Here is a 112,143-nt window from a genome sequence, read left to right as displayed (position 1 = left end):
CAGATCGCCGCGGCGCTCACGGCCATGAGCCGCGACACCGCCTGGCGCCAGTACATCAAGCTGCTGGTCGGCCGCGCCCGGATCGAAGGCATCGACCTGGACGACGGCGAACCCGAGCGGGTCTACAGCGCAGGCCCCGCATGATGGACGCGCCATCCGCTTCACCGCTGCAAGACGGCTACGGACGCCGCATCGATTACCTGCGCGTGTCCGTCACCGACCGTTGCGACCTGCGCTGCAGCTATTGCCTGCCCAAGGATTTCAAGGGCTTCGAAACGCCGGCCAACTGGCTGGACCACGCCGAAATGCAGCGCCTGGTCGGCCTGTTCGCCGGGCTGGGCGTGCGCAAGGTCCGGCTGACCGGCGGCGAGCCGCTGTTGCGCCGCGGGCTGGCGGGCCTGGCCGGCGCCATCGCCGCCATGCCGGGGCTGGCGGATCTGTCGGTCTCGACCAACGGCACCCGGCTCGCGCGCCACGCACAGGCCTTGCGCGCCGCCGGCGTGACGCGCCTGAACGTCAGCCTGGACACGCTGGACGCGGCCGCCTTCGGCCGCATCACCGGCCGCGACTGCCTGGCATCGGTGCTGGAAGGCCTGGACGCGGCGCGCCGCGCGGGCTTCGCGCCCATCAAGCTCAACAGCGTGGTGCACGCGGCCACGCCCGAGGCCGAGGTGCGCCGGTTGCTGGACTACGCACTGGCGCAGGGCTTCGTGCTGCGTCTGATCGAGCCCATGCCGATGGGCGAGTGCGGCCGCGGGTTCAGCCATACCGACCTGAACGCGATGGGCGCGCGCCTGGCCCGCGACGCCGGCCTGGTGCCGGCGCTGGCGCCCGCGGGCGGCGGCCCCGCGCGCTACTGGGGCACGGGCGATGGCGCGCCGGCGCTGGGCGTGATCACGCCCATGTCGCGCCATTTCTGCGCCAGCTGTAATCGCGTCCGGCTGGGCGTGGACGGCACGCTGTACCTGTGCCTGGGCCAGGAAGACCAGGTGCCGCTGGGCCGGCTGCTGCGCGAAGGCGCGAGCGACGCCGACCTGGTGCGCGCCATCCGGGCCGGCATCGCGGCCAAGCCGGAGCGGCACGAGTTCTCCAGCCGGCCGGAACGCATCGTACGGTTCATGGCCCAGACGGGAGGATGATATGCGCGACATCGAACGCCTGGTCGACGGTTTCCAGCGTTTCCAGCAGCAGTACTACGAGGACGCGCCCTCGCTGTACCGCAGCCTGCGAGACGGGCAGCACCCCAGCACGCTGCTGATCGGCTGCTGCGATTCGCGCGTCGACCCCGCCATGCTGCTGGGCTGCGACCCGGGAGACATCTTCACGGTGCGCAACGTGGCCAACCTGGTGCCGCCGTCCAACATGGACCGCGGCCTGCAAGGCGTGCTGGCGGCCATCCAGTTCGCGGTCGAGCAGCTGCAGGTCAGCCGCGTCATCGTGCTGGGCCACGGGCAATGCGGCGGCATCCGCACCCTGATGGAGCGCGGGTCGGGCAGCCGACCCGCGCGGCGCGCCGACGCGGGCGGCGAGCCCGACTACATCGAGCGCTGGATGGACATCGCCGAGCCGGCGCGCAGCCGGGTGCTGCAGCAGATGCCCGAGGCCACGCCCGCCGAGCGCCGCCGCGCCTGCGAGCAGGCCTCCATCCTGATCTCGCTGCGCAACCTGGAAGAGCTGTCCTTCGTGCGCCGGGCGCTGGAGGCCGGCCGCCTGACCCTGCATGGCTGGTACTTCGACCTGGCCGCCGGCGCTTTGCTGGCATACTCGGCCCGGGCGGACGCGTTTCTGCCCATCGTATGCCCATTGTTCACGGAGCTAGGATGAGCCCAGTTTTCGCTATCGCCGGCCGGTCCGGCAGCGGCAAGACCACCCTGATAGAGGCCATGCTGCCGGTGCTGGCCGCGCGCGGCCTCAAGGTCAACGTGGTCAAGCACAGCCACCACGATTTCCAGATGGAGCCGCCGGCCAAGGACAGCGCGCGCTTTCGCGCGGCGGGCGCCCAGGAGGTGATGATCGCCTCGCCGTTTCGCTTCGCCATCGTCCACGAACTGCGCGGCGCGCCCGAACCCACGCTGGACGAGCAGCTGGCGCGCCTGTCGCCGGCCGACCTGGTGCTGGTCGAAGGCTTCAAGCGCGCCGAGGTGCCGCGGCTGGAAGTCTACCGGCCGGCCGTGGGCAAGCCGCCGCTGCATGCCGAAGACCCCGGTTTCCTGGCGGTTGCGACCGACGTGCCGCTCGATATCGCACTGCCGTGTCTTCCGCTGGGCCAGCCGGCCGAGGTCGCGACCTTCATCTGCCGCGCCCTGGGGCTGACGTGAACGTCCGGGCCGCCGCGCGGCCGGGGCCGGCGGGCGCGTCGGGCTACACTGATGGCCGTTATACCGCTCCACGGGCGCAGACCGCTCCCAACCCCATGAATCCGCCAGCTCCTGCCGACTCCGACAGCCTGCCATCGCCCCGGCACCGGCTGTCCACGCGCATCGTCGCCAGTTCCCTGGTAGCCCTGGTGGTGGTGCTGGCCATGGTCAGCTGGACGCTGTGGGTCTCCTGGCAGCTGGAGGGCGCCGGCGCGGCCATCAACGACACCGGCAGCCTGCGCATGCGGGCCAACCGCGTGGCGGTGGAGCTGATGCGGCCGCAGGCCGGGCGCGAGTTCCGCACGCGCGAGCAGATCGACGTCATGGACGACACCATCGCGCGCCTGGAGCGCGGCAATCCGGCCCGTCCGCTGTTCCTGCCCAACGACGAGGCCATCCGGCTCCAGTGGCGGGAAGTGGCCAGCTACTGGAACGACATCATGAAACCGGTGGCCCTGCGCGCCCTGGGGCAGCCCAGCGCCGCGGCCTACCTGGAAACGCTGCCGGAGTTCGTCGAGCGCGCCGATTCGCTGGTGCGCATGATCGAGCAGGACAACGCCGGCAAGACCGCTTCGCTGCGCCTGTCGCAGGGCGTGCTGGCCGCCATCGCCAGCGCCGGCACCCTGGCCATGATCTACCTGCTGTATCTGTGGATCATCTCGCCGGTGCTGCGCCTGCGCGACGGCCTGCAGCGCATGGCCGCGCGCGAATTCAGCACCCGGCTGCCGGTGGAAAGCCAGGACGAGTTCGGCGTGCTGGCGCGGCTACAACCGCATGGCCGACGAATTGCAGGATCTCTACACCGGCCTGGAACGGCGCGTGGAGGAAAAAACCGCCCAGCTGGCCGCGCAGAACCGCGACATCGGCGCGCTCTACGACATGGCGGCCTTCCTGAACCAGCCCAACGAGATCGAGGCGCTGTGCGACGGCTTCCTGCGCCGCGTGATGCTGCAGTTCGACGCCGAAGGCGGCAGCATCCGCGCGCTCGACCCGGCCACCGACAAGCTGAACCTGATGGTCTCGGTCGGCCTGTCCGACGCGCTGGTCGAGTCCGAGCATTGCATGAACGTGGACGACTGCTATTGCGGCACGGCCACGCGCCAGAAGAGCGTCATCGTCATCCAGGACCTGAGCAAGGCGGCGCAGGCCAGCAGCCTGAGCTGCCGGCGCGAAGGCTACGCCAGCGTGGCGGTGTTCCGCATCGTCACGCGCGACGAGGTGCTGGGTTCGTACTCGCTGCATTTCCGCCGGGAGCGACAGCTCACGCCGGGGGAATCGCAGATGCTGGAAACGCTGGGGCGGCACCTGGGCGTGGCGCTGGACAACCGGCGCCTGGGCGCGCAGGCGCGCCAGCTGGCCGTGGTGCAGGAGCGCGGGCTGGTGGCCCAGGGGCTGCACGACAGCCTGGCCCAGGGCCTGAATTTCCTGAATCTGCAGCTGCAGATGCTGGACGCGGCGGTCAAGCGCGGCGACGCCGACGAAATCGAGGAAATCCTGCCGCTGCTGCGCGCCGGCGTGGACGAAAGCTACCAGGACGTGCGCGAGCTGCTGACCAACTTCCGCAGCAAGCTGGCCCAGGGCGACCTGCAGGCCGCCATCGAGGATACGGTGGAGCGCTTCCGCCGCCAGACCGGCATCGCCACCGAGCTGCGCTTCGGCCAGGGGCAGGGCGCGCCGCTGCCGCCGGAGCAGCAGCTGCAGGTGCTGTTCATCCTGCAGGAAGCCCTGTCCAACGTGCGCAAGCATTCCGAGGCCGACCGCGTCGAAGTCGCCGTCGACAACGGCCGCGATTTCAGCCTGCTGGTGGCCGACAACGGCCAGGGGTTCGACCCCGCCGAGGTGGCCGAACGCGGCGAGTCGCATGTCGGACTGCACATCATGCGCGAGCGCGCCGCCCGCATGCGCGCCATGATAAAACTCGAATCGCAGCCCGGCGCCGGCACGCGCGTGCGGCTGAACCTGCCGGGCAGCGAACGCCAGGCCGCTTGATATTTTCCAGACCATGCCTATCCGTATTCTCCTCGTCGACGACCACACCCTGTTCCGTTCGGGCGTGCGCCTGCTGCTGCAGCGCCAGCCGGACTTCGAGGTCGTGGCCGAGGCCGGCGACGGGGTCGAAGGCCTAAAGCGCGCCAAGGAGCTCAAGCCCGACGTGGTGCTGCTCGACCTCAACCTGCCCGGGCTGTCCGGGTTGGAAACCCTGCAGCTGCTGACGCAGGACCTGCCGTCCTGCGCCGTCATCATCCTGACCGTTTCCGAAGAGGCCGACGAGCTGGGCCAGGCGCTGCGCGACGGCGCGCGCGGCTACCTGGTCAAGAACATTGACGCCGACGCGCTGACCGCCGCCATCCGCCGCGCCGCCGGCGGCGAGCCGGTGATCGCCGACAGCATGACCGCCAAGCTGGTCGAGCAGTTCCGCGGCCAGGCCGGCCAGGGCGGGGCGGGCGCGCAGGCCGCGGGCAGCGGCGACCGCCACCGCCTGACCGCGCGCGAACGGCAGATCGTGCAGTGGCTGGCGCGCGGCGCCAGCAACAAGGTCATCGCGCGCGAACTCGACGTGAGCGAAAGCACGGTCAAGATCCATGTGCAGAACGTGCTGAAGAAGCTCAATCTCACCAGTCGGGTGCAGGTGGCGGTGTACGCGGTGGAGCATGGGTTGTATGTGGAGGAATAGGGCGGCTGGCGCCGCCTGATGGGTTTCGCGCGTTCGATGGCCGGGTTCTTGCGCGGAATCTCTCGCGCTGCACCCATCAGGCGGCGCCAGCCGCCATCCCACCCCCCCGCGTTTGATCTGCGACAAGGCCCGGCATGCCCCCGGCCCATAGACTGGCCGGCATGCATACTCGAACCTCACCCATGGAGCTCGTGGCTCCCGCCGGCAGCCTGGCTGCGCTGAAAGCGGCGCTGGAGGCCGGCGCCGACACCGTCTATCTCGGCCTGAAGAACGCCACCAACGCGCGCAACTTCGCCGGGCTCAATTTCACCGAAGCCGACATCCGCGCCGGCGTGGAGCTGGCCCACAGCCGCAAGCGCCAGGTGCTGTTCGCCATCAACACCTTCGTGCAGGCGGGCAGGGCGCAGGAATGGCGCGCCGCCGTGGACGCGGCCCACGGCCTGGGCGCCGACGCAGTCATCATGGCCGATCCGGGCCTGCTGGCCTACGCCAGCGACCGCTATCCCGACCTGCGCCTGCACCTGTCGGTGCAGGGCTCGGCCACCCACGCCGACGCCATCGAGCTCATGAAGGAACAATTCGGCATCCGCCGCGTGGTGCTGCCGCGCGTGCTGACGCTGGCCGAGATCGCGCGCATCTGCGCCAACGTCAGCGTCGAGGTCGAGGTCTTCGGCTTCGGCAGCCTGTGCGTCATGGCCGAAGGCCGCTGCCTGCTGTCGTCCTACGCCACCGGCGACTCGCCCAACAACAAGGGCGTGTGCTCGCCGGCGCACGCGGTGCGCTGGGAGGAAACCGACGGCCGCATGGACGCGCGCCTGAACGGCATCCTGATCGACCGCTACGAACCGGGCGAGCCGGCCGCGTATCCCACGCTGTGCAAGGGCCGCTTCGAGGTCGACGGCCAATCCGACCACGCGCTCGAAGAGCCCACCAGCCTGAACGCCATCGGCCTGCTGCCGCGCCTGGCCGGGATGGGCGTGTCCGCCATCAAGATCGAAGGCCGCCAGCGCAGCCCGGCCTACGTCACGCAAGTGGTGTCCACGCTGCGCGCCGCGCTCGACAGCGCGCATGCCGACGCCGCGCGTTTTTCTCCGCGCCCCGAATGGAACGCCATGCTGGCGCGCCATGCCGAGGGTTCCCAGGTCACTCAAGGGGCATTCGAACGTCCATGGAAATAACGCCCAACTTCTTCCAGATCTCGGTCGGCCCTCTGCTGTACTACTGGCCGCGGCGCGACACGCTGGACTTCTACGCCGCGCTGGCCGACAGCCCGGCCGACATCCTCTACGTGGGCGAAACCGTGTGCAGCCGCCGCCACGAGCTGCGCGCCGACGACTGGCTGGACCTGGCGCGCGACCTGCGCGCCGCCGGTAAGACCGTGGTGCTCTCGGGCCGCACGCTGATCGAGACCGGCGCCGAGGCCGCCGCGCTCAGGAAACTGTGCGAGCAGGACGACTTTCCGGTCGAGGCTGGCGAGATCGGCGCCATACGCCACCTGGCCGGTCGCCCATTTGTGGCCGGCCCGCACCTGAACGCCTACCACGGCGGCACGCTGGACTGGCTCGCGCAGCGCGGCGCCGTGCGCTTCGTCGCGCCGCTGGAAATGGACGCCGAGACCCTGGGCCGCCTGTTGCAGGAACGGCCCGTGGGACTGGAGGCCGAGGCCTTGGTGTGGGGCCGCATGGCGCTGGCGTTTTCGGCGCGCTGCTTCACGGCGCGCCACTTCCGCCTGAAGAAGGACGACTGCGGTTTCCGCTGCATCGAGCATCCCGACGGCCTGGACATGCGCACCCGCGAATCGCGCGGCTTCCTGGCCATCAACGGCATCCAGGTGCAGTCCGCGGCCTGCCTGGACCTGCTGCCGCTGGCGCCCAGCCTGGCCGCGCTCGGCGTGGAGGTGCTGCGCGTCAGTCCGCAATCGTCGGGCACGCTGGAAGCCGTGGCCGCGCTCGACGCGATGCGCCAGGGCCGCCGGCCGGTCCCGGTGGCGCCGCCGGCGGGCATCGAACGCTGCAACGGCTATTTCCATGGCCGCGCGGGCATCGATCTGCTGGAGGAAGCGGCATGAGCCCGCCCATCGTCCTGCCCGCCATGCTGGCCCGCATCGGCCGGCGCCTGCCCACGCCGCTGGTGTCGCTGCACTTCGTCGCCGGCCTCGAAGTGGCGCGCCGCCTCAAATGGCTGGCGCCGCCGCCGGAACTGGAAGGGCGCAGCTTCGCCATCACGGTCGAGGACCTGGGCCTGCGCAACTGCTTCACCGTGAAGCGCGGCGCGTTCCGGCCCGTCTGGGACGGCGCGCCGGCCGAACTGGAGCTGGGCGCCAAGGCGGCCGAGCTGCTGGCGTTGATGCGCCAGGAAACCGACGCCGACACGCTGTTCTTCCAGCGCCGCCTGCGCATATCGGGCGACACCGAACTGGGCCTGATCGTCAAGAACTGGCTGGACGCCGCGCCCCGGCCGGCCTGGCTGCAGCGCGCCGCCGGCGTGGACGCGCCGCTGCGGCCCTGACCGCGCGCGGCCTCTGGTCCATTCGCCTGGGAGGGCGGCTACTATAGCGAGGGACAGTTCCCTTCCATAACGAAACCAGAGAGACACATGAGCGATCCGAAACAGTCCTGGCGGCTAGAAACCATCGCGGTGCATGGCGGCTACCGCCCCGACCCCACCACGCGCGCGGTGGCGGTGCCCATCTACCAGACCGTGGCCTATGCGTTCGACGATACGCAGCACGGCGCGGACCTGTTCGATCTCAAGGTGCCGGGCAGTATCTACACCCGCATCATGAATCCGACCACCGACGTGCTCGAGCAGCGCGTCGCGGCCCTGGAAGGCGGCGTCGCCGCGCTGGCGCTGGCCTCGGGCCAGTCCGCGGTGACCTACGCCATCCTGACCATCGCCGAAGCGGGCGACAACATCGTGTCCTCCAGCACGCTGTACGGCGGCACCTACAACCTCTTCGCGCACACGCTGCCGCAATACGGCATCACCACGCGCTTCGCCAATCCGGCCGACCTGGCCAGCTTCGAGGCGCAGATCGACGAGCGCACCAAGGCCATCTTCGCCGAGTCCGTCGGCAACCCGCTGGGCAACATCACGGACATCGCGGCCCTGGCCGAACTGGCGCACCGCCACGGCCTGCCGCTGATCGTCGACAACACCGTGCCGTCGCCTTACCTGCTGCGCCCGATCGAGCACGGGGCCGACATCGTGGTGCAGTCGCTGACCAAGTACCTGGGCGGCCACGGCACCAGCCTGGGCGGGGCCATCATCGACTCGGGCAAGTTCCCCTGGGCCGAGCACAAGAGCCGTTTCAAGCGCCTGAACGAGCCGGACGTGAGCTACCACGGCGTGGTCTACACCGAAGCCTTCGGCGCGGCCGCCTATATCGGCCGGGCCCGCGTGGTGCCGCTGCGCAATACCGGCGCGGCGATCTCGCCCTTCAACGCCTTCCAGATCCTGCAGGGCATCGAGACCCTGGCGCTGCGCGTGGACCGCATCGTCGAGAACGCGGTCAAGGTCGCCAACTTTCTGCGCGAGCATCCCAAGGTCGAATGGGTCAACTACGCGGGCCTGCCCGACCATCCCGACCACGCGCTGGCGCAGAAATACCTGGGCGGCAAGGCCCCGGGCCTGTTCACCTTCGGCGTCAAGGGCGGGCGCGAGGCCGGCGCGCGCTTCCAGGACGCGCTGCAGCTCTTCACCCGGCTGGTCAACATCGGCGACGCCAAATCGCTGGCCACGCATCCGGCCTCCACCACGCACCGCCAGCTCAATCCGGAAGAGCTGCAGAAGGCGGGCGTGCGCGAGGAAACCGTGCGCCTGTCCATCGGCATCGAGCATATCGACGACCTGCTGGCCGACCTGGACCAGGCGCTGGCCAAGGCCTGAGCGCCGCGCGCCCGCCTATTTGCGCGGGCGCTTGCCGGCGGCCGGGCAGATCAGCCCGCGCAGCTTGCGCTGCACCGGGTCGTGCGCGACCGGCGCATCGTGGATGCCGGCCGTCGGCGTCGCTTCCACCAGTTCGCCGGTGGCGTTCTCGCCGGCGTAGTGCAGCGTGCGTTCCACGCTGTAGGTTTCGGCCGCGCAATTGAGCACGACCGGCTGGGCCACCGAGCGGTAGGGCTTGCCGTTGGCTTCGGAGATCCGCGGCTGGGCATAGAACCAGGCCACGGTGACGGCCATGACGGCCGGGCTGTCGGATACGGGCTTGATCGAAGCGCTGTCGTAGAACACGCCCGGCATGGCCTGGGGGTCCAGCGGCACCCAGTCCGGGCCGCCGAACAGCATGCCCGCTGGCCCCGGGTCGCGCGGCAGCACGTTCACGGCGCAGGCGCCGGGCGGCACCGGGTCGCCCTCGCGCACCGTGACGGTTTCGCAGGCGCCGGGCGGGGCGGCCGGCGCGGCGGGACTCCACAGGGCCGCGGCCAGCGCGGCCAGGACGAGTCGCAGTCTTGCGTGCCTGGCGATCATGGGAGGGTTCCGTGGGGTGAGCATGCAGGCCATGGCAGACCGACGAAAGACCATGGGACGTTCCCGATCATAAACGGCGCGCGCCTCATGCGGGGGCCATTCTTTCGGTGCAGTCCTTACGGCGCAGCGCGATGTCCGGATTGCGACGCCGCAATGGCCGCCATCAGGTCGTCCGCATGCACCATCAGCTCGCGCGCCTGGCGCAGCATGGGGTATTGCTGCAGCACCCCGGCCCATTGCGGAGACTCCAGCAGCAGCGTCCAGACCGGTTCCAGCATGGCGGCGGGCGCGTCTTCGCCTTGCGTCAGCCGGCCGGCGTAGTCCAGGCTGGCGTCGGCGCCCAGCAACTGCATGCGGCTGGCGGCGCTGAGCAGGCGCGGCCTGGCGTCGGCGGGGGCGTCGCTGAAATAAAGCACGGCCCGTTCCAGCGCCGGGCCCTCCGTCGGCAGCGCGCGCAGCGAGCCGCCGCGCAGCGCATAGCCGCCTTCGCGCGCGCGGAACGGGTAGTTGGTCTGTGCGTCGGCGTGCGCCAACAGGCGCAGCCCGCGCAGCAGGCGTGGAAAATCCGTGGCCGCCGCGTCGGCCGAGGCCTTGGCCTCCAGCAGCAGGCACACGTCCCAGGTCGGCGCGGCGTCGCCGCCGCCGGCGCGCCGCAGCAGGGCGGCGTCCCATTCGCTCTTGGCGCGCTCGGCGCTGGCCGGGATCGACGGGGGCACGCGCATCGAGGACACGGCCAGGTACGGCGCGCCGTCCGCGGCCGCGTTGAGCGCGCGGGCCAGGGCCTGCATGGCCCGCAAGGCCAGCGCTTCGACGGCGGCGCCGCGCTCGCGCGAGGCATCGCCCTGCGCGGCGGCGTCGGCGCTGCCGGGCGCCGGCCCCTGGCTTAGCCACCGTTCGCGGTAGCGGCGCACTTCGGCGTCCGAGGCCAGCGCGTCCAGGCGCTGCAGGCGCCGCAAGGCGGGGCCGGCCAGCAGCCGCTGCAGCACGGCCGGATCGCAGGCCCCGGGCAGGCCCAGCAGTTCGTCCGCGGCCCGCGCCAGTTCGGCCCACGATTGCGCGATGGCCGCCGCGTGCAGGCGGGCCAGCGCGGCGCGCGGCGGGGCCGCCGGCATGCGTTCCAGCTTGGCGGGATGGGCCAGCGTGTTGGCGGCGGCCACCAGATCGCGGCGGTCGCGGGCCGCGCCGGCCGACAGCGCCGCATACTCGCGCACGCTGGCGTTGCGATGCCGCAGCAGCAGCGCCTGGAATACCGGGTCGCCGCCCGGTTCGCGCAAGGCCTCGCGGATCAGGCGCGCCAGCGCCGCCAGGAAGGCATGGCGCAGGGCGGGCGGCGGCGTTTCGCCGGCGGCCAGCGCCCGACGCGCGTGTTCGATGGAGACGGCCAGCGCGGCGGCCGCGCCGGCGTCATGCGCGGACAGTTCGGACACGGCCGGCACGCGGTAGCGGCGGGCCGCTGCCCGCAGCGTCGCGTCCAGCAGGGGATGAGGGGACGGGAGCATGGCGCGAGCCTAACGCGTCGCGGCGTGCGCCGCAACGCGCCGGGCCGCGGCCTACTTGAACATGGCGGCGTTCTGTTCCAGCACGGCGTCGGCGCACTGGGCGTCCAGGTGGCCGCCCGGCGCGCCGGCCACGCCGATGGCGCCGATCACGTTTGCGCCGGCCTTGACCGGCACGCCGCCGCCCAGCAGCAGAAAGCCCGGGATATCCGTCAGGTTGGCGGCGCCGGGGTTCTTCTGCGCGTTCTCCATCATGGCCAGCGTGGGCGACTTGGCCGAGACCGCGGTGAACGCCTTGGCGCGGCTGGCCTCGATGGTGTGCGGGCCGGCGTTGTCGGCGCGGGCGAAGGCCTTGAGCAGGCCGGCGCGGTCCACCACTGCGGCGCTGACGTTGTAGCCCTTGGCCTGGCAGGCGGCGACGGTCTCGGTGGCCAGCTTCTGCGCATCGGCCATGGACAGGTTGCTCTCGGTCAGCACGGCCGCGTTGGCGGCGCCGGCGCAGGCGAGGAGGGTGGCGCAAGCGAGGAATTTGGGCGACATGTCTGGGTCCTTTCAGGAATGGATAACAGGAGCAGACAGATTAAAGATGGCGGCGCGGCGGCGGTAGCCGGTCGGTTACGCTGGCGGCTCCGTAGGGCTACGGAGGCCGCCGGGCGGTCAGCCCAGCAGCACGGCGTATTCGCGGATCAGCGCGGCCAGGGTGTCGGCCTCGAGCTTGGCGAACACATTGGCGCGGTAGGTTTCGACGGTGCGCGGCGACAGGTCGAACTCGCGCGCGATCTCCTTGTTGCTCAGGCCCTGCACGATGCGTTCCAGTACTTCGCGCTCGCGCCCGGACAGGCGCTCCAGCCGCTCCTGCGCGGCCTGCGTCACGGCGAGTTTCTCGCGGCTGGCGATATGGGTGCGCACGGCGGCCTGCACCGCGTCCAGGAACACGTCGTCGTCCACCGGCTTTTGCAGGAATTCCATGGCGCCGCCCTTGAAGGCGCGGCGGCACAGGTCGACGTTGGCGTGGCCGGTGAGCATGACCACCGGCAGGTCGGATTGCGCCGCCAGCCGGCTCAGCACGTCCAGGCCGCTGATGCCGGGCATGCGGATGTCGAGCACCACGCAGCCGATGGACTGCGGCGTCAGCGCCGCCAGAAAAGCCTGGGGATCGGCATGGCCCTCGCTGCGCAGGCCCACGCTGCGCAACAGCAGCGCCAGCCCGTCGCGCACCGCGTCGTCGTCGTCGACCAGATACACCAGCGGAGATTGTTCAAGCATGGGAGATTCCTGTGGCGGCCGGCGCGCCGCCCGCCAGCGGCAGGCTGAGCGTGAAGCAGGCGCCGGCCGGGCTGAGGTTGCGCGCGGCGATGCGGCCGTCCATGGCGCCGGCCAGGGTCTCGCACAGCGCCAGGCCCAGGCCCATGCCTTGCGGCCGGGTGGTATAGAACGGCGCGAACAGGCGCGGCAGCGCGTCGGCGGCGATGCCCGGGCCGGTGTCGCTGACGCTGAACAGATAGCTGGCGCCGTCGGCGCGGCCCTCCAGCGCGATGTGGCGCGCGCCGTCCGCGCCGGCCAGCGCGTCGGCGGCGTTCTGGACCAGGTTGTGCAGGATCTGCTCCAGCGCGACGCGGTCGCCCAGCGGCCGCGCGCCGGGGCTGGCGTTGCGCCACGTCAGCCTGATGCCCTGGCCGGCGAGTTCGGGCTCGCGCAGAAAGCGCAGCGAGGACACCAGCGCGTCCGGGTCCAGGGCTTCGCGCCGCCCCGGCGAACTGGGCCGCACCAGCGCGCGCATGCGGCTGATGATGTCGGCGGCGCGCTTGGCCTGTTCGGCGCTGGCCAGCAGCGCGCGGCGCACCGCGGGGCGCTCTTCTTCGTCGTCCAGCAGCCGTTCGGCGGCGCGGGTCTGCGCCAGGATGGCGGTCAGCGGCTGGTTCAGTTCATGGGCGATGCCGGCGGCCATCTCGCCCAGCGCGCCCAGCCGGGCCATCGCGCCCAGCCGCAGCTGTTCCTGGCGGCGGCGGGCCTCGGCGCGCGAGCGCTGCCAGGCCACGGCGCCGGCCACCAGCAAGGCGCTGGCCACGGCCCAGGCGAGCCATGCGGTCCAGGGCCAGGTGTCGGGCGTCAGGCGGCGCTCGCTGCGCATCGTGAAGGGCTGGCTGGCCGCGCCCAGCGGTTTCTGCAACGCGAGCCGCCAGCCGGGCGCGCCGCCTTCGGGCTGCTTGTCCAGCAGGCGCAGCGGCGCGGCGCCCACGGTCAGCGTCAGGTTGGCCAGCCCCGGCGGGAAGTCGGCCGCCGGCACCAGTTGGCGCGCATCGAGCAGCAGGCTCCAGCCGGACGGCGCCGCCAGCCAGTAGCGCGCATCGTCCACGGGCAGCGTCACCGGGCGCCGCATCTGGCGCGCGCGCCCGATCGCCTCGGGCAGGCCATCTGGCGCGGCCATGCTGTCGCGCCAGACGCCGTCGTGCAGATGGCCCAGGCCCAGCAGCTGCGGCATGGCCGGCTGCAGGCTGGGGTAGAGCCGTTCGGGGGCGGGAGGATGGGACAGGGCGGCCAGCGTGGCGAGCACGGCTTCGTGCTGCACCGTCTTCTGGCTCAGCATGCGCTGCGCCACGCTGGTGTTCTGCAGAAAGCGTTCGTGCTGGTCCGTGTATTCCTGCCGGCCGATCCAGACGGCGCCGAGACAGAACAGGACCAGCCAGCAGAGTAGGGCGCCGGAGCGCGAAAGGGGTTTCACGCCTGGATTATGCCCTGCGCGCGCGGCCGGCAGGCATCCGTAGGGCTACGGAGACGCGGCGCTCAGGCCGCCAGCCTGCCCAGGCGCGGATCGTCGGCCTGGGTGCCGGCGGACACGGCGATCTGGTAGAGCGCGGCCACCAGGTCCGACTGGCTTACCAGCCCGACCAGGTCGCGCGACTCGTCCAGCACCGGCACGCAGTGCAGGCCGTCGGACATCGGGCGCGCGAGTTCGATGACGGGCAGGCCCGGCGTGGCGAAGGGCACTTCGCTGTGCATGCAGTCCGCGACCACCAGGTCCGGCACGCCGGTTGCGTCGGCGGCCACGCTGGCCAGCCGGTTGCGGCGCGCCAGCACGTCGCCCTGGGCGATCATGCCGGCATAGCGGCCGTTCTCGTCCAGCACCGGCAGGGCCTGCACGCGGTGCTTGTCGAACAGGCGCACGGCGTAATCCAGCGGATCGTGGGCGCGCACCGTGACCACGTCGCGCGACATGATGTCGGCGCAGCGCACGTCGCCGTAGCGGCGCACGCTGGCGCGCAGCTCGGCGGCCAGCACGATTTCCTCCAGGTCTTCCTTGCGGATGTCCAGCAGTTCGCCGCGCTGGTTCAGCGCCTCGTCCAGGTCGTGCAGGCTGAAGCCCAGCCGCGCGCTGGGCGCCGGATCGCGGGTGCTGTGGGCGCCGGCCGCGTCGATGTGGCGGCGCGGGTAGTTGCGCTTGAGCGCGCCGTTGAAGACCACGGCGATGCACAGCAGGATGAGGGAATTCAGGGCCACCGGCCACAGCGCGAAGCCGTAGCCCAGCTTGGCCACGGGCGGGCCGCCCAGCACCGCGGTCAGCGCCACCGCGCCGCTGGGCGGATGCAGGCAGCGCAGCGAGAACATGGCGCCGATGGACAGGGCCACGGCGGCCGCGGCCGCCAGGCCGGGCAGGGGAATGAACTGGGCGCAGAACACGCCGATCAGCGCGGCGGTGAGATTGCCGGCCATCAGCGACCAGGGCTGGGCCAGCGGGCTGGCGGGGGCGGCGAAGAGCAGCACGGCGGACGCGCCCATCGGCGCGATGAACCAGGGGCTGGCCGATCCCAGCGCATGCCGGCCCACCCATTCCGTGCAGAACAGGCCCAGCAGCGCGCCCACCGCGCCAAACAGCTTTTCGCGCCCATTGACGCCCACCGGCGCTGGCGCGAACGCTCCCAGCCAGCGCATGAAACCCACACCCACTGCTCTCTCCAGGCGACTCCGATTATGTCGCGGGGCGATAATTTATCACGCAGGGCGTTGCGGTGCAGCATAAGCTTATGCCGCGCGGAGCAGGACCGCGATTCAGGCCTGGTCCGGCTCTTCGCCGATGCGCGCGAGCAGGCGGGTCAGCAGCGGCCGCATGGCGCGCAGCTCTTCCAGATGGGCGGCGGAAAGGTCTTCCAGCAGGCGTTCGGCCTTGGCCGTGAGCACGACCTCGACGCGGCGGCCGTCCTGCGGGTCCGGTTCGCGGCTGACCAGGTCGAGCCGCGCCAGCCGCCCCACCAGTTCGGCGGCGGTATGCGGCCGGATCAGCAGGCGTTCGGCGATTTCGCCCACATACAGGCCGCGGCGGCCCGGGGCGGCCGAACGCGCGCCCTTGATGGCCAGCAGGGCCTGGTGCTGCTGCGGCATCAGGTCCAGGCGGGCGGCGGCGCCTTCGCTGAAGACCGAGAAGCGGCGCAGCGCGTAGCGGAAGTCGGACAGCAGTTCGTAGTCTGCCGCGGACAGCGTGGCGGGGGGCGGGGGGGCAGATTGATTCACATGTTAGATTCTAATATATATCGTGATACGATATATTGATTTTCCGCAAATTCACGCGGATCTCTTTTCCCTTTTTCCAACATGCCCGCCAATTCCGCTTCCGCCCGGGCCGCGCTGCGCCTGGGCGATTTCACCACCGACAGACGCGTCGTACTGCTGATGGGCCTGGCCATTCCGGTCGGCCTGGCCAGCGTGGCCGCCGCATGGGTGCTGCTGCGCCTGATCGCGCTGTGCACCAACCTGGCCTACCACGGCCTGTTTTCCTTCGCCGACCTGCCGATCACGGACGGGCGGCTGGGGCCGGCCTCGGTCGCGATTCCGGTCGCCGGTTGCCTGATCATCGGCCTGATGGCGCGCTACGGCTCGGAGAAGATACGCGGCCACGGCATACCGGAGGCGATGGAGGCCATTCTGATCGGCAAGAGCCGCATCCAGCCCAAGGTGGCGGTGCTGAAGCCGGTGTCCTCGGCCGTGTCCATCGGCACGGGCGGGCCGTTCGGGGCCGAAGGCCCCATCATCATGACGGGCGGCGCGATCGGATCGCTGCTGGCCCAGACCATTCACCTGGACGACGGCGAGCGCAAGACGCTGCTGGTGGCCGGCGCGGCCGCCGGCATGACGGCGATTTTCTCCACGCCGCTGGCGGCGGTGCTGCTGGCGGTGGAATTGCTGCTTTTCGAATGGAAGCCGCGCAGCTTCCTGCCCGTGGCCGTGGCCGCGCTGGTCGCCGCGGCCACGCGCGCCTATCTGCTCGACGCCGGGCCGATCTTCGCCTACGCCGGCACACTGCCGTTCACGCCTGCGCATCTGGCCGCCTGCGCGGCGGTCGGCGTGCTGGCCGGGCTGGGTTCGGGCGTGCTGACCTCGATGGTCTATGCCGCCGAAGACCTGTTCGAAAAACTGCCGCTGCACTGGATGTGGTGGCCGGCCCTGGGCGGGCTGGCGATCGGCATCGGCGGTCTGATCGACCCGGCCGCGCTGGGCGTGGGCTACGACAATATCCGCCACCTGCTCGCCGGCGACCTGGCCCTGCAGGCCGTGTTGCTGCTGCTGGTGGTCAAGGTGCTGATCTGGTCGATCGCGCTGGGGTCGGGCACCTCGGGCGGGGTGCTGGCCCCGCTGCTGATCTTCGGCGGCGCGCTGGGCGCGCTGGCCACGCCGCTGCTGCCGCAGGCCGACGCCGGCTTCTGGGCGCTGCTGGGCATGGCCGCGATGATGGGTGGCACCATGCGCGCGCCGCTGACGGCCACGCTGTTCGCGGTGGAACTGACCGGCGACGTGGGCGCGCTGCTGCCGGTGCTGGCGGCCTGCGTGTTCGCCTACGGGGTCACGGTGCTGCTGCTCAAGCGCTCCATCCTGACCGAGAAAATCGCGCGCCGCGGCCACCACATCAGCCGCGAATACCGCGTCGATCCCTTCGACCTGCTGCGCGTGCGCGACGTGATGACTTCGCCGGTGCAGACCCTGCCGCAGGACTGGACCGTGGCGCAGGCGATCGAGCATTTCACGACCGCGCAGCCGGTGCATACCAGCTATCCGGTGCTGGACGCCGACGGGCAGGTGGTGGGCGAGGTGACCCGCGCCGACACCCTGGCCTGGGCGCTGGACGGCGGGCTGCATGCGCAGACCCTGGGCGCGGCCTTGCAGGGCCGCGAGCTGGTCTATGGCTATCCCGAGGAACTGGCCAGCCAGATCGCCGACCGCATGGCCTTGTCGGGCGCGGGCCGGGTGCCCATCCTGGACCGCGCCAGCGGCCGGCTGGTCGGCATCGTGGGCCGCAAGGACCTGTTCCGCTCGCGCGCGCGCCGGCTGCGCGAGGAAAGCCGGCGCACGGCGTACTTCCGCCGGCCGCCCCCCGCCGGCGCCTGAGGCGGGCGTTGCGCTAACGCGCCGCGCGCAATTCCCATAGCACGTCCAGCACGTGCCGGGTGGCCTGTTCCACGCTTCCGGCACGGTGCGCGATGCCCAGCGGACGCCACAGCGCGGGCCGCAGCGGGCACATCGCGATGCGCGGATCGGGCTGTGGCGCGGTGGCTTCGTGCGGCAGCAGCGTGGCGCCGTAGCCGGCCGCCACCAGGCTTTTGATCGCGTCGTTGTAGTTGAGCTGGATGCGCGGGCGCGGGTGCAGGCCGGCGGCGGCGAACCATTCGGTGGTCTGGCGCGAGAGCCGCGTGCTGGCGTCATTCAGGATGAGCGGCCGCTCGGCCAGCCAGGCCGGCGCGATGCGGGCCGGCGCGCGCCAGCCGGCCGGCAGGAAGGCCATGATCGGGTCGCGCCGCCACGGCCGCAGCACCAGGCCGTCCAGCGGCGGCTGGGGCAGGGCCACCAGCCCCACGTCCAGCGTGCCGTCGGCCAGGCGCTGCAGGGTTTCCTGCGAAGTCAGCACCGCGACCTGCACGTCGATGCCGGGGTGGTTGCGTCCCAGCGATTCCAGCGCCTGCGGCAGCAGATGGGCGATGGCGCCGGTGGAGGCGCCCAGCCGCACGCGCCCGGCCAGCCCCTGCACCTGGCGCTGCACGTCGTCGAGCGCCTGGTCGGCTTCGGCCAGCAGGCGGCGCGCGCGTTCCAGCAGGGTTTCGCCGATGGCGGTGGGCCGGACCTGGCCGCGCTTGCGGGTCAGCAGCGGCGCGCCGATGCGCGCCTCCAGGTCGGCCACGTGCAGGCTGACGGTGGGCGGGGCCAGGTACAGGGCGCGGGCCGCCTGCGCAAAGGAGCCCAGGTCGGCGATGGCGACCAGGGTGCGAAGCCGGTCCAGGCTGATGGCGCGCATGATGGTGAAGTTTCCGTCGTTCAGTAAAGCTGAATCAGACGATCATGATATTCGACTTTTGTTATCCAGCCTCGCGGCCGATGATAGAGCCTGATTCCGCCATCCTCTCCTGCTACGGGAAACCCGCGACATGACCCAACCTCTAGTTTTCATCGACGGCGACCAGGGCACCACCGGCCTGCAGATCCACGAGCGCCTGCACGGACGCGCCGACCTGCGGCTGCTGACCCTGCCCGAGGCCGAACGCAAGAATCCGCAGCGCCGCGCCGAGGCGATCAACGCCTGCGACGTCGCCATTCTGTGCCTGCCCGACGAGCCGGCGCGCCAGGCCGTGGCGGCGATCGCCAACCCCGCGGTGCGGGTCATCGACGCCAGCTCGGCGCATCGCACCGACGCCGGCTGGGTCTACGGTTTCCCGGAAATGAACGCCGAGCAGGCCGGCCTGATCGCCCAGGCCCGGCGCGTGAGCAATCCGGGCTGCTATCCCACCGGCGCCATCGCGCTGCTGGGGCCGCTGGTGCGCGCCGGCCTGGTGCCGGCCGACTATCCCGTGGCCGTGCACGCGGTGTCGGGCTATTCGGGCGGCGGACGCGCCAGCGTGCAGGCCTACGAAGATCCGGACGGACCGCGGGGCCCGGCGTTCCAGCTCTATGGCCTGGGCCTGGCGCACAAGCACACGCCGGAAATCCAGCGGCACGCCGGCCTGACGCAGCGGCCCGTGTTCGTGCCGGCCTACGGCGCGTTCCGCCAGGGCATCGTGCTGACCGTGCCGCTGCAGCTGCGGCTGCTGGCGCCGGGCGTGGACGCCGCGCGGCTGCACGATTGCCTGCGGGGCCATTACGCGCAAGCGGCCCACGTGCAGGTGGTCGCGCCCGAAGAAGCCGCCGGCCATACCCACCTGGACCCGCAGGCCTTGAACGGCACCAACGACCTGCGCCTGGCGGTCTACGGCAACGCGCAGCACGGCCAGGTCCTGCTGACCGCGGTGTTCGACAACCTGGGCAAGGGCGCCTCGGGCGCGGCGGTGCAGAACCTGGACCTGATGCTGGCGGCGATGCGCTAGTCCGGCGCCCTGATCGCGTCCAGGCGCTGCGCCAGCGCCGCCAGTTCAGGCCGCATGCTGCAGCGGGGCCGGCGCCTGGGCGATGCGGCGCGTGATCTCGGCGGCCGCGCCGCACACCAGTCCGGCCAGATAGTCTTCGCGGAACGCCGCGAAGGCGGGCTGCGACCCGATCAGCGTGATGCTGCCCAGCACGTGGTTTTCTTCATCGAAGATCGGCGCGGCGATGCCGGTCTTGCCGGAATCCAGCTCTCCCGAGCTGATGCAGTAGCCGGCCTTGCGCACTTGCAGCATGAGGCGCGAAAAGGCCTTCCAGTCGCGCGCCAGGCGCTGCATGTCCGGCGCATCCGCATGTTCGTCGTAGACGCGGCGCAGGGGCCGCGGGCCGAGATTGGCCAGGATCACGCGCGCCGTCGCGCTGCGCAGCAGCGGCATGTAGCGCCCGCGGCCGAAGTTCAGGGCCTGGGTGTTGCGGCCGGCCTGCTGGTGCACGTTGATGACCTTGTCGTCGTAGCGCTCGCTGAGCAGCACGTCCAGCCCGGTCTGGGCGGACATTTCCTCGATCAGGTCGCGGCTCAGCGTGAGCATGGGGTCGTACTCCCGCATCTGCAGGTCCAGCGCGATGATGCGCGGGCCCAGCGCATAGCCGGCGGGCAGGCGCACCAGCAGCCCGCAGGCGCATAGCTCGCGGACATAGCGGTAGGCGGTGGCCGGCGCGTAGCCGCGCAGCCGGCAGATGGCTTCCACATCCAGGACCGGCCGTTCGGGCTGAAAAAGATCCAGGACATCGAGCATGCGGCGAAGACTGTTCATGGGTGTAAGCGGTGATGGGAAAGACTTGCGGTGAGGGTGCACCAAGGGACGCGGATTGGCAAATCGGCCTCGCGCGGCCCGCGCACGCGTGCTTATAGGCCAACATCGATTGTTCATCAAATAGATAATCTTAATGGGTTGAGTCGCATCAAACGGCCAAAAAGAATTGCAGAATTATCAAATTACGATAAAGTGGCAATCAAAGGAGGCTGAAATGATGACTGGAGCTAAAGCCCTGCTGGAGGCCCTGCGCGAGCAGGGCGTGGAACTGTGTTTCGCCAACCCCGGCACGACCGAGCTGGATCTGGTGCGCGCGCTGGAGGAGGTGCCGGGCATGCGCTGCGTGATCGGCCTTCAGGAAAACGTGTGCACCGGCGCGGCCGACGGCTACGGCCGCCTGGCCGGCAAGCCCGCCGCCACGTTGCTGCACCTGGGGCCGGGATTCGCCAACGGCATCGCCAACCTGCACAACGCGCGCCGCGCCCGCACGCCCATCGTCAACGTCATCGGCGACCACGCCAGCTGGCACCTGGACTGCGACGCGCCGCTCACCTCGGACATCGAGTCGCTGGCGCGCCCGGTCTCGGGCTGGGTGCGGCGCATCGCCTCGGCGCAGGACGCCGCCCGCGACGCCGGCGAGGCGGTCGCGGCCAGCCTGGCCCGCGGCGGCCAGGGCGCGACGCTGATCTTTCCGGCCGACTTCCAGGCCGAGAACCTGGACGGCCAGGCCGCGCCGGCTCCGGCCGCGGCCGTTGCGGACCGGGCGGACGACGATTTCCACGCCGCCGCCGTCTGGCGCCGCCTGAGCGCGGCGCGGCGTCCGCTGTTCCTGCTGGGCGGGGGCGGGCCGGACAGCGGCCTGGGCCGCCGCGCGCAGATCGCCGCGGCGCGGCTTTGCGCCGCACTGGGCGGCTCGGCCTACGCCGAGACGTTTCCGGCCCGCTCCGAGCGCGGCCGGGGGCTGCCGGATTTCGACCGCCTGCCTTATTTTCCCGAGCCCGCCCGGGCGGCGCTGGACGCGGCCGACCTGGTGGTGCTGGCCGGCGCGCTGCCGCCGGTGACGTACTTCGGCTACCCCGGCCACCCGAGCCGGCTGGTGCCGGCCGAGCGGCTGCTGACGCTGGCCGCGCCGGGCGGCGACGCCGCCTCGCGCCTGGAGGCGCTGGCCGAGCTGGCGGGCGCGCCCGCGTTCGAGCCGGCCGACGCCTTGCTGCCGCAGCCCGCCGCCGGCGCGCTCACACCGCAATCCATCGCGGCGGTGGTGGCGCGCGCGCTGCCCGAGCAGGCCATCGTGTCGGTGGAGGGCGGCACCTGCGGCTATCCCCTGTACGCGGCCTCGGCCGGCGCGGCCCCGCACACGGTGCTGACCAATACCGGCGGCGCGATCGGACAGGGCCTGCCGGTCGCCATGGGCGCGGCCATCGCCTGCCCGGATCGCCGCGTGGTGGCGCTGCTGTCCGACGGCAGCACGCAATACACGATCCAGGCGCTGTGGTCGCTGGCGCGCGAAAACCTGCCGGTCACGGTGCTGATCGCCGCCAATCACCAGTACGCCATCCTGCGCAACGAACTGCGCCGCGGCGGCGCGGCGCTGGGCGAGCGCGCCGCCGCAATGACCGCGCTGGACGCCCCCCGCATCGACTGGGTGGGGCTGGCCGCCAGCTACGGCGTGCCGGCAAGCCGCGCCGCGACTTCCGAAGCCCTGGCCGAACAACTGGAACAGGCGCTGCGGCGTCCGGGTCCCGCCCTGATCGAGATGGCGCTGTAGGCGCCGCTCCCTCTCTCTATCTATACACAAGGAGCAAGACGCGATGGATTTGCAACTCAAGGGGAAAGTCGCCGTGGTCACGGGCGGCAGCCTGGGCATCGGACGGGCGGTGAGCGAAGCGCTGGCGGCCGAAGGGGTGCGGGTGGCCATCGTGGCCCGCCGCCAGGCGCAGCTGGACGAAGTTGCCGCCGAGATCACCCGCGCCAGCGGCGTGGAGGTGCGGGGCTTCGCCGCCGACGTGTCCGACACCGCCCAGGTCGACGCGATGATGCAGCAGGTGGCCGCCCATTTCGGCCGCATCGACATCCTGGTCAACGGCGCCGCGCATCCGGGCGGGCTGGTGCGCAGCGAGATCGACGAGGCCGATCCCGAAGGCCTGCTGGAAGACATCAACATCAAGGTCGTGGGCTACATGCGCTGCGCCAAGGCCGCCGCGCCCCACATGCGCCGCGGCGGCTACGGCCGCATCGTCAACATCGGCGGGCTGACCGGGCGCGGCAGCAAGCAGCTCTCCGGCATGCGCAACGTCGCCATCTGCCACCTGACCAAGACGCTGTCGGACCAGCTCGGCCCGGACGGCATCACTGTCAACGTAATCCATCCGGGCGTGGTCGAGACCCCGCACATCCATGAGCTGTACGCAAAGGAAGCCGCCAAACAGGGGCTGACCGCCGCGCAGGTGGAGGCCAACTACGCGAAGGCCACGCCCATACGCCGCGTGCTGCAGCCGGCCGAGATCGCCGACGCCGTGCTGTTCCTGGCCTCGCCGCGCGCCGGCGCGATCACCGGCGAGTCGCTGGGCGTGGACGGCGGCATCACGCGCGGCATTTTTCTTTGACCGGCAAGCGCCGGATAGGAGTCTGGATATGCAAGGCACGATACTGGTCGGCACGGCCGGCCAAGGAATATTGCGCAGCGTGGACGACGGCGCCACCTGGCACCGCCTGGGCCTGAAGGAAGCCATCGAGTTCGACGGTACGGTGCGCAGCCTGGCCGTGGACCCGGCCGACCCGCGCCGCGTGTTCGCCGGCGCCGACGCCGGCCTGTGCATCAGCACCGACGGCGGCGCGCATTTCGCCCGGGTGGACTCGCCCATGAACGGCATGACGGTCTGGGCCATCGCGATCGATCCGTCCGACCCCCGGCGCATGTACGCCGGCACCGGCGCGCCCTCGCGCGCCGCCATGTTCCGTTCGGTCGACGGCGGCGCCAGCTGGCAGCGCCTGTCGCCCGAGCTGCCCGAGTTCTGCCGCGGCGTGAACCGTCCGCGCATTCTTTCCGTCTGCGTGGACCCGGACGACGGCCGCGAAGTCTGGTTCGGCGTCGAGGAGGGCGGGCTATGGCGCAGCCGCGACGGCGGCGACACCTGGCTGCGCGTGGACCAGGAGGACGGCGCCATCGCCAACCCCGACATCCATTGCGTGGCCATCCTGCCGGCCACGGCCGCCGCGCCCAAGACCGCGATGGTGCTGAGCGTGAACTCGGTCTACCTGAGCGAGGACGACGGCGGGCATTGGGAGGGCGCAGCCTCCAAGTCGCGCTTCGACGGCATGTATTACACCCGCACGGTGCAGGCCCTGCCGGGCGCGCCCGATACGCTGCTGCTGGCCATCGGCGACGGCACGCCGGGCACGCGCAGCCGCATCTACCTGTCGGACGACCGCGGCCGCAACTGGCGGCCGTCCCTGCTGCACACGGCGCCCAACTCCACCTTCTGGGCCTTCGGCGTGCATGCCGCCGACCCCGGGCTGGCGTTCGCCGGCACCAAGTACGGCCACCTGTTCCGGTCCACCGACGGCGGGCGCAGCTGGTTCAAGGAGTGGCGCGACTTCAGCGAGATCACGGCGGTGGCCTGGACGCCGCACGTCGCGCCGGTCACGGCGCATCCCCAGTCCATCAACTGAACGCACGGAGACCGCCATGTCCAACTCCGCCCTCGCGCCGGCCGAGCGCCGCCCGCGCATCGCGCGCACCCACCTGGCCCTGTTCGTGCGGGACCCGTTCGCCTCGGCGTCCTGGTACGAATCCGTGCTGGGCATGCAGGAGACCGCGCGCGGCGAGCAATGGGTGTTCCTGTCCTTCGGCCGCAAGCACCACGATATCGCGCTGATCAAGGCGCCGCAGGAAGAGGGCGGCGCCGCGCCGGCGCGCGGCCCCATCAACATGCAGCACTACGGCCTGGAGATCGAGGGCGACGTCGACGAGCTGCGCCGGCTCTACGGCATGTTGCTGGCCAAGGGCGTGGACGTGGTGAAGATCACGGACCACAAGGTGGGCTACGGCGTGTACTTCACCGACCCGGACGGCCACCGCTTCGAATTCTTCTGCGAGACCGTGCACGGCGACGAGGCGGGCAAGCGCGTGCTGCACGAGCACAACGCCCCCAGCGTCCCCATGACGCTCGATCCGCTCTAAGCGCCACCCATTCCGATTCCCAATTCACTGGAGCATCCATGAACACCCCCAACTTCGGCCCTTACCGCATCCGCAAGTGGTATCTGCAAGTCGAGGACACGCTGGCCACCGAGACCGGCGAGCCGGCCGACGGCGCGCCGCTGCGCAAGATCGTCATCGCCGCCGTGCTGCACAACCCGTACGCGGGACGCTTCGAGCGCGACCTGTCGGCCTACGTCGAGCCCTCGGGCATGCTGGGCGAGGAGTTCGGCCGCCGCATCATCGAGGCGGCCGGCGGCCAGCCGCTGGAAAGCTACGGCAAGGCCTGCGTCGTGGGCGCCGATGGCGAATACGAGCACGGCAATGCGCTGCTGACCACGGTGTTCGCCGAGCCGGTGCGCGCGGCCTTGGGCGGCGGCAAGGCCTGGGTGCCCTCGACCGGCAAGCGCGGCGGCCCCGGCACCGTGGTCGACATTCCGCTGGCGCACAAGGACGCGCTCTACGTGCGCTCGCACTACGACACCGTGACCGCGCTGTTCGCCGACGCGCCCAACCGCGACGAAGTGCTGATCGCCTTCGCGTTCGCGACCCGCGGCCGCCTGCACGCGCGCCTGGGCGGCCTGGCGGCCAGCGAGATCGCGGGCCAGGACGGCCTTTGCTGAAAGGGGCGCAGCCATGCAACGCCGCGACTCCGACATCGCCGTCAACGGCCTGAGCCTGCGCCTGACCGAATGGGGGCCGCGGGACGGCCGCCCGCTGTTCATGCTGCACGGCATCCGCGGCTATGCCGAAACCTTCGCCGGCATCGCCCGGGCGCTGCAGCCGGAGTTCCGCGTGCTGGCCTATGACCAGCGCGGCCGCGGCGCCAGCGACTGGGACCCGGCGCGCAACTATTACACCGACGCCTACGTGGCGGACCTGGCCGGCGTGGCCGACGCGCTGGGCCTGGAGCGCTTCGACCTGCTGGGCCACTCGATGGGCGGCATCGCCGCGATCGTGTTCGCGGCGGCCCATCCGCGGCGCGTGCGCCGCCTGGTGATCGAGGACGCGGGCCCGGCGGCGTACGAAGGCAGCGCGGGCGCGGCCCGCATCCAGCGCGAACTGCGCGAGACGCCCGAATCCTTCGCCGACATCGGCGCGGCGCGCGAGTACCTGCGGGCGCTGCGCCCCAGCGTGCCGGAGGCCGCGCGCGAGGAACGGCTGCGGCACATGCTCAAGCCGGACGGGGCGGGCGGCTGGACCTGGCGCCACGACCATGCCGGCATCGCGGCGACCCGGCTCGATCCCGATCCGGCGCGCGTGGTGGACCTGTGGCCGCCGGTCGCGGCGCTGGCCTGTCCGACCCTGGTGCTGCGGGGCGGGCGGTCCGACTACCTGCAGGCGGCCACCGCCCGCGACATGGCGGCGCGCAATCCGAACGTGGCCTGGACCGAGATCGCCGGGGCCGGCCACTACATCCACGACGATCAGCCGGACGCCTTCGCGCAGGCGGTGGGCGAATTCCTGCGGCGCGCCTGAGCAGGGCGCGCGCGCATACGACAAGAAACCAAGGGAGAGCCGACATGGCGCATATCGAAGAAGTGCCGGTGCTGGTGGTGGGCGCCGGGCCGGTGGGCGTGACGCTGGCCAATCTGCTGGGCAGCTACGGCGTGGCCACGCGGGTGCTGGAGCGCAACGCCGACGTGCTGGACTATCCGCGCGCCGTCGGCCTGGACGACGAGGCCATGCGCACCTTCCAGAGCGCCGGCCTGGCCGACGAGATGCTGCGCGACATGATCCAGAACGTGCCCATGCGCATGTACACGCGGACCAAGCGCTGCTTCGCCGAAATCCTGCCGGCCACGCGCGAATTCGGCTGGTACCGCCGCAACCTGTTCTCGCAGCCGCTGGGCGAACGCACCCTGCGCGCGGGCCTGCGGCGCTTTCCGCACGTGGCCCTGGAGCTGGGTACGGAACTGCTGGCGCTGGACCAGGACGCCCACGGCGTCACGGCGCGGGTGCGCGGGGCCGACGGCGCCGAGCGCGAGATCCGCGCGCAATACCTGCTGGCCGCCGACGGCGGGCGCAGTACGGTGCGCGAGCGCCTGCTGAAGCTGCCGTTCGACGGCAACACCCATCCGCGCAAGTGGGTGGTCATCGAGTGCGACCAGGACCCGCTGGACGCGCCCTATACGGCGCTGCATTGCGAGCCGCGCCGTCCCTACGTCTGCCTGCGCCTGCCGTATGGCCTGCGGCGCTGGGAATTCATGCTGTTCCCGGGCGAGGACAGCGAACAGATCCTGCAGCCCGAAAAAGTGCAGGAGCTGCTGCGCCACCACGTGGCCGATCCGAGCCGGCTCAACGTCATCCGCGCGCGGGTCTACACCCACAATTCGCGGGTGGCGCGCAGCTTCGTCAACGGCCGCGTCTGCCTGGCGGGCGACGCCGCCCACCTCACGCCGCCCTGGATCGGCCAGGGCCTGAACGCCGGCCTGCGCGACGCGTTCAACCTGGCCTGGAAGGTGGCCTGGATCGTGCAGGGCCGGCTCGATCCGGCCGCGCTGCAGAGCTACCACGACGAACGCCACGCCCACGCCCGCGCCATGATTTCGCTGGCCGACATGTTCGGCGCCATGCTGTCGCAGACCAACCCGGCGCTGGCCGCGCTGCGCGACGCCTTTTTCATGTCGATCCGCAAGATCCCGCGCATCCGGGACTACGTGCTGCAGATGAAGTTCAAGCCCATGCCGCGCTACAGCCGCGGCGTGGTGGGCGACAGCGCCGACCGCGTCCAGCGCGAATGCATCGGCCGCATGTTCATCCAGCCGCTGGTCGAGACCGAGGACGGGGCCACCCGCCGCATGGACGAGGCGCTGGGCACCGGCTTCGCCCTGCTGGGCTGGCGCTGGGACCCGCGCGCGGCGCTGACGCCTGCGCTGCGCGCGCAGCTCGACAGGCTGGGGTGCCGCTACGTGGCCGCGCAGCGCGCCCGCAGCGGCTGCGCGCCGGACGCGGCCCAGGCCGGGCCGCTGCCGGTGCTGCAGGACACCGAGAACGCGCTGCATTTCTGGTTCCAGCGCACGGGCGCCGACTGGGTGCTGCTGCGGCCGGACCGCTATGTCGCGGCGCTCGGACGGCGCGAGGATGCCGCCGCGCTGCTGGGCCAGTTCGCCGCCCGCTTCGTGCCGGGCGGCGCGCCCGCGCCCGCCGAGCCGGCGCAGGCCGCCGGCCTGGCCTGCGCCGCGGCGGCGGCGCTGACCGGAGCGCAGCCATGAGCGCCGGCGCACGCACGGTCCGCAACGTGCTCTTCATCATGTGCGACCAGCTGCGCGCCGATCACCTGTCCTGCTATGGCCGGGCCGGCGCGCTGCGCACGCCGAACATCGACCGGCTGGCGGGCATGGGCGTGCAGTACGACCGGGCCTACGTCACCTCGGCCGTCTGCGGCCCGTCGCGCGCTTCGTACTACACCGGCCGCTATCCGCTGTCGCACCGGGTCACCTGGAACCGCGTGCCGCATCCGGTGGACGAGTGGTGCCTGGGCGAGTACCTGGCCCAGTCCGGCCGCGCGCTGCACCTGCTGGGCAAGACCCATTTCGTGCCCGACCGCGCCGGGCTGCGCGCCAAGGGCTATGCGGCCGAGGACGAACAGCGCTTCCTGCAGGGCGGATTCGTGCCGCTGGAGCGCTACGACGGCCACTTCGAACTGGCCGAGAACAGCGCGTACCGCCGCTACCTGCGCGAGCGCGGCTACGACAGCGAACGGCCCTGGGAAGACTACGTCATCGGCAGCCTCGGCCCGGACGGCGCCCCGGCCAGCGGCTGGCTGATGCGCAACGCGCCGCTGCCGGCCCGGGTGGACGCGGCCGATTCCGAAACCGCCTACCTGACCGACCGCGCGCTGCAGTTCATGCAGGAGCAGGGCGACGCGCCGTGGGCGCTGCACCTGTCCTACATCAAGCCGCATTGGCCGTACAAGGCGCCGGCCCCGTACCACGCGCTGTACGGGCCGGAAGACTGCCCGCCGCCGGTGCGCTCGCGGGCCGAGCGCGAACGGCCCCATCCGGTGCATGGCGCCTACCAGCGCCTGGAAGAATCCGTATCGTTCGCGCGCGACGAGGTCTGGCGCGGAGTGCGTCCGGTCTACATGGGGCTGGTCAAGCAGATCGACGACCAGATCGGCCGGGTGCTGGACTTCCTGGAGCGCAGCGGCAGGCTGCGCGACACGCTGATCCTGTTCACCTCGGATCACGGCGACCACCTGGGCGACCACTGGCTGGGCGAGAAGGAATACTTTTTCGAGAGCGCCATGCGCGTGCCTTGCCTGGTCTACGACCCCACGGCGCAGGCCGACGCCAGCCGCGGGCGGCGCAGCGACGCCTTCGTCGAGTGCATCGATATCGTGCCCACGGTGCTGGACGCGCTGGGCCTGCCGGCCGAGCGTCACCGCATCGAGGGCCGCTCGCTGCTGCCGGACATCCGCGGCGGACAGCCCGAGGCGCCGGCCCGCGAGTACGTGGTGGGCAGCCTGGACTACGCCTACCGCGAGGCGCGCCTGTTCCTGGGACGCGGCACGCGCGAGTGCACCGGCCTGATGGTGCGCGACGAACGCTACAAGTACCTGCACTGGCAGGGCTATCCGGCTCAGCTGTTCGACCTGCGCGACGACCCGGGCGAACTGCGCGACCTGGGCGCCGACCCGGGCATGGCGCCGGTCGTCGCCCGCATGAGGGCGGCGCTGCTGGACTGGCACGAAGGCCTGAAACGCCGGGCCAGCGAGACCGACGCCGAGGTCTGTGCGCGCACGCACGCGCACGAACGGATGATGGGCATACTGATCGGCCGCTGGTGAAGCGCGCCGGTCTGATCTAGGGTTTCTACACAAGGGGAAGTGCCATGGGATCGCCGTATCGCTGTTGTTTGCAAGCTGTATTGTGGGCCTCGCTCGCATTGACGTCCGCCGGGCCGGCCGCGGCCCAGGGCTGGCCGTCGGACACCGTCAAAATCGTGGTGCCGTATCCGCCGGGCACCGAGCCGGACGTGCTGGCGCGCGACCTGGGCAACCGGCTCTTCAAGCAGAGCGGCCAGACCGTGATCGTGGAGAACCGGCCCGGCGCCAACGCCATCATCGGCAGCGACTACGTCGCCCGCGCCGCGGCCGACGGCAACACGCTGCTGATGATCGACCGGCTGGCGCTGGAGACCAATCCTTTCCTGTACGCCAAGGTGCCGTACCGCTGGCAGGAGGACTTCAAGCCGGTCACCGACCTGGGCCAGGTGCAGCTGTACGTGGCGGTCAGCGACGCCTTTCCGGCCAAGACCTACCGCGAATTCATCGACTACGCCCGCGCCAACCCGCAGCGCATCAACGTGGGCACCGGCGGGCAGGGCCACGTGAACCACCTGGGCATGGCCATGCTGGCGCGCGCCGAAGGCGTGCAGTTCACCTACGTGCCGTTCAAGGGCGTGGCGCCGGCGATGACGGCGGTCATGGCCGGCGACGTGGACAGCGTGATGGCCGGCGGCCTGGCGGTGGCCGAGCAGTACAAGGCCGGCAAGATCCGCGTGCTGGTGGCGGGCTCGCCGCAACGGGCCGCCATGATGCCGGACGTGCCGACGCTGGAGGAGGCCGGCGGCAAGCCCGGCAGCATTCCGTCGACGGTGTTCTCGCTGTTCGTCCCCGGCAAGACGCCGGACGCCCTGGTGGCGCGGATCAACCAGGCCGTGACCGCGGTCACGGCCGAGCCGGATTTCCGCAAGACCTACGAGGCGCGCGGCCTGCAGGTGCTGGGCTCCACCCCGCAGGCGACCCTGGAAGCCATGAAGGCGGAAGCCGCCCGCTACCAGGCCCTGATCGAGGCCGCCGGCATCCGCAAGGACTGAAACGGCGGGCCTGCGGGCGCGCGGCGCGCAAGAGGATAAAATACCGGCTCGCGGCTTTAACCGGCCCCCGGTTTTCTCCATTCCTGCGCCCCGCGCGCCCATAAGCATGAAAAAACTGACTGCACTGCTTCTCGTGTCCGCCACCGCGATGCTCACCGCCTGCGGCCCTGGCGACAATACGCCCAAGGCCGACGCGCAGGCGCCCGCCGCCGCCAAGAAGGTCGTCGTCGGCCTGGACGACAACTTCCCGCCCATGGGCTTTCGGGATGCGAACAACCAGATCGTCGGTTTCGACATCGACATGGCCAAGGAAGCCAGCAAGCGCCTGGGCATGGAAGTCGAGTTCAAGCCGATCGACTGGAGCGCCAAGGAAGCCGAGCTCAACGGCAAGCGCGTCGACGTGCTGTGGAACGGTCTGACCATCACCGAGGAGCGCAAGAAGAACATCAGCTTCACCTCCCCGTACATGGCCAACCACCAGATCATCATCGTGGGCAACGCCTCGCCGGTGAAGCTCAAGGCCGACCTGGCCGGCAAGGTCGTCGGCGCCCAGGACGGCAGCAGCGCCACGGACGCCATCGCCAAGGACCCGGTCGCCGCGCAGATCAAGGAAGTCAAGAAGTTCGGCGATAACGTCACGGCCCTGATGGACCTGGCCGCCGGCCGCCTCGACGCCATCGTCGTCGACGAAGTGGTGGGCCGCTACCTCATCAGCAAGCGGGCCGGCGAATACCGCGTGCTGGACGAGAACTTCGGCACCGAAGACTACGGCGTCGGCGTGCGCAAGGACGACACCGAACTGCTGGCCAAGCTGAACCAGACGCTGGACTCGATGAAGCAGGACGGCACCGCCGGCCGCATCGCCACCCAGTGGTTCGGCGCCAACATCATCAAGTAAGCGGCCTGGGGCGCCTGCGGCCAGCCGGCCCGGGCGTCCCGCCGAGTTTTCCGCAGCCCGCCGCAGCGCCGTCGCGCGCCAGGCGGGCTTGCTCATGAATCCCTGTTGCCCTGGCGGCGCGAACCCACTGCATGGACTACGTACTCTCCCTATTGGGGCCATTGGCGGAAGGCGCGAAAGTGACCTTGACGCTGTTCTTCATCACGCTGGCGCTGGCCGTGCCCCTGGGGCTGGTGCTGGCGCTGGCGCGGATATCCAAATGGAAGCTGCTTAGCCGCCTGGTCAACGGCTACATCTGGCTCATGCGCGGCACCCCGCTGATGCTGCAGATGCTGTTCATCTATTTCGCGCTGCCGTTCGTGCCCGTGGTGGGCGTGCGCCTGCCGGACTTTCCCGCCGCGGTCGTGGCCTTCGCGCTCAACTACGCCGCCTATTTCGCCGAGATCTTCCGCGCCGGCATCCTGTCGGTGGACCGCGGCCAGTACGAGGGCAGCAAGGTGCTGGGCATGACCTACCTGCAGACCCTGCGCCGCATCGTGCTGCCGCAGATGGTGCAGCGGGTGCTGCCGCCCATGAGCAACGAGACCATCACGCTGGTCAAGGACACCTCGCTCATCTACGTGCTGGCGCTCAACGACATCCTGCGCACCGCGCGCGGCATCGTGCAGCGCGACTTCACGACCTCGCCGTTCCTGGTCGCCGCCGCCTTCTATCTCATCATGACGCTGGTCCTGACTTGGTTCTTCCAGCATATGGAAAAGCGCTATGCCAAATACGACCAGTAATCCGACGTCCGGACGCCCCGTCATGATCGAGGCGCGCGACATCGTCAAATCCTTCGGTCCGCACCGCGTGCTGGACCGCGTATCCCTGACCCTGGGCCAGGGCGAAGTGGTGGCGGTGATCGGCCCGTCCGGTTCGGGCAAGAGCACCTTTCTGCGCTGCCTGAACCACCTGGAAACCATAGACGAAGGCAGCATCGAGATCGAGGGCGAGTCCATGGCCCGCGCGGTCGAAGGCGGACGCAGCCAGTATGCCGGCGACGCCGACGTGCGCCGCATCTGCCGCAAGATGGGCATGGTGTTCCAGTCGTTCAACCTGTTCCCGCACATGACCGTGCTGCAGAACGTGATCGAGGCGCCCATCACCGTCAAGGGCATGGCGCGCGCCGACATCGTGCCCAAGGCCGAGGCGCTGCTGCGCAAGGTCGGCCTGCTGAACAAGCGCGACAACTATCCGGGGCGGCTGTCCGGCGGCCAGAAGCAGCGCGTGGCCATCGCCCGCGCGCTGGCGATGGAGCCGGACATCATGCTGTTCGACGAGCCCACTTCGGCGCTGGACCCGGAACTCACCGGCGAGGTGCTGCGCACCATGAAGCAGCTGGCCGACGAACGCATGACCATGCTGGTCGTCACCCACGAAATGGGTTTCGCGCGCGAAGTCGCGCACCGCGTGATCTTCATGGACGAAGGCCGCATCATCGAAGAAGCGCCCTCGGCCGAATTCTTCAGCGCCCCGCGCCAGGCCCGCAGCCGCGAATTCCTCGCGCACATGCTGTAGGCCCCGTGCCGATTCAGCCCCGGCCGGCGCGCCGGGGCACGATCATGGGGCTGCCGGTCTCCGGGTCCGGCGCCACCCGGCACTCCAGGTCGAAGACCTGCCGTATCGAATCTTCCGTCACCACGCTGCGTACCTCGCCGTGCGCCGCCACGCGCCCGGCCCGCATCATGACGACCCGGTCGGCGTAGCGGAACGCCAGGTTCAGGTCGTGCAGCACCGCCACCAGCGTGCGCCCGTCGCGGTGCAGCCGCGCGCACAGCTCCAGCAGGTCGATCTGGTGCCGGATGTCCAGGTAGGTCGTGGGCTCGTCCAGCAGCATGATGCCGGCATCCTGCGCCAGCACCAGCGCCAGCCATGCACGCTGGCGCTGTCCGCCGGACAGCGTATGCACGGGGTGGTCGGCCAGCTCCGCCAGGTCGGTGTCGGCCAGCGCCGCGTCCACCGCGCGGGCGTCGTCCGCCGACCATTGCCGCAGCAGGCTCTGGTGCGGGTAGCGGCCGCGCGCCACCAGCTCGCGCACGCTGATCATTTCCGGCGCGATGGGGTTCTGCGGCAGGTAGGCCAGTCGCCGGGCCACCGGCTTGCGCCGCAGCGCCGCCAGATCGGCGCCGTCCAGCAGCGCCTGCCCGCGGGTGGGCGCCAACGCGCCGCCCAGCACCCGCAGCAGCGTGGATTTGCCGCAACCGTTCGGGCCGACCACCGCGGTGAAGGCGCCGGCTGCGATCGTCAGCGACAGCGACTCCAGCACCTGCCGCTCACCATAGGCCAGGCTGACCCGGCGTAGTTCGAGCGCGGGCGCGCCGGGGTTGCGGTCGAGGGGATCAGGGTTCATGCGGAAGTCTTGCGCCATTCGAGCGCCAGCAGAAAAGCCAGATAAACGCCGCCGATGCCGGCGGTCAGCACGCCCACCGGCAGGCCGCCGGGACCGGCGGCGCGGGCCAGCAGGTCGGCCCCCGCCAGCAGCACGGCGCCGGTCAGGGCGGACAGCAGCGGCTGCGGTCCGCTGGCGCGGGCGCAGCGGCGGGCGATCTGCGGCGCGGCCAGCGCGATGAAGGCCACCGGGCCGGCCACCGTGACCGCCGCGGCCGCGGCCAGCACCGCCACCAGCGTGGCCGCCAGCCGGCTGCGGTCGGGCCGCGCGCCCAGCGCCTGGGCCAGGTCGTCGCCCATTTCCAGCAGGCGCAGCCGGGCGCACAGCGCCAGCGCCGGCGGCAGCAGCGCGGCGCAGGCCGCGCCGATCAGCGCGACGTCGCCCCAGGTCTTGCCGGCCAGGCTGCCGTTGAGCCAGGCGGCCGCCACATAGGCCTGCTCGCGCCGCAGGCTGGACAGGCCGAACTGCACGAAGGCGAAGGCCAGCGCGCCCACGGCGATGCCGGCGATGACCATGCGCCTCGGCGCGGCGAAGCCGGCGCCGGAGCCGAACCAGACGCCCAGCGTGGCCGCCAGCGCGCCGACCGCCGCGCCCCAGGCCACCGGCATCACGCCGGGCCAGATCATGGTCGCCGCCACGGCGCCGGCGGCCGCGCCGGCCGTCAGCCCGATCACGTCGGGGCTGCCCAGCGGGTTGCGGGTCAGGCTCTGGAACAGCGCGCCGGACAGGCCCAGCGCCGCGCCCGCGCCCAGCGCCGCCAGCGCGCGCGGCAGCCTGACCGCGTGCAGCAGCCATTGCTCCACGCTGCTGCCGCCGCCTTGCAGCGTGCGCCACAAGGCATCCCAGGACAGCAAGGGATCGCCCGCGCGCAGCGACGCCGCCAGCAGCACGCCGGCCAGGATCAGCAGCAGCACGCCGTAGCCCAGCGCGCGCGGCGCCAGCGGCAGGGCCAGCCAATTGCCGGCGCGCAGCACGGCCGCCGGCCGCGTCATGCCGGCTCCCGCCCGCCGCGGCGCAGCGCCGTCAGCAGAAAGGGCGCGCCGATGAACGCCACCACCACGCCGGTCAGCAACTCGGCCGGCGCGCGCAGCAGCCGCGCCAGAATGTCGGCGACCAGCATCAGCAGCGGACCCAGCACGACGCAATAAGCCAGCAGCCAGCGCAGGTCGGAACCGGCCTGGCGGCGCGCGATGTGCGGCACCGCCAGGCCGACGAAGGCGATGGGGCCGGCCGCCGCCGTGGCCGCGGCCGCCAGCACGGCCACGCACAGCAGGCCCAGCGCGCGGTACAGGCCGGCGCGCAGCCCCAGCGCCTGCGCCAGCGCCCGGCCCAGCGCCAGCAGATTCAGCGGCCGGGCCAGCGCCGCGGCCAGCAGCAGGCCGGCGCCGATATAGGGCGCGGCGCGCAGCGCGGTGTCCAGGCCCTGTCCGGCCAGCGAGCCCACGGCCCAGAAGCGGTAGGAATCGAAAAGATCGTCGCGCAGCAGCGCCACGGCCTGCACGTAGGCGAACAGCACGGCGTTGACGGCGGCGCCTGCCAGGATCAGCCGCTCGGGCTGCAGGCCCCGGCCGCCCGCGCCGATCAGATAGACCACGGCGGCGGCGCCCAGCGCGCCGGGCAGGGCGGCCCAGAACGGATGCGGCGGCAGCCCGCCCAGAAGCAGCGCCACGCTCACGATGGAAGCGGCGGCACCCGCGTTCACGCCCAGCAGGCCAGGCTCGGCCAGCGGGTTGCGGGTCAGCGCCTGGATCAGGGCGCCGGCCACGGCCAGCGCCGCGCCGGTCAGCAGGGCCAGCAGGGTCCGCGGCACCCGGGACGCAACCACCAGCGCGGCGTGGCTGTCATCGGGCCGCGTCAATGCCTGCCAGACGGCGCCCGCCGACAGCCCGCGCGAGCCCAGCCACAGGCTGGCCAGCGCGGCCGCGGCCAGCAGCATACAGGCCGCGATCAGCAGCGCCGCGCGGCGCCAATGCGTAGCGGCTGCCGTCACGGGCGGCCCTCGTCGTGTTCGGCCCGGCGCGCGGCCTGCGCCAGTTGCGGGGCCAGCCGGTCCAGCATCCAGGACACCGCCAGCGGCGTGCCGGAAGACGACGCCATCACCAGCGCCGGGTCGCTCAGCGCCACGTAGGCGCCGCGGCGCACCGCCGGAATGGCGGCGTACAGCGGCAGCGCCTCGGTGCGCTCACGCTCCTGGGGCGTGTAGAACCAGCTCACCAGAATGTCGGCGTCGGCCAGCGCGTCGGCGTTCTCCAGCCCCAGGTAATGCGCGAAATGCCCGGCGCTGGCGCGCATGTCGCGTACCGACGGGGCCAGCGCCAGCCCCATGGCCCCCAGCGTGTCCACCCGCGGATCGCCGGCGACGTAGACGGTGAAGTTGCCGGTTCCCAGATCGGCGCGCGCATAGGCGAAGGTCTTGCCGGCCAGCTCGGGATAGCGCCGCCCGGTCTGCGCCAGCGTCTCGTGGATGCGGGCCTTCAAGGGGGCGGCGGCGTCCGGCTTGCCCAGGGCCGCCGCGATCAGGTCGATCTGCGTGTCCACCGGCGTCAGAAAGGGCTGATCCGGGTAGGCCACCACCGGCACCATCCTGGACAGCTGCGCATAGGCCGCGGGGCTCACGCCGGAAAACGGCGCCAGCACCACGTCCGGGCGCAGCGCGATGATCTTTTCGATGTCCAGTTCGGGATAGACGGTGATGCGTTCGGGCAGCGGCTCGCCGCGGGCCTCGATGGCGGCGCGCACCCAGGGCCAGTAGTGATCGACGTCCCCGCCCCAGTCGGCCCGGCCCACGCCCACCGGCACCACGCCGAGCGCCAGCGCCAGGTCGTCGGCGCCCAGCCCGAGGGTGACGACGCGCCTGGGCGGGGCGGGGATCACCGCCTGGCCCAGCGCGCTGTCCAGCGTAACGGGAAAGCCGGCTGCGGCGGTTGCGGCATCGGCCGCAGAAGCCGCGGGCGCCTGCGGCGCGCGCTCGCAGGCGGCCAAGCCAAGCACCAGGGCCAGCGCCGCGATAGCCAGATTCAAGAAACGCATCGTGCTGGCCGCCGTCGCCATCAGTATTGCGCGCGCAGCGTCAGCATGACGTTGCGGGGCGCGCCGTACCAGCCCTGGCTGTAGAAGCCGATCTGGTCGTAATACTTTCTGTCGAACACGTTGTTCAGGTTGAGGGTGGCCGAAAGCCGCTTGGAGAAGTCATAGCGGGCCATCAGGTTGACCAGGGCGTAGCTGCCTTGCTGCACGCGCACATTGCCGCGCGGGCTGGGTGCGGACCGGTAGATGCTGCTTTGCCAGTTGACGCCGCCGCCCACGGTCAGGCGGTGCAGGTCGCCCGGCAGGCGGTAGGTGGTGTAGACCTTGAACAGGCTGCGCGGATGCTCGGTGTTGATCGCGTTGCCCTTGGCGTCCCTGGTGGTGAAATGCGTGTAGCTGGCGGCGACGTTCCAGCCGGGCGAGAGCTGGCCGTTGGCCTCCAGATCGAAGCCCTGGACCTTGGCGCCCGAGACGGCGCGATAGGCGGGCGTGCCGGGCATGCCTTCGACGAACTCGTCGGGGATGGGCTGCGCCAGGTTGTCCTGGCGGGTCTGGTACAGCGCCACCGCGGCGTTCAGCAGCCCGTCCAGGTAGGAGCCCTTGAGCCCGATCTCGTAGCTCTTGCCGTCGATGGGGGGCAGGATGGAGCCATCGATTGAACGCCGGTTCTGCGGCTGGAAGATCTCGGTGTAGCTGGCGTAGGCGCTATAGGTCTTGTCGATGTCGTAGACCAGGCCGGCATAGGGTGTGAACTGGTTATTGATCTTGTACTCGCGCTTGCTGCCGAAATAGTTCTGCCTGGTTTCCCAGTTGCTCCAGCGCCCGCCCACGATCAGGTGCAGCGGATCGGCCAGCGCGAAACGCCCCACCGCGTAGATACCGGTTTGCTTGACCCGCATGTCGTCGGCGGGCGTCTTGTCGCTGGCCCAGGCAGGTTCGGCGATGCGGTCCTGGCGCCAGTCGAAGTAGCTGCCCAGGTCCGGCGCGGCGCCGGTCATTGCGTAGCGGCCGATGTCGCTGTGGTCGTTCACGCTCATCCAGCCCAGCGCGAGCTCGTGCTTGCGGCCCAGCAGCTGGAACGGGCCGGACAGCGTCAGGTGGATGTCGTCGCGCGAGCGGTCGCCGTCGTAGTTGTTGAACGCGCCGGTCATGCCGGCGCCCGTGACGCGGTCCGGGTAGCCGCCGCGGAACATGTGCTTCAAACGATATTCGCCGCTATTGTGGCTGTACGCGGCGCGCGCCTTCCAGTCGTTGGCGAAGCGGTGCGCCAGGTCCACGAAGGTGGTGGTGGATTCGACGTCGAAACGGGCCCAGCGCGTGTTGTTGGCAACGGAGCGATTGAAATCGGTGCGCGAGCCGTCGGCGTAGAAGAGCGGAAAGCCGCTGCCGAAGCCGCTGCTTTGGTTGCGCAGGTATTCGAGGCCCACGGTCAGCACGGTGTCCGGGGTCAGGTCGGCGGCGACCGTGCCATAGAAGGTGCGCTTGCGCTTGTCCAGGAAGGTCACGTAGCTGTCGCCCTGATCGTAGGCGGCCACGAAGCGCGAGCGGATGCGGCCGTTTTCGAGGATGGGCACGGACAGGTCGACGTCGCCGCGGACGTGGTTCCAGCTGCCGACGCTGGCGCCGCCGGACAGGGCGAACTCGCGCAGCGGCTTCTTGCGGACGAAGTTCACCGCTGCCGAAGGGTTGCCCGAGCCGGTCATCAGGCCGGTTGCGCCGCGTACGATTTCGACCCGGTCGTAGATGGCGGAGTCCAGATCGGTGGCGCCGTAGTTCCACAGGCTGAGGATGGGGGAATTCAGGCCGTCGAACTGGAAGTTGTCGATGGCGAATCCGCGCGACGAGAAGGACAGCCGGTTGCTGTCGCTGGTGGTGACCGAGATGCCCGGCGCGCTGGCCAGGATGGAACCGGTGTCCTGCAGGCCCTGGTCCTCGATTTCCTGGCGGGTGACCACGCTGACCGACTGCGGCGTTTCGCGCGGCGACAGCGTCATGCCGGTGGCCGTGCTCATGGCTTCGGTGGTGTAGGAGCCGGTGCCTTCGGTGGTGCCGGTGACGCCCTCGCCGCTGACGGTGACCGAGGGGAGTTGCTTCACGTTTTCGGCGGACTGTGCGCCGGCGGCCTGGTGGGCGAGGGCGGAGCAGGCCAGGGCCGCCTTGATGGCGTAGACAAGAAGAGTCGTCCGGCGCGGGCGGGCGGCGGGCGAGGACAGAACGAACAACATGAGGCGGGCTCCGGCAGAAAGATTTGGTAATGAGAATTGTTGTTTTTTACCGACCCGCCTGGGTATGCCGGACGATGCGATACGTATGCAGAATGCCGCCCTGCTTAGCCTGACTCGGTGTTGACCACGGGCGCTGCGCGGCGGTGCAGCCAGGCCCAGCCCGCGGCGCTTGCCGCCACGCATGCCAGCATGCCGGCGGCAAGCTGCAGCGGCCGGCCATAGACCAGCGGCACGCACCAGCCGCTGACTATCGAGAACGTGAGCATCTGCATGAAGCCCAGCACCGAAGCGGCGGTGCCGGACAGGTCCGGCGCCCGCGCCAGGATGCGCAGGGTCATGGCGGGCACCGCCATGGCCAGGCCGCAGGTGTACAGGCCCGGCAGCAGCACCGCCCACGGCAGGCGCGGCGGCGCGGCGCCGGCCATGTACAGCACGAAGGCCAGGCAACTGGCGCCCATCAGTCCGTAGGCCAGCAGCGTGACGCGGCCGTCGGACCAGCGGCCGGCCTTGCGGGCCGCCAGCAGTGCGCCGGCCATGGCGCCGGCCACCAGCGGCACGAACAGATAGGCGAAATCGGTTTCCGGCAGGCCCAGCACGTTGGCGATGAAGTCGGGCGCCGCGCCGATGAGCAGCCCCTGGGCGGCGAACAGCAGGCTGAACGCCAGGCCCAGCGAGACATAGCGCCGGTCGCGCAGCAAACGCAGATAGTTGCCGCCCAGCGTGCGCCAGGCCAGCGTCTGGCGCCGGTCGGGCGGCAGGGTTTCGGGCAGGCGCCGCGCGCACAGCAGCAAGGCGGCGCCGGCCAGCGCCGCCAGCAGCACGAAGATGGAACGCCAGCCCTGGTGCGCCGCCAGGTAGCCGCCGATGATGGGCGCCAGCGCCGGCGACAAGTTGAACACCAGGATCAGGTAGGACATGGCCCGGCGCGCCACGGCGCCGTCGTAACAGTCGCGGACGATAGCCTGGCCGACCACGATGCCCGCGCCGGCCGACAGCCCCTGCACCGCGCGTGCGGCCAGCAGCCAGCCGAAGCTGGGCGCCATTGCCGCCATCAGCGTCCCGCAGAGATAGACCCCCAGCGCAGCGAGCACGATGCGGCGCCGTCCCAGCGAATCCGACAGCGTGCCGTGCAACAGCAGCATGGACGCGTAGCAGGCCATATAGACGCCCAGCGTGAGCTGCACGGTTTGCGGCGCGACCGCGAACTCCCTGCCGAGCGCGCCGAAGGCGGGCAGATAGGCGTCGATGGTGGCTGGCGCGACGCAGGCCAGCAGGCCCAGCATCAGCACCATAGTGGGAAAGGAAGGCAGGGGTTCGGAGCGCGGCACGAGGGCATCCATGGCTGGCGCTTCCCACTGCGGGAAGCTCTGCCCGATGGTCGCCCGCCGCCGTGCCCGCGGGGAATGGAGAATGCCGCAAGAGCAATGAGCGCCGCCGTAAGCCCCGCAAGGCCATGCGCTCAGTTCAGTTCACTGGGGGCGATGCCGTAGCGCTCGCGAAACGCCGTGGCGAAATTGGTGGCGTGCCGGTAGCCGACCAGGTGCGCGGCCTGCTGCACGCTGCAGCCTTGGGCCAGTTGTTCGCGGGCGACCTCAAGCCGGCGCTCGCGCAGCCAGCTGAATACCGAGCGCTGGTAGGCGGCCTGGAACTTGGCGCGCAAGGTGCTGGGACTCATGCAGGCCAGCCGGGCCAGGTCGTCCAGCGTGTGTTCCTCGCCGGGCGCGTCGTGCAGGCGTTCGCGCACGCGTTCGAGCAGTTGGCGGTCGCGCTCGGACAGCGTGCCATCGGCGGGCGCGCGCTGTTCCAGCGAGGCCAGTGCGTGGGCCAGCAGCTCCATCGCCACGCCTTCGCGCAGCAGCTCTTGCAAGGGAGCGTCCCAGTCGCAGGCCAGCAGGTGTTCGATGGTGTGCAGCAGATGGCCCGGCGCCTGCCAGCGGCGCAGGCGCAGCGCGGGCGTGCGCAGCGCTTTCCAGATGGTTTCGCTGATCCGGTCGTCGGCCGCGCCGTCGGGGGCCGACAGGGACAGGTTGACGCTGCGCAGGCGCTGCCCGGCCGCGTGGGTGCCGGTCATGGCGACGGTGTCGCCGTACAGCGCGCTGATGCCGCTGTGGGCGGCCAGCCTGACGTCGTCGTGGCGGTCGAGGCGAGTGCGGGCATGGCCTTGCAACATGACGATGGCGGAAAAGCGCGGGGACATCATCGAGGCCGCCTCGTAGTCCTGGTGCACGCGCACGTCTGAGAGCACCAGCGTCAGGCCGGGCCGGATCTGGTAGGTTTCGACCCGGCCTTCGGCGATGCACAGGGTTTCGGGGCTGGCGCGCAGCCCGCCGCCAGGCTGCGGCAGGCGGTAGCGGAAGCCGTTCTCGCTGCCCATGCGGTCGAAATCGGCCACGGTGAAGCGGACGGGGGAGGGAGCCGGGTTCAAGGTCGTCGCTGGCATTACGGGATGAGCCCATGGGCGGCGCGTCAACCGCCGTTTATCATGAAAATGAGAATAGCACAGATTCGCATCTGCATCGTTCATGGCGCGGCGCAGTCTCCCAATGCATCGCCCATGATGCCGCGATACCAGTCGTGGAAGTGCTGCATGCCGTCCTCCATCGGGGATTGATACGGCCCGCTGTCGGACACGCCGCGGCGCAGCAGCGCCAGGCGGCCGGCGTCCATGCGCTCGCCGATTTCGTCGTCCTCGATCGCGGTTTCCATGTAGGCCGCGCGCTGCGCCTCGACGAAGGGGCGTTCGAACAGCGCGATTTCCTCGGGGTAGTAGAACTCGGCGATGTTAAGGGTTTCTTGCGGCCCTTTCGGGTACAGGGTCGAGAGCACCAGCACGTGGGGGTAGAGCTCGATCATGTGGGTGGGGAAGTACGTCACCCAGATGGCGCCGAAGTCGGGCGCCGAGCCGCTCCGGTAGCGCATCAGCGTGTCGTGCCAGTCGCGGTAGACGTCGGAACCCGGTTTTTCCAGCGCGTCGTGCACGCCGACGCGCTGCAGGCTGTGCCAGTCGCCGAATTCCCAGCTCAGGTCCTCGCAGGTGACGAAGCGGCCCAGCCCGGGGTGAAACGGTCCGACGTGGTAGTCCTCGAGGTAGACCTCGATGAAGGTTTTCCAGTTGTAGTTGCACTGGTGCACCTCGATGTGGTCGAGCACGTAGTCGGAGAAATCGAATTCGGGACGGCCGAACAAGCCGCCCAGGTCGCGCAGCGGATCGCGCGGGCCTTCGAACAGCAGGCCGTGGCAGTTCCTGAGCGGAAAGCGCGGCAGATTCAGGCACGGGGGTGCTGGGGAACTGCGGCGCGCCGAGCAGATGGCCCTGGTCGTCGTAGGTCCAGCGGTGCAGCGGGCAGACGATGTTGCCGCCGGTGGCCGACAGGTTGCCTGCCGGGTTGCCGGGGCCGGTCACCGCGCCGGTTTCGCCGCCGAGGATCAGCGCCTGGCGGTGGCGGCAGACGTTGGACACCAGCTCCACGCCGCGCGCATTGCGCACCAGCACGCGGCCGCCTTCCTCGTGGGGCAGGCGGCGCCAGTCGCCCGGTTCGGGCACGCCTTTTTCGTGGCCCAGGTACGTGGCGCATTGCTTGAATATGAGTTCCTGTTCGCGGGCGTACAGGGCCTGGTCGAAATAGGCCCGCACGTGCAGCGGGCTGACAGCCTGCTCTACGTGAGCGAGACGGCCGATATCGTTCATGTGCGACTCCTTGTGCCGTGCCGCCCGGGCCGCCGCACCTTCAGGCGGCTTCGGCGTGCTCGGCGTCGATCCGGGCCATGCGGTCGGCCAGATCCAGTTTGGGGCAGGTGCTGCAGTAGTCGCCGTCGCGCTTGCGGAAGTCATGGCAGCAGACCTGCCGGTCGACGGCGATGCGCGGCAGCGATGCGCGTTCGTAGCTGAGGTAGCCGCTGCGTCCCTGCAGGCCGAGCAGGTCCAGCCACAGGCCGGCCTGGCGCTGGGCCCAGGCGTTGGCGCAGGCGCCGTGGTCGCGGCGCGCGGCCAGGAGGGCCTGCAGCACGCAATCGGCCTGCATGCTTTCGGCGGCGCGCGCGCTGATCCGCAGCGCGCGGCTCAGTTCGCCGTAGAAGCCGGCGCATAGCGTGCGCAGCTGCGCGGCGGCGGTATGGATGCGCTGGCACGGGTCGGCGCGCCAGGGGGCGTGGGGCGGCAGCGTATACCCGATGATGAATCCGTCGTCCGGCACCGGCAGGCTCATGCTGGACAGGTCCGGCACGATGGCGCTGCGGTGCGCCGCGATCACGCTCAGGTATACCGGCTGCCAGATCAGCAGCCCCCAGCAGCGCAGGGCCAGGTAGTGCGGGCCGGCCTCGGGATGCCGCTGGCGCCAGATGTCGCGCAAGCCCGCGATGGCCTGGGCGTTGTCGGCGCCCGGGCGGATGCCCGGGCCGCTGCCCGCCGCGACCTGGCCGGCCAAGCCGGGCACCAGGCGGGCGGTCAGCGCCAGCAGGTCTTCCAGTTCGCGGTTCACGCAAGCGCCCGCGCGGCGTCGGCCGCTTCCTGGTCTAGCCACTGCGGACGGTAAGGGGCGATCGGGTTGGGCAGGCGCGGCGCCATCTGGAAGCTGCCGATCGGGTCGGCCAGGTTGACCATCTGCAGGTTGTTGGCCAGCTGCAGGCGATTCAGGCACGAATGGATCATGTCGGGGGCGTAGAGGTCGTAGCGGCGGTATTTGTCGAGCCGCTGCGGATGCGCCTGCTGGTAGGCGGCGACGCGGCCGGCCACCAGTTTCCAGAACGCGTCCTCGTGCATCAGGCCGGTATCGGCCAGCACCTGCGAGAGGTGGCGGAAGTAGCCTTCGAACACGTCCACGAAGATGGTGAGCAGCTTGTACTCTTCGGGCACGTCAGCGGCCAGGCGGCGGGCGTTCTCGGGCAGCGCGGCTTGCGGGTCGAGGATGGACGATTCCTCGGCGATGTCTTTCATGAAGGCGCGCACCGGCACGTGGTCTTCGACCACCAGGATCACGTTTTCGCCGTGCGGCATGAAGACCAGATCATGGGCGTAGAAGCAATGCACCAGCGGCGTGAGATAGGCGTCCACGTAGCGTTCGAGCCAGGCGCCGGTGTTCAGGCCCGAGGCGCGGATCAGCGCGGGCAGCAGCGCTCCGCCTTGCGGGTCGACGTGCAGCAGCGCGGCCATGGTCATGAGGCGCTGGCCGGGACCGATCAGCGCGACGGGGTTTTCGCGCCACAGCGCCGAGAACATCTTCTTGTAGGGCGTGTCGACCGAGATCGCGGCTTCGTAGTAGTAGTTGCGAAAGCCCAGCGAGGCCGCTTCGCGCAGGATGGTGAAGCCGTTCTCGCGCAGCCAGGGATCGGACGCGATCAGCCCGTGTATGTACTCGTTGATGGCCGGGGTGCCGGACATGTAGTAGGGCGACAGCCCGCGCATGAAGCCCATGTTCAGGATGGACAGCGAGGTCTTGACGTAATGCTTGCCGGGCTGGGAGATGTTGAAGAAGGTGCGGATCGATTGCTGTGCCAGGTAGTCGTCGTCACCGTAGCCGAGGCAGACGATCTTGCGCGCGGCCACGTAGGGCGCGAAGGCCAGCGACAGCTTGTTGAACCACTGCCAGGGATGCGCGGGCATGATGTAGTAGTCGGCCGGGTCCAGGCCCATGTCGCGCAGCGTGTCGCGATGGCGGGCCAGGACGGCGGCGCCCAGTTCGTCGCGCAGCAGGCTGTCGTGGTCCATGGTGGACAGGCACGCGAAATGGGCGTTGTCCTTGTGCACCGCCAGCCAGAGCAGTCGGATCGGGCTGGCGCATTCCGGGGCGTAGGCGTGGTAGTCCTCGGCGTCGAAGCCCAGCCGGCCATTATTGGCGACGAAGCTGGGATGGCCTTCGATCATGGCGGTTTCGATGGTCTGGTAGTCGGCCAGCGCCAGCTCGGCAGCGGGCAGCGCATCGCGGGTGTGCTTGTAGGCGCTGCCGTGCAGCGTGCTGGTGATTTCGTCCAGGTAGATGGGTAGGCGGTCTTCGGGCAGGCCCAGCTTGTCGCGGATTTCGATCACGAATTGCAGCGCGTCCAGCGGCGCGGGCGTGCCGGCGACGGTCTTGGAGATGGACTCGGGCGGGATGCGCCAGTGGCGCATGGCCATCATCTGGGCGTCGAAATGGTAGACGGCGTGGCCGTCGGCCAGCGCCAGCCGGTAGCGGTCGAAGCCGGGCGCCTCGGCCGGGCCCAGGCGCTCGGGTTCCAGCAGCCATTCGTGGGCGTACTCGGAGATGGCTTTCCTGAGTAGCAGGCGGTTGACCTTCTGCCAGACGTCGGGGGCGAGGTGGTCGGCGATCCGGGCGGGATGGGGCTGGGTGCTCATAGGGACGACTCCTGGAGTTGGGCCTGTTCAAACTGCCGCCGGGTGCAGAAGGCGATGCTGGCGGTCTTTTCGCGAAAGCGCGCCTGGCCGGCGTAGGTAAAACCCATGGCCAGGTTGAGCGCATGGATCTTGATGTTGTTGCTGTCGGGCTCGACCACCACGCGCCGGGCGTGCAGCCGGTCGAACAGAAAGCGCATGACGAAGGCGAATACCCGGCGGCTGAAGTGAGGGATGCGCACCTCGGGCGGTCCGATGAAGATGTGCATGCCCAGGTCGCCGTGGCATACGGGATAGTGCTCGCCGACCTGGTCGTGGGCGGGGTCGTAGCACTCCAGCAGGAAGGCCGGGCGGTCCTGGTAGCTGCCGAGCCAGGCGGCGGCGTGGCCGCTGTCGGCCAGCGCTTCGTAGAATTCGCGCACCTGCGCCTCGGTGTGCTCCTGCATGGACCAAAAACGGGCATAGTCCATCGAGAACCACTGGCGCAGCAGGGCGGCGTCGGCGGCCGGGTCCAGCGGGCGCAGCGCCAGGCCGGCGCCGTCGTCATAGCGGTTGCGCGCCTGGCGGTCGATAGCGCTGAGGAAGGTGGCGGTCATGATCATCATCGCGGCTCCTTGCGGACTCGGGTCAGACCGAGGCCGCCCGGTGCCCGTCGAGCAGCGGCATCGGGTCGAGCGCCGCCACGCGGTGGCGCAGCATGCCGCCGGCAGGCGGACGGAAGTCCTGCAGCGCGGTGCGGGGCTCGATGGCGTAGTGCTCGTGGCCGGTGAGGTCGCGCAGGATCTGCGAGTTGCGGTAGCAGCAGAAGCCCAGGTCGGGATTGGTGACGCCGTGGCTGAGCAGGCCGCTGTTCTGCACGAAGATTTCGTTGCCGCCGTGGTCGATGGTGTAGTTGCGCGCGACGCGGTAGCCGCCGTGTTCGGTCCAGGCGATGCGGTCGTGGATGGGGTTGACGCACGCGGGGATGCTGCGCGCGTAGCCGGTGGCCAGCACCAGCCCGTCGGTGGCGTGCGAGAACGGCTGCGCGGTATCGACGTGGCGGAATTCCAGCTGGTAGCGCTCGGCGGATCGGTCGTAGCGGCTGGCGCGCAGTTCCGCGTTGGTGAGCAGCGTGTAGCGGCGGTCGCCGTTGTGGATTCTTTCGTCGAGCAGGTCGTAGATCTGGTTGATGAGCGAGGCGTTGATGCCCTTGTACAGGCTGCTTTGCTCAGCCAGGATCTGCCGCCGGCGGGCTTCGGGCAGGTCGTGGAAGTAGTCGGTGTAGTCCGGCGAGATCAGTTCCAGCGTGAGCTTGGTGTTTTCCATCTGGAAGAAGCGCGGCGAGCGCGTGATCCAGGCCAGGCTGTAGCCGTGCGCGTCGCTGTCGCGCAGCAGGTCGTGGAAGACCTCGGCGGCGCTCTGGCCGCTGCCGATCACCGTGATGGAATCCCGGCGTTGCAGCGCGGGCTTGTGGCGCAGATAGTCGGCGCTGTGGATGTAGGGCGCTTCGCGCCGGTCGCAGCACGCCGGCAGCGCCGGCTGCGAGCCCAGCCCCAGCACCAGCTTGCGGCAGCGGAACATGAAGCGTTCGCCGGTGGCGCTGTGCTGGCCGGTGACGAGATAGGTGTTCGTCGCGGGATCGTGCAGGACGCTTTGCACGTCGCTGTTGAAGCGCAGGTTGGGCAGGCGGGCGGCCACCCACTTGCAATAGCGGTTGTACTCGGCGCGCGTCAGGTAGTGGTTTTCGCGCATGTAGTACGAGTAGATGCGGCCGGTCTGCTTGCAGTAGTTGAGATAGCTGTATTCGCTGCGCGGATCGGCCAGGCTGACGAGGTCCGCCAGAAACGGATTCTGCAACGTGGAGGCCTCGATCAGCAGGCCGGGATGCCAGTCGAAGCCCGGCTTTTTGTCGAGGAACAGGGCGCGCACGCCGGGCAGCGGAGCAGACAGGCAGGCCAGGCTGAGATTGAACGGGCCTAGGCCGATGGCGACGAAGTCATAGAGTTCACGGGTCATGTTGGTGCCACCTCTGGGTCTGTGATTCACAGGCGGCGTTCTGCAACGAGCGCCGCGGGACAAGGCCGGGCGCGGCGTCTAATCGATGGGAACGGGGCGCGGCTGGCGGGGTTGCCGGCCTGTCCACCGCATCGGCGAAGGATTGTCTGCACCGCTGTTGCACGACTCAAGCATCTGCATGGGTATGATTCGCATTTGCAATATATGTACTCTAGCAAATCGTTTTTTGCAGCGTTGGATTGCAAAGAACACATAGGCGGCATCCATATGCAGGGTGGCGAAACGCATAGGGCCGTGTCACGGGTTATGCTTGCCGCCATGTCAGACGAAGCTCCCTTGCTCAGGCTGCGCGGCCTCTACAGCCGCCGCCTGGCGCCCGTCAGCCTGGATCTCGCGGCGGGCGAATGCGCCGCCGTGCTCGGCCCTTCGGGGGCCGGAAAATCATTGCTGTTGCGGCAGATCGCCGATCTGGACCCGGGCCACGGCGAGGCCGAGCTGGGCGGGCGGCGCCGTTCGGGCATGCGTGGCCATGAATGGCGCCGGCAGGTCATGTACTGCCAGGCCGAGGCGGGCTGGTGGGAAGACCGCGTGGCGCCGCATTTCAAGGACCGCGCCCGCGCCGTCGCGATCATGGGCCGGCTTGGCCTGTCCGAGGACAAGCTGGATGCGCTGGTCAACGAGTTGTCCAGCGGCGAACGCCAGCGCCTAGGATTGGTGCGCGCGCTGGCGCTGGACCCGCGCGTGCTGCTGCTGGACGAGCCGACCGCTGCGCTGGACCAGGCCGCTACCGGACGGGTGGAAGAGGAGCTGCGGCGCTACCTGGACGGCGGTGCGGCGATCCTGATGGTCACGCACAGCGCCGAGCAGGCGCGTCGCATGGCGCGCCGCGCCTGGCGCATGGAGCAGGGGAGGCTGGAGGCGCTATGGACGTGATCAAACTGGATACGCTGGATCTGGTCGTCGCGTCTTTGCTGGTGGTGCTGAGCGCCGGGATCTCGTTCGCGCTGCGCGTGAACGTGCAGCGGCAGCTGTTGTGGGCGGCGCTGCGCACGGTGGTGCAGCTGCTGCTGGTCGGCCATATTCTGCGCATCGTGTTCGCGCATGCGGCGCCCTGGCTGACCGCGCTGGTGGTGGCGGTGATGATGGCGCTGGCGGCGCGCGAGGTGGCCGCGCGCCCCAAGGCCCGGCTGGTCGGGCATGGCAACGGCTGGGTGGGCGCGGCGGCGGTGGCGGCGACGACCCTCATCACCGTGATGTTCATCCTCAACACCGCGCTGCACCCGGAGCCCTGGTACGACCCGCGCTACGCGATCGCGCTGATCGGCATCGTGCTGGGCAGCGTGCTCAACGCCGCCAGCCTGGCGCTGGATGGAATGCTGTCGGGCGTGCGGCGCGAAAAGCTGGCGATCGAGGCCCGGCTGTCGCTGGGCGCGCCGGCGCGCCAGGCTTTCTCGGCGCTGCTGCGCGAATCGGTGCGGCGCGGCATCGTGCCCAGCATCAACCAGATGTCGGCGGCGGGCATCATCACGCTGCCGGGCATCATGACCGGCCAGATCATCGCCGGCATGGACCCGATAGAGGCCGCGAAGTACCAGATCCTGCTGATGTTCCTGCTGTGCGGCGCCAGCGGCATGGCCGCCATGGGCGCGGCATATGGAGCCATGCGGCGTCTTACGGACGAGCGCGGACGGCTGCGGCTGGATCGGCTGCAGGCCTGAGGCGCGAAACAACACTTGGCCGCGCCAAGTCGGGCCCAATCGATTTATTGAGAATTTGTTCTACTTCATCAGTGCACTTAATAACTGCATGGTGTGAAATTATCCTGTCGACCAGGAAGTCGTGCACTTCGTTGTCTGTGTCCGCACATCCGTCCCGCACAACAATAAGTTCGTAGTCCAGATCAAACGCTTGGCGAACAGTCGAAAGGACTACCCCTGAGGTGGTGACTCCTGCGCAAATAAGGGTTTGGATCCCCTGGGCTCGTAAAATCCTATCGAGGTCTGTTCCCATGAAGGCTCCGATGCGGTGCTTGGCAATGACTGGCTCCCGTTCTGTCGGAGACAGTGCTGCATTGATCGCCGTTCCATCACTACCAGGCTCGATCAAACCGCTGTCCCGAAGCCAGCAGAACATTTTGTTGCGCGGACTGATTTCGGGATAGCCATGTCGAAAATTGACCGTAATATGAACCACCAAAATGCGTGCTTCCCGCGCAGAAGCGAGCAGCTTGGTGGCACACGTTACAACGTCGGATGCTGCCGTTTCGGGTAGGAAATTTTTCAGCGCGAATTCCTGAAAATCCATTAGCAGCAAGGCAGTCCGCTGCGGTTCTACGGAAATGGGGTTGGAGATATAAAGCTCCTTTGAACAGGGGAAAAAATCATTTGCGGCTTGGAAAACCGACTGTACGCCAGTTAAAAACAGCGCCAAAAAACATCAGCAGACTTGTCCCGAGAAAAACAGCGTGCATGCCGATTTTCCCGCCAACAAAGCCGCCAAGTAGCGGGCCCGCAACTTGTCCGGCAAATTGTGATGATAGTGACCAGCCCATAGCAGCGCCGACATAATGGCCGGGGACGTTATGACGGATCACGGCGGCAATACAGGGGAGAAGTCCCCCAAGCGCAAGTCCCATCAGAAAGCGCAGAGCAATGAGTTGCCAGCCGGCAGTCACGAAGGCTTGCGGGATAAGCAACAGACCCGCAACGACGAGGGCTGCGATGATGACGGTCGAATGGCCGATGCGGTCGGCGACCTTTCCCAATTGCGAGGCGGAAATGATACTGCCCAGGGCTGCTGCCGACATGGTGAGCCCAGAGACAAACGTTACCCGCGTCAAGTCGCTAACCAGGGATTCGACATAGACCGTGATGATCGGCTCGATCGACATGTTGGCGATCATCAACAACAGGCCGGTCGCCAGCATGGCCGCGACCACATCTTTATGCGGCATTTGCGACCACCCGCCCTTGGTGCTGTCCTTGGCAAAGGCTTGATTGGCGCTCGGAACCTCACGCAGTAGCAGAAGCGTAGCGAGGAAGGCGAAGAAGATCAGCGCGCCGGCCCCCCAGAATGTCGCCCGGATGCCAATCAATGGCGGCAAGGACCCACCGACCAGCGGGCCTAACAGATTGCCCGCCATGACGCCAGACGACAAAAGGCCGAGAGCCCAAGCGGATCGGGCTTTGGGGGCCTGTACTGCGATCAAGATCGTGGCACCGGACGAATAGCCGCCAGCAATGCCGGCCAGCAACCGCAGCCCGACGAACTGCCAGATATCGGTCGCGAGGCCCATCAACGACATGGTGGCGGCCATTCCGAGACTGGCGCGAACTAGCATGGGCTTGCGGCCATAGCGATCCCCGAGCATTCCCCAGAGAGGCGCGATCAATCCAGCGGTGACAAAGGTTGCACTGTAGGCGATGCCTGACCACTGCACGATGGCTGCATGGCCGGCCACACCGAGTTGCCCGACGTAAACGGGCAGAAACGGCAGTATCAACGTCATAGCAAAGACGGTCGTGAAGGAGCCGAAGAAGCAGACCGCGAGGTTTCGACGCCACCAATCGGCAGATTGTTCGTCAATTCTTACTTGCATTCGGGCTCGATCCTTAAACTAGCTCTAATTTGGAATACCCAATTGGTATACCAGATAGGTGGACTATACTTGCCCAACTTGAGACTGTCAATCGGAGGGTAGAGATGACGGTGATGCAACAGACCGAGGAATGGCTTCGCCGCATGATCCTCGACATGGAAATCGGCCCAGGCGAACGGCTGACAGAACGGTGGATCGAGGGAAAAACGGGAGCATCGCGGAGTTCGGTCCGAACAGCGCTGTTCCGGCTGGAAGCGGAAGGGCTGGTCAGTCGGGCCGAGCGCGGATGGACTGTGCCGCCAATCAGTCTTGATGAGATCGAGCAGCTTTTTATTTATCGGGAAGTTCTTGAGGTTGCGGCAGTGCGCCTTGGCGGACAGGGCATAAGCGATGCCGATTTCCTGGAGATAGAGGCGGTACTGGATGCTGTGACGCCAAGCGCAACACCTGAGCAGCTCGAAATGGCAGGTCGCCAGTTTCACCTATGGATTGCCGGCATTGCACGTAACCAGTTCATCAGCCGTGGACTTGGTGATGCATTGACCCGGCTACAGCGGGCGAGGTGGCTGGAGAGCAACCCCGGTCACCACGGATGGGAAGAGCACCGCGCCATCGTTGCAGCCCTGCGTAACGGCGAAATCGAACGCGCGGCAGAACTGGTTGCGGCCCATGTTCGAGGAACGCGTGATCGTCTTCTCGAAATTTTGCGAAAAGAGCGCCGTAGTCTTCGAGCAAGGGGGGCGACCATCCTTCCTGCATAAGGCCGGTGGTCGTTCGATTGGGTAAGGTTTCAGAAAGCACCGGTACATGTGGCGGGTGGGCGCACAGGTTATTGATAAGCCTTATGCATAAGCCGGCGTCATCGTGAAAAAAACCGGCAGCCCCGAAAGGCTGCCGGTTTTTTCGCGTCGCGTCGCGCCGGTTAGGCGATGGCGGCGAGCGCCTGGTTCAGCGTGGCGCTGGGGCGCATGGCCTGGCTGGCCTTGGCCTGGTCGGGCTGGTAGTAGCCGCCGATGTCCACCGGCTTGCCTTGGGCGGCCTTCAGTTCGGCCAGGATCGTGTCCTCGCCGTCGGCCAGGGCGCGGGCGACGGGGGCGAACTGGCCGGCCAGTTCGCGGTCGTCGGTCTGCGCGGCCAGGGCCTGGGCCCAGTACATGGCCAGGTAGTAGTGGCTGCCACGGTTGTCCAGGCCGCCGACCTTGCGCTCGGGCGACTTGTTCTCGTCCAGGAACTTGGCGGTGGCCAGGTCCAGCGTCTTGGCCAGCACCAGGGCGCGGGCGTTGTCATAGGCGCGGCCCAGGTGGTCCAGCGAGGCGGCCAGCGCCATGAATTCGCCCAGCGAATCCCAGCGCAGGAAGCCTTCTTCCAGGAACTGCTGCACGTGCTTGGGCGCCGAACCGCCGGCGCCGGTTTCGAACAGGCCGCCGCCGGCGACCAGCGGCACGATGGACAGCATCTTGGCGCTGGTGCCCAGTTCCATGATGGGGAACAGGTCGGTCAGGTAGTCGCGCAGCACGTTGCCGGTCACCGAGATGGTGTCCTGGCCCGCGCGGATGCGCTTGAGCGAGAACTTGGTGGCTTCGACCGGGCTGAGGATGCGCAGGTCCAGGCCGCTGGTGTCGTGGTCGTTCAGGTACTGCTTGACCTTGGCGATGACCTGCGCGTCGTGGGCGCGGTTCTCGTCCAGCCAGAACACGGCCGGCGTCTTGCTGACGCGGGCGCGGGTGACGGCCAGCTTGACCCAATCCTGGATCGCGGCGTCCTTGGTCTGGCACATGCGCCACAGGTCGCCGGCCTCGACGGCCTGCTCCAGCAGCACGGCGCCGGCGGCGTCGGTCACGCGGACGGTGCCGGCGGCTGGGATCACGAAGGTCTTGTTGTGCGAACCGTATTCCTCGGCGGCCTGGGCCATCAGGCCGACGTTGGGCACGCTGCCCATGGTGACCGGGTTGAAGGCGCCGTTGGCCTTGCAGTCGTCGATCACGGCCTGGTAGACGCCGGCGTAGCTGCGGTCGGGGATCACGGCCTTGGCGTCCTGCAGTTCGCCGGCGGCGTTCCACATCTTGCCCGAGTCGCGGATCATGGCGGGCATGGAGGCGTCGACGATGACGTCGCTGGGCACGTGCAGGTTGGTGATGCCGCGGTCGGAGTTGACCATGGCCAGTGCCGGCAGCGTCTTGTAGGCGGCGTCGATGTCGGCGGTGATGGCGGCCTGCTGGTCGGCCGGCAGCGACTGGATCTTGGCGTAGAGGTCGCCGATGCCGTTGTTCGGGTCGAAGCCGGCCTGGGCCAGCGCGTCGGCGTGCTTGGCCAGCACGTCCTTGTAGAACACGGACACCACGTGGCCGAAGATGACGGGGTCGGAGACCTTCATCATGGTGGCCTTCAGGTGCACCGAGAACAGCACGCCCTGGGCGCGCGCGTCGTCGACCTGGGCCTGCAGGAAGGACTTGAGCTTGGCGGCGGACATGACGGCGGCGTCGATGATCTCGCCGGCCTTGACCGGGGTCTTGTCCTTCAGGACGGTGACGGCGCCGTCAGCGGCGACCAGTTCGATTTTCACGTCGCCGGCGGCGGCGATCAGCGCCGACTTCTCGGTGCCGTAGAAATCGCCTTCGCTCATGTGCGACACGTGCGACTTGGAGTCGGACGACCAGGCGCCCATCTTGTGCGGGTGCTTGCGCGCGTAGTTCTTGACCGACAGCGGGGCGCGGCGGTCGGAGTTGCCTTCGCGCAGGACCGGGTTGACGGCGCTGCCCTTGACCCTGTCGTAGCGGGCTTTGATGTCGCGCTCGGTGTCGTTGGCCGGGGCGTCGGGGTAGTCGGGCAGCTTGTAGCCCTGTTGCTGCAGTTCCTTGATGGCGGCCTTCAGCTGCGGCATGGAGGCGCTGATGTTGGGCAGCTTGATGATGTTGGCTTCCGGCTGCACGGCCAGCGCGCCCAGCTCGGCCAGGGCGTCGCCCAGCTTCTGGCTGTCGTCGAGGTAGTCCGGGAACACGGCGATGATGCGGCCGGCCAGGGAGATGTCGCGGGTCTCGACGGTGATGCCGGCGGGTTTGGTGTAGGCCTGGACGATGGGCAGCAGCGAACGGGTTGCGAGCGCCGGCGCTTCGTCGGTGAGGGTATAGATAATCTTCGGAGTAAGAGACATGATCCTTGAATCTGTTCGGCAGGCGCTAGGCGCAAACCCGAACATGCTATGCGGCGCGAAGCCGGTAGATGTTGTCGAGAGTGGGTTCGTCCGGGCAGGCGCGCAGGCCGTGAGCGTCTGCCCAGCATGGCCGGCGCCCGCCCTTTTTTGTTTGGCCGGCCGGGGAGGGCCGGTTGTACCGGCCGGACCCAGGTCCGCCTCCAGGGAGGTGCGACTGCCACGAACCTTACATTGTAATACCGCGGCCCGTCTGGCGCGCAGGAAAAACGGCGGTGTCGGGCGCGGGATACGCGCAGGCGCGGGCGATAAAACGGGGACGCATTATTTCGAACAGGCCCGCCGCGGGTCTCGTTTGACAAAGTGCGGCGCTTGGAGGAAGCTACGGCCCATGAATTTCCGCGCCGTTCGCATTTCGCTGATTATTACCAACATTCCTGGAATGGTGGGTTAGCGCGCGACCGCAACAGTCACAGCCACCCGCCCCACGAGGCGGGTTTTTTGTGGCCGCCTCTGCCGGGCAAAGCCAACCCCCAAAGCAGAGAACCGCATGTCCGCAACTCCTTCCGCCAGTTCAGAAGCCGCTAACCCCGCCGCATTCCAGCACGGCAACGCCTCGCCGATGGAATACCTGAGGCAGATCCTCACGGCCCGCGTCTACGACATCGCCCGCGAGACCGAACTGGACCCCGCCCGCGGCCTGTCCGCGCGCCTGGGCAACACCGTGCTGCTCAAGCGCGAGGACAACCAGCCGGTGTTTTCCTTCAAGGTGCGCGGCGCCTACAACAAGATGCGCAACACCCCGCAGGCCGCGCTGGACCGCGGCGTGATCACGGCCTCGGCCGGCAATCATGCGCAAGGCGTGGCGATCTCGGCCGCCAAGCTCGGCGTGCGCGCCACCATCGTGGTGCCGCAGACCGCGCCGCAGGTAAAGGTGGACGCGGTCCGCGCCCACGGCGGGCCGACGGTGACGGTGGTGCAGGCGGGCGATTCGTACAGCGACGCCTATGCCCACGCCCAGACGCTGGCCGCGCAGCATGCGCTGACTTTCATCCCGGCGTTCGACGATCCGTACGTGATCGCGGGACAGGGCACGGTGGGCATGGAGATCCTGCGCCAGCATGCGGGCGCGCCGCACGCGATCTTCGTGCCGATCGGCGGCGGCAGCCTGGCGGCCGGCGTGTCGGCCTACGTCAAGGCGGTGGCGCCCGAGGTCAAGGTGATCGGCGTGCAGACCCAGGATTCCTGCGCCATGGCGCAGTCGTTGCGCGCCGGCGAACGGGTCAGCCTGGCCGAAGTGGGGCTGTTCTCGGACGGTACGGCGGTCAAGCTGGTGGGCGAGGAAACCTTCCGCCTGTGCCGCGCGCACCTGGACGAGGTGCTCCTGGTGGACACGGACGCGGTCTGCGCGGCGATCAAGGACGTATTCCTGGACACGCGCAGCGTGCTGGAGCCGGCCGGCGCGCTGGCGGTGGCGGGCCTGAAGCAGTATGTGGAACGCGAAGGCGTGCAGGGCTGTTCGCTGGTCGCCATCACGTCGGGCGCCAACATGAACTTCGACCGCATGCGTTTCGTGGCCGACCGCGCCGAGGTGGGCGAGGCGCGCGAAGCGGTGTTCGCCGTGACCGTGCCCGAGGAGCGCGGCAGTTTCCGGCGCTTTTGCCGCGTGATCGGCCAGCGCAGCGTGACGGAGTTCAACTACCGCATCGCCGATGCCCATACCGCGCACATTTTCGTCGGCGTGCAGATCGCGCGGCGCGGCGACGCCGCCGAGATCATGGCGGCGCTGCAGGAACAGGGCTTTTCCGTGGGAGACCTGACCAATAACGAGCTGTCGCGCCAGCACATCCGCTACATGGTGGGCGGGCGCTCGCCGCTGGCCGGCGGTGAACGCCTGTTCCGCTTCGAGTTCCCGGAGCGCCCGGGCGCGCTGATGAAGTTCCTGTCGGAGATGGCGCCCAACTGGAACATCAGCCTGTTCCATTACCGCAACCAGGGCGCGGACTTCAGTTCGGCGCTGGTCGGCATCCAGGCGCCGCTGGCCGACAGCGGCGCGCTCGACGCCTTTCTGCGCGAGCTGGGCTACGCCCATTTCGAGGAAACCGACAACGAGGCGTATCGCCAGTTCCTGGTTTGAACCGGGTTTATCCGGGCTTGCAGCCCGGCTTGTTATTGCGGGCCGAGCTTGCGTATCAGCGCGTCCAGCGCCTCCATCTCATCGGGCAGCAGGTCCGTCAGCGGCGCGCGCACCGGGCCGGCGTCGTGCCCGACCAGCCGGGCGCCGGCCTTGACGATGCTGACCGCATAGCCCGGCACGCGGTTGCGGATGTCCAGGTAGGGCAGGAAGAACGTGTCCAGCAACTGGTTGGCCGTGTCGTGGTCGCCGGCCGCGATGGCGCGATAGAACGCCATGGCCGTGCGCGGCACGAAGTTGAACACCGCCGAGGAATACACGGGCACGCCCAGCGCGCGGTAGGCGGCGGCGTAGACCTCGGCCGTGGGCAGCCCGCCCAGATACGAAAAGCGGTCGCCCAGCTTGCGGCGGATGCGCACCATGGCCTCGATGTCGCCCACGCCGTCCTTGAAGCCGATCAGGTTGGGGCAGCGTTCGGCCAGCTGGGCCAGGCTGTCGGCCGACAGGCGCGATTGCGCGCGGTTGTAGACGATGACGCCGATCTTCACCGACTTGCAGACCTGTTCGACGTGGGCCGCGATGCCTTGCTGCGAGGCTTCCGTCAGGTAGTGAGGCAGCAGCAGGATGCCCTTGGCGCCCAGGCGTTCGGCCTCCTGGGCATAGGCGATGGCGCTGCGCGTAGGCCCGCCCGCGCCGGCCAGGATAGGCACCTTGCCGGCGCAGGTCTGCACCGCGGTCCGGATGACGTCGGCATATTCCTGCGGCGCCAGCGAGAAGAATTCACCCGTGCCGCCCGCGGCGAACAGCGCGGTGGCGCCATAGGGCGCCAGCCATTCCAGGCGCTGCGCATAGCCCCTGGCGTTGAAGTCTCCGTTCTGGTCGAAGTCCGTCACGGGGAAGGACAGCAAGCCGTCCGAAACAATGTTCTTGAGTTCCTGCGGAGTCGTCATGGGGGCGCTCGTCCTGGGTGGTTTTTTGATTCAAGAGGTAGGTCATCGTACAACATGAGAATCGGGGCTACAAGGAAGGGGCTAGCTAAATATGCGGCATTAAAAGGGGAAACCCGAAATGTATTTTTGATGTCATTTGGAATTATTCTTGTGGTTGTACGATAACTAGCCTGCCGAGCGGACGCGGCGCATATCCTGGAGAGGAGACAGCATGAACCCGAGCAAGAGACAGTTCCTGGGCGGCGCCGCGGCGCTGTGCCTGGCGCCATGGTTGCCCGCGGGGGCGCAGCCGTCCGGCTGGCCGACCCGGCCGGTGCGCATCATCGTGCCATATCCGCCGGGCGGATCATCCGACATCATCGCCCGCCTGCTGGCGCCGCGGCTGAGCGAAGCCTTGTCGCAGACGGTGGTGGTCGAGAACAAGCCCGGGGCCAACGGCAACCTGGGCGCCGGGTTGGTGGTGCAGGCCGCGGGCGAAGGGCATACCGTGCTGCTGTGCGACGTGGGCGCGCTGGCCATCAGTCCGTCGGTCTATACCAAGCTGTCTTTCGACCCCTCCAAGGACTTGCGCGCCGTCGGCATGCTGGCCTATTCGCCGCACGTGCTGGCCGTGCATCCGGACGTGCCGGCGCGCACCGTGCCCGAACTTGTCGCGCTGTCCAGGAAACAGCGCCTGAATTTCGCCGTGACGGCCATCGGCAGCGCGCCGCACCTGGCCGCAGTGGCGGTGCAGCAGGCCACCGGCGCGCAATGGGAGTACGTGCCGTACAAAGGCGGCTCGCAGGCGGTGACCGACACCATCGGCGGGCAGACCCAGATCATCATGAACGGCCTGCTGGCCACGCTGCCCCACATCCGCGCCGGCAAGCTGCGTCCGATCGCGATCTCCAAGCGCGAACGCATGCAGCTGGTGCCCGACCTGCCGACCATTTCCGAGCAGGGCGTGGCCGGCTTCGAATCCGGCACCTGGCAGGGCGTGATGGCGCCGGCGGCCTTCGCCGATCCGGTGGCCGAGCGCCTGTCCACGCTGATGGCGCAGATCGTCAACCAGCCCGAGGTCAAGGCCCAGCTCAACGAGCAGGGCGCAGAAATCGTCACGCGCAATCCCGCCGAGCTGGCGCAGTTCTTCGCCGGCGAACGCGCGCGTTGGGCCACGGTGGTCAAGAGCACCGACATCCGCCTGGATTGACGCCGGGCGCGCCGGCATGGAATCCTGGCGGCAGGCCCCGGCGCGCGGGGCGGAGCATGCAGCCATGAAAACGCGTGAAACAGCGGTATTGGCGGCCGGCCTGGCGGCGCTGTCCGCCGTTGCCGGCGCCCAAGGCGCGACGCCCGCCGTGCCGCAGCCGCCGCCTTCGGCCCGAGTCATTCCCGACACTTGCGTGGGCGCCGCCTGCCCACGGCTCTTCAATCCCGAGCCGGCGCCCGAGCCGTGCCTGGGCACGGGCTGCGCCAATGCCGGCAGGCCGCCGGGTCCGCATCCGGCGCCCGGCAGCAGCCCGGGCCGCCAGCCGGGATGGGTCAGCCCAGCGCCGTCGCGCCTGCCGCCCATGCCTGCGCCGCGGGGCCAGCCCAGCGGGCCGCTGACGCCCGCGCCGCCGTTGCCGGTGCCGCGTTGATCCGGCTGGATAGGTAGGTACTGCGAGCAAGGCAAAAAAACCGGAAAAAAAAGCGGCAAAAATAACTTGGTGACTAGAAATTCTCACTTGATATATGCCGCAATATCAATTACATAGATGATTTAAAGATCGGAATTTAAACCGGAAAAATGTACGATTCTCCGCAGCGGTTCATGCCTTTATCGCCGGGCGAGCATGTGCTCGCTCCCCTGATTGAACGGTCGGCGGCCGTGGTCAACCAAGCGGCCGAACTTGGAGGCATAGCCCACGCAAGCACTCGGGCAGCGTTGCACGAACTGCTGCGCAGCATGAATTCCTATTACAGCAACAGGATCGAAGGCCAAAGCACAACCCCCAGGAACATCGACGCAGCTTTACATGGCAAGTACTCGAACAAGCCCGAAATTGCACAATTGCAGCGTGTTGCCGTGGCTCATATCGAGGCGGAACGGCAACTGGAAGGTCTGGCCGAGAGCCATTCGCCGCTGAGCGCCGATTTCGCTAGGCTCGCTCATCGAGCCATGTATGGCCGCCTTGCTCCGGCGGACAGAATCAGCAAGGACGGCCTATCCGTCGAACCGGGAGAGCTGCGGGAGGTTGATGTCGTCGTCGGTCGCCACCATCCGCCCGTCTGGCGCGCTTTGCCACGGTTCATGGAGTCGTTCACCGCGCACTATGACCGGCAACGGGCCGGTGATGCACAGCTTATCGCCATCGCCTGCGCGCATCATCGGATGGCCTGGATGCATCCTTTCTCCGACGGCAATGGTCGCTCCGCGCGATTGCAGACTCACGCTGCCATGTTGCCAATTACCCGGGGCCTATGGTCGGTCAATCGTGGCCTGGCTCGAAATGTCGCGGACTACTACGGCTATCTGGCCGGCGCGGACGCGCCGCGGCAAGGCGATCTGGATGGGCGCGGCAACCTCACTCAAAAGGGCCTGTTGCAATGGATCGAATATTTCCTGGGGGTATGTGAAGACCAGGTTTCCTACATGAGGGAAATGTTGGCGCTGGACTCGATGAAAGAAAAAATCAAGGCGTCGGTCCTGGTGGAAACGGCGAAGGGACGGTTGCGGCCCGAGGCCGCGTTGCCCATTTACCATCTGTTTGCCGCAGGTCCCACCACGCGCGGAGAGTTCATTCAGATGACCGGCCTGGGCGAACGCACGGGGCGCGCTCTATTGGCGGCGGCCCTGAAGTCCGGCCTGGTCGCTTCCGATACGTCCCATGCCCCGGTCAGGTTCGCTTTTCCACTCGATTCCTTGCCGATTCTGCTTCCTGCCTTGTATGGCGTGGAGCAATAGCGCCTGAAGCGCGTGCCGGGAAAGTGGCCGGCGTGGCCCCTTCACCCCGGACTGCCCGACAACGCCAACACCAGCGCCAGGCACAGCAGCGCCCCGCAAGCGGCCAGCGCGTAAGGCAGCAGCCCGGCGTAGACGGCGCGTTCCTGGCCGCGGCCGTGCGCAAGTCCGGCGGCGATGGACATCCGCACCGGCGAAAAAATGCCCAGCGAGGTCCCCGACACGTGCAGCAATGCGGCCGCGGCGGGCACGTTCAGGCCGGCTTGCAGCGCCAGCGATAGCTGGGACGGCATGAATAGGCTGTTCGGCGCGTTGCCGCTGTTGGCCAGGATGCCGAAGGCGCCGGCCAGCACGGGCGTGATCAGCACGGTCCAGTCGCGCAGGCTGGAGAAAAGGCCGTCGGCGTAGGCCTGCGAGATGCCGGCGCCGGCCAGCACCTCGGCCATCATGGCGAACAGGAACACCGAGTACACGGCGTGGCGGCCGGTGGTCCAGGCGGCGCGCGCCTGCGCGGCCAGGACTTGCGGCTGGCGTCGCAGCGCGGCCAGCGCCAGCGCGCCGGCGATGAGCCAGCTGCCCGCATGCAGCAAGGGCTGCCAGCCCGGCAGGTCGGCGTACGGGCGGAAGTCGGCCGGCGCCGAGAGCGCATGGTTCAGGCCAGGCAGCAGCCGGGTCGCCACCAGCCAGGCGATCATGACGATGTAGGGCAGGGCGCCGCCGGCGGCGGCCTGCAGCTGCGCCCGGCCGGGGCGGCGGTCGAGCAGGAAGCGCGCGACGATGAGCGGGCCGTAGGCCGCCAGCAGCGCGGTCTCGGGACCGAGCAGCGCGGTGGCCGCGGCCAGCGCCGCCAGGCTCACGGTCATCCAGCCGGCTTCGCGCCAGTGTTCGGATGCGGCGGCGCGCAGCCCCGCGCGCGCGGCGGTGCGCCAGTACAGCGCCATCCATAGCGCCGTCAGCAACGCCACGGGCACCAGGCTGTAGAGCGCCAGCTGCGAGGCCGGCACGCGCGCATAGGCCGAGGCCAGCAGCGTGCCGCTGCCCATCGCGCCCCACGGAATCAGGGTCTGGCTGAGCAGCGCGAAGACCATGGTTTCGCGCGGCTGCAGCTTGAGCGGACGGATCAGCAGCACCGTGCCCAGCATGCCCACGCCGAAGCCGGTGGCCGCTTCGGCGAACGGACCCACCAGGAAGCAGGCGAAGTACAGCCGCCTGCGCCGCGCCAGCGTATCGCCCGGGCCGTCGGCGCCGGCCGCCTTGCCGGCGGGATGCTGGGCGGCCATGTGCCAGAACAGCAGTCCGCCGAGGATATAGGGCGTGATGATCGCGCCGATCCACAGGCCGCGCGTGAGCGCCTGCCCCAGTTGCCCGCCGTCGAATGGCGTGGGCGCGGCCCCCAGCGCCACGGCCAGCGCGGCCGCCAGCCCCAGGATGGCCGCGACCGTGGTGTTCACGCGTCCGCTGGCGATGGCGGCAATGACGATGAGGGCGGGCAGGGACCAGAGCAGATACGTCATGAGGGAGTCGTGCGCAGGCAGGGGCCGGGCGTTGCAGTGTATGCCGGTTGCGCCGGGCGGGCCGTGGTGGGCCGGCGCGTCATGGGGGATTGCCTGCCGTACGCCAGCCTTGCGGCCCGATGTAAATAATGCAGGGACGATGATGTGGCTGAATGGCAAAATTACGCGATAACGTTCTACAAGAGGAACGCTGAATCAGGGGACCATGCAAGATCTCAACGATCTCTATTACTACTCCCAGGTCGTGGACCACGGGGGCTTCGCCCGCGCCGAACGGGCTCTGGGCGTGCCGAAATCCAAACTGAGCCGGCGCGTCGCCATGTTGGAAGAACGGTTGGGCGTGCGCCTGATCCAGCGCTCGACACGGCATTTCTCGGTGACCGAAATCGGCCAGACCTTCCACGCGCATTGCAAAGCCATGCTGGTCGAGGCCGAGTCGGCGTTCAACGCCATCGAATTCACCCGTAGCGAGCCGCGCCGTGGTCGACGCGTCGGGCACCTATAGCAAGATGGCCCAGGAAATCACGCTGGCGCGCGTGGTGCAGGCCGGCGTGGTGCCGATGGACACCGCCGCCGTCGCCTCCGAACTGTAAAAGACCTGGAACCGCGAAGACGCGGCCCAGTGGGCCGAGGTCTACACCAAGGTGTTCCCGGCCTACCAGCTGCTGATCGAAAGCTACGCCAAGGCGCAGGAAGTGGTGAAGAACAACGAAGTGCTGGATTCGCAGCGCTGATGTTCTTGCGCTAAATGTCTCGCGCAGCTCCCTTCCTACGTGTTGTCGTCCAGCGTAGGATGGGTGCAGCGCGAGAATCCTTGGACAAGAACTCGAATATCAAGCGCGCGTAACCCATCGGGCCGGCGAACGCCGGCCTTCAACCGCTTGTCATTTCCGCGGGCCAACCATTCACTGCCCGCCGTAAATATTCCCCGCAATGCCGCCGGCCACGCCGCCGATGGCCGCGCCGGTCCAGCCGCTGCCGCCGGCGATGGCGGCGATGCCGGCGCCGGCCGCGGCGCCGATGGCCGCGCCCGACAGGGTGCCTTGCTGTTTGGAACTCATGTTGGTGCAGCCGGCCAGCGACACCATCGCCAGGCCGATGACGATCGAGCTAACTGTTTTCATGGCGGTCTCCTAGCGCGCGCGTTTCGTGCCGGGCACGACGATTTCGAACCAGAGCGTTTCGACCACCGGGCGGTCCATCCTTGTCGGGTTCGCCGCATACCAGTTGTCCAGGCTTTCACGCACCGAGTCCAGGGTCTGCGTCTGCAGTCCCTTGGCGAAGCGCGGGACCAGGCTCTGGGCGTCGGTGGGGGCGTGGCGCCGCTGGTAGGCCTGTTCCACCTGCAGCAGGTTGGCCATGCCCAGCAGGTAGGCTTTTTTCAGGTTGGGGTCGGACTGCGACCATTGCTGGCCGGTGAGGATGGGGGCTCCCTCGGAGGCGGCCGCGGCGCCGGTGGCGGGGGCCAGCAAGGCGAGGGCTAGAACTGCGGGACCGAACAGGTGTTTCACTTTCATCGCATCGCTCCTCAAGGGAACAGGGATAGAAAAACAACCTTCTGACGCCGTGCGCGCAGTTCGCTCGCGACGCAAGCGATATGCGGTATCGAAGAATTTATGCTTGAAAACTTGCTTGCGCAAGAGGGGGGACACATGGTTTAGTTGTACGGCATTGCGAGCGGCAGCGTCGGCAAGCATGGCGCCTCGAGACCGGCAGCGATGGCAGTCCAATCATCGGAGGAGGAGTCATGCGTACGTTCAATCGCAGGGCCGCTGCATTGCTGGCGGGCGGATTGGTGGCGGTGCTGGCGGGCTGTGCCGCGCCGGGAAGCAAGAAAGACACCATCGATATGGCCGGGCTGTCGCAGCCGGTGGAGATCGTGCGCGATCGCCACGGGGTCTCGCACATCTACGCGCAGAACCAGGCGGACCTGTTCTTCGCGCAGGGCTTCAGCGCCGCGCGCGACCGGCTGTGGCAGCTGGATCTTTGGCGCCGCCAGGGCGAGGGCAAGATGGCCGAACAGTTCGGCCCGCGCTTCATCGAGCAGGACCGCGCCGCGCGCCTGTTCCTGTTCCGCGGCGATATGCAGGCCGAATACGCCAGCTACCATCCGCAGGGCCAGGCGATCCTGACCGCGTTCGCGGCGGGCATCAACGCCTACGTCGACTGGGTCAAGGCGCATCCCGACCAGATGCCGCCGGAATTCAAGCTGACCGGCACCGAGCCTGGCTACTGGAGTCCGCAGACCTCGCTCATCCGCATCTACGGCCTGACGCGCAACCTCAACGAAGAAGTCAGAATGGCGCAGCGGGTGGCCGCGCTGGGCTTGAACACGGTCCAGGGCCTGAGTACTTTCGAGCCGCCGCTGGCGCTGCAGGTGCCGGCCGGGCTGGACGTGAAGCAGGTGGACAGCAAGGTGCTCGCCAATTACAGCCTGGCGCGCACCGGCCAGAAGTTCGTGGCGGCGGATTTTCCGCGCAGCCCGCTGGCCGAAGACCAGCGCGCGGCGCTGGCAAGCCGCCTGTCGGCGGGCATGATGGCCGCGCTGGACCCGGCGTTCGATCCCATGGCGACCCGCTACGAGAGCAACAACTGGACCATAGGCGGACAGCACACGGCCACCGGCAAGCCCATACTGGCGGGCGATCCGCACCGTTCGATCACGATGCCGTCGCTGCGCTACATGGTGCACCTGAACGCGCCGGGCTGGAACGTGATCGGCGCCGGCGAGCCGGCGCTGCCCGGCGTTTCCATGGGGCACAACGACCGCATCGCATTCGGGCTGACGATCTTCGCCTTCGGCGACGAGGAAGACCTCTACGTCTACGATACCAATCCGTCCAATCCCAATGAATACCGCTACCGCGGCGGCTGGGAGAAGATGCGCCAGGTGGAGGAGTCGATTCCGGTGCGCGGCCAGCCGGCGGCGACGCGGCAGCTGAAGTTCACGCGCCACGGTCCGGTGATTTATGAAGATCCGGTGCGGCGCAAGGCTTATGCGCTGCGCGCGGCCTATCTGGAATATCCGGGCACGGCCGCCTATCTGGCCAGCCTGCGGCTGAACCAGGCGCAGAACTGGAACGAGTTCGTGGCCGGCATGGAAAAGCACTACACGCCCAGCGAGAACATGGTGTACGCCGACGTGGACGGCAATATCGGCTGGTTCGGCGGCAGCATCGCGCCGATCCGTCCGCGCGCCGACTGGTCGGGCATGCTGCCCGTGCCCGGCAACGGCGACTTCGAATGGCGCGGCGTGCTGCCCGGCAGCGCGCTGCCGCGCGTCTACAACCCGCCCGAGGGCTACTTCGCCACGGCCAACGAGTTCAACCTGCCGGCCGACTACCGCTACCGGGACATGTCGGCGCGCACCTGGGCCGAACCCTACCGCGTGCAGCGCATCCGCGAAGTACTGGCCGACGGCAAGGGGCTGACGGTGCAGAACTCGCAGGCCCTGCAGTTCGACAACCTGTCGATTCCGGCGCGTACGCTGGCCGGCTACGCCAAGTCGCTGAACTCCGCCGATCCGCAGTTGAGCCGGGCCTTGAGCCTGCTGAAGGACTGGGACTACAAGACGGGCACCGACAGCCGCGCCGCCACGGTCTATGAGTTCTGGCTGCCCGAAGTGGTCAAGCGCGTGTCCGACCTGTATGTGCCCGCCGCGGGCCGCAGCGTCTTCGGCGAGCTGTCCACGCGCAAGACGCTGGAGAAGCTGGCCGCGCCGGACGCCGCCTTCGGCCAGCGGCCGGAGCAGGGCCGCGACGCGCTGCTGCTGGCCGCGCTGGGCGATGGCGTGCAGAAGCTGCAGGCCAAGCTCGGCTCGGACCCGGCCCAATGGCAATGGGGCAAGCTGCACCACATCCAGTTCGAGCACAGCCTGGCCGGCCTGCTGCCCGAGGCCACCGCCAAGGCCTACGGCACGCCGCGTTATCCGGTGGGCGGCGACAACGACACGGTGCATCGCGCCACGTTCCGCAAGTCGGACTTCCGCCAGATCAGCGGCGCCTCGTACCGCCAGGTGATCGACGTGTCCAACTGGGACAACTCGCGCGTGCAGAACGTGCCCGGCCAGTCCGCCGATCCGCGCAGCCCGTACTACCAGAACCTGCTCAAGGGCTGGGCCACCGGCGAGTACTTCCCCATGGCGTTCAGCCGCGCCAAGGTGGATAGCGAGCGGGCCGATACGCTGACGCTGCGGCCGGCGGGCAAGTAGGGGGGCGCTTGTCAGATTGACAAGGGTGCTTACGCACGGTTTCGTGCCTGAACCGTCGATGCCAGTTAAGGTCTGGATAGCAGCGCGCGCCGCCCGCCCGGCGGCGCGTTCAAGCTGAATCTCCGCGCGCAAAAGCGCGCGGAGGTTTTCGTACCTGGAGTCAGAAACGACCGATGCATTCGCCTTTCCACTTCACCGCAGCGCATAAGTCCCCGTCCCGAACATCCATGAGCTGGCTGCAGGAGCGCAAGCAGTTCGTCAAGGCGTTACTTTCCAATCCCGCGGCCATCGGCGCCGTGGCGCCGTCCGGCCCGGCCCTGGCCGCGGCCATCACCTCGGCCATTCCGCCCAATGCAGGCAAAGTGCTGGAGCTCGGCTGCGGCACCGGCGTGTTCACCCGGGAAATGCTGCGCCGGGGCGTGGACCCGGCGCGCATGGTGCTGGTGGAGCAGGACGCGGCCATGAGTTCCAGTCTGCGCATGCAGTTTCCCCAGGCCGCCGTGCTGCAGGTCTGCGCGCTGGAGCTGTCGCGCCATAGCCACCCCGAGCTGGAAGGCATAGGCGCGGCGATCTGCGGACTGCCATTGCGCAATATGAGCGGTGCGCTTCATCACCGGCTGCTGACCGCGGTGTTCGACGCCATGTCGGAGGGCGGCTCGATGCAGCTGTTCACCTACGGCATGCGTTGCCCGGTGTCGCCCGGCGTGCTGGACGCCTGCGGCCTGTCGGCCCGCAGGATCGGGTTCGTGCCGCTCAATCTGCCGCCGGCCTCGGTCTTCAGCCTGGCCAGACGGGCGTAGCCGGCGCGGATTTTGAAACTTTTGCCTTCAGCGCCGAGCGTCGGCGCCTAGCCGCGGCCGTACAAGGCGCCGCGCATTTCGGCCGACGCGCCGAGCCGCCTGGACAGTTCGTCGGCGCGCTCGAGTATCAGCGCCTCGAACCGGGCCGCGTCCACTGTCTTCAGGCGCTCGGACGGCCCGGCGATGGTGAGCGCGCCGACGAACATATCGTCCTGGCCGATCACCGGCACGGACCACGACGAGGTGTAGGGGTCGCGCGCGCCGCAGGAAAAGATGGGCAGGGCGGTGTCGCCGCGCTGCTGGATGCCTTGCGCCCAGATCGCGAACACCTGGCCGGTGGAGGACTTGTCGGGCGGCATCACGCTGCCGGCGATGACCTGGCTGTGCAGCCCTTCGTGCGGCTGATGGCGGAACAGGCATAGCCGCTGCCCCGGCTCGCCGCCCTCGACGTAATAGGCCGCGCTTTCTCCGGTATCGGCCGAGAGGTTTTCCAGTATGGGCATCACCACGGCCGACAGGTCGAAGCCGCGCTCGTACACCCGCGCCAGAAACAGCACGCGCGGCCCCAGCCCATAGCGCCCGTCGGCTTCGCGCACCACGTAGCCGCAGCGCGCCAGCGAATTGAGCAGGCGGAAGATCGTGGTCTTGTGCAGCGGCAGGCGCTGCGCGAAATCGGCCAGCGACAGGTGTTCGGCCCCGGGCCGGAAACAATCCAGCACGCTCAGCGCCCGTTCCACCGCCACCACGCCGTCGTTACTCATCGAGTACTCCGAGTATGTTGAATTTGCTGGTTGATTGTACTGGATACAACGGCATTTCATAAAAATACAATGAAGCCATTCCCAATCCGGAGAAAGAGATGGCGAGTTCGATGCTGGTGGTCACCGCGCACGTGGGCGACTTCGTCTGGCGTTGCGGCGGCGCGATGGCGCTGCATGCGCAGCGTGGCGTGGACGTGCACCTGGTGTGCCTGAGTTATGGCGAAAACGGCGAGTCCAATTCGGCGTGGGGGAATGACACCGCGCGCGGTGACGTGAAGGCGCAGCGCCGCGCCGAGGCCGAGGCAGCGGCCGACATCCTGGGCGTGAGTTCGCTGGATTTTCATGACCTGGGCGACTACCCGATGCCGGAATCGGCGGACTCCGTGCGCCGCATTTCCGAAACCCTGCGCCGTACGCGGGCGTCGGTGGTGCTGACGCATCCGGAGCACGATCCCTCCAATCTGGACCATTGCCGCACGTTCGAAATGACGCTGCGCGCGCGCATGCAGGCCATGGCGCCCGGGCATGGCGCCGACTTCGTGGTGCCGCCGCAGGTGCTGTGTTTCGAACCGCACCAGACCGAGCTTTGCGGCTTCAGGCCCAACGTGCTGCTGGATATCACGCAAGTGTGGGACCGCAAGTGGGCGGCCATGCAGGCCATGCCGACGCAGCGCAATCTGTGGGCCTATTACGAACGCGTGGCGCTGCAGCGCGGCGCGCAGGCCGGCCGCCGCGGCAAGACCGGGGGCGCGCGCTACGGCGAGGCCTTCCAGAGCATTTTCCCGGCCGTCGTGTCGGCCCTGATGGAGTGAACGTGATGTCCGATGTGTTTACCGAAGGTCTTTGCAGCACCTTGCTGGCCGACGTGGGCGCGCGCGCGATGCACGCGCCGATCAAGCCGCTGCGGGCGGGGTGGCTGTTGCGCGGCCGCGCGCTCACCGTGTCGGTGCCGGCCGGCGACAACCTGGCGATTCATGCCGCGCTGGCCGCCGCGCGGCCCGGCGACGTGCTGGTGGTCGACGCTCAGGGCTACGCGGACCGCGCCGTGATGGGCGGAATCATGTGCGCCCAGGCGGCGGCGGCCGGCCTCAGCGGCGTCGTGGTCGACGGCGCCATGCGCGACGCCGCCGAGCTGCGCGCCGGCGCGCTGCCGGTGTTCGCCGCGGCGCTGTCGCCGGCGGGGCCGACCAAGACCGGCGGCGGCAGCGTCGGCTGTCCGATCCGGTGCGGCGGCGTGGCCGTCAATCCGGGCGACTGGGTGCTGGGCGACGACGACGGCCTGGTCGTGTTCAGCCCCGACGAAAGCGAGGCCTTGATCGCCGCGGCGCTGGCCAAGGGCCGCGCCGAAGCGCTGCGCATGGCAGCCATCGCCCGCGGCGAACTCAGGCCGGTCTGGCTCGACGAGGCGTTGGCGCGCGCCACGCTGGACATCGCGCCGGCGCGCTAGTCGGGCCCCGCACAAGAAGATTCCCGCATTACCTACAGGAGGAAGACAATGTTGCTCAAACAAACGCTGGGCGCCATCGCCCTGGTCGCAGCGCTTGCGCCCATGTCCCAGGCCCAGGCCGAATATCCGGAACGTCCCATCCGCATGGTCGTGCCGTTCGCGGCCGGCGGCCCGGCCGACATGGTCGGGCGCGAATTCGCCAAACTGTTCGGCGACCGCCTCGGGCAGCCGGTGGTGGTGGTGAACGCCGGCGGCGGCCACGGCGTGCCGGCCCTGAACCAGGTGCTGGGCGCCGAAGCGGACGGCTATACGCTGCTGATGCCGGCCTCCGGCAACATGACGGTGCCGTCCAAGGCCATGCAAGGCAAGAACGTGTTGGAACTGCTGGCGCCGATCAGCCTGCTGACGGAGAGCCCGCACGTGCTGGTGGTCAACGCCAAGCTGCCGGTGGATTCGGTGCAGGGCCTGGTCGATTACGCCCGCGCCCATCCCGGCAAGGTCAATTTCGGCTCGGCGGGCGTGGGCGGCGTGGCCCACCTGGGCATGGAGCTTTTCAAGAGCAACGCCAAGATCGACGTGGTGCACGTGCCGTATCGGGGCACCTCGCAGGTGCTGACGGACCTGGCCTCGGGCCAGGTGCAGGCGCTGTTCAGCAGCATGCCTTCGCTCAAGCCCATGATCGACAAGGGTTCGATCAGGGCGCTGGCCATGAGCGCGCCCAGCAAGGGCGCCGACACGGCCACGCTGCCGCTGGTTTCGCAGACCGTGCCGGGCGTGTCGTACACGACCTGGTATGGCCTGTTCGCCAAGGCGGGCACGCCGCCCGAGGTGCTGGCGAAGCTGAACCAGGCCGTGATCGAAACGCTGAAGAATCCCGAGCTGAACCAGAAGTTCGAATCCCAGGGCGTGGAGTTCGTGTCCAGTTCGCCGCAAGGGCTGGCCGACATCGTGCGGCGCGACACGAAGCAATGGACGGCGCTGATCGAGCAGGCGGGCATCGAGATCGAATGAAGGCGCGCGCCTGGCCGGGCGCGTATAGTGGCAGCATGAAGATCCGTCATTCAGCCCTCAAGCCAGTTCTTGCCGCGCTCGCCTGCGCGGCGGTCGCCGCCTGCGCCGATAGTCCGCCCCGGCAAACGGATATGGACTATCGGAGCCGGCCGCCTTCGGCCGCGCACGGAAGCCAGAGCGCGCCGGGCCAGCGCCTGACCATCCAGTCCGGCGAAGGCGAAAAACTGAATCTTCCCTGGTTCATCCAGGACACCCAGGACTGGATCAACAGCAACTGAACCGGCCGCTCAGCGCGAGCCGGGCCTGGCCAGCGCCAGGCCGGGATGGGGCGCCCGCGCGCACAGGATCGAGCCGGACACCGATTCGGTGCAGAACAGCTTGCGGCGGTCATCCATGCCGAATGCGATGTTGGTGGTGGACGCGCCCGCCGGACTGCGCCACACGATGAGCGGTTCGGCGCGGTGGTTGAGCAGCCAGACATACCCCAGGCCGGGATTGCAGACCAGCAGATTGCCTGCCTCGTCCACCGCCAGGCCGTCCGGCCCGCTGGGGCCGTACGAGGTGAAGAACTGGCTTGCCTTGCTGACGCTGCCGTCGGCCATCAGCGGCACGCGCCACACGCAGTTGCCGCGCGTGACTGCCAGGTACAGCACCTTGCCGTCGGGCGACAGCGCCACGCCGTTGGGGCTGGGCACGTTGTCCAGCAGGCAGTCCAGGCCGCCATCGGGGCGCAGGCGGTACAGCCGGCCGGTGGGGTCGTGCAGGCCGCTCTGGCCCTGGTCGGTGAAGTACAGATTGCCCCGGGCGTCGAAGATCAGGTCGTTCACGCCCTTGAAGCGCTCGCTGTTGCGGCGCGCCAGATAGGGCGCGACCTGGCCGCTCGCGATGTCCAGCGTCATCAGGCCATTCTTGTAGTCGGTGATCAGCAGGCGGCCGTCGTCCAGGAACTTCATGCCGTTGGGCTCGCCGTCGTACTCGGCCACGAGCGACCACTCGCGGTCCGGCCCGATACGGAACACGCGGCCCCACGGAATGTCGGCCACATACAGATTGCCGTGACGGTCGAACACGGGGCCTTCCAGAAAGGAGTCGACGGGCGCGCCGCCGCGGTTGGCGTCCGCCCAGTCGCTGCGTTCGGGACGGCGCCAGCGCTCGGGCATGGACGTCCAGACTTCGAATTGCGCCAACTCGGGCGCTTGCGCGTAAAACATGGCGTCTCCCCGGGGCCTACTTGGCGGCGTAGCCGATGCTGCGCGCCACCTGGCCCCACATCGCGTTGCTGTCGGCCAGGATGCGGCCGAACTCGGCGGCGTCGACCGCGCGCGGTTCGGCGCCCATCTTGGTCGCGAAGGTCTGCATTTCTTCCGAGGCCATGGCCTTGGCGACCTCGCGCTGCAGGCGTTCGGTGACCTCGGGCGGCGTGCCCTCGGGCGCCCACAGGCCGGTCCAGTTGACCACGCCGAAATCCTTCACGCCGGCTTCCGAAAAGGTCGGCACCTCGGGCAGCACGGCCAGCCGCTGCGCGCCGCTGACGGCCAGCAGCCGCAATTGTCCGCCTTGCACCGGGCCCATGACGCCGGTGGTGGAGGCGAACTGGAAGTCGATCACTTTGCCCAGCACCGCCTGGGTGGCTTCGGCCGCGCCCTTGAAAGGCACGTGCATGAACTTTACGCCGGTCGCCAGCGCCAGGCCTTCGGCGGCGAAGTGCGGCGTGGTGCCCGGGCCGCCCGAGCCATAGGTGACCGTGTCGGGCTTGGCGCGCGCCTGCGCGATGAGGTCATCGAGCTTGCGGTACGGGCTGTCGGCCGATACCGCCAGCGCCATCGGCGCGAACACGAAAGCCGAGATCGGCTGCAGGTCTTTGGCGGGATCGAAGGGCAGCTGCTTGAAGATATGGGGCAGCAGCGAGTAGGTCGTGTCGTTGGCCAGCAGCGTGTAGCCGTCCGGCGCGGCGCGGGCCACCTGGCTCACGCCGATGGTGCCGGTGGCGCCGGGCTTGTTCTCCACGATGAAGCTCTGGCCGGTCTGCGTCGACAGCATCTGCGCCATCTTGCGCGTGGCCACGTCGACCGCGCCGCCGGGGCCGTAGGGCACCACCACCCGCACCGGGCGGCTGGGCCAGGCGTCGGCGGCTTGCGCCGCCCCGCAGGCCAGGAGCGGCAGGGCGGCGGCAAGCATGAATGCGCGGGCTTGGATACGGTAGGTCATTTGTCTTCCTCCTGTTTTTCGTCGTGCGTCAGGCACGCGGGCGGGCCAGCACGTCCAGCGCGTTGCGCGCGGCGGCCACGCCCATGTTGACGTAGGCCGCGCTGGTCACGCCGCCGATGTGCGGGCTGAGAATGATGCGGGGTTCCTGCTGGAACGGATGGCCGGGCGCCATGGGTTCGACCGCGAAGCTGTCCAGGCCGGCGGCTCGGACGTGGCCCGAGCGCACCGCCTGCAGCAGCGCGTCCTCGTCGACCAGGCCGCCGCGCGCGGTGTTCACCAGGATCACGCCGGGCCGGCACTGGGCCAGCGTCTGCGCATTGACCATGCCGCGGTTCTCGTCGGTGAGCGGGCAATGCAGCGACACCACGTCGGATTCGCGCCAGATCGTGTCCAGCGGCACGCTTGCGAGGTAGTCCGGCAGGTTCGCGGCGTAGGGGTCGAAGCCGATCACGCGCATGCCCAGCCCGTGCGCCATGGCCGCCATGCGCCGGCCGATGGCGCCCAGGCCGACCAGGCCGATGGTCTTGCCGCCCAGCTCCAGGCTTTTGTGGGTGGACTTGTCCCAGTGGCCCGCGCGCATGCGCTGGTCCAGCCCCACGACGGACTTGGCGCAGGCCAGCAGCAGCGCCAGCGCCTGTTCGGCCACGGCGGCGGCGTTCACGCCCACCGCCGCGACGACCTCGATGCCGCGCTGGGCGGCGGCCACCTTGTCGATGGTGTCCGTGCCGCTGCCGTGCTTGGAAATCACCCGCAGCGCCGGGGCCGCGTCCATCGCGGCCGCGCCCACGCGGTTGTAGCGCACGATGATGGCCACCGGATTGTGCTCGTGGCACAGTGCGACGATGCCTTCTTCGGTGGGAGTCTGGCCGGCGTAGACCAGTTCGAAATCCTGCAGCAGCGCCTGCGCCTCGGGCGCCAGGTCGGCCGCGGTCACGACGATGGCGGGCTTGCCCGCAGCGGCGGCGCTCACAGCGATTCTCCTTCCTTCAGGACGCCGGCGGCGCGCAGCGCGGCGGCGAGCCACTTGGCTTCGGTGTCGCCGGCCTGGATCGCGGCGATGCGCGCGGCTTCGTCGCGCACCTTCTTCTCGGCCGCGGGCAGCAGGCCTTCGATCTTTTCGCGTTCGACCACCACCACGCCGTCGGCGTCGCCGATGATGAAGTCGCCCGGATTGACCGTCACGCCGCCCACCGAGACGGGATGGCCGATGCGGCCGGGCACGTTCTTGGTGGGGCCGTTGGGATTGGCGCCGGCGGCGAACACCGGGTAGTCCATTTCAATGATTTCCGCCGTGTCGCGCGCGGCGCCGTCCATCACCACGCCGGCGATGCCCAGCTTGCGGCAGGCGTTCATCATGATGGTGCCCATCAGCGCCGAGCTGAGATCGCCCTTGCCGTCGATCACCAGCACGTCGCCCGGCCGTGCCAGGGACATCGCCGCGTGGATCATGAGGTTGTCGCCGGGGCGGACCTCCACGGTCAGCGCCGTGCCGGCCAGTTTCATGCCGGGATGCAGCGGGCGGATGCGGCCGTTGAGCGCGCCGCGGCGGCCGGCCACGTCGGCGAGGATGGCGGGTTGCAGCTGCGCGGCGCGGCGCACGATCTCGGCGTCGACGCGCGGGAAGTCCTTGATGATGTCCTGATTGGCCATGAGTGTTCCTGTAGAGAGTAGAGAATCGGGGCGGGGATCAGGCCGGCTTGATGCCGGCCTCGCGGATGACCTTGCCCCATTTGTCGAAGTCAGCCTTGCGGATCTGGTCCAGGGCCTGCGGCGTGCCGCCGGCCAGCGTGATGCCGAGCTGCCCGGCCAGTTCGACCAGCGCGGGGCTTTGCAGCGCGCGGCCGATACCGGCGTTGAGCCGGGCGATCGCCTCGGCGGGCGTGGCGGCCGGCGCGAACACCGCCTGCCACTGCTCCACCACGAAATCGTCGTAGCCCGCCTCGGCCATCGTGGGCACGCCGGGCAGGGCGGGCAGCCGTTGCGCCGAGGTGGCGGCAAGCGCGCGCAGCGCGCCGGTCTGCACGTGCGGCAGCGCAGCCGCCGCCGGAATGAAGGCGAACTGGACCTGGCCGGCCAGCGTGTCCTGCAGCGCCGGGGTGTCGCCCTTGTAGGGCACGTGCAGGAAGCGCGCGCCGCTTTTCTGCTGCAGCAGCTCGCCCTGCATGTGCAGGATGGTGCCCGTGCCCCCGGAGGCATAGGCCAGGCTTTCCGGGGCCTTGGTCCCGGCCGCGACCAGTTCGGCCACGCTTGCGTAGGGCTGCGCCTTGCCGACCACCAGCAGATGCGGGATCGTTCCTATGAGGATGACGGGCGCGAAATCGGCGATGGGGTCGTAGGTGAGCTTGCCCAGCACGTGCGGCGCGATCGCCTGCGGACCGATGGACGTGCCCAGCAGCGTCAGGCCGTCGGGGTCGGCCCGGGCCACGCGGGCCGCGCCGATGGTGCCGGTGGCGCCGGGGCGGTTGTCCACGATCACGCGCGTGGACAACAGCGCGTCGAGCTGCTGCGCGATGGCGCGGCCCAGCACGTCGGTGCTGCCGCCGGCCGGGTAGGGCACCACCCAGGTGATGGTCTTGCCGGCCGGCCATGGCTGCGCGGCGCGCGCGCCGAAGGCGGCGCCGGCGGCCAGCGCCGCGCCGGTCACCAGAAAGCGGCGCCGGGCAGGGGAGAGGGGGGCATGCATGGGAAGTCTCCGTGATGTCTGGGTCATGCCGGGAAGCCGTAAAGGGCTGCCGGGTTGTGCACCAGGACCTGGCGCAGCCGGGCGCCGCCGGTCCAGTCGGCCAGCCGGTCGAGCTGGCGCGCGTCGTCCGGCATGGGTTGCATGCCGGCAGAGGCCGACGCGTGGGGCCAGTCGCTGCCCCACACGACGCGTTCGGGATTGGCGTCCAGGTAGCCGCGCGCCAGCGCATCGAGCGCAGTGTCCTCGACGCAGCGCCGCGGGCTGACGATGTAGCCGCCCGACAGCTTGATCCAGGCGCGGCCGCGTTCGAGCAGGCGCAGCACCAGCGCATGGGCCGGGTGCGCGCCGGCCTGTTGCGGACCGATGCGCGCCATGTGGTCGAACACGATGGGCGCGGGCAGCGCCGACAGCAGCGGCGCCAGCGCCGCCAACCGGTCGGGCGGCATCAGCAGCTGCACATGCCAGCCCAGCGGCGCGACGCGCGCGGCCAGCGGCAGGATCTGGTCGGCGCGGCTGGTCACGCCCAGGGAAAGATTGAGCCGGATGCCGCGCACGCCGGCCTCGTGCAGGGCCTGGAGCTGCGCATCGCTTTCGCTGCCGTCGATCACCGCCACGCCGCGCGCCTGTTCGCCCAGCAGCGCCAGCCCGTCCAGCATGGCGCGGTTGTCGGCGCCGTAGGTCGACGGCGTCACCAGCACGGCGCGCTGCATGCCCAGCCTGGCCTGGATGTCGCGATACTGCGCCATCGACGCGTCCGGCGGCGACAGCGTTGCGCCGGGCACGGCCGGGTAGCGGGCGTCATAGGCGTGGATGTGGCAATCGCAGGCGCCGGGCGGGGCGGCCGTGGCCGGCCGCGCCTGGCCGCTGGAGGACGGATAGCGAGGCAGCATGGCCGCTTACTCGACCTTGGCGCCCGAGTCCTTGACGATCTTGCCCCAGCGGATGCGGTCGTCGTGGATCAGCTTGGAGAACTCCTCGGGCGTGCTGCTGAGCACGCGCGCGCCTTGTTCCCGGTACTTGGCGCCCAGGTCCGGGGCCTGCAGCGCCTTGTTGAATTCGGCGTTCAGGCGCTGCACGATGTCCTTGGGGGTGCCGGCCGGCGCGGCCAGGCCGAACCAGGTCACGGCTTCGAAGCCGGGAAAGCCGCGTTCGGCGATGGTGGGCACGTCCGGCATATCGGGCACGCGCTGCGCCGACGTCACCGCCAGCGCCCGCATCTTGCCGTTGCGCACGTGGCCGATCAGCGTGGGCACCGACGACAGATACATGTCGATCTGGCCGCCGATCAGGTCGTTGGAGGCCTGGGCCGCGCCCTTGTACGGAATGTGCGTGAGCTGGATGCCGGCGGCGTTCTGCAATTGCACCGCGGCCAGGTGCGCCACGGTGCCGTTGCCCGAACTGGCGAAGTTCAGCGAGCCAGGCTTGGCCTTGGCCGCCGCGATCATGTCGTCGAAGGACTTCAGCGGCGAATTGGCTGGTACCACGATCACCAGCGGCGCGTCGGCGACCAGGCCGATGGCGGTGAGATCCTTTTCCGGGTCGTAGGGCAGCTTGGCGTAAAGCGTGGGATTGATCGCCAGGTTGCTGGTCTGGCCCAGCACCAGCGAATAGCCGTCCGGCGCCGACTTGGCAACCGCGTCCACGCCGATATTGCCGCCCGAGCCGGGGCGGTTCTCGGTCACGATGTTCCAGCCCGTATTGCCGGCCACCTTGATCGCGGCTTCGCGCGCCAGCACGTCGGTGCCGCCGCCGGGCGGGAACGGGACGATCAGGCGGATGGGCTTGTTGGGATAGTCCTGGGCCGCGCTCAGGCTGCTTACGCACGCCAGGGCCAATGCGGACAGGACGCGAGCGATCTGCTTCATGATTAGTCTCCGATCTTGTTTTAGGTGCTGCATTGTGGATCGGTGTTCCGGACAATACAATGCAAGTCCGTACAGTGAAACGTGTTGCGTAGAATGAAAAGCGAACAGACCCCCGATACAGACGACTCTCCGGCCGAGGAAGGCGTGGTGGCGGTGCGCCGCGCGATGAGCATCCTGGAGGCGTTCGGCGTGGACGACACGCACCTGACGCTGGCCGAACTGAGCCGGCGCACCGGCTGCCATCGCTCCACCGTGCTGCGCCTGGCGCGCACGCTGGCGATGGACGACTACCTGGCCCAGCGCCCGGACGGCACCTGGCGGCTGGCGCGCGCCGCCGGCTGGCTGGGCGCGTGCTACCAGGCCACCTTCAACATCGTGGAAGTGGTGCAGCCGGTGCTGCGCGAGCTGTCGGCGGCCACCGGAGAAAGCGCGACGTTCTACGTGCGCGAGGGCAAGCAGCGCATCTGCATGGCGCGCGTGGAAGGCCCGAAGTCGATCCGCCACCACGTGCGCGTCGGCGCCGCGCTGCCGCTGGAACTGGGCAGCCCGGGCCGCGTCCTGCTAGCGTTTTCCGGAGAGCCGGGCGAGCCTTATGAATCCGTGCGCCGCGCAGGCTACATGCTTTCCCTGGGTGAACGCGACGCCGAGGTATCCAGCATTTCAGCGCCGGTCTATGGCATCAACTGGACCTTGCAGGGCGCGATCTGCATTTCGGGACCGATTTCGCGGCTGACGGAAGCGGTGCTGCTGGAACACAAAGAAGCGATTCTGGCGGCGGCCAGCAGGCTGTCCAGGTCGATGATGGGTGTGCGCCAGGGGCTGGGGCGGTGAGGAGGGGGCCGCGTCTCATTGCTACATTACGGCGACAAGTAGTTCAGATCGGAGCCGATAAAGCCAAGTGCCATATGCGCATAATGTGTATTATGTAAAGTACGAATTATGCGATTCCGTGCTACTGCCGCTGCATCGCAGCCAAAATAATTCGATAATCGTTGTATGATCGAATCATGAACGAAGATCAAGCCATCTCCGCCCTGAGCGCCCTTGCCCATCCCCAACGCTTGCGGACCTTTCGCGCGCTGGTCGTGGCCGGCGTGCCCGGGCTCATGCCCAGCGTGCTGGCCGAACAACTCGGCGTCGCGCGCAACACGCTGTCCTTCCATCTGAAGGAACTGGCCCACGCCGGCCTGGTCAGCGTCGAGCAGCAAGGACGCAATCTGATCTATCGCGCCGATTTTTCGCGGATGAGCGGATTGCTTGGCTACCTCACGGAGCATTGCTGCCAAGGTGCTCCCTGCGAGGCGTCCGAATCCGGCGTCTGCACGACTTGTTGAACATCCACTCGCTCCTGCCAGGAATTTTCATGTCGCATTCCCCTTTCAACGTACTTTTTCTTTGCACCGGCAATTCCGCGCGCTCGATCCTGGCAGAAGGCCTGCTCAACGGCCTGGGCGCCGACCGCTTTCGGGCGTACTCCGCGGGCAGCACGCCCAAGGGCGAAGTGCATCCGCTGGCCCTCGCCACGCTCGTATCCTATGCGCTGCCGGCGGACGGCTACCGCAGCAAGAGCTGGGACGAGTTTGCCGGTTCCGAGGCCCCGAAAATGGATTTCATCATCACGGTATGCGATAACGCGGCTGGTGAAGCCTGCCCGGTATGGCCGGGCCATCCGATGACGGCGCATTGGGGCATACCGGACCCCGCGGCGCACGAGGGAAGCGAGCAAGAGCGCCTGAAGGCGTTCCATGACGCGGCGCGCATGCTCAAGCGCCGTATCGAACTCTTCCTGTCCTTGCCGCTCGAACGTCTGGACGCCCTATCGCTTCAGGCCGAGCTGCGCGGTATCGGCCAGTCCGGGGAGTAAGCCGATGTCGTCCAGTACGCAGGCCGTGGCCGTTGCCGGTCGGCGCCCCGCCATGAATCTGTTCGAGCGCTATCTCACGCTGTGGGTATTTCTCTGCATTGTGCTGGGCGTGGCGCTGGGCCGGCTCATGCCGGCCTTGTTCCAGGCCGTGGGGCGCTGGGAAATCGCCCAGGTCAATCTGCCCGTGGGCATCCTGATCTGGGTGATGATCATTCCGATGCTGCTCAAGGTTGATTTTGGGGCGCTGGGCCAGGTCAGGCAGCACTGGCGCGGCATTGGTGTGACGCTGTTCATCAACTGGGCCGTCAAGCCATTCTCGATGGCCGTGCTGGGCTGGTTGTTCATTCGCCAGATCTTTGCGCCGTGGCTGCCCGCCGATCAGCTCGATAGCTACATTGCGGGCCTGATTCTGCTGGCTGCCGCGCCGTGCACCGCCATGGTGTTCGTCTGGAGCCGCCTGACCGGCGGCGATCCGGTGTTCACGCTGTCACAGGTGGCGCTGAACGACACGATCATGGTGTTCGCGTTCGCGCCCGTGGTCGGGCTGCTGCTGGGCCTGTCGGCCATTACCGTGCCCTGGGATACTTTGCTGGTGTCCGTGGGCTTGTACATCGTGATTCCGGTGGTTCTCGCCCAACTCTGGCGCCGCGCGCTGCTGCGCCGCGGCCAGGCGGCGTTCGAGGCGGCGCTCGATCGGATCGGGCCGTTTTCGATGGCGGCGCTGCTGCTGACGCTGGTGCTGTTGTTCGCGTTCCAGGGCGAAGCCATCATGGGCCAGCCCCTGGTGATCGCTATGCTGGCGGTACCTATTCTGATCCAGGTGCTTTTCAATTCGGGACTGGCGTACTGGCTCAACCGCCGCGTCGGCGAAAAGCACAACATTGCGTGCCCATCCGCTTTGATCGGCGCATCCAATTTCTTTGAACTCGCGGTCGCCGCCGCGATCAGCCTGTTCGGCTTCCAGTCCGGCGCCGCGCTGGCGACGGTGGTGGGCGTGCTCATCGAGGTGCCCGTCATGCTGCTCGTGGTGCGGGTCGTCAATCGGAGCAAAGGCTGGTATGACGCGGGCGTTCGGCGGATCTGACATCAACAGAGGTATTTCATGAGTTTCACCACCGCCGACCCCCTGGCCGGTTTGCCCAACATCGATCCCGCGCTGTTCCAGCGGCCGGACCCGGCCGGACTTTTCCCGGCCGCCCGGGCCACGCACGCGCCGCGCTTTCTGCTGCTGTATGGCTCGCTGCGAGAGCGTTCCTACAGCCGCCTGGTGGCCGAGGAAGCCGCGCGGCTGCTGCAGGCGCTGGGAGGCGAAACCCGGGTGTTCAACCCATCCGGCCTGCCGCTGGTCGACGACGCCGGCGAGGACCATCCCAAGGTCCGGGAGCTGCATGAGCTGGTCCAGTGGGCCGAAGGCATGGTGTGGAGTTCGCCGGAGCGCCACGGCGCGATGACGGGGTTGATGAAGACGCAGATCGACTGGATTCCGCTGTCGGTGGGCGCCGTGCGCCCGACCCAGGGCAAGACCTTGGCGGTCATGCAGGTGTCGGGCGGATCGCAGTCGTTTAATGCGGTGAATCAGATGCGGGTGCTGGGGCGCTGGATGCGCATGCTGACCATTCCGAACCAGTCCTCGGTGGCCAAGGCCTACCAGGAGTTCGACGACGCAGGGCGCATGAAGCCCTCCCCTTACTACGACCGTATCGTCGACGTGGTCGAGGAGTTGATGAAGTTCACTCTGCTCACCCGCGATGTCGCGCCCTATCTCGTGGACCGCTACAGCGAACGCAAGGAAACCGCGATCGCCCTGTCGAAGCGGATGAAGCAGGGTTCCATCTAGGTTCCGCGGGCCTCATTCCGGCATGAGGTAGTACGCGAGCATGGATACGACAACGCTGAAAGGCCTGCGCCCACACCCTTGCTTTATAGTGAATTTAGTGAAATTATCAGGAATCAATAATTTCCCTAATTTCTATAAACATGGACCCTGTCCGCAACCCCTATGCGCCTGGCGCCGGCAGCCCTCCCCCTGAACTGGCCGGCCGCGACGATGTTCGTGAAAAGGTACGCATTTGCCTGGCGCGGCTGCGCCTGGGCCGGCCCGCCAAAAGCGTATTGCTGCTCGGCCTGCGGGGCGTCGGGAAAACGGTGCTGCTGGATCAGATGCGTAACGACGCGGAGGCCTCGGGCGCCCAGACCGTCCGTATCGAAGCGCCGGAGCACAAATCCCTGCCTGCCCTTTTGGCGCCTCAGCTTCGCCTGGCGTTGCTGCGGCTGAGCCGGATGGACGCGGCCAAGGAGTTCGCGGTGCGGGGATTGCGCGCATTGGCGGGTTTTGCGGGCAAGCTCAAGGTCGTGTTCGGAGATATCGAGGTGGGCATCGATTACGATGCCGAGCCCGGCCTTGCCGACAATGGCGACCTGGAGGGCGATCTTTCGGCCCTGCTGGAGCAGGTTGGCCACGCTGCCAGGGCCGCGGACACGGTGGCGGTGCTATTCATCGATGAACTCCAGTATGTGGAGTCGGACCAGCTTGCCGCATTGATTTCGGCGCTGCATCGATGCGCCCAGCAGAAGCTGCCGGTCACTGTGGTGGGCGCAGGGCTGCCGCAATTGCGCGGCCGAATGGGTGAGGCGAAATCCTATGCCGAACGGTTGTTCGATTTTTCGGAGATCGGCGCATTGAGTCAGGAAGACGCCAAGTTGGCCATCACCGTGCCCGCAAACGAGGAAGGCGTCGTGGTCGAGCCGGCAGCGGTGGATCTGATCGTCGCGCAAACCCAGGGCTACCCTTACTTCCTGCAGGAGTGGGGAAAATGCGCCTGGGACGTCGCCGATGCGAGCCCGATAACGGCCGACGATGTCGCGACGGCTTCGCGTGAAGCCGTCGCGGCATTGGACGAGAGTTTCTTTCGGGTTCGCTTCGATCGGCTTACACAGTCGGAAAAGAAGTACCTGCGCGGTATGGCGGAGCTCGGCCCGGGTCCGCACCGCTCGGGCGATATCGCCCAGCAGCTCGGCCGGACCGTCGCGTCCTTCGGGCCGGTGCGCGGCGCCCTGATCGCGAAGGGCATGATCTGGAGTCCTACACATGGCGATACGGCTTTTACCGTTCCGCTTTTCGATGACTTCATGAAGCGCATCATGCCCGGCGATGCGTGGCGAGCTACGTGACGTCCGGCGCCGCCCCGCAACGCTCCCCCTACTGCGCCACCGCCTCCCAGCCGCCCTGCGCCGCGGCGGTGCGCTTCAGTTCGCTTTCGGTCACTGCGCGCCCGTAGTCCCGCTCCCGGACCTTGCCGTCAGGCCCGATGGCGAAACTGTGCAGGCCCGAGCTGCCGTGGCCGGCGGGCCATGCGACGAAGGAGCAGCCCGAGGCGTCCGCGGTCGGCAGGTAGGCGTAGCGATAGCCGTGCAAGGCGGCGTCGGCAGGCACGTCCGGGCCCATCACCAGCGCGTCGTCGTCCAGCGGGCTGGCGGCCGAGGCCAAGGCGGCGTCCCAGTACAGGCCGTCCTGCCGGCCCTGCGTGCTGACGATGCGCTGCGCCGGCTGGCCGTTGCCGGCCGTTTTGCGGTAGCTGTCCTGGGCGGCGCAGAGCCGTCGCAGGGTGTCGATGGCGGCTTCTTCGTTGCGGGCGATGCGGCGGTGCTGCATTTCCTGCACGCCGGCACGCAGGTCGAAACGCCAGCCGTTGTTTTGCTTGACCAGCGGCGCGGGGAACGACCAATCGTGTTCGCCGACCACGAATTCGGCGGTGGCGGGGCTGGTGTCGACGATCTTGTGCTGCCTGGACCAGGCCGCGAGGAAGGCGTAGATATCGTCGCGGTCGATGCTGTCGCGCGGGACGAAGCGGCGGAAGTCGCTGCCCAGCACCTGCCTGAGGCCGTCGTCGTCGCCGGTCGCCACGGCCTGCACCAGGGCGTCGGCGGCCGCCTGCGGCGTGGCGAAGGCCGCCTGGGCCGCGTGGCCCTGAGTGGCCGCCAGGGCCAGGATGGCCGCCGCTGCGAGGCGGCCCAGAGTGTGTTGTGCGGTGTTCATCGTCTTCCATGCCCCCTTTCGATATGTGCGCCGCCCGAGCGTCCGGCCCGGCCCGAGGAGTGCGCGCCGGCGCCGGGCGCGGCCCGGCGTGCGCCGGAGTGCGCCGCCGGCCTGTCATTGCCGCGGGCGCTGGCGTGGCGCGTGGGCGCCGGGCGGTCCACGCCGCGCAGCGCATTGTCGCGGTTGGCGCTGCGCGAGCGTTCGATGGCCGCGTTGCGCGCGTCGTTGCGTTGCCGCGGCGCGTTGTGCGCGGCGGGCCGCGCGGCTTCGGGCCGATGCTGCGCGGCCCGCGCCCCTGCCCCTGCCCCTGCCCTTGCGCCGTCGGCCGCGGGCCGGCGGTCGTGCATGACCTGTTGGGCGTGATCGCGGCGCGCCTGGTCGGCCGACGGACGGTGCGCGGTGGCGCCGACGCGGCGCTGGGCGTCGTAGCGCTGGCGGGTCGCGGAGTTGCGATAAGGCGTGGCGCCGCGCCGCGCGGGGTCGTGGTTCCAGGTCACGTTGTTGCTGCGCGCGTCCAGCCGGCGGTTGACGTTGATGTGGTTGTAGCGGTTGACGTCGATGTCCACGTCGTTGTGGCCCCAGTCGAAGCCGCCCCACAGCGAGTCGGTGATGGCGATGCCGGCGCCGAAGGCCAGCCCGCTGACCATGGCCGAGGCGAACATGGACCCGGGCGGCGGCGGGTAGTAGGCCGGCGGGTACGAGGGATAGGGCCAGGTGCCGTAGGCGGTGGCGGGGTTGTAGGACGGCACGTAGACCACATCGGGAGACGCGGGCTCGATGGTCACGACGGTGGCGCCGCCTTCGGTCTGGGTGGAGACCTTCTGCTGCGCGTCGCTGTTGAGCGTGCCGGCGGCCTGGGCCTGGGCCCGCAGGCGCTGGACCGAGGACATGACGTCCTCGGGCTGGTCCAGGAAGGCGTCGCCGACGTTGCGCACCCAGTCGGGCTGGCGGCCCATCATGTCCAGCACCGAGGGAAAGGCCGCCAGCGACATGACGCTGGGGTCCCAGGGCTGGTCCTGCACCGCCTTGACGGCGGCGTCGCCGCTCAGGCTGGTGTGTCCGGCCGACCAGGCCGCGGCCGCCGCGACGTCGTCGGGATAGGTCGACGCCATCAGCAGCTGCGACAGCAGCGCGTCCGGATAGAGCGCCACCGGCGCCAGCATCTGGTCGAGCTGTTCCTTGCCGAATGACGATTGCGCATGGGCCGCCGTGCTTGCGCACAGCAGCGCCAATGTGATGAAGAAATGCCGTAATAGCCGTCTCATGGACCTCTCCAACTGGGACACCCGGATACCGCCGCAAGCCCCCCTCGGGCGTTGCCGGACCGGGAAATGCTCTGGGCGCGCCAGAGCGCTCAAGGTTTTCGGTGCATGGCCTCCTACAGAAGCGTGAAGAGAAGTTTGGAAAGCGTGCTCTTCAAGGGCCACTGCGTGGCGACCAGTAGCAGCAAGGGCAGCGCCGCGGGCAGCGCGATCCTGAGCAGAATGGATTTGCTGATCACCGCCGGCCGCATGGCCGCCACGGATTGGTACATGGCCTGCACGTCCGCGACCGGGCCGAGCTCGGGCGCGTCGAGTATGGGCTGTTCCGCGATCTGCGCCTTGTGTATCCAGCGGGCGTCGACCAGCCTGCCGTGCTCGCTCAGCAAGGCGCCGTAGTCCAGCAGCGCCTGGCGCTTGGCGTGCGCCAGCATCGAAGAGAACACCAGCAGCGGCGCCAGTCCGATCAGTATCAGCACCAGCAGCAAGGTGGCGACCTGCACGTACAGCGTCGGGACGGCCACGCCGTGATAGAACACGGTGTGCGCCCACGCGCCGGCGACCACGGCCGACACCGAGAACAGGAACGGCGCATAGACCATGGGCAGCCGGTCCAGGAAGCCCAGCCCGCCCATGCGGTCGGGATGCATCACCACCAGCTTCAGCGGCAGGCGCGCGATGCGCAGCAGCAGGATGCCGACCAGCGTCAGCCGCCACACCCAGGCCAGCAGCAGCACGGAGAACAGCGGCCGCGTCACCAGCAGAAACCACCAGGCGCCGAACGCCATGCGTTCGCCGTCGGCCGGCGTCCAGCGCAGCTCGTCCGGATTGGGCGATACCAGGAAGGCGGCCGTCCAGGCGGCGGCCAGCACGCCGATCACGAGCCACGGCGATACCCGCCGCTTGAGCCGGATGACGTCTTCGACGATGCCGTCGAAACGCGCGGCCAGCGCGTCGTCCACCAGCCCGGAGCGCTTGAATTCGCGCAGGCAGATGAGCAGGTTCTTCTGCGCGACGGCCTCGGCCAGCACCAGCAGCGGGATGGCGACCAGGCACCGGATGTGGATGCCGAAATGGCCCAGCAGGGATTCGGTGGCCTGCGCGTCGGCCGGCCCGCTCAGCCAGGATGCGACCACCAGCGGCAGCCACGCCACCAGGGCGTAGATGAGCGCGCGCCGCTTGATGCCGCCGCCGCGGGGCGCAAGGCCGATGCGGCTTTCCAGGCGCGACAGCGCGTCGCCCTGGACCAGGAGAAACGGCTCGTCGGTCGGCCGCTTGGGGACATCCGCATTCATGGTGCACCTCGGTCGGGGTTGGTATGGCGTTGACGTTCGAGCGCGCTTGACGGTTGGCGCGTTTGGCCGGACACTCGCCGCGTTGCTGGGAAGTTCAATGGGTTTTCCGATCTCACGCTTATTGGAGAGGCCTCATGTCCTGGACTCAGATCGCGGTCGATTTTTTCGTTCATCTGGCGCCCTTCACGCGTTTCGTCCTGTGGCTGTTGTTCTTCCTGCTGCTGCCCCTCATCTGCGAGCGCTGCCGCATTCCGGGCGTGCTGGGATTCCTGGTGGTGGGTTTTCTGCTGGGGCCGGCCGGCTTCAATCTGCTGCAGCCCGAGATGCCGATCGCCGAACTCGCTTCCGAGCTGGGCGTGGCGCTGCTGCTGTTTTTCATCGGCTACGAAATCGATTTCGCCCTGCTCAAGCGCGCCCGGGTCCAGGTGCTGGTGTTCGGCGTGCTCACCTTCGGCGGCGCCTTCGCGCTGGGATTCGGCGTGGCGCGGGCCTGCGGCTACGGCGCCAACGCGTCGCTGCTCATCGGCTCGCTGATCGCCTCGCACACGCTGCTGGCCTACCCCGTCGTCAAGCAGTTCGGGCTGACCCAGCGCGTCAGCGTCACGGTGGCCTCGGGCGCCACGGTGATCACCGACGTGGCGGCCATGCTGGTGCTGGCGGTCTGTCTGGTGACCCATGAAAACGGTTTCTCGGTGGCCGCCATCGAACTCCAGCTGCTGCAGATCGCCGTGTTCATCCCGCTGGTCGTGGTCGGCGGGCCGTGGATCCTGCGTCACGTGCTGCAGCGCATGCGGCGCGACGAGTCGCGCATCATCGTGTTCTTCCTGGCGGTCGCGTGCGCGACGCAGATGGCCAAGCTCTTCGGCCTGGACGGCATCGTGGGCGCGTTCCTGGCCGGCATCGCCGTGCGCCAGGCGGTGCCGCAATCGCGCAACGCCGGCGTGATGAAGCTGATCAGCGACACCTTCCTGATTCCGGCGTTCTTCATGACGACCGGAATGATGCTGCACCCGGTCGACGCCTTGATGACGTTCGTGAACCAGCCGGTGCTGGCGTTCGGGCTGCTGTTCGCGCTGGTGATCGGCAAGGCCGTGGCCGCGGCCGCGCTGGGGCTGCTGTTCCGCTATCCGGCCGCCGAAGCAGGCCTGGTGTGGAGCCTGACCCTGCCCCAGGTGGCGGCCACCCTGGCCGCCGCGACGGTGGCCTACCGCACGCTCAATGCGCAGGGCGAGCCGCTGATCGATACGCCGGTGCTCAACGTGGTGCTGATGCTGGTGGTGCTGACCTCGCTGGTCGCACCGCTCCTGACGCAGCGCTATGCGCGCAGGCTGGCCGACAAGGAGCCACCGCCCGCGGCCATGCCCGCGCCGCCGGTCGAAACCGCGGGCCCCTGACGCTGGCGCGATGGTCGGCATGGGCGTCGCGCCTCAGAAGCCGCTTTCGCGGATGGCCAGGCTGGCCAGATAGCGCCAGCCCGCCAGCAGGCGGCTGCGCGGCGCGCCGGTGAAATAGGCCTTGCCGCGCTGCTCGCGCAACAGCGCCAAGGGCTGGTCCAGCGACACGCGCACGGCGTAGAGCGCATATTCGGGAATCAGCGCGTCGTGCTTCTGGAACGCGGGAATCGGGCCGTCGTGCACGGTCGCCAGCATCGGCGCGGGCAGTTGCGCCAGGCGGGCCGGCGCGATGGCGTCGATGCGCCCGCACTGCCGCCCGGGCGTGGACTCGAAATAGAAGCAGCCGGCGTCGCCGGGCCGCAGCGCATGGATGTCGTCTTCGGCCACGTAGGCCTCGACGATCCAGTCGTCGGGGTTCACCAGGCGTCCCAGCGCCAGGCGCGGACCGACCCAGGTGCCCGCGCGCACTTCCGGCGCCACGTCCAGCCATACGCCGTCGAACGGCGCGCGCAGGGTCAGCCGGGATTTTTCGGCTGCCACGGACTCGGCGTTGGCGCGGCTGAGCGCCAGCGATTCGATGGTGGCGGCCTGCTGGTCCAGCCCGCCGGACTGGTCCAGCAGCCCCGCGAGGCGGGCCGAGCCGCCGCGGATGGCGGCCTGCGCCGCTTCGGCCTGGCTCGCCAGTTCCGGATTGTCCAGGCGCACCAGCACGGCGCCGGCCGCCACCCTGCCCGGCTCGGCGCGCAGCTCCACGCGCGCGGCCGTCGGCGCATAGGCGGCCCACTGCTGCGCCGGGCGCGCCAGCGCCGGGGCGCGCACCGAGGTCGGCGCGGGCACGGCAAGCCAGGCCAGCAGCAGCAAGGGGGCCAGCCACAGCAGGCCGAGCCGCCAGCCGCGGGTTTCGCGGCGGCGCTGCGACCAGGTGCGCATCTCGCGCCAGCACGGACGCACGATGAAGAAGCCGACCTCGACCAGGAACAGGAACACGCCCAGCGCCTTGAAGAAGAAGTGATAGACCGCCACCGCGATCCCGAGATAGACGGTCAGGCGATAGATCCAGGTCACCCAGGCGAACGCGATGAGCCGGCGGCGCAGCGGCGCGGCGAACGGTTCCGGCCACGGTTCGCGCCAGCCCAGCAGCCCGCGCCGCAGCGCCGTGCGCGCCAGCGCCCCGGCGCGTTCGTGCAGGTTGGGCATGTCCAGCAGGTCCGACAGGATGAAATAACCGTCGAAGCGCATGAACGGGCTGGCGTTGAGCAGCAGCGACAGGACCCAGCTCGTGGTCGCCAGGTAAAAGCAGGCCTGGCGCAGGATGCCGGGCGGGAGCAAGGCCCAGGCCAGGGTCGCGAGGCCGGCGATGGCCAGCTCGGTGCAGATGCCGGCGGCGGCGATCAGCAGTCGCTTGCGCGACGACGCCAGGCGCCACGATTCGCTGGTGTCGGTGTACAACATGGGCCACATCACCAGGAAGGCCACGCCCATGTGCCCGACCCGCACGCCGAAATGCGTGGCCATGAGGGCATGGCCGAGCTCGTGCAGGGTCTTGGCGGTCAGCAGCGCCAGCGCGAAGCCCAGCGCGCCCTGCCACGACACCGATTCGAACAGCGTGTGCTGGAAGGTATCCCACTGGCGCAGCGTCAGCGCGATGCCCGCCAGCGACAGCGCGACGATGATCCACGGCGTGGCCGGATGGAACAGAAAGCGCAGGACGCGATACAGGCGCCCCAGCCTGTAGGTCGGGTGGATCAGCGGGATGCGGAAGAACAGGTAGTTGTGCAGCCACCATTGCGGCCGGCTCCAGGGCCTGCGCGGCTGCGCCTGCGCCATGGCCTGGCTTTGCGACGGCGCCGGACGCAGCAGGTCGTTGGCGCGCAGGAAGTCGGCGAACTGGCGCAGCTGGCCGGCTTCGGGCCGCAGCGCGGTGCGCCGGCCGATATCGGCCAGCATGTCCTGCGGCATCATGCGCCAGCGCGACAGGAATTCGAATTCCAGCCAGCCGATGCGGAAATGGCGGTTGCGCACCGGGTCTTCGATGACCCAGGCCGGGCTGCCGTCCGGATGGGGGCCGGCGGCGAACAGGCGCAGGTCCTCGCGCAGGCGCGGCAGGGGTTCCATGACGGACGACGGCATCATGGGCGGCCTCTCACAATCCCAGGAACGCGCGCAGCGCGGCCAGCGGCCGGCGGATCAGCTCGAAGCCCAGCACCGACTGGCCGCCCGCCAGGCGCGCGGTGCCTTTGAGGCCGATGCGCGCTTCCTCGCCGGCGTCGACGCTGGCGCGCAGCCGGTAGCTGGCCACGCCCTCGGGCGTGAGCGCCGCCTGGTAGCTGGTTTCGATGATCTTGCCGCGCAGCGGCTGCATCGGCCGCACGGTCAGGTACAGGTCGACCGGCGCGCCGACTTCCAGCGCGATGGCGTCGGAGGCCGGCAGCTGGATCAGCATCGCCGGTTTGGCCGGGTCGGCCAGCTGCATGATGCGTTCGCCCGTCGCCACCGGCTTGCCGATCCAGTCGTTGGCGTCGCCGAACACCGCCACGCCGGCGCGCGGCGCGCGCGTCTCCAGCCGTTGCACCTGCGAGCGTATCGAGGCCAGCTCGGCGCGCCGCTCTTCGGCCCGGCTTTGCAGCAGGGTCAGCCTGGCGCGGCTGTCCTCGTTGCGAAACGCCGTCTGGCTGGCGGCCAGGTACTCGGCGTCGGCCACGGCCACCGCGCGCGCGGCGACCTGCAGGCGGTGGCTGAGCGTGGTGTCGTCCAGCGAGAACAGCAACTGGCCGGCCTGCACTTCCTGGTTAGGCCGCACGTGCACGGCCTTGACCACGCCGTCCAGCGGCGCGCTGATCATCTCCAGGTCCAGCGAGGTGACTTCGGCCGGGGCCAGCGCGCGCTGGCGCACCGGCAGAAAGCACAAGGCCGCCAGCAGCACCAGCGCCAGCCGCAGCATCCAGGCGCGGCGGCGCCGCGGCCGGCGCCCGGCGCGCCCGGCCAGCAGCTCCCAGCTGTAGGACCAGCTCTGGGCCAGACGGCCCATGACGGCGCGGTGCGCCGCCGTGGGCGGTTGTTCCAGCAGGTATACCGCCCAGCCCAGCGGCGTGCCGTCGCGGCGCTTGAGCGGCAGGAGCCACGCGCCGGCCGGCCACCATTCCCGCCAGCCCTGCGCCACCAGTTCGGCGCCGGGCGCCGTGGCGGGCGGCGGCTCCAGCCAGTCCCGGCCCTCGCCGGCCTGGGCGCGCAGCCATTTGCGCGCCTGCCCCAGCCACACGAGGTAAGGAGAATCATGGTCGGCCGACACCAGCCCCGAGACGTTCAGCAGGCGCCAATCGGCGCCCGTGTCCTCGTAGACCAGGGCCTGCCGGTAGTTCAGCAGCGGATGCGCGTCGTTGGCGACGTGAAAGCTCAGCTGCTGCACGTCGTCGGCCTGGCGCGCCAGGCCTTCGATCTCCGTCAGCTGCAGCAACAGGAGGATGTCGTCCTGCATGGGCCTCACCGGGGAAAGCCGAAATCGGCGATGCCGCTCATGCCCGGCAGCAGTTCGCGCCCGGGGTCTTCCGCCCTGCCCTCCAGTTCGATCGACTGCGCCACGGCGTCGACCCGCGCGTTGACCGCGGTGACGCGCGCCTGGTATTGCTTGCCGGTCTCGACCACGTTGAGCTGGAACGCCGTGCCGGCCTGGACCCGGCCCAGCTGGCGCGACGGCAGGTTCAGCCGCAGGCGCGGCGGCCCGTCGCCGACCAGGTCGATCAGCGGCGCGCCGGCGTTGACGGTTTCGAAGGGACGCACGTACACCTTGGCGATGCGGCCCGAGAACGGCGCGGCCACGGTGCAGTAATCGACCTGGGCCTGGGCCAGCGCCTGGGCGGCCGCGGCGCGCTCGGCGGCGGCGCGCGCCAGCGCGACCTCGGTGTCGCCGGCGGCGTCCAGTTTGCGCAGCCCGGTTTTGGCGCGCAGGTTCTCGCGCGCGCCGGCCAGTTCGGCCGAGGCCATGCGCAGCCGCGCCTGGGGTTCCTCGCAATCCAGGCGGAACACGACCTCGCCCTTCTCCACGTGGCGGCCCAGCTGCGCCTGCGTCGATTGCAGGCGGCCCGCCATCGGCGCGGCCAGCGTGCTCTCGGGGTCGGCCGCCAGCAACACCCGGATGGCGTTCGGATCGCTGGACAGTTCGGGCAAGGCGGCCGGCGCCAGGTCCTGGGCCTGCGCCGGCAGGCCGGCCGCCGCCAGGACCAGGGCAAGAAACGCGCGCGGCCGCGGCACGGGCAGCTTCATCATTTCGCCTCGCCTTGGGCCAGCAGCGTGGTGCGCTCCCAGCCGTTCATGGTCTTCTGGATCTCCGCGGCCAGCGTGGCGACGTCGTGGTTGGCGATGACGTCGGGCATCACGTCCAGGCCGACGGAGTTGTAGAGCCGTCCCCAGGCCGCCTGGGCGTCCGAGTAGGCGGCGTAGCGCTGGTATTGCGACAGCAGCCAGCGCGCGTCGGCGCGGATGTATTCCAGCTTGGAATCGGCGGAGATGCTGGCGCTGGCCTCGGCGTAGTCGCGCAGCCTGCCGTCGACCTGCGAGCTCTGGTCGGCGAACTCGAACTGTTCGCGCGCCAGGTAGTAGCGCTGGGCGGCCACGCGCACCTGCGTCAGCACCGCCATGGACAGCGCCAGGCGGCGCAGGTCGGCGACCTTGCTCTGGTTTTCGCCGGCCGCCTGCAGCGCCGGCCCCTTGAGCAGGCTCAGCAGGTTCCACGACACCCGCACGCCCACGGAGGACCAGCTGTTGTTGTAGAGGTATTCGTTGGAGTCGTAGTGCGCGCCGGCATTGAAGCTGATGTGCGGCCACAGCTCGGCCTTGGCGATGCGGATGTCGTTGTCCGTGACCCGCTTGCGATACCACTCTTCCATGATTTCCGGACGGTTCTCCAGCGCCAGCTGCTCCAGCGCGGGAACGTTCATGGTGGGCATGGGAATGGGCGGCGGATTCTCGTCGGCCACCTGGAAGTCCGTGCCGGGCGGCAGCGACATCAGGGCGGCCAGCTCGGCGCGCGCCAGCTCCAGGTCCTGGCGCCGGGTGGACAGCAGGCTGACGGCGTCCAGCAGCGCGCGCTGGTAGGCCAGCGCCTCCTGGCGCGGCAGCAGGCCGCGGCGCTCGGCTTCGCGCGCGTTGTCCAGCCCGGTGCGCACGCGCGCCAGCAGGTCGTCCACCGAGGCGATCAGGCGCTGCGCGCCGACCGCGCGCCAGTAGGCGTTGCGCACGTCCTGCAGCACGTTCTGCACCACTTTGCGGCGGCGTTCCTCGGCCATCAGCACCTGGTCCATCTTCTGCTGCGAGCGCTCGTAGGCGACCACGAAGTCCAGGGTGCTCCAGCTCAGCTCCAGGTCCGCCAGCCGGTGGTAGCGCTGTTCCGAGGTGGACGGGCGCAGGCTGACCTCGCCGTCCTCGATGCCGATGGAGGTGCCGCCGGAGTCGTTGGACCGGTCGGTATAGCCGGCCGAGGCGATCAGCTTGGGCAGCATCTCGTGGCGGGTCACGTCCACGAGGTTGCGCGACAGCGCGCTTTCCATCAGCTTGAGGCGGTAATCGAGGTTGTATTTCAGCGCGCGCGCCGAGGCCTCGTAGAAAGTGATCGGATGCGTGATCGGTTCCTGGTCCGAATACATCATCTTGCGATCCTGCTCGATACGCGCCAGGACTTCATCGTGCGTATACGGGCTGGCCAACTGGCTGGATGAACAGGCGCTCAGGCCCATCACGGCCAACGCCAGCACATTCGCGCGAACCACGAGCTTGCGCTTCATACCGCTCCCCCTTCCGTCTTCACCGAATTCTGTTGTTCCGCCGCCAGCCAGCGCTCGCGCCAGGCGTCGCTGGCATTGGCGCGGATCTGGCCGCTGAAGGACTGGGCCGCGCGCGCGGGCGGCTCGGGCCGCGCCTGGGCGCCGGCGCTTCTGCCTGCCTCGGGCATGCGCAACTCCTTGTACGTAAACACCGAATCGTCGCGCAGCAGGCCGTCGGCCGACAGGAACACGTTGGCGTAACGCGTCTGCAGGCAGGCATCCTGGTAGCGCGCCTGCCATTGCAGCGCCTGGATGGTCCGGGTCAGCGGCGTCTCGTGGTCCTGGCCCAGGTCCGCGGCCAGCGACTGCAGCATGATCTCGGGCGGCATGGCCAGCTCCGGCCGCTGCCCGCGCACGCTGGCGTCCAGATAGCGCTCGAACGCCAGCGTGTCGCGCACGGCCGGCGTGACGTAGACCACGGGGTCCACCTGCAGGTCCGAACGGAACGCCGGCTCGGTTTCGCGGCCGAACAGCGCATACGGGTCGGGCGGCGCGAAGTAGTCGGCTTCGAGCTTCAGGACGATGGTCAGGCGCGCCTCGGATTGCAGGCCGGCCAGGTCCGAGATCGTGTAGATGAACGGGTCCTGCAGGATGGGCCCGCGGCCCCGGGCCGCCTGCACTTCCGGGTTGCTCAGGTCGACTTCGTAGCGGTAGCTGCCGTCGGCGTTCAGGACGAGAACGCCGTAGCGGCCCGCCAGCGCTTGACCGACCTGCCCGGCCGTGGCCCCTTCCTGCTGCGGCCGGATGCCGGTCACGGAAAGCGCGTCGCCGCCGTCCACGTCGCTGTCGTTGGGCAGCACGTTGCCCTGCACCACCGGCGGGCCGGAAACGTCGTCCACATAGGCCGTGTCGTCGCGCGCCTGCGGCGTGTCGTCGCGGCCCGAGATCGTGACCGTCAGCCGGGCCTGGGCCAGCGCGCCGTCGGCGTCGCGCATGGTGTAGGTGAACACCTCCGTCAGCGTATCGGAGGCGGTTCTCAAGGCCTGCACCACGGGATTGTCGTTGTCGACCACGTACTGGTATTGGCCGTTGGCGCCCATGACCAGCGTTCCGTACCGGCCGGCGATCGGGCCGAGCGCGCCGGGCGCGGCCGAGCCCAGGCCGACGCCGACCACCGTCTTGGTGTCGCCGGCGTCCACGTCGGTATCGTTGGCCAGCACGTTGCCGGTCGGGTTCACGCCGGGCACGCCGTTGTTCAGCCCTCCGGCCTCCACCGCCGCGGCCACGTCGTCATGCGCGACGGGAGCGTCGTTCTGGCCCACGATCATGATGACCAGCGTGGCGCTGTCCTGCAGGCCGCCGCTGTCCGATATGGTGTAGGTGAAGACATCGCGCAGGGTGTCGCGGGCCAGGCGCAGCCGGTCCACCTCGGGCAGCGAATTGTCCAGCACGTAGGAATAGGTGCCGTCGGCGTTGACGATCAGGTCGCCATAGGCGCCGCGCAGCACGGCGCCCACGGCGCCGGCGGTTCCGCCTCCGGCCGCCGGACCCGTGCGGATGCCCACCACCGTCACCGGCTCGCCTTCGGCGTCGAAGTTGCGCAGCGTCACGTCGCCCACGGGATTGCGGCCGGGGAACGGCTGGTTGTCGCGCACGCCCTGCTCCACCGCGACCCCGACCACGGGGTTGGCCAGCGGGGCATCGTTCACGCCCTGGATGGTGATGCTCAGCTGGGCATGGCTGGTCAGTCCGCCGCCATCGACCACGCGGTAGGTGAATACCTCCACCAGCGTCTGGCCGGCGTCCAGCGCGGCCACGGCCTCGTTGGTTTCGTCGGCGTGATACGTATAGCTGCCGTCCGCGGCGATTTCCAGCCAGCCGTACAGCCCGTCGATGCGCTGCGGCGCCGTGCCCGTCACCGCCGTGAAGCCGGCGATGCCGGCGCCCACGCGTATGCCGTCGACGGCCTTGGTGTCGCCGGCGTCGACGTCGGTATCGTTGGGCAGCACATTGCCGGCCGCGTCCACCGCCGGCGACAGCGACGTGGCGGGCACCGCGGTGTCCGCGTCGTCCTTGGCCACGGGGGCGTCGTAACTGCCGGCGATGGTGATGGTCAGCGTCGCGGTGTGCGTCAGGCCGGCCAGGTCCCGCACGGTATAGGTGTAGGTCTCCTGCAGCGACTGGCCCGCCCGCAGCTGCTGCACGGCCGCCAGCGTGTCGTCGACCTCGTAGCGGTACGAGCCGTCGGCCTGCAGGTACAGGGTTCCGTACAGGCCCGCGGCGGGTCCGCCCACGACGCCCGCGGCCGCCTGCGAATTCTGCACGGCCGAAACGGTGCTGCGGTCGCCGGCGTCCACGTCGGCGTCGTTGGCCAGCACGTTGCCGATGGCGGGCGAGCCCGGCGTGCCGTTGTCGGTGCCGCCGGCCTCCTTGGCGCTGCCGGTATCGTTCTTCGCGACCGGCGCGTCGTCGGCCCCGCGTATGGTCACCGTGAGCTGGCCGTCGCTGGTCAGGCCGGCGGCGTCGCTGAGCCGGAAAGTGAAGTACTCGACCAGCGTGTCGGTGGGCAGGCGCAGCGCCTGGACTGCCGCCAGCGAGTTGTCCACCACATAGGAATACGTGCCGTCGGCGTCGATGCGCAGGGTGCCGTAGCGGCCCTGCAGGGTCGTGCCGGCGGCACGCATGGCTGCGCCGTCCCGGGGCTGGCCGGCGGCGAAGCCGGCGATGTGCAGGGTGTCGCCGGTATCCGGATCGGCGCCCGCCGCCGGCAGCAGATTGCCGCTGGGGTCCAGCCCGCCGGAGCCGTTGTTTGTGCCGCCCTTCTCTTCGGCCGTGATCGTCTGCGCCACGGCCTGGGGGGCGTCGTCAGCGCCGGCGATGGTGATGCGCAGCACGGCGCTGGATTCCAGGCCGCCCACGTCGCGGATCTTGTAGGTGAAGTCCTCGAACAGGGACGCGCCCGCCGGCAGCGCCTGCACGACGGGGTTGTCGTCGTCGACCGCGTACACATAAGTGCCGTCGGCCAGCAGCGTGAGCGTGCCGTAGGCGCCGGTGACCACCATGACCTGACCGGCCGCGTCCGGCACGGCGCCGCCGCCCGCGCCGCCGGCGCGCGCGCCGGTCACGCTGAGCTTTTCGCCGTAGGCCGCGCCGTCCACGTCGCCGTCGTTGTCCAGCACATTGCCCTGCGCGGCCTGGCCGCCGGAGGTGTTGGCGGCGCCGCCGGCCTCGACCGCCGCGCCGTCGTCGTCGGCCGCGACCGGAGCGTCGTTCTGGCCCAGGATGCGTATGCGCAGCTCGGCCTGGTCGCTCAGGTTGCCGGGATCGGAAACCGTGTAGGTGAACACATCCACCAGCGTGTCGCCGGCCGTGCGCAGGGCCTGCACCAGCGGATCGGTTTCGTTCAGGGCATAGCTGAAGGTGCCGTCGCTGTTCAGGGTCAGGGTGCCGTACTTGCCGGCGATGGGGGTGCCCACCGGCCTCATCGTTCCGCCGTCGGCCTCGGCGCCCGCGCGCACTTCGGTGACCGCCAGGGCGTCGCCGTCCGGATCGATGTCGTTGACGGTCACGTCTCCCGTGGCGGTGCGCCCGGGCGTGGCGTTGTCGACGCCGCCGCGTTCCTGGGCTACGGCAACGATGTCGCTGGCCACCGGTTGGTCGGCCACGCCGTGGATGCGGATGGTCAGCACCGCGCTGCTCTGGCCGCCGTCGGCGTCCTGCAGGCCATAGACGAAGCGCTCGTCGACCGTGCCGTCGGGACCCAGCGCGATCAGCGTGGCGTTGAGGCTGTCGATCTCATAGACGTAGCTGCCGTCGCTGTTGATGCGCAGCACGCCATACAGCCCGTTGATGGTCTTCTCGACGCCGGCGGCCACGGCTTCCTGGGGGCCGCCTTCGGCGCCAATGGCGTTGACCGCCGCGGTCTCCATGGCGTTGTCCACGTCGCTGTCCAGCAGGGCCGGGTCGTCGACGGTGTACGGGTCGGTGATGACGTTGCCTTGCGGATTGCGCGGCACGCCGGTGATGGTGTTGCTGGCCACGTCCACGCTGGCGGTATAGCCTTGCGCCAGGTTGTCGGCCGCCACCGGATTGTCGTTGGCGCCGTGGATGGTGATGACCAGCGAGGCCAGCGCGTTCAGGCCGCCCGCGTCGGTGACGACGTAGTCGAAGGTTTCGCGCAGCACGTCGCCCTGGTTCAGGGCCTGCACGGCCGCGTTGTCGTCATTGACCGTGTAGACATAGCTGCCGTCGGCGCCCAGCCGCAGCGTGCCGTAGAGGCCGGCAATCAGCGCGCCGTCTGCCGAGGTGGTGCCGGCCGGGATGGGCTGCGCGGGCCCGGGGCTGGGGCCGGTGTGATTGCGGGCCTGCGTGACGCTGCGCGTGTCGCCGGCGTCCACGTCGCTGTCGTTGCCCAGCACATTGCCGCTGGCGGGGCTGCCGCCGGTGTCGTTGGCCGTGCCGCCCTTCTCCTCGGCCGAGCCGGCGTCGTCCCGCGCCTCGGGCGCGTCGTTGGCGCCGGTCAGCGTGATGACGAGCCGGGCCGAACTGGCCAGGCCGCCGCTGTCGCGCAGGTTGTACGTGAACGCGTCCGTCAGGGCCGGGCTATTGGCCAGCAGCGCCTGGACGGTGGGGTCCAGGTTGTTCACCACATAGCGGTAGCCGCCGTCGGCGTTGATGTACAGCGTGCCGTAAAGCCCCGCCACCGCGGCCTCGCCGCTCAGCGGATCGACCGCCACCGTGCCGCCGGCGCCGCTGGCCTGGGTCACGCTGAGCACGTCGCCGTTGGTCTGGATGTCCACGTCGAGGTCGTTGTCCAGCACGTTGCCGGCCGGATCGACGCCGGGCACGTCGTTGTCCACGCCGCCGGCCTCCTCGGCGCGGTCGGCGTCGTCCACGCCCACGGGCGCGTCGTTGACCGCGATCACGCTGATGTCCACCGTATCGGTGTCGCTGAGGTTGTCGTCGCCCGCTTCGAAAGGCGTGCCGTCTCCGTCGGCGTCTCCGCGCTGGCCCAGGTCTTCGGTCAGGATGGTCAGGCGTTCGTCGCCGTTGTAGTTGGCGCCCGGCGTGTAGACCAGCGTGGCCAGCGCCGCGTTCAGCGCGTTCTGGCTGCCGCGCAGCTGCAGCACGCCGGAGCCGAGCGCGCCCGCCACCAGCTCGACCTCGCCCAGCGTGAGCGTGAGGCCGCCATGCTGCACGCTCAAGGTGACCTGCATGACGCCGTTGCCGGCATCCGGATCGTCGATGGAGAGGCCGGCGATCGCCAGCGCGGTGTCCTCGTTCACGGACAGCGCGCCGGGCACGGTGTTGACCGGGCCGTCGTTGCGCTCGACGTAGCCGACGTTGCCGGCCGCGGTCGTTCCCAGGTCGCCGAAGCTGGCCAGCACCTGGCCTTTCGGCGAGGCGCCGTCGCTGTCGATGCGCGCGTTCACCACGCCGGTCGGCCCGGCCACCGTGATGGTGGGCGGCGCGTCGATGCGGAACACGCCCGCGCCCAGCACGCCGAAGTAGTAATAGCCGTTGGCGTCGGTGGTGGTGGTCCAGCTGCGGTTGTCGGCGGCGGTGGACAGGTCGTTGTCCGCCCCGCCCCAGGTCAGCGTGACGGTCTGGTCCGCCAATGCCGGGCCGTCCGGCGTGGTGGACGCGGTGGCGCTGTCGGTGTCGTTCCAGAGCGTGCCTTCGACGCGGCTCAGGCCCGCGGCGTCGCCGTCCAGGTAGGTGTTGGGTCCGGCGCCGCTGCCCGTGCGTTCGCCGCCCACCGAGCCCGCGGCGCCGACCTGGGTGCCGGCGAAGCTCTGGAAGCTGTCCGGCAGGCTGGTGTAGGTCAGGTTTGCCGAGGTGTCGGCCAGCGCCACGTTGTTGGGCAGCTGCGCGCCATAGGCGAGGCTGACCGTCGAGCCGGCCGCCAGGGCGTCCAGCCTGAGGGTGACGCTGGCGCCGTCCACCACCACCGACACGCCCGGCGGATAGCCGCCAGGCGCATAGGTGACGCCGTCGATCGTCAGGCCGGTGACGGTGAGATTCTGCCCGCCGGCGGGCAACGTGTCGGTCAGCACGACGTCGTAGGCGGTGGCCGTGCCGGTATTGCCGAAGCTCACCGCATAGCTGGCCTGGCCCGTCGCGCCGCCGGCGCCGGGGTCGAAACCGGTGACCGACTTCTGCATGTTGTCTATCTTCGGCTCCACCACGCGTTCGACGATGGTGTTCGTTCCGAAGCGCACTTCCGCGCCGCTCAGGAAATCGGCCCGCACGGCCAGCTGGCCGCCGGCCGCCACGCCGGCGGCGTTGTCCACCCGCGCGTTGAACTCGAAGTACAGCCCCTCGAAATCCGCGTCCTGGTTCAGGTTCACCAGGTTGCCCAGCCGCAGCACGATCACGCGCGGATCGCTGGTGTCGATGGCGCCGGTGTTCAGCACGCCCTGCGGGCCCACGCCCGACAGATCGGGGTTGAGCAGCGTGCTGGCCTCGTCCATCACGCCGCCGTCGATATACGCGTTGCCCGAGGCGAACAGGCCCGCGAGATCTGTGGTCAGGCCCGGCGAGCCGTTGGCGAGCGCGTCGGCCAGCAGGCCCAGCAAGGCCGAGCCGTCGTTCATGAAGGTCAGCCCGGGCGGCAGGTAGACGCGGATCGAGGCATCGGGCTGGGTGCCTTCGGGCACCAGCAGCGCCACCCGGTAGTGCACGATTTCGCCGACCGCGACGTCCTGCGGATCGGCCGTGGACGGCGTGCCGCCCGCGGTGTCGGGCAGCCCGCCCACGTGGCTGATGGTGCCCGAGGCCGCCACGTCTTCGCTGTGCAGGCTGGTCACGCGGTAGTCGTTGAGCGCGCCGGAGCCGAGCTCGCCGTCGGCGCCCGTGCGCTCCCCGCTGTTGGCGCCGTCCAGGCTGCTCCATTGGACGGTGACCAGGTTATCGACCTTGCCGGAGGTGCCGGTGGTTTCGTTGAGTACGCCCTTGAATTGCAGCACCAGGGTGGCGCCCTTCGGAATATCCAGCTTGGCCCCGTCGGTCAGCTGCAGCACGCCGTTCTGGATCACGAAGTCGCCGCCCGTCAGCGTGGCTCCACCGTATAGCGTCACGCCGACGATCTGCGCGCCGCTCAGCTCGGTGGGCAGCACGTCGGACAGGCGCACGTCGAAGGCGTCCACGTCGGTCGAGGCGGTGCCGTTGCCCACGGTGATGGTGTAGGTGATCTCGTCGCCCCGGTCCACGCCCACGGGAGAACCGGTGGTGACCGCGGTGTGCGACACCGACAGCGTCGGTTCGACGACGGTGGCCGACGGCAGCCCGCCGGTCGCGGCCACGTTGCGGTCCACCGGCGTGGCGCCGTTGGGCGTGTCGCCGTCCGGGTCGCTGTAGGTCAGCGAGGCGTTGTTGGTCAGGGTGCGGCCGGCCTGGTTGCCCGTCACGTTGGTGGCGATCAGGCCCACGCGGATCACGAAGCTGTTGTCGGCCGCGTTGTTGTTCGCCAGCGCGTTGCTGGCGCTGAAGCTCAGCACCAGGTCGGCGCCGTTGGCGCCCGATCCGGACACGCTGGCCACCGTCACCGCGCCGGCGAAGTCCGCCGTCAGGCTGCCGCTGGCGGCGAGCTGCGTGATCAGCTGGTAGCCGTCGATGCCGAAGCTGGTGTCCAGCGCGAAGCCGTCCGGGATCAGGTCGGACAGGCGCAGGTTCTGCGTGCCGCCTTCGGGCAGGGTCACGACGATGTCGTAGAGCATGCGCTCGCCGATCACCAGATTGCTGCCGCCGGTATGCGCGGCGCTGGAGTCGGTCGGGTCCAGGCTGCCGCCCGCGTAGCGCACGGTGACCGTCGGCGCGGCCGATTGCGCGGCCGCCGTGTCGGTCAGGTCGGTGGGCGTGAAGTCCGCGCCGCCCTTCTCGCTGGCGTAGTGCGTGAGAGCCGCCGTGCTCTGCAGGGTGCTGGACGCGGCAAGCGTGTTGCTGGCCACCACGTCGTAGGTGATGACCACCATGTTCTGGCCGCTGTCGTCGGCGGCGGTGCCGACCCGCCCCGCAAGCAGCGTCGGCTGTCCGTTCGCGTCCAGGAAAGTGATGGTGGCGCCCGACACGCTGTAGTCCCGGCCCAGCACCAGGACGGTACCGTCGCCGCGCGCGATGCGCAGGTTGGCGGTGTCGAGCGATCCGCCCAGAAAGGCCAGGCCCGGCGGAATCTGCAGCGTGACCGAGACATCGTAAGCGCCGCCGCCGCCGGTGTTCTCGATGCCGGTGGCCAGGCGCAACACGTCGCCGCCGTCCATTCCGGCGACCGATCCTTCCAGGCTGGCGAGATCCGTGATGCTGCCATTAAAGCCCGCGCCGGTGCTGCCCGGCGGGTTCCAGCTGCCGGTCGCGCCGGTGACCGTGCCGCCGGTGGCGCCGACCACGCCGTGCTTGATCGCCAGCGAAGGTTCGGCCACGGACTGGATCAGCACGTTGTCGTTGTCCACCAGCGGCGCGTGGTCCACGGTCGTCTGTTGCGTGGACTGGCCCAGCACGGTGATGGAGCGCTGGTCCGCGAAGGGCTGGTTGCTGACGCGCAGCGTGAACAGGACTTCGATGCGGTTCTGGCCCGCGGGATCGCCCTGCATGGCGAAGCTGCCGAAGTCGAATACCAGCGCGCCGCCGGGGCCCGCGCTGACCGAGACCGCCGAGCCCGGATGGCTGTCGCCCAGGCCATACGACCAGCGGTGGTCGCCGATGCCGGCCGACCAGGCGCCGGCGGGGTCGAACACCGGCGCCGGCAGGTAGGCGGTCAGCTTCAGGTTTTCGTAGTCGCCGGTCTGCAGGTCGTAGCGCAGCACGAAGGTCACCACGTCGCCGGGCTGCAATTCGTAGGACGGCGGCACCGTGCTGCCGTTGACCTGGAACACGCCGATGTCCACGTTGCCGTTCGGAACCGTCACGGTCACGTTGGAGCCGTCGGACTGCACCGGCCCGACGTTGAGCCGGCTCTGGATGATGGTGCCTGCCAAAAGCGCGCTGTTGCGCAGCGTGTCGCCTTCGTTGATCTCGGGCTGCGTGTAGCCGCCCTGGTAGGCCTCGTCCACCGTGGCCTGGTAGCTGATGACCGCCCGGGTGGCCGACTGGCGCGTGCCGTCGCTGGCGATGTCGCCGATCAGCGCGTCCATGCTCAGCCCGGCCTTGGCGATGGAGGCCGCCAGGTCGAAGATGATCTGCGTGCCCGCCGCGGTCTTGTCGCCCAGGGTGTAGACCAGCGCGACGGTGTACTGCCTGCCGTCCTGGGTGAAGGTCATGAGCGGCGTGCCGGTGAAGCTCAGGCCGTCGCCCAGCACGTCGGTGATGGTCAGGCTGCCCTGCCCCAGCGCCGACTTGCCGATGGCGAAGTAATCGGAGAGCGTGACGTCGTAGCGGTAGCTCAGCACGTCGCCGGGCGAGACGCCGGCCACGCCGTTGTCGGCGTCTATGGCGGAACTCTTGTGCAGCGCCACCGACTTGGCGACGAAGCTGACGTCTTCGCCGCGCCCAGCCACGGGCACCCACGGCAGGTTGGCGGGTATGTCGCGTGGGTCCAGCGGCGTCCACCGGCCCACGGAGGTCGCGCTCGGCACCTCGATCGTGCGCGGCGCGCCGGTGTCGGGATCGAGCACATGGTCGCCGTCGGCGGTGGCCTGCGCGACGAAGAAGCGCACCTGCGTGTCGGCCGGCGCGTCCAGGGTCGCATAGGTGATCTCGTACGACGCCACGTAGGGCTTGAGCGCCAGCGCGGCGTTGATGGCGGCGGTGTCGGTCAGCACGCGGCCGTCGGCCAGCGTCACGCGGGTCAGCATGCCGCCGGCGCCGGGCGCGATGCTCAGCACCCGGATGCTGTCGGGCAGGTTCTGCGAGATCACCACGTTGTTCAGCGTCTGGCCGGGCGCGGGCGTGGCGGTCACGGTCAGCGTGTGCGGGTAGTTCTCGCCCGTGGCCGTCTCGCCCTCGGTCATGTCCAGCGTTTGCGTCACTTCGAACGGCGTGGAGCGCAACGCGTAGGTATGCCAGCCGCTTTCGAACAGCGCGGGGTCCTGCTGCGGATTGTCCAGCGGATCGTTGCCGTACTGGAAGCCGGCGCGCAGGCTGACGTTGTGGTCCTTGTTCACGTCGGCCAACGGACTCATGCGCAACGTGATGTCCACTTCGATCGAGGGCTGGTCCTTGCCGAATCCCGCGTAGGGCAAGGCCAGCACCACCAGCTGGTCGCCCGGGCGGTAGCCGTACTGCGAGGCTTGCAGGATCACCGGATTGCCGTTGGCGTCGCGCGCCAGCGGATGCTGGGCGGTTCCATCGGGGCCGAACGTGACCACATAACCGTTGAGCGTGATGCCCATGGTGCTGGCCGACACGAAGCTCACGCCGTCGTCGCCGTCGTAGCCGGTAACGGGGATCAGGATGTCGACGTACGGCGCGTAGCCCTCCTGGCTGGAGGGGTTGCTGATCACGGCGCGTATCTGCGCGGTGTCGCCCAGCAGGATGTCCTCGCCGCTGCCGTCCAGGGCCAGCGTGGGCGTAGCGTCGGCCAGCAGTCCGTCGAACGCGGCCAGGGCCGACGCCTCGATCTGCAGCCGGCTTTCGATGGCGCCGGTGCGCACCTCCAGCACCCAGTCGCCGCCCGCGGTCGGGCTGCCGGTGTCGTTGGTCGAGGCGGCCACGTCCGCGCCGGTGGCGCCGGCCAGCGCGCCGATGAGCGCCTGGCCGCTGTCGCCGCCGCCCGTGCCGCAGCCGTAGAGCAGGATGTCGGCGTCGGCGCTCAGGTAAGCGCCCCACCCCGCCGCGCGCAGCGTGTCGGCCGACTGCGCGCTCAGCGTGCTGCTGCCCAGCGTGAACTGGCCCGGCGCGCCGTGGCTGAGGATCTGCACCGAATCCACCGAGCCTAGCGCCTGCAGCGCCTGGCGCACCGCGGCGATGCCGTCCTGGGCGGGGTTGACCACCAGCACCTTGGTGCCGGGCGTGGCGCTGTCGGCCAGCGCCTGGGCGCCGGCCAGCCGTCCGTCGATGACCAGCAGATTCTTGCCGGCCGCCGGCGCGGCGCCGTCGGCGGCCTGCGCGTCCGGATGATCGGCCTGCGAGTCGCTTTGCTGGCGGTCGGCGGCAACCGCGGCGGCGGCGTCGTAAAGCAGCCGCGGTTCGAGAGCCAGTGCCCGGGTCATGGGGCGAAAGATCGGCAAAGTACTCATAGCCTTGCTCCTCCTCGATGCATGTCCCGGCATGGACCGCGACGCTGCGCCGCTATTGCTGAACAGGCGGCTCAACGATCTGGCGTTGAACCCGGTTTGTCGTCGTTATTCCGAACGCGGACCCGCCGGCTTGCGGCGTTTGCGCCGCACCCCTCCGGCGCGGCGGCCCGTCACGCTATTTAGAAATCATTTGTCATGAAACGCGGCGGTTAATTCGTTGCAATTGAAAAAATAATGCGAAAGCCTGCCCCGCGCTATCCGAAATACGAAATCTCGGGGCCGATTGTTGCCAGAGCGCACGCCACGGTTAAATAGATTTACCGCAGATACTTGTAGTTACCTGAGGCGCGCCGCATGACTGCTTGCCGATTATCCGAAACCAGGCCGAAAATGCCGTGAAGCGCCCTGGGGCGGATTTGGCAGGAGTTTCAATCGACGCGGAAGCGGCTGCGGTCTTCTCCCCTGATCCAGTTCGGCGGCCTGCCTATGCCGTTCCAGGTCTGGCCGGTTTCCGGGTGGCGATAGCGCACCAGGTCGGAAAGGTCGGGACCGAATAATTGTTCGGCGGTGATGCCGTATTCGCGGATTTTCTGGCGCATGTCGGCCAGCACTACCTGCAGTTCCTGCCGGCGCAGGCGATTCGCCTCCACTTCGAGACACCGTATGCGCTGCTTGACCTGCCGGTAGTTTTCCGTCATAAAGTCAACCCGATGGTGAATTCGCGATAAAAAAAGTAATAGCAAGCTGTTTATTACGCTATCCGAAAAGCGAAATATTCGAGGGGTTTTTCTTAATATGCCGATTCAAGCTGCCTATTTGCGGCATGTTTATTCGGGGCTTGAGCCCCTGCAGGCGTTTGATGTGGTGTATGGCAGTACTTTCGAGCATCGGCTGGTGTCCTCGCAATTGGCGAACATGGAGCATCAGCGGCTCGTCCTCGGCGACGTCCGGCTGGAAATGGGACGGTACGAATTCCCGGTAATCGCCAACGGCAGCATGCCGAAAGACGGAATCTGCATCGCCTTCATGGCCGAGGGCAGCGACGTCACGCGATACAACACCGAGGCCATCGGCGCCGAAGAGATACAGGTCTATCCGCCCGGGGTCGAGCTTCTTTACCACGCGACCGGGCTTTCGCGCTGGGTCAATTTCACCGTGCCCGAAGAACGCCTGCAGAACGTCGCCATTGCGCGCACCGGCAGGCCGTTGCGGATGAAAAGGCGCGCGGCCTATTCGGTGCGGCTGCGCGCCGGCGGGCGCGGCGTCCTGGGCACGCTGACCAGCGACGCGATGGTGATGGCGCGGCGCCTGTCCGCCGACGGTGGCATGGCGCCGGCCCTGGTCGAGACGATCTGCGAGTCGCTGGTCGCCGGCTACGTGGACGCGCTGACGTCCGCCGAGCCGCTGGACAAGGCCGACGACTTGCCGGTGGCGGAACGCCATCGGCGCCTGGTCATGGCGTGCGAGCGCCTGGTGCTTTCCGGAGAGGCCGCGGATATCGCGCTCGGCGAAGTCGCGCGGCGCAGCGGCTATACCCTGCGCTCGCTGGAGATGATTTTTCGCCGCAGCGTCGGCATGACGCCGGGGCGCTGGTTCATGACGGCGCGGCTCAACGGCGCGCTGCGCGACCTGCTTACCTGCAGCCGCAGCGCCACCGTTTCCGACATCGCGATGAAATGGGGTTTTCGCCATATGTCCAGATTCGCCGAATACTACAGGCGGACGTTCGGAGAGCTGCCCAGCGCCACCCTGGCCCGCACGGGCGTGCGCCCGTAGGCAGGCCGAGCGGCCTCAGAAACTCACCGCCAGCCCCACCGAAAAGCCCGACACGTTATTGCCGAACACGTAGCGCCCCACCACGCGGGTGCGGGTGATGAACACGTTGTAGGCGCTCGAATCCAGCTCCAGGCCGGCGCCCACCGAGGTCAGGCGGTCGAAACCCAGTATGCCCTTCTGGTCGCCCAGGAACTCGGAGTGCGTCAGCTCCAGCACGTAGCGCAGCGGCCGTTGCAGCAGGATCGCGCCGGTCGGCGCGCGGTAGCGCGCCCACAGGTTCGCGGACTGGGCGACGGCGTTGCCGCTGACCGCTGCCGAGCTGTCGAAGCTTTGCAGCCGGATGTCGGAATAGCGCAGTTCCACGTCCACTTCATAGCCGGGCCGGTAGTGCTCGTAGTCCAGCATGATGGAGCCGCCCAGGCCGTAGGCGTTGAGCGAGCCGCGGTCCAGGAAGTCGATGTCCTTGCCGGTGCGCTGCCCCACGTACCAGCTGGCCGCGCGCAGGTCGCTGGTGACGTTGCCCAGCGCGAAGTTGAAGATGGGCCGCAGCTTGAGCTCGTCGGTCAGCTTGAAGTCCCAGCCTATGCCGCCGGTGGCGGAGACGCTGTTCCATTTGGTCGGGATGCGGCGGGTTTCGGCGCCCTGGGTGGCGACGAAGGTCGGGTCGTAGCGGCTGCCGGCCAGCACGCCTTCCAGGTAGACGGGGAAGGAATCGGAGATCGTGTCGCCGCCGCCCAGCTGGGTCATGAAGAACTCGTTCGATCCGGTGGTCGAACCGCCGCCGCTGCCGATGTTCAGCGAACTGGTGGTGATGTCGGGAACGATGGAGAACGACATCAGCGCCAGCACGCCGTTGGCGCGCTTTTGCAGGTCGTCCTTGCTCAGCCGCAGGCCCTGGCTCCAGGCCGCCGCGGGCGCGGCGCAGGCCGCGGCCAGCAGTGTCCAGGCGCCCAGGCGGGCGGCCGCCCGCTTCTTTCCCAACCGCCTATGCTTGCTTGCCATGGGAGCCTTCCTATTTGGCGCCGCCGGCCGGATCGACCATGGACTGCCGCTGCGCCACCAGCAAGGCGTCGCTCTGGTCGATGCGTATGGTGCCGATGCGCGGGAACTCGAAGTCGATGATGATGTACAGGGCCGCCGTCATGACCACGGCATAGATCACCTGGTGCAGCAGCGTCTTGCGCCTGGTCGAGGCCAGGTTCAGGCCGACGAGGCCGGCCGCGACCAGCGTCAGGAAGCCCAGGAACACGTAGGTCGCGATGGGCGGATGCACCTTCTGCGCCACGGTCTGGGCGCTGGCGACGTCGAACATTTCGTTGACCGCGCCGACGTAGGAAGCGGCGAACGGCGGCACGCTGGCGCGCGCGGCCTGCATCGAGGTGGCCCAGATCTGCGTCTGCAGCGCCGAGACCTCGGAGGCGATCGCGTCGCGGCGCTCCAGGTCGGCCACGTTGCGGTAGTACTCGATGCGCTTGTCCACGTAGCGGCGGAACTGGTCGCGCAACTGGGGCTGGTCGCCGGCGTGGACCATGTCGATGCGCAGCCAGGCGGTGCCGATGGCGTTGACCTCCTGCACCAGCAGCTCGCGGCGGTCGGCCATGCGCTGGGCCGCGCCGGAGAACGTGAAGGCCACCAGCAGGCCCAGCAGCGCGAATACCGAGCCTTCGATCACCGCGGCGCCGGAGCCGGACTTTTCGTCGGCCCCGCGCCCCAGCCATTTGCCCAGCTGCATCGCGATCAGCAGCAGCACGAAGAACGCAATGGTCAATCCCGCAAGCAGTAGCGAGTAATTCATTCGATCACCCTAGGTATCGTCATTATTGATGGAAAATCTTCATCGCCAGGCGCTCCCCACCTGGATGTAGAACGCGTTCTGGTCCTTGCTGTGGGCCACGTCTATGCCCACCGCCAGCCCCAGCTTGCGCGCGATCAGGTAGCGAAAGCCCGCGCCCACGCTGACCACGGTCGTCGCGTCGGAAAAAGTCGTCCAGTTGCCGTAGGCTTTGCCCACGCCGCCGAATCCCAGCAGCGACCAGCGCGGCGTGGCGTGCCAGCGCAGTTCGGCTTCCAGCGCCAGGGCGTCGCGGTCCTGGTAGCGGCCGCGCGAGACGCCGCGCAGGTCGACATAGGGTTGCGCATAGAACGGCACGGCGCCGCGCGTGAACTGTCCGTCGCCGCGCAGGCCCAGGGTCCAGCGCGGCGCGACCGGCGTCCAGTGATAGCCGCGGGCGCGGTAGCTTTCGAAGGATTGGTCGCTGCCCAGCCAGCTGCGCGAGAACTGGGCTTCCAGCTCGGCATAGGTGCCGCGGTTGGGATAGAACATGTTGTCGCGCGTGTCGTAGTCCAGCACCAGCCCGGCCTTGCCGATGCGCTGGGCCATCTCCGCCGCCGAAAGCTCGTTGGCGGCCTCGCCGGTAAAGCGCGTGTCCGAGCGGAAATAGGTGTAGCGCGGGCCGACGTACCAGGGCGTGTCCGCGACCCTGGCCAGCACCTGCTGCACCAGGAACGTGCCCTTCACTTCGTAGCTGCGCCCGTGGCTGAAGGCGCCGTAGTATTCGAGATTGGCGCGTCCCTGGGCCAGCGCGCCCAGGTAGCGGTAGCGGTCGCCGTCCCAGCTATGGAAGTGGAACAGCCCGGCGCCGCGCGAGCCGTTCTCGGTGGCCAGTCCGCCGATGCCGGTGATGTTGGGCGGGGCCTTGCGCGCCTCGCCGGCCTGGTCGGCGGCCTCGGCCTGCCCGGCCGACTCGGAGAAGTACAGCAGCATCAGGCCGCCGCCATAGCCGACGGCCGGCTCGGTGATCACGACGGGCACGGGCAAGGCGCCCTGGTGGCGCAGCAGGAAGTCGCTGGTGTCGAAGTCGCCGTCGCTCGAATCGGTGAACGACGGCGTTTCGCCGCGAGCCGGGGCATGCGCCATCAGGCCGCACAGGATCGTGGCCATGACCATGCGCATCATCTCGTATCGGCGCCCGCCATGAACCAGCGCAGATAGGGATTGGCCTGCGCCAAGCGGGCCAGCGCCGCCGCGCTCTCGCTCCATTCGGCCCGGTCGCCGCGGTAGGCGGCCAGCGCGCTTCGATAGAACAGGTCCAGCGCGCCGCGCTCGTTCTCTATCTCCTGGGTCAGCGATTGGGCGTGCGGCCCCAGCGGCGGGTCGCTGCGCAGCGCCAGCAGGGCCGGCAGCGTGCGCACGATTTCGCGCGGCCGGACCCAGGGGGCGTACTCGATGGCCGGACGGTCGTCGGTCACGGGCGCCGCATCGCCGGCGAAGCGCGCCAGCCCTTCCCTGTCGGTCACCCAGGTGGCCAGCAGCGCCGCCGGCGAGCCGACACCCACTTCCGCCAGGGCCTGGCGCAATTGCGGCTGGGCCATGCGCGCGGCGATGCGGCCGGCGTCCAGCGGCATGGGCTGCATGGAGCCCACCAGCAGCATCTCGTGCATTTCGGTGGTCCAGAGCGTGGCGTGCGGAAACACCGCGATGAAGCTGGCCACCAGGGCGCGCGTGTCGTCCAGGTTCTGCGTGGGCAGCGGCAGCCATTGCGCGACCACGCCCTTGGGATTCAGGCGCGACGCCGCCAGTTGGTAGAAGTCGCGCGAATAGAGATTGACCACGCCGGCGGCCGAGGGCGGCGGCGGTTCCAGGGTGATCAGGTCGTAGTGGTCATCGCGGGTCAGCAGCTCGCGCCGGCCGTCGCGCAGGCGGCGTTCCAGGCCCGGGTCGGCGGCGGCGTCGTAGCTGCCCTTGAACAAAGACCCCGCGCGCAGCACGCCGGGCAGCAGTTCGGCGACCACGCGGCGGTCCAGGCCGGGATAGCGCGACAAGGCGCCGGCGGTGATGCCGGTGCCATAGCCGATCACCAGGGCCGAGCGCGGCTCGCCGGCATGGACGATCAGCGGCAGCAGCGCCTGCAGCCGCATGTAGCGCAGCGACGGCATGGCGTCGCCGGAATTGGACACGCCCTGGATGTAGAGCCGGCGGAAGCGTTTCTCGCCCGCGCCGCGCTCCACGACGGCGACCGTGCCGCCATGGCTTTCCTCGTAGAACACCAGCGTGCTGTCCTTGGCGCCCGGCAGCAGCCGCGCCAGGTGATCGGCCGGCAGCGCCCAGCCCACGATCAGTACGGCGCCCAGCAGCGCCGCCGCCACGGCCCGCGTCATCGGCGCGCGCGCGCGCCAGGCCGCCGCAATGCCGATGGCGCAGGCGATCGCGGCCAGCAGCGCCAGGCCGCGCGCGGCGCCCAGGCGCGGCAGCAGCACGAAAGCGACCAGCAGCGTGCCGGCGATCCCGCCCAGCGTATTGCCGGCCAGCACCAGCCCCGCGCCCTGCCCGCGCCGGGCGGGCGGCACCGCGATGCGCAGCACGGCGGGAAACGCCGCGCCCAACAGCAGCGTCGGCGCCAGCACCACCACCGCGGCCACCACGGCGAAGCGCGCGCTCATGCCGGCCAGTCCGCTGTCGCTCCAGCGCCGCACCGCGGCCTCGGCCAGCGTCTGTGCCTGGATCAGCCAGGGGCCCAGCAGCGCCATGGCCACCAGCGCGGCCACCCCGGCGCCGGCGATCAGGAGCGCGAATACGCGCCACGGGTCGCGCAGGCGGTGCTCCCAGCGCGCGTACAGCGCCGCGCCCAGGGCCAGCCCGCCAAGATAGACCGCAAGCACCACGGAGAAAGCGAACGCCCGCGTGCTCATGAAAGGAACCACCATCTGCGACCACAGCACTTCGTAGCCCATCGCGACCGCGCCGGCGGCGCTGTACAGGCCGATGGCCAGCCATGCGCCTTCCGGCTGCGCGGCCGGGATTGCCGCCTGCTCGCGGACCGGGGCGGCCTGGGCGCGGCGTTGCAGCGCCCAGGCGCCGGCCGCGGCGGCGAGATTCAGGCCCGCCGCCGCGCAGGCCGTGCCGAATACGCCGTAGGCCGGGATCAGCACGAAGGCCGGCAGCAAGGCGCCGGCGATGGCGCCGGCGGTGTTGGCGGCGTACAGCACGCCGCCGGCCCGTCCGACCTGGCCGGCGCCGCAGGCCCGCAGCAATACCGGCAGGGTTCCGCCCATCAGCATTGGCGGCACGGCCACCAGCGCCAGTATCGCCAGCCAGGCCAGCCACGGCATGGCCTGTTCCGCGCGCGCGAACGGCAGCGCGCCGCGGGCCAGCGCCCAGGTCACCGCCAGGGCCAGCAAAGCCACGCAGAGCTCGATGCCGGCGTACAGGCGCATGGGCCGCAAGCTGCGGTCGGCCAGCCGGCCCAGCCAGGCGCTGCCCACCGCCAGGCCGAAGAAAAAGCCGCTGACGGCGATCGCGATGGCGTGGACTTCCACGCCCACGATCAGCGACAGCTGCTTGATCCACACGATCTGGAATATCAATGCGGCCGTGCCGGAAAGCGCCAGCAGGCCGGCCGCGGCCCACAGGCCGCCGGCGGCGCCGGCACGCGCGTCGGTCGTGGCCGAAGCCGGCATTTCTCGCAGCGCTGAATTCATAAAGTCCTGCTATCCCGGGTTTACGCAGTCAGGCGGCGGGCCGAAGGTGTCCGGACCCGCCGCCGCCCTGCCCTACTTGCCTTGCTTCTTGGCGGCTTCTTCGAACTGCTTTTCGATCGCGCGGTCCACTTCGGCCTGCACCTGGTCCACGCTGAAGGTGGCCGGGCGCTGGCTGGGCGGATACTCGATGAACGTCTGCAGGAACTGCGCGGCCTTCATCGAGGCCATCAGCACCAGATAGTCGTTCTTCACCAGCCAGTCGTAGTACTGGTTGGAAACCACGTCGGCGCGTTCATACGGGTCCATGCGCAGGTTGAACAGCTTGGGCACGCGCAGGCACACGAACGGATCCTTCCAGACATCGAAGCCGCCGGGCGCCTGCTGTTCGCAGAACACGGCCTTCCAGTTCTGGTAGCGCATGGCCACCAGCATGCCGTCGTCGTTGAAGTAATAGAAGTCGTTACGCGCGCTTTCCGGGTCCTTGCCGGTCAGGTAGTCGAGCTGGTTGTAGCCGTCCAGGTGGACCTTGTAGCTCTTGCTCGCGCCGTTCGGCGTCCAGCCCTTGAGCAGGCGTTGCTTGACGTCCGTGTCGCCCACCGCGGCCAGCAGCGTGGGGAACCAGTCCAGGCCCGACACGATGCCCGTCTTGACCTCGCCCGCCGGGATATGGCCCGGCCAGCGCACCATCGCCGGCACGCGGTATGCGCCTTCCCAGTTGGAGTTCTTTTCGTTGCGGAACGGCGTGGTCGCCGCGTCCGGCCAACTGAACTGGTTGGGACCGTTGTCGGTGGTGTAGATCACGATGGTGTTGTCGGCGATGCCCAGGTCGTCGAGCTTCTTGAGCAGCTTGCCCACGTCCTGGTCATGCTCCCACATGCCGTCGGCGTAGTCGTTGCCCGGCATGCCGCTCTTGCCACGGTGCGCGTCGCGGATGTGGGTGTAGACATGCATGCGCGTGGTGTTCATCCACACGAAGAACGGCTTGTCGCCCTTGCCGTGCTTGTCGAGGTAGTCGAGCGCCGCGCCGACCGTCTCGTCGTCGATGGTTTCCATGCGCTTTTTCGTCAGCGCCCCGGTGTCTTCCACCTTGCCGTCGGCCGAAGCCTTGATCACGCCGCGCGGCGTGAAGTTCTTCACGAACGAATCGTCGGCGCCCTTGGGCCAGTACGGACGCTCCGGTTCTTCCTCGGCGTTCAGGTGATACAGGTTGCCGAAGAATTCGTCGAAGCCGTGCTTGGTGGGCAGGTACTCGTCACGGTCGCCGAGGTGGTTCTTGCCGAACTGCGCGGTCACGTAGCCGTGCGACTTCAGCGCCTGGGCGATGGTGATGTCGCGGTCCTGCAGGCCGACCGGCACGCCGGGCATGCCGACCTTGGACAGGCCGGTGCGGCGCGGCACCTGCCCGGTGATGAAGGTCGACCGCCCCGCCGTGCAGCTGTTTTCGGCGTAGTAGTCGGTGAAGATCAGCCCTTCCTTGGCGATCCGGTCGATGTTCGGCGTGGTGTAGCCGACCACGCCCCTGGAGTAGGCGCTGATGTTCGTCTGGCCGATGTCGTCGCCGAAGATGACGAGTATGTTCGGCTTCTTGCCGGAATCCTGGCCCTTGGCCTGCGCGCCCTGGGCATGCGCCGCCCCGGCCATCGCCAGCCCTCCTGCGGCGATGAGCGCCGCTCCCAACCATCGTGTTGCTTTCATTACCGCTCTCCTTGCCCGTGCTCGGGCCCCTGGGTCAACAAAAAGATCAAGGCTTCTCGAAGCCGTAGACCTGCTTCCACTCCTGCTGCATGTCGA

General features: G+C 69.1%; 94 protein-coding genes and 4 pseudogenes (2 of these 98 only partly in view). 47 read left to right on the top strand and 51 right to left on the bottom strand.

Annotated elements, in window-relative coordinates:
• From AC1IQ6_RS14695 to AC1IQ6_RS14650, 10 genes and pseudogenes are all read left to right on the top strand, one after another.
• A protein-coding gene (locus tag AC1IQ6_RS14695) for a peptidylprolyl isomerase (protein WP_485864823.1) crosses the window boundary here: on the top strand, positions 1 to 144 show its 3' portion. Its footprint begins 618 nt before the window's first position; only the last 144 of its 762 coding nucleotides appear in the window; its start codon lies off the left edge, out of view; the stop codon is at positions 142 to 144.
• On the top strand, positions 141 to 1,139 hold the full coding sequence (gene moaA, locus AC1IQ6_RS14690) for a GTP 3',8-cyclase MoaA (protein ID WP_102771053.1): 999 nt from the start codon (positions 141 to 143) through the stop codon (positions 1,137 to 1,139). The genes AC1IQ6_RS14695 and moaA overlap by 4 nt, the downstream gene beginning before the upstream one ends.
• Position 1,140: 1 nt before the next feature.
• Positions 1,141 to 1,824 (top strand): carbonic anhydrase, encoded by a 684-nt coding sequence (locus AC1IQ6_RS14685; protein ID WP_485864822.1) that lies wholly within the window; start codon positions 1,141 to 1,143, stop codon positions 1,822 to 1,824.
• The gene (gene mobB / locus AC1IQ6_RS14680) at positions 1,821 to 2,318 is read left to right on the top strand and encodes a molybdopterin-guanine dinucleotide biosynthesis protein B (RefSeq protein WP_485864821.1); all 498 of its coding nucleotides are present in this window, start codon (positions 1,821 to 1,823) and stop codon (positions 2,316 to 2,318) included. The genes AC1IQ6_RS14685 and mobB overlap by 4 nt, the downstream gene beginning before the upstream one ends.
• Positions 2,319 to 2,413: 95 nt before the next feature.
• Positions 2,414 to 4,346, top strand: a pseudogene (locus AC1IQ6_RS14675) (type IV pili methyl-accepting chemotaxis transducer N-terminal domain-containing protein).
• A gap of 13 nt (positions 4,347 to 4,359) precedes the next feature.
• The gene (locus tag AC1IQ6_RS14670) at positions 4,360 to 5,031 is read left to right on the top strand and encodes a response regulator (RefSeq protein WP_102771057.1); all 672 of its coding nucleotides are present in this window, start codon (positions 4,360 to 4,362) and stop codon (positions 5,029 to 5,031) included.
• Positions 5,032 to 5,192: 161 nt separating this feature from the next.
• Complete coding sequence (ubiU, locus tag AC1IQ6_RS14665; RefSeq protein ID WP_102771058.1) at positions 5,193 to 6,209, top strand: ubiquinone anaerobic biosynthesis protein UbiU; 1,017 nt, start codon at positions 5,193 to 5,195, stop codon at positions 6,207 to 6,209.
• Positions 6,200 to 7,099 carry a U32 family peptidase gene (locus AC1IQ6_RS14660; protein WP_111825216.1) on the top strand — a complete coding sequence of 300 codons (900 nt, stop codon included), beginning with the start codon at positions 6,200 to 6,202 and terminating at the stop codon, positions 7,097 to 7,099. The genes ubiU and AC1IQ6_RS14660 overlap by 10 nt, the downstream gene beginning before the upstream one ends.
• Positions 7,096 to 7,539 carry a ubiquinone anaerobic biosynthesis accessory factor UbiT gene (gene ubiT / locus AC1IQ6_RS14655; RefSeq protein WP_209166563.1) on the top strand — a complete coding sequence of 148 codons (444 nt, stop codon included), beginning with the start codon at positions 7,096 to 7,098 and terminating at the stop codon, positions 7,537 to 7,539. The genes AC1IQ6_RS14660 and ubiT overlap by 4 nt, the downstream gene beginning before the upstream one ends.
• An 87-nt stretch (positions 7,540 to 7,626) precedes the next feature.
• Positions 7,627 to 8,919 (top strand): O-acetylhomoserine aminocarboxypropyltransferase/cysteine synthase family protein, encoded by a 1,293-nt coding sequence (locus tag AC1IQ6_RS14650; protein ID WP_485864820.1) that lies wholly within the window; start codon positions 7,627 to 7,629, stop codon positions 8,917 to 8,919.
• A 15-nt stretch (positions 8,920 to 8,934) separates the two neighbouring features.
• Here the strand turns inward: AC1IQ6_RS14650 and AC1IQ6_RS14645 are convergent, their stop codons facing one another.
• The 7 genes from AC1IQ6_RS14645 to AC1IQ6_RS14615 all read right to left on the bottom strand — a co-directional run bounded on the left by AC1IQ6_RS14645 (position 8,935) and on the right by AC1IQ6_RS14615 (position 15,503).
• The gene (locus tag AC1IQ6_RS14645) at positions 8,935 to 9,501 is read right to left on the bottom strand and encodes a surface-adhesin E family protein (protein WP_102771062.1); all 567 of its coding nucleotides are present in this window, start codon (positions 9,499 to 9,501) and stop codon (positions 8,935 to 8,937) included.
• A gap of 116 nt (positions 9,502 to 9,617) precedes the next feature.
• A complete protein-coding gene (locus AC1IQ6_RS14640) occupies positions 9,618 to 11,000 on the bottom strand; it encodes a 3-deoxy-D-arabino-heptulosonate 7-phosphate synthase (protein WP_485864819.1) in 1,383 nt (460 codons plus the stop codon).
• A 51-nt stretch (positions 11,001 to 11,051) separates the two neighbouring features.
• Positions 11,052 to 11,537, bottom strand: a complete 486-nt coding sequence (locus tag AC1IQ6_RS14635; RefSeq protein WP_102771064.1) for a GlcG/HbpS family heme-binding protein — start codon at positions 11,535 to 11,537, stop codon at positions 11,052 to 11,054.
• Positions 11,538 to 11,654: 117 nt separating this feature from the next.
• A complete protein-coding gene (locus tag AC1IQ6_RS14630; protein ID WP_102771065.1) occupies positions 11,655 to 12,263 on the bottom strand; it encodes a response regulator transcription factor in 609 nt (202 codons plus the stop codon).
• Positions 12,256 to 13,719, bottom strand: coding sequence for a sensor histidine kinase (locus AC1IQ6_RS14625; protein WP_485864818.1), 1,464 nt, complete (start codon positions 13,717 to 13,719; stop codon positions 12,256 to 12,258). The genes AC1IQ6_RS14630 and AC1IQ6_RS14625 overlap by 8 nt, the downstream gene beginning before the upstream one ends.
• Positions 13,720 to 13,781: 62 nt before the next feature.
• Positions 13,782 to 14,942: an HPP family protein gene (locus AC1IQ6_RS14620; protein ID WP_485864817.1), complete on the bottom strand. Its 1,161-nt coding sequence runs from the start codon at positions 14,940 to 14,942 to the stop codon at positions 13,782 to 13,784.
• 102 nt (positions 14,943 to 15,044) lie between these two features.
• Positions 15,045 to 15,503, bottom strand: a complete 459-nt coding sequence (locus AC1IQ6_RS14615) for a MarR family winged helix-turn-helix transcriptional regulator (protein ID WP_246842384.1) — start codon at positions 15,501 to 15,503, stop codon at positions 15,045 to 15,047.
• An 81-nt stretch (positions 15,504 to 15,584) separates the two neighbouring features.
• On the opposite strand from AC1IQ6_RS14615, the gene AC1IQ6_RS14610 reads away from it, so the two are divergent.
• On the top strand, positions 15,585 to 17,372 hold the full coding sequence (locus tag AC1IQ6_RS14610) for a chloride channel protein (protein WP_111825213.1): 1,788 nt from the start codon (positions 15,585 to 15,587) through the stop codon (positions 17,370 to 17,372).
• A gap of 13 nt (positions 17,373 to 17,385) precedes the next feature.
• Here AC1IQ6_RS14610 and AC1IQ6_RS14605 read toward each other — a convergent pair whose 3' ends face one another.
• A complete protein-coding gene (locus tag AC1IQ6_RS14605) occupies positions 17,386 to 18,273 on the bottom strand; it encodes a LysR family transcriptional regulator (RefSeq protein ID WP_485864816.1) in 888 nt (295 codons plus the stop codon).
• 130 nt (positions 18,274 to 18,403) lie between these two features.
• Here AC1IQ6_RS14605 and argC point away from each other — a divergent pair, with 130 nt between their 5' ends.
• On the top strand, positions 18,404 to 19,336 hold the full coding sequence (gene argC, locus AC1IQ6_RS14600) for an N-acetyl-gamma-glutamyl-phosphate reductase (protein WP_485864815.1): 933 nt from the start codon (positions 18,404 to 18,406) through the stop codon (positions 19,334 to 19,336).
• Between the two features lie 45 nt (positions 19,337 to 19,381).
• Here argC and AC1IQ6_RS14595 read toward each other — a convergent pair whose 3' ends face one another.
• Positions 19,382 to 20,146 (bottom strand): IclR family transcriptional regulator, encoded by a 765-nt coding sequence (locus AC1IQ6_RS14595; RefSeq protein WP_168202121.1) that lies wholly within the window; start codon positions 20,144 to 20,146, stop codon positions 19,382 to 19,384.
• Positions 20,147 to 20,363: 217 nt separating this feature from the next.
• Between AC1IQ6_RS14595 and AC1IQ6_RS14590 the strand changes: the two genes are divergently transcribed.
• The 12 genes from AC1IQ6_RS14590 to AC1IQ6_RS14535 all read left to right on the top strand — a co-directional run bounded on the left by AC1IQ6_RS14590 (position 20,364) and on the right by AC1IQ6_RS14535 (position 32,628).
• On the top strand, positions 20,364 to 21,914 hold the full coding sequence (locus AC1IQ6_RS14590) for an acetolactate synthase large subunit (protein ID WP_209166607.1): 1,551 nt from the start codon (positions 20,364 to 20,366) through the stop codon (positions 21,912 to 21,914).
• Positions 21,915 to 21,957: 43 nt separating this feature from the next.
• On the top strand, positions 21,958 to 22,752 hold the full coding sequence (locus AC1IQ6_RS14585) for an SDR family NAD(P)-dependent oxidoreductase (protein WP_111825210.1): 795 nt from the start codon (positions 21,958 to 21,960) through the stop codon (positions 22,750 to 22,752).
• Positions 22,753 to 22,780: 28 nt separating this feature from the next.
• Positions 22,781 to 23,818, top strand: a complete 1,038-nt coding sequence (locus tag AC1IQ6_RS14580; RefSeq protein WP_102771073.1) for a WD40/YVTN/BNR-like repeat-containing protein — start codon at positions 22,781 to 22,783, stop codon at positions 23,816 to 23,818.
• Between the two features lie 16 nt (positions 23,819 to 23,834).
• Positions 23,835 to 24,329, top strand: coding sequence for a VOC family protein (locus tag AC1IQ6_RS14575; protein WP_102771074.1), 495 nt, complete (start codon positions 23,835 to 23,837; stop codon positions 24,327 to 24,329).
• 38 nt (positions 24,330 to 24,367) lie between these two features.
• Positions 24,368 to 24,970 carry an amino acid synthesis family protein gene (locus AC1IQ6_RS14570; protein WP_102771075.1) on the top strand — a complete coding sequence of 201 codons (603 nt, stop codon included), beginning with the start codon at positions 24,368 to 24,370 and terminating at the stop codon, positions 24,968 to 24,970.
• A gap of 13 nt (positions 24,971 to 24,983) precedes the next feature.
• Positions 24,984 to 25,826, top strand: coding sequence for an alpha/beta fold hydrolase (locus tag AC1IQ6_RS14565; RefSeq protein ID WP_102771076.1), 843 nt, complete (start codon positions 24,984 to 24,986; stop codon positions 25,824 to 25,826).
• A gap of 44 nt (positions 25,827 to 25,870) precedes the next feature.
• Positions 25,871 to 27,562, top strand: coding sequence for a bifunctional 3-(3-hydroxy-phenyl)propionate/3-hydroxycinnamic acid hydroxylase (locus AC1IQ6_RS14560; RefSeq protein ID WP_485864814.1), 1,692 nt, complete (start codon positions 25,871 to 25,873; stop codon positions 27,560 to 27,562).
• Complete coding sequence (locus tag AC1IQ6_RS14555; RefSeq protein ID WP_485864813.1) at positions 27,559 to 29,139, top strand: sulfatase-like hydrolase/transferase; 1,581 nt, start codon at positions 27,559 to 27,561, stop codon at positions 29,137 to 29,139. Before AC1IQ6_RS14560 ends, AC1IQ6_RS14555 begins: the two co-directional genes overlap by 4 nt.
• A gap of 68 nt (positions 29,140 to 29,207) precedes the next feature.
• Positions 29,208 to 30,170 (top strand): tripartite tricarboxylate transporter substrate-binding protein, encoded by a 963-nt coding sequence (locus AC1IQ6_RS14550; protein ID WP_247747877.1) that lies wholly within the window; start codon positions 29,208 to 29,210, stop codon positions 30,168 to 30,170.
• A gap of 106 nt (positions 30,171 to 30,276) precedes the next feature.
• The gene (locus AC1IQ6_RS14545) at positions 30,277 to 31,068 is read left to right on the top strand and encodes an amino acid ABC transporter substrate-binding protein (protein WP_102771079.1); all 792 of its coding nucleotides are present in this window, start codon (positions 30,277 to 30,279) and stop codon (positions 31,066 to 31,068) included.
• A gap of 131 nt (positions 31,069 to 31,199) precedes the next feature.
• Entirely contained in the window at positions 31,200 to 31,853 is a 654-nt protein-coding gene (locus AC1IQ6_RS14540; protein ID WP_102771080.1) for an amino acid ABC transporter permease, read from the top strand.
• A gap of 22 nt (positions 31,854 to 31,875) precedes the next feature.
• Positions 31,876 to 32,628 (top strand): amino acid ABC transporter ATP-binding protein, encoded by a 753-nt coding sequence (locus AC1IQ6_RS14535; RefSeq protein WP_111825204.1) that lies wholly within the window; start codon positions 31,876 to 31,878, stop codon positions 32,626 to 32,628.
• Between the two features lie 13 nt (positions 32,629 to 32,641).
• Here AC1IQ6_RS14535 and AC1IQ6_RS14530 read toward each other — a convergent pair whose 3' ends face one another.
• The 12 genes and pseudogenes from AC1IQ6_RS14530 to AC1IQ6_RS14475 form a co-directional block, all read right to left on the bottom strand.
• Positions 32,642 to 33,460 carry an ABC transporter ATP-binding protein gene (locus AC1IQ6_RS14530; protein ID WP_258231304.1) on the bottom strand — a complete coding sequence of 273 codons (819 nt, stop codon included), beginning with the start codon at positions 33,458 to 33,460 and terminating at the stop codon, positions 32,642 to 32,644.
• A complete protein-coding gene (locus AC1IQ6_RS14525; protein WP_485864812.1) occupies positions 33,457 to 34,491 on the bottom strand; it encodes a FecCD family ABC transporter permease in 1,035 nt (344 codons plus the stop codon). Before AC1IQ6_RS14525 ends, AC1IQ6_RS14530 begins: the two co-directional genes overlap by 4 nt.
• Entirely contained in the window at positions 34,488 to 35,489 is a 1,002-nt protein-coding gene (locus tag AC1IQ6_RS14520; protein ID WP_246842380.1) for a FecCD family ABC transporter permease, read from the bottom strand. Before AC1IQ6_RS14520 ends, AC1IQ6_RS14525 begins: the two co-directional genes overlap by 4 nt.
• Complete coding sequence (locus tag AC1IQ6_RS14515; RefSeq protein ID WP_485864811.1) at positions 35,486 to 36,520, bottom strand: ABC transporter substrate-binding protein; 1,035 nt, start codon at positions 36,518 to 36,520, stop codon at positions 35,486 to 35,488. Before AC1IQ6_RS14515 ends, AC1IQ6_RS14520 begins: the two co-directional genes overlap by 4 nt.
• A gap of 29 nt (positions 36,521 to 36,549) precedes the next feature.
• Positions 36,550 to 38,751 carry a TonB-dependent alcaligin siderophore receptor FauA gene (gene fauA, locus AC1IQ6_RS14510; RefSeq protein WP_485864810.1) on the bottom strand — a complete coding sequence of 734 codons (2,202 nt, stop codon included), beginning with the start codon at positions 38,749 to 38,751 and terminating at the stop codon, positions 36,550 to 36,552.
• A gap of 104 nt (positions 38,752 to 38,855) precedes the next feature.
• Complete coding sequence (locus AC1IQ6_RS14505) at positions 38,856 to 40,079, bottom strand: multidrug effflux MFS transporter (protein ID WP_281492753.1); 1,224 nt, start codon at positions 40,077 to 40,079, stop codon at positions 38,856 to 38,858.
• 131 nt (positions 40,080 to 40,210) lie between these two features.
• Positions 40,211 to 41,125: a helix-turn-helix transcriptional regulator gene (locus AC1IQ6_RS14500; protein WP_485866574.1), complete on the bottom strand. Its 915-nt coding sequence runs from the start codon at positions 41,123 to 41,125 to the stop codon at positions 40,211 to 40,213.
• Between the two features lie 146 nt (positions 41,126 to 41,271).
• Positions 41,272 to 42,439, bottom strand: a pseudogene (locus tag AC1IQ6_RS14495) (aromatic ring-hydroxylating oxygenase subunit alpha).
• 40 nt (positions 42,440 to 42,479) lie between these two features.
• A complete protein-coding gene (locus AC1IQ6_RS14490; RefSeq protein WP_485864809.1) occupies positions 42,480 to 43,229 on the bottom strand; it encodes a siderophore ferric iron reductase in 750 nt (249 codons plus the stop codon).
• A complete protein-coding gene (locus AC1IQ6_RS14485; RefSeq protein WP_102771089.1) occupies positions 43,226 to 45,079 on the bottom strand; it encodes an IucA/IucC family protein in 1,854 nt (617 codons plus the stop codon). Before AC1IQ6_RS14485 ends, AC1IQ6_RS14490 begins: the two co-directional genes overlap by 4 nt.
• Positions 45,076 to 45,681, bottom strand: coding sequence for a GNAT family N-acetyltransferase (locus AC1IQ6_RS14480; RefSeq protein WP_102771090.1), 606 nt, complete (start codon positions 45,679 to 45,681; stop codon positions 45,076 to 45,078). Before AC1IQ6_RS14480 ends, AC1IQ6_RS14485 begins: the two co-directional genes overlap by 4 nt.
• Positions 45,682 to 45,703: 22 nt before the next feature.
• Positions 45,704 to 47,071 (bottom strand): lysine N(6)-hydroxylase/L-ornithine N(5)-oxygenase family protein, encoded by a 1,368-nt coding sequence (locus AC1IQ6_RS14475; RefSeq protein ID WP_485864808.1) that lies wholly within the window; start codon positions 47,069 to 47,071, stop codon positions 45,704 to 45,706.
• A gap of 318 nt (positions 47,072 to 47,389) precedes the next feature.
• Between AC1IQ6_RS14475 and AC1IQ6_RS14470 the strand changes: the two genes are divergently transcribed.
• Together AC1IQ6_RS14470 and AC1IQ6_RS14465 are read left to right on the top strand one after the other, a co-directional pair.
• On the top strand, positions 47,390 to 48,004 hold the full coding sequence (locus AC1IQ6_RS14470) for an ABC transporter ATP-binding protein (protein ID WP_102771814.1): 615 nt from the start codon (positions 47,390 to 47,392) through the stop codon (positions 48,002 to 48,004).
• Positions 47,995 to 48,789 (top strand): ABC transporter permease, encoded by a 795-nt coding sequence (locus tag AC1IQ6_RS14465; protein ID WP_111825196.1) that lies wholly within the window; start codon positions 47,995 to 47,997, stop codon positions 48,787 to 48,789. The genes AC1IQ6_RS14470 and AC1IQ6_RS14465 overlap by 10 nt, the downstream gene beginning before the upstream one ends.
• Here AC1IQ6_RS14465 and AC1IQ6_RS14460 read toward each other — a convergent pair.
• A complete protein-coding gene (locus AC1IQ6_RS14460; RefSeq protein WP_485864807.1) occupies positions 48,743 to 49,501 on the bottom strand; it encodes a cysteine hydrolase family protein in 759 nt (252 codons plus the stop codon). The genes AC1IQ6_RS14465 and AC1IQ6_RS14460 overlap by 47 nt on opposite strands.
• On the bottom strand, positions 49,452 to 50,669 hold the full coding sequence (locus tag AC1IQ6_RS14455) for an MFS transporter (protein WP_485864806.1): 1,218 nt from the start codon (positions 50,667 to 50,669) through the stop codon (positions 49,452 to 49,454). Before AC1IQ6_RS14455 ends, AC1IQ6_RS14460 begins: the two co-directional genes overlap by 50 nt.
• A gap of 104 nt (positions 50,670 to 50,773) precedes the next feature.
• Here AC1IQ6_RS14455 and AC1IQ6_RS14450 point away from each other — a divergent pair, with 104 nt between their 5' ends.
• Positions 50,774 to 51,430 carry a GntR family transcriptional regulator gene (locus tag AC1IQ6_RS14450; RefSeq protein ID WP_485864805.1) on the top strand — a complete coding sequence of 219 codons (657 nt, stop codon included), beginning with the start codon at positions 50,774 to 50,776 and terminating at the stop codon, positions 51,428 to 51,430.
• A 161-nt stretch (positions 51,431 to 51,591) separates the two neighbouring features.
• Here the strand turns inward: AC1IQ6_RS14450 and AC1IQ6_RS14445 are convergent, their stop codons facing one another.
• Positions 51,592 to 53,820 carry an NADP-dependent isocitrate dehydrogenase gene (locus AC1IQ6_RS14445; RefSeq protein WP_102771093.1) on the bottom strand — a complete coding sequence of 743 codons (2,229 nt, stop codon included), beginning with the start codon at positions 53,818 to 53,820 and terminating at the stop codon, positions 51,592 to 51,594.
• Positions 53,821 to 54,367: 547 nt separating this feature from the next.
• On the opposite strand from AC1IQ6_RS14445, the gene ilvA reads away from it, so the two are divergent.
• Positions 54,368 to 55,954: a threonine ammonia-lyase, biosynthetic gene (gene ilvA, locus AC1IQ6_RS14440; RefSeq protein WP_111825195.1), complete on the top strand. Its 1,587-nt coding sequence runs from the start codon at positions 54,368 to 54,370 to the stop codon at positions 55,952 to 55,954.
• A 32-nt stretch (positions 55,955 to 55,986) separates the two neighbouring features.
• On the opposite strand, the gene kdgD is transcribed toward ilvA, so the two are convergent.
• On the bottom strand, positions 55,987 to 56,901 hold the full coding sequence (gene kdgD / locus AC1IQ6_RS14435) for a 5-dehydro-4-deoxyglucarate dehydratase (RefSeq protein ID WP_102771095.1): 915 nt from the start codon (positions 56,899 to 56,901) through the stop codon (positions 55,987 to 55,989).
• A 211-nt stretch (positions 56,902 to 57,112) separates the two neighbouring features.
• Here kdgD and AC1IQ6_RS14430 point away from each other — a divergent pair, with 211 nt between their 5' ends.
• The 3 genes from AC1IQ6_RS14430 to AC1IQ6_RS14420 all read left to right on the top strand — a co-directional run bounded on the left by AC1IQ6_RS14430 (position 57,113) and on the right by AC1IQ6_RS14420 (position 59,827).
• Positions 57,113 to 58,090 (top strand): Bug family tripartite tricarboxylate transporter substrate binding protein, encoded by a 978-nt coding sequence (locus AC1IQ6_RS14430; RefSeq protein WP_485864804.1) that lies wholly within the window; start codon positions 57,113 to 57,115, stop codon positions 58,088 to 58,090.
• Positions 58,091 to 58,154: 64 nt separating this feature from the next.
• Positions 58,155 to 58,520: a hypothetical protein gene (locus AC1IQ6_RS14425; protein ID WP_485864803.1), complete on the top strand. Its 366-nt coding sequence runs from the start codon at positions 58,155 to 58,157 to the stop codon at positions 58,518 to 58,520.
• Positions 58,521 to 58,669: 149 nt separating this feature from the next.
• Complete coding sequence (locus tag AC1IQ6_RS14420) at positions 58,670 to 59,827, top strand: Fic family protein (protein ID WP_485864802.1); 1,158 nt, start codon at positions 58,670 to 58,672, stop codon at positions 59,825 to 59,827.
• A 41-nt stretch (positions 59,828 to 59,868) separates the two neighbouring features.
• On the opposite strand, the gene AC1IQ6_RS14415 is transcribed toward AC1IQ6_RS14420, so the two are convergent.
• Entirely contained in the window at positions 59,869 to 61,338 is a 1,470-nt protein-coding gene (locus AC1IQ6_RS14415) for a hypothetical protein (protein WP_485864801.1), read from the bottom strand.
• Between the two features lie 205 nt (positions 61,339 to 61,543).
• Here AC1IQ6_RS14415 and AC1IQ6_RS14410 point away from each other — a divergent pair.
• Both AC1IQ6_RS14410 and AC1IQ6_RS14405 read left to right on the top strand, forming a co-directional pair.
• Positions 61,544 to 61,816 (top strand): annotated as a pseudogene (locus AC1IQ6_RS14410) (LysR family transcriptional regulator); the annotation flags it as partial.
• Positions 61,788 to 62,072: pseudogene (locus tag AC1IQ6_RS14405) on the top strand (hydrolase); the annotation flags it as partial. The pseudogenes AC1IQ6_RS14410 and AC1IQ6_RS14405, both read left to right, overlap by 29 nt.
• 171 nt (positions 62,073 to 62,243) lie before the next feature.
• On the opposite strand, the gene AC1IQ6_RS14400 reads toward AC1IQ6_RS14405, so the two are convergent.
• Together AC1IQ6_RS14400 and AC1IQ6_RS14395 are read right to left on the bottom strand one after the other, a co-directional pair.
• On the bottom strand, positions 62,244 to 62,462 hold the full coding sequence (locus tag AC1IQ6_RS14400; RefSeq protein ID WP_102771101.1) for a YMGG-like glycine zipper-containing protein: 219 nt from the start codon (positions 62,460 to 62,462) through the stop codon (positions 62,244 to 62,246).
• 9 nt (positions 62,463 to 62,471) lie between these two features.
• Positions 62,472 to 62,855 (bottom strand): hypothetical protein, encoded by a 384-nt coding sequence (locus tag AC1IQ6_RS14395; protein WP_102771102.1) that lies wholly within the window; start codon positions 62,853 to 62,855, stop codon positions 62,472 to 62,474.
• 230 nt (positions 62,856 to 63,085) lie between these two features.
• Between AC1IQ6_RS14395 and AC1IQ6_RS14390 the strand changes: the two genes are divergently transcribed.
• Together AC1IQ6_RS14390 and AC1IQ6_RS14385 are read left to right on the top strand one after the other, a co-directional pair.
• Positions 63,086 to 65,548, top strand: a complete 2,463-nt coding sequence (locus tag AC1IQ6_RS14390) for a penicillin acylase family protein (RefSeq protein WP_479729833.1) — start codon at positions 63,086 to 63,088, stop codon at positions 65,546 to 65,548.
• Positions 65,549 to 65,775: 227 nt separating this feature from the next.
• Complete coding sequence (locus tag AC1IQ6_RS14385) at positions 65,776 to 66,348, top strand: class I SAM-dependent methyltransferase (RefSeq protein WP_485864800.1); 573 nt, start codon at positions 65,776 to 65,778, stop codon at positions 66,346 to 66,348.
• Between the two features lie 47 nt (positions 66,349 to 66,395).
• Here the strand turns inward: AC1IQ6_RS14385 and AC1IQ6_RS14380 are convergent, their stop codons facing one another.
• Positions 66,396 to 67,109 (bottom strand): IclR family transcriptional regulator, encoded by a 714-nt coding sequence (locus AC1IQ6_RS14380; protein ID WP_102771105.1) that lies wholly within the window; start codon positions 67,107 to 67,109, stop codon positions 66,396 to 66,398.
• Positions 67,110 to 67,207: 98 nt separating this feature from the next.
• Between AC1IQ6_RS14380 and AC1IQ6_RS14375 the strand changes: the two genes are divergently transcribed.
• The 4 genes from AC1IQ6_RS14375 to AC1IQ6_RS14360 are packed head-to-tail and all read left to right on the top strand — an operon-like array spanning position 67,208 to position 69,845.
• Positions 67,208 to 67,921, top strand: a complete 714-nt coding sequence (locus AC1IQ6_RS14375) for a PIG-L deacetylase family protein (protein ID WP_485864799.1) — start codon at positions 67,208 to 67,210, stop codon at positions 67,919 to 67,921.
• Between the two features lie 5 nt (positions 67,922 to 67,926).
• Positions 67,927 to 68,556, top strand: a complete 630-nt coding sequence (locus AC1IQ6_RS14370) for an RraA family protein (protein ID WP_485864798.1) — start codon at positions 67,927 to 67,929, stop codon at positions 68,554 to 68,556.
• Between the two features lie 48 nt (positions 68,557 to 68,604).
• On the top strand, positions 68,605 to 69,567 hold the full coding sequence (locus AC1IQ6_RS14365) for a Bug family tripartite tricarboxylate transporter substrate binding protein (RefSeq protein ID WP_102771108.1): 963 nt from the start codon (positions 68,605 to 68,607) through the stop codon (positions 69,565 to 69,567).
• A gap of 35 nt (positions 69,568 to 69,602) precedes the next feature.
• Entirely contained in the window at positions 69,603 to 69,845 is a 243-nt protein-coding gene (locus tag AC1IQ6_RS14360) for a hypothetical protein (RefSeq protein WP_102771816.1), read from the top strand.
• A 9-nt stretch (positions 69,846 to 69,854) separates the two neighbouring features.
• Here the strand turns inward: AC1IQ6_RS14360 and AC1IQ6_RS14355 are convergent, their stop codons facing one another.
• From AC1IQ6_RS14355 to AC1IQ6_RS14325, 7 genes are read right to left on the bottom strand one after another with little or no spacing between them, the layout of a single operon-like run.
• On the bottom strand, positions 69,855 to 70,778 hold the full coding sequence (locus tag AC1IQ6_RS14355; RefSeq protein ID WP_111825186.1) for an SMP-30/gluconolactonase/LRE family protein: 924 nt from the start codon (positions 70,776 to 70,778) through the stop codon (positions 69,855 to 69,857).
• A 16-nt stretch (positions 70,779 to 70,794) separates the two neighbouring features.
• Complete coding sequence (locus AC1IQ6_RS14350) at positions 70,795 to 71,775, bottom strand: Bug family tripartite tricarboxylate transporter substrate binding protein (RefSeq protein WP_485864797.1); 981 nt, start codon at positions 71,773 to 71,775, stop codon at positions 70,795 to 70,797.
• A gap of 28 nt (positions 71,776 to 71,803) precedes the next feature.
• Positions 71,804 to 72,745 (bottom strand): NAD(P)-dependent oxidoreductase, encoded by a 942-nt coding sequence (locus AC1IQ6_RS14345; RefSeq protein ID WP_485864796.1) that lies wholly within the window; start codon positions 72,743 to 72,745, stop codon positions 71,804 to 71,806.
• A complete protein-coding gene (locus AC1IQ6_RS14340) occupies positions 72,742 to 73,425 on the bottom strand; it encodes an RraA family protein (RefSeq protein WP_102771111.1) in 684 nt (227 codons plus the stop codon). The genes AC1IQ6_RS14345 and AC1IQ6_RS14340 overlap by 4 nt, the downstream gene beginning before the upstream one ends.
• Before the next feature lie 37 nt (positions 73,426 to 73,462).
• Positions 73,463 to 74,458 carry a Bug family tripartite tricarboxylate transporter substrate binding protein gene (locus tag AC1IQ6_RS14335; protein WP_485864795.1) on the bottom strand — a complete coding sequence of 332 codons (996 nt, stop codon included), beginning with the start codon at positions 74,456 to 74,458 and terminating at the stop codon, positions 73,463 to 73,465.
• Positions 74,459 to 74,481: 23 nt separating this feature from the next.
• Positions 74,482 to 75,348, bottom strand: coding sequence for an amidohydrolase family protein (locus AC1IQ6_RS14330; RefSeq protein ID WP_485864794.1), 867 nt, complete (start codon positions 75,346 to 75,348; stop codon positions 74,482 to 74,484).
• Positions 75,349 to 75,354: 6 nt separating this feature from the next.
• A complete protein-coding gene (locus AC1IQ6_RS14325) occupies positions 75,355 to 76,323 on the bottom strand; it encodes a tripartite tricarboxylate transporter substrate binding protein (RefSeq protein ID WP_209166597.1) in 969 nt (322 codons plus the stop codon).
• A gap of 93 nt (positions 76,324 to 76,416) precedes the next feature.
• Between AC1IQ6_RS14325 and AC1IQ6_RS14320 the strand changes: the two genes are divergently transcribed.
• From AC1IQ6_RS14320 to AC1IQ6_RS14295, 6 genes are all read left to right on the top strand, one after another.
• Positions 76,417 to 77,154, top strand: a complete 738-nt coding sequence (locus AC1IQ6_RS14320; RefSeq protein ID WP_485864793.1) for an IclR family transcriptional regulator — start codon at positions 76,417 to 76,419, stop codon at positions 77,152 to 77,154.
• 176 nt (positions 77,155 to 77,330) lie between these two features.
• Positions 77,331 to 77,657: an ArsR/SmtB family transcription factor gene (locus AC1IQ6_RS14315; RefSeq protein ID WP_102771117.1), complete on the top strand. Its 327-nt coding sequence runs from the start codon at positions 77,331 to 77,333 to the stop codon at positions 77,655 to 77,657.
• A gap of 29 nt (positions 77,658 to 77,686) precedes the next feature.
• Complete coding sequence (locus tag AC1IQ6_RS14310; protein ID WP_111825181.1) at positions 77,687 to 78,187, top strand: arsenate reductase ArsC; 501 nt, start codon at positions 77,687 to 77,689, stop codon at positions 78,185 to 78,187.
• A gap of 4 nt (positions 78,188 to 78,191) precedes the next feature.
• Positions 78,192 to 79,271, top strand: a complete 1,080-nt coding sequence (arsB, locus tag AC1IQ6_RS14305) for an ACR3 family arsenite efflux transporter (RefSeq protein WP_102771119.1) — start codon at positions 78,192 to 78,194, stop codon at positions 79,269 to 79,271.
• Between the two features lie 18 nt (positions 79,272 to 79,289).
• Complete coding sequence (gene arsH / locus AC1IQ6_RS14300) at positions 79,290 to 80,024, top strand: arsenical resistance protein ArsH (protein ID WP_102771120.1); 735 nt, start codon at positions 79,290 to 79,292, stop codon at positions 80,022 to 80,024.
• Positions 80,025 to 80,164: 140 nt separating this feature from the next.
• Positions 80,165 to 81,358, top strand: a complete 1,194-nt coding sequence (locus AC1IQ6_RS14295) for an AAA family ATPase (protein ID WP_485864792.1) — start codon at positions 80,165 to 80,167, stop codon at positions 81,356 to 81,358.
• Between the two features lie 28 nt (positions 81,359 to 81,386).
• Here the strand turns inward: AC1IQ6_RS14295 and AC1IQ6_RS14290 are convergent, their stop codons facing one another.
• The 3 genes from AC1IQ6_RS14290 to AC1IQ6_RS14280 all read right to left on the bottom strand — a co-directional run bounded on the left by AC1IQ6_RS14290 (position 81,387) and on the right by AC1IQ6_RS14280 (position 84,777).
• A complete protein-coding gene (locus AC1IQ6_RS14290) occupies positions 81,387 to 82,223 on the bottom strand; it encodes a DUF2950 family protein (protein ID WP_485864791.1) in 837 nt (278 codons plus the stop codon).
• Entirely contained in the window at positions 82,220 to 83,488 is a 1,269-nt protein-coding gene (locus AC1IQ6_RS14285) for a DUF3300 domain-containing protein (protein ID WP_485864790.1), read from the bottom strand. Before AC1IQ6_RS14285 ends, AC1IQ6_RS14290 begins: the two co-directional genes overlap by 4 nt.
• Before the next feature lie 113 nt (positions 83,489 to 83,601).
• The gene (locus tag AC1IQ6_RS14280; RefSeq protein WP_485864789.1) at positions 83,602 to 84,777 is read right to left on the bottom strand and encodes a hypothetical protein; all 1,176 of its coding nucleotides are present in this window, start codon (positions 84,775 to 84,777) and stop codon (positions 83,602 to 83,604) included.
• Between the two features lie 134 nt (positions 84,778 to 84,911).
• On the opposite strand from AC1IQ6_RS14280, the gene AC1IQ6_RS14275 reads away from it, so the two are divergent.
• Positions 84,912 to 86,171 carry a cation:proton antiporter gene (locus tag AC1IQ6_RS14275; protein ID WP_102771125.1) on the top strand — a complete coding sequence of 420 codons (1,260 nt, stop codon included), beginning with the start codon at positions 84,912 to 84,914 and terminating at the stop codon, positions 86,169 to 86,171.
• 33 nt (positions 86,172 to 86,204) lie between these two features.
• Here the strand turns inward: AC1IQ6_RS14275 and AC1IQ6_RS14270 are convergent, their stop codons facing one another.
• The 6 genes from AC1IQ6_RS14270 to AC1IQ6_RS14245 form a co-directional block, all read right to left on the bottom strand.
• Positions 86,205 to 88,304 (bottom strand): site-2 protease family protein, encoded by a 2,100-nt coding sequence (locus tag AC1IQ6_RS14270; protein ID WP_485864788.1) that lies wholly within the window; start codon positions 88,302 to 88,304, stop codon positions 86,205 to 86,207.
• A gap of 10 nt (positions 88,305 to 88,314) precedes the next feature.
• Positions 88,315 to 89,646: an efflux RND transporter periplasmic adaptor subunit gene (locus AC1IQ6_RS14265; RefSeq protein ID WP_485864787.1), complete on the bottom strand. Its 1,332-nt coding sequence runs from the start codon at positions 89,644 to 89,646 to the stop codon at positions 88,315 to 88,317.
• A gap of 5 nt (positions 89,647 to 89,651) precedes the next feature.
• On the bottom strand, positions 89,652 to 90,434 hold the full coding sequence (locus tag AC1IQ6_RS14260; RefSeq protein ID WP_246842378.1) for an efflux RND transporter periplasmic adaptor subunit: 783 nt from the start codon (positions 90,432 to 90,434) through the stop codon (positions 89,652 to 89,654).
• The gene (locus AC1IQ6_RS14255; RefSeq protein WP_102771128.1) at positions 90,431 to 91,948 is read right to left on the bottom strand and encodes a TolC family protein; all 1,518 of its coding nucleotides are present in this window, start codon (positions 91,946 to 91,948) and stop codon (positions 90,431 to 90,433) included. The genes AC1IQ6_RS14260 and AC1IQ6_RS14255 overlap by 4 nt, the downstream gene beginning before the upstream one ends.
• Positions 91,945 to 103,098: a cadherin-like domain-containing protein gene (locus AC1IQ6_RS14250; RefSeq protein ID WP_485864786.1), complete on the bottom strand. Its 11,154-nt coding sequence runs from the start codon at positions 103,096 to 103,098 to the stop codon at positions 91,945 to 91,947. Before AC1IQ6_RS14250 ends, AC1IQ6_RS14255 begins: the two co-directional genes overlap by 4 nt.
• A gap of 428 nt (positions 103,099 to 103,526) precedes the next feature.
• Positions 103,527 to 103,796, bottom strand: a complete 270-nt coding sequence (locus AC1IQ6_RS14245; RefSeq protein ID WP_102771130.1) for an H-NS histone family protein — start codon at positions 103,794 to 103,796, stop codon at positions 103,527 to 103,529.
• 97 nt (positions 103,797 to 103,893) lie between these two features.
• Here AC1IQ6_RS14245 and AC1IQ6_RS14240 point away from each other — a divergent pair, with 97 nt between their 5' ends.
• Complete coding sequence (locus AC1IQ6_RS14240) at positions 103,894 to 104,874, top strand: AraC family transcriptional regulator (protein WP_102771131.1); 981 nt, start codon at positions 103,894 to 103,896, stop codon at positions 104,872 to 104,874.
• 15 nt (positions 104,875 to 104,889) lie between these two features.
• On the opposite strand, the gene AC1IQ6_RS14235 is transcribed toward AC1IQ6_RS14240, so the two are convergent.
• The 6 genes from AC1IQ6_RS14235 to AC1IQ6_RS14210 all read right to left on the bottom strand — a co-directional run.
• The gene (locus tag AC1IQ6_RS14235) at positions 104,890 to 105,876 is read right to left on the bottom strand and encodes a hypothetical protein (RefSeq protein WP_246842377.1); all 987 of its coding nucleotides are present in this window, start codon (positions 105,874 to 105,876) and stop codon (positions 104,890 to 104,892) included.
• A gap of 10 nt (positions 105,877 to 105,886) precedes the next feature.
• A complete protein-coding gene (locus AC1IQ6_RS14230) occupies positions 105,887 to 106,669 on the bottom strand; it encodes a bestrophin-like domain (protein WP_102771132.1) in 783 nt (260 codons plus the stop codon).
• A gap of 39 nt (positions 106,670 to 106,708) precedes the next feature.
• On the bottom strand, positions 106,709 to 107,821 hold the full coding sequence (locus tag AC1IQ6_RS14225; RefSeq protein ID WP_485866573.1) for a BamA/TamA family outer membrane protein: 1,113 nt from the start codon (positions 107,819 to 107,821) through the stop codon (positions 106,709 to 106,711).
• A gap of 5 nt (positions 107,822 to 107,826) precedes the next feature.
• Positions 107,827 to 110,352, bottom strand: a complete 2,526-nt coding sequence (locus AC1IQ6_RS14220) for a spermidine synthase (protein WP_485864785.1) — start codon at positions 110,350 to 110,352, stop codon at positions 107,827 to 107,829.
• Positions 110,353 to 110,424: 72 nt separating this feature from the next.
• Positions 110,425 to 112,047: an arylsulfatase gene (locus AC1IQ6_RS14215; RefSeq protein ID WP_102771134.1), complete on the bottom strand. Its 1,623-nt coding sequence runs from the start codon at positions 112,045 to 112,047 to the stop codon at positions 110,425 to 110,427.
• Positions 112,048 to 112,093: 46 nt separating this feature from the next.
• On the bottom strand, positions 112,094 to 112,143 hold the 3' end of the coding sequence (locus AC1IQ6_RS14210) for an HAD family hydrolase (protein WP_219929560.1). 985 nt of this gene lie beyond the right edge of the window; only the last 50 of its 1,035 coding nucleotides appear in the window; the start codon falls outside the window, past its right edge — the gene reads right to left on this strand; its stop codon occupies positions 112,094 to 112,096.

Source organism: Achromobacter sp. MUI-25009338, assembly GCF_057359325.1.
The sequence above is the reverse complement of the archived record's forward strand: the minus strand, read 5'-3'. Positions and strand labels throughout refer to the sequence as shown.

What these genes read in the sequence shown, in the direction of transcription:
- moaA (WP_102771053.1), top strand. Translation starts at nt 141, where the DNA reads ATGATGGACGCGCCATCCGCTTCACCGCTGCAAGACGGCTACGGACGC.
- AC1IQ6_RS14685 (WP_485864822.1), top strand. Translation starts at nt 1,141, where the DNA reads ATGCGCGACATCGAACGCCTGGTCGACGGTTTCCAGCGTTTCCAGCAG.
- mobB (WP_485864821.1), top strand. Translation starts at nt 1,821, where the DNA reads ATGAGCCCAGTTTTCGCTATCGCCGGCCGGTCCGGCAGCGGCAAGACC.
- AC1IQ6_RS14670 (WP_102771057.1), top strand. Translation starts at nt 4,360, where the DNA reads ATGCCTATCCGTATTCTCCTCGTCGACGACCACACCCTGTTCCGTTCG.
- ubiU (WP_102771058.1), top strand. Translation starts at nt 5,193, where the DNA reads ATGCATACTCGAACCTCACCCATGGAGCTCGTGGCTCCCGCCGGCAGC.
- AC1IQ6_RS14660 (WP_111825216.1), top strand. Translation starts at nt 6,200, where the DNA reads ATGGAAATAACGCCCAACTTCTTCCAGATCTCGGTCGGCCCTCTGCTG.
- ubiT (WP_209166563.1), top strand. Translation starts at nt 7,096, where the DNA reads ATGAGCCCGCCCATCGTCCTGCCCGCCATGCTGGCCCGCATCGGCCGG.
- AC1IQ6_RS14650 (WP_485864820.1), top strand. Translation starts at nt 7,627, where the DNA reads ATGAGCGATCCGAAACAGTCCTGGCGGCTAGAAACCATCGCGGTGCAT.
- AC1IQ6_RS14645 (WP_102771062.1), bottom strand. Translation starts at nt 9,501, where the DNA reads ATGATCGCCAGGCACGCAAGACTGCGACTCGTCCTGGCCGCGCTGGCC.
- AC1IQ6_RS14640 (WP_485864819.1), bottom strand. Translation starts at nt 11,000, where the DNA reads ATGCTCCCGTCCCCTCATCCCCTGCTGGACGCGACGCTGCGGGCAGCG.
- AC1IQ6_RS14635 (WP_102771064.1), bottom strand. Translation starts at nt 11,537, where the DNA reads ATGTCGCCCAAATTCCTCGCTTGCGCCACCCTCCTCGCCTGCGCCGGC.
- AC1IQ6_RS14630 (WP_102771065.1), bottom strand. Translation starts at nt 12,263, where the DNA reads ATGCTTGAACAATCTCCGCTGGTGTATCTGGTCGACGACGACGACGCG.
- AC1IQ6_RS14610 (WP_111825213.1), top strand. Translation starts at nt 15,585, where the DNA reads ATGCCCGCCAATTCCGCTTCCGCCCGGGCCGCGCTGCGCCTGGGCGAT.
- AC1IQ6_RS14605 (WP_485864816.1), bottom strand. Translation starts at nt 18,273, where the DNA reads ATGCGCGCCATCAGCCTGGACCGGCTTCGCACCCTGGTCGCCATCGCC.
- argC (WP_485864815.1), top strand. Translation starts at nt 18,404, where the DNA reads ATGACCCAACCTCTAGTTTTCATCGACGGCGACCAGGGCACCACCGGC.
- AC1IQ6_RS14595 (WP_168202121.1), bottom strand. Translation starts at nt 20,146, where the DNA reads ATGAACAGTCTTCGCCGCATGCTCGATGTCCTGGATCTTTTTCAGCCC.
- AC1IQ6_RS14590 (WP_209166607.1), top strand. Translation starts at nt 20,364, where the DNA reads ATGACTGGAGCTAAAGCCCTGCTGGAGGCCCTGCGCGAGCAGGGCGTG.
- AC1IQ6_RS14585 (WP_111825210.1), top strand. Translation starts at nt 21,958, where the DNA reads ATGGATTTGCAACTCAAGGGGAAAGTCGCCGTGGTCACGGGCGGCAGC.
- AC1IQ6_RS14580 (WP_102771073.1), top strand. Translation starts at nt 22,781, where the DNA reads ATGCAAGGCACGATACTGGTCGGCACGGCCGGCCAAGGAATATTGCGC.
- AC1IQ6_RS14575 (WP_102771074.1), top strand. Translation starts at nt 23,835, where the DNA reads ATGTCCAACTCCGCCCTCGCGCCGGCCGAGCGCCGCCCGCGCATCGCG.
- AC1IQ6_RS14570 (WP_102771075.1), top strand. Translation starts at nt 24,368, where the DNA reads ATGAACACCCCCAACTTCGGCCCTTACCGCATCCGCAAGTGGTATCTG.
- AC1IQ6_RS14565 (WP_102771076.1), top strand. Translation starts at nt 24,984, where the DNA reads ATGCAACGCCGCGACTCCGACATCGCCGTCAACGGCCTGAGCCTGCGC.
- AC1IQ6_RS14560 (WP_485864814.1), top strand. Translation starts at nt 25,871, where the DNA reads ATGGCGCATATCGAAGAAGTGCCGGTGCTGGTGGTGGGCGCCGGGCCG.
- AC1IQ6_RS14555 (WP_485864813.1), top strand. Translation starts at nt 27,559, where the DNA reads ATGAGCGCCGGCGCACGCACGGTCCGCAACGTGCTCTTCATCATGTGC.
- AC1IQ6_RS14545 (WP_102771079.1), top strand. Translation starts at nt 30,277, where the DNA reads ATGAAAAAACTGACTGCACTGCTTCTCGTGTCCGCCACCGCGATGCTC.
- AC1IQ6_RS14540 (WP_102771080.1), top strand. Translation starts at nt 31,200, where the DNA reads ATGGACTACGTACTCTCCCTATTGGGGCCATTGGCGGAAGGCGCGAAA.
- AC1IQ6_RS14535 (WP_111825204.1), top strand. Translation starts at nt 31,876, where the DNA reads ATGATCGAGGCGCGCGACATCGTCAAATCCTTCGGTCCGCACCGCGTG.
- AC1IQ6_RS14530 (WP_258231304.1), bottom strand. Translation starts at nt 33,460, where the DNA reads ATGAACCCTGATCCCCTCGACCGCAACCCCGGCGCGCCCGCGCTCGAA.
- AC1IQ6_RS14525 (WP_485864812.1), bottom strand. Translation starts at nt 34,491, where the DNA reads ATGACGCGGCCGGCGGCCGTGCTGCGCGCCGGCAATTGGCTGGCCCTG.
- fauA (WP_485864810.1), bottom strand. Translation starts at nt 38,751, where the DNA reads ATGTTGTTCGTTCTGTCCTCGCCCGCCGCCCGCCCGCGCCGGACGACT.
- AC1IQ6_RS14500 (WP_485866574.1), bottom strand. Translation starts at nt 41,125, where the DNA reads ATGGGCAGCGAGAACGGCTTCCGCTACCGCCTGCCGCAGCCTGGCGGC.
- AC1IQ6_RS14485 (WP_102771089.1), bottom strand. Translation starts at nt 45,079, where the DNA reads ATGAGCACCCAGCCCCATCCCGCCCGGATCGCCGACCACCTCGCCCCC.
- AC1IQ6_RS14480 (WP_102771090.1), bottom strand. Translation starts at nt 45,681, where the DNA reads ATGATGATCATGACCGCCACCTTCCTCAGCGCTATCGACCGCCAGGCG.
- AC1IQ6_RS14475 (WP_485864808.1), bottom strand. Translation starts at nt 47,071, where the DNA reads ATGACCCGTGAACTCTATGACTTCGTCGCCATCGGCCTAGGCCCGTTC.
- AC1IQ6_RS14470 (WP_102771814.1), top strand. Translation starts at nt 47,390, where the DNA reads ATGTCAGACGAAGCTCCCTTGCTCAGGCTGCGCGGCCTCTACAGCCGC.
- AC1IQ6_RS14465 (WP_111825196.1), top strand. Translation starts at nt 47,995, where the DNA reads ATGGACGTGATCAAACTGGATACGCTGGATCTGGTCGTCGCGTCTTTG.
- AC1IQ6_RS14455 (WP_485864806.1), bottom strand. Translation starts at nt 50,669, where the DNA reads ATGCAAGTAAGAATTGACGAACAATCTGCCGATTGGTGGCGTCGAAAC.
- AC1IQ6_RS14450 (WP_485864805.1), top strand. Translation starts at nt 50,774, where the DNA reads ATGACGGTGATGCAACAGACCGAGGAATGGCTTCGCCGCATGATCCTC.
- AC1IQ6_RS14445 (WP_102771093.1), bottom strand. Translation starts at nt 53,820, where the DNA reads ATGTCTCTTACTCCGAAGATTATCTATACCCTCACCGACGAAGCGCCG.
- ilvA (WP_111825195.1), top strand. Translation starts at nt 54,368, where the DNA reads ATGTCCGCAACTCCTTCCGCCAGTTCAGAAGCCGCTAACCCCGCCGCA.
- kdgD (WP_102771095.1), bottom strand. Translation starts at nt 56,901, where the DNA reads ATGACGACTCCGCAGGAACTCAAGAACATTGTTTCGGACGGCTTGCTG.
- AC1IQ6_RS14430 (WP_485864804.1), top strand. Translation starts at nt 57,113, where the DNA reads ATGAACCCGAGCAAGAGACAGTTCCTGGGCGGCGCCGCGGCGCTGTGC.
- AC1IQ6_RS14425 (WP_485864803.1), top strand. Translation starts at nt 58,155, where the DNA reads ATGAAAACGCGTGAAACAGCGGTATTGGCGGCCGGCCTGGCGGCGCTG.
- AC1IQ6_RS14420 (WP_485864802.1), top strand. Translation starts at nt 58,670, where the DNA reads ATGTACGATTCTCCGCAGCGGTTCATGCCTTTATCGCCGGGCGAGCAT.
- AC1IQ6_RS14415 (WP_485864801.1), bottom strand. Translation starts at nt 61,338, where the DNA reads ATGACGTATCTGCTCTGGTCCCTGCCCGCCCTCATCGTCATTGCCGCC.
- AC1IQ6_RS14400 (WP_102771101.1), bottom strand. Translation starts at nt 62,462, where the DNA reads ATGAAAACAGTTAGCTCGATCGTCATCGGCCTGGCGATGGTGTCGCTG.
- AC1IQ6_RS14395 (WP_102771102.1), bottom strand. Translation starts at nt 62,855, where the DNA reads ATGAAAGTGAAACACCTGTTCGGTCCCGCAGTTCTAGCCCTCGCCTTG.
- AC1IQ6_RS14390 (WP_479729833.1), top strand. Translation starts at nt 63,086, where the DNA reads ATGCGTACGTTCAATCGCAGGGCCGCTGCATTGCTGGCGGGCGGATTG.
- AC1IQ6_RS14385 (WP_485864800.1), top strand. Translation starts at nt 65,776, where the DNA reads ATGAGCTGGCTGCAGGAGCGCAAGCAGTTCGTCAAGGCGTTACTTTCC.
- AC1IQ6_RS14380 (WP_102771105.1), bottom strand. Translation starts at nt 67,109, where the DNA reads ATGAGTAACGACGGCGTGGTGGCGGTGGAACGGGCGCTGAGCGTGCTG.
- AC1IQ6_RS14375 (WP_485864799.1), top strand. Translation starts at nt 67,208, where the DNA reads ATGGCGAGTTCGATGCTGGTGGTCACCGCGCACGTGGGCGACTTCGTC.
- AC1IQ6_RS14370 (WP_485864798.1), top strand. Translation starts at nt 67,927, where the DNA reads ATGTCCGATGTGTTTACCGAAGGTCTTTGCAGCACCTTGCTGGCCGAC.
- AC1IQ6_RS14365 (WP_102771108.1), top strand. Translation starts at nt 68,605, where the DNA reads ATGTTGCTCAAACAAACGCTGGGCGCCATCGCCCTGGTCGCAGCGCTT.
- AC1IQ6_RS14360 (WP_102771816.1), top strand. Translation starts at nt 69,603, where the DNA reads ATGAAGATCCGTCATTCAGCCCTCAAGCCAGTTCTTGCCGCGCTCGCC.
- AC1IQ6_RS14355 (WP_111825186.1), bottom strand. Translation starts at nt 70,778, where the DNA reads ATGTTTTACGCGCAAGCGCCCGAGTTGGCGCAATTCGAAGTCTGGACG.
- AC1IQ6_RS14350 (WP_485864797.1), bottom strand. Translation starts at nt 71,775, where the DNA reads ATGACCTACCGTATCCAAGCCCGCGCATTCATGCTTGCCGCCGCCCTG.
- AC1IQ6_RS14340 (WP_102771111.1), bottom strand. Translation starts at nt 73,425, where the DNA reads ATGGCCAATCAGGACATCATCAAGGACTTCCCGCGCGTCGACGCCGAG.
- AC1IQ6_RS14335 (WP_485864795.1), bottom strand. Translation starts at nt 74,458, where the DNA reads ATGCATGCCCCCCTCTCCCCTGCCCGGCGCCGCTTTCTGGTGACCGGC.
- AC1IQ6_RS14330 (WP_485864794.1), bottom strand. Translation starts at nt 75,348, where the DNA reads ATGCTGCCTCGCTATCCGTCCTCCAGCGGCCAGGCGCGGCCGGCCACG.
- AC1IQ6_RS14325 (WP_209166597.1), bottom strand. Translation starts at nt 76,323, where the DNA reads ATGAAGCAGATCGCTCGCGTCCTGTCCGCATTGGCCCTGGCGTGCGTA.
- AC1IQ6_RS14320 (WP_485864793.1), top strand. Translation starts at nt 76,417, where the DNA reads ATGAAAAGCGAACAGACCCCCGATACAGACGACTCTCCGGCCGAGGAA.
- AC1IQ6_RS14315 (WP_102771117.1), top strand. Translation starts at nt 77,331, where the DNA reads ATGAACGAAGATCAAGCCATCTCCGCCCTGAGCGCCCTTGCCCATCCC.
- AC1IQ6_RS14310 (WP_111825181.1), top strand. Translation starts at nt 77,687, where the DNA reads ATGTCGCATTCCCCTTTCAACGTACTTTTTCTTTGCACCGGCAATTCC.
- arsB (WP_102771119.1), top strand. Translation starts at nt 78,192, where the DNA reads ATGTCGTCCAGTACGCAGGCCGTGGCCGTTGCCGGTCGGCGCCCCGCC.
- arsH (WP_102771120.1), top strand. Translation starts at nt 79,290, where the DNA reads ATGAGTTTCACCACCGCCGACCCCCTGGCCGGTTTGCCCAACATCGAT.
- AC1IQ6_RS14295 (WP_485864792.1), top strand. Translation starts at nt 80,165, where the DNA reads ATGGACCCTGTCCGCAACCCCTATGCGCCTGGCGCCGGCAGCCCTCCC.
- AC1IQ6_RS14290 (WP_485864791.1), bottom strand. Translation starts at nt 82,223, where the DNA reads ATGAACACCGCACAACACACTCTGGGCCGCCTCGCAGCGGCGGCCATC.
- AC1IQ6_RS14285 (WP_485864790.1), bottom strand. Translation starts at nt 83,488, where the DNA reads ATGAGACGGCTATTACGGCATTTCTTCATCACATTGGCGCTGCTGTGC.
- AC1IQ6_RS14280 (WP_485864789.1), bottom strand. Translation starts at nt 84,777, where the DNA reads ATGAATGCGGATGTCCCCAAGCGGCCGACCGACGAGCCGTTTCTCCTG.
- AC1IQ6_RS14275 (WP_102771125.1), top strand. Translation starts at nt 84,912, where the DNA reads ATGTCCTGGACTCAGATCGCGGTCGATTTTTTCGTTCATCTGGCGCCC.
- AC1IQ6_RS14270 (WP_485864788.1), bottom strand. Translation starts at nt 88,304, where the DNA reads ATGATGCCGTCGTCCGTCATGGAACCCCTGCCGCGCCTGCGCGAGGAC.
- AC1IQ6_RS14265 (WP_485864787.1), bottom strand. Translation starts at nt 89,646, where the DNA reads ATGCAGGACGACATCCTCCTGTTGCTGCAGCTGACGGAGATCGAAGGC.
- AC1IQ6_RS14260 (WP_246842378.1), bottom strand. Translation starts at nt 90,434, where the DNA reads ATGATGAAGCTGCCCGTGCCGCGGCCGCGCGCGTTTCTTGCCCTGGTC.
- AC1IQ6_RS14255 (WP_102771128.1), bottom strand. Translation starts at nt 91,948, where the DNA reads ATGAAGCGCAAGCTCGTGGTTCGCGCGAATGTGCTGGCGTTGGCCGTG.
- AC1IQ6_RS14250 (WP_485864786.1), bottom strand. Translation starts at nt 103,098, where the DNA reads ATGAGTACTTTGCCGATCTTTCGCCCCATGACCCGGGCACTGGCTCTC.
- AC1IQ6_RS14245 (WP_102771130.1), bottom strand. Translation starts at nt 103,796, where the DNA reads ATGACGGAAAACTACCGGCAGGTCAAGCAGCGCATACGGTGTCTCGAA.
- AC1IQ6_RS14240 (WP_102771131.1), top strand. Translation starts at nt 103,894, where the DNA reads ATGCCGATTCAAGCTGCCTATTTGCGGCATGTTTATTCGGGGCTTGAG.
- AC1IQ6_RS14235 (WP_246842377.1), bottom strand. Translation starts at nt 105,876, where the DNA reads ATGGCAAGCAAGCATAGGCGGTTGGGAAAGAAGCGGGCGGCCGCCCGC.
- AC1IQ6_RS14230 (WP_102771132.1), bottom strand. Translation starts at nt 106,669, where the DNA reads ATGAATTACTCGCTACTGCTTGCGGGATTGACCATTGCGTTCTTCGTG.
- AC1IQ6_RS14225 (WP_485866573.1), bottom strand. Translation starts at nt 107,821, where the DNA reads ATGGTCATGGCCACGATCCTGTGCGGCCTGATGGCGCATGCCCCGGCT.
- AC1IQ6_RS14220 (WP_485864785.1), bottom strand. Translation starts at nt 110,352, where the DNA reads ATGAATTCAGCGCTGCGAGAAATGCCGGCTTCGGCCACGACCGACGCG.
- AC1IQ6_RS14215 (WP_102771134.1), bottom strand. Translation starts at nt 112,047, where the DNA reads ATGAAAGCAACACGATGGTTGGGAGCGGCGCTCATCGCCGCAGGAGGG.